Annotated in this window: 102 protein-coding genes and 9 pseudogenes (2 of these 111 running past the window's edge); 35 read left to right on the top strand and 76 right to left on the bottom strand. The window is 63.6% G+C overall.

Annotation, left to right across the window (positions count from 1 at the left end; translation table 11 throughout):
* From ccoP to V5B44_RS19090, 6 genes are all read right to left on the bottom strand, one after another.
* Positions 1–31: the 5' end (the start) of a cytochrome-c oxidase, cbb3-type subunit III gene (gene ccoP / locus V5B44_RS19115; protein WP_332360660.1), read on the bottom strand. The gene continues 881 nt to the left of window position 1, outside the view; 31 of the gene's 912 nt are visible here — the first part of the coding sequence; it begins with the start codon at positions 29–31; its stop codon lies beyond the left edge, outside the window.
* Positions 28–222, bottom strand: coding sequence for a cbb3-type cytochrome oxidase subunit 3 (locus V5B44_RS19110; protein ID WP_332360658.1), 195 nt, complete (start codon positions 220–222; stop codon positions 28–30). The genes ccoP and V5B44_RS19110 overlap by 4 nt, the downstream gene beginning before the upstream one ends.
* A gap of 3 nt (positions 223–225) precedes the next feature.
* Positions 226–840, bottom strand: coding sequence for a cytochrome-c oxidase, cbb3-type subunit II (ccoO, locus tag V5B44_RS19105; protein WP_332360656.1), 615 nt, complete (start codon positions 838–840; stop codon positions 226–228).
* A 12-nt stretch (positions 841–852) separates the two neighbouring features.
* On the bottom strand, positions 853–2280 hold the full coding sequence (gene ccoN, locus V5B44_RS19100) for a cytochrome-c oxidase, cbb3-type subunit I (RefSeq protein ID WP_332360654.1): 1428 nt from the start codon (positions 2278–2280) through the stop codon (positions 853–855).
* 337 nt (positions 2281–2617) lie between these two features.
* Positions 2618–2821, bottom strand: coding sequence for a cbb3-type cytochrome oxidase assembly protein CcoS (ccoS, locus tag V5B44_RS19095; protein WP_332360652.1), 204 nt, complete (start codon positions 2819–2821; stop codon positions 2618–2620).
* 6 nt (positions 2822–2827) lie between these two features.
* Positions 2828–5284 (bottom strand): heavy metal translocating P-type ATPase, encoded by a 2457-nt coding sequence (locus tag V5B44_RS19090; RefSeq protein ID WP_332360650.1) that lies wholly within the window; start codon positions 5282–5284, stop codon positions 2828–2830.
* Positions 5285–5376: 92 nt separating this feature from the next.
* On the opposite strand from V5B44_RS19090, the gene V5B44_RS19085 reads away from it, so the two are divergent.
* Genes V5B44_RS19085 through ispH form a run of 5 tightly spaced genes read left to right on the top strand, consistent with a single transcriptional unit; the run spans position 5377 to position 11100 of the window.
* Positions 5377–6300, top strand: coding sequence for a bifunctional riboflavin kinase/FAD synthetase (locus V5B44_RS19085; protein ID WP_332360782.1), 924 nt, complete (start codon positions 5377–5379; stop codon positions 6298–6300).
* An 8-nt stretch (positions 6301–6308) separates the two neighbouring features.
* The gene (ileS, locus tag V5B44_RS19080; RefSeq protein WP_332360648.1) at positions 6309–9137 is read left to right on the top strand and encodes an isoleucine--tRNA ligase; all 2829 of its coding nucleotides are present in this window, start codon (positions 6309–6311) and stop codon (positions 9135–9137) included.
* Entirely contained in the window at positions 9106–9636 is a 531-nt protein-coding gene (lspA, locus tag V5B44_RS19075; protein WP_332360646.1) for a signal peptidase II, read from the top strand. Before ileS ends, lspA begins: the two co-directional genes overlap by 32 nt.
* Before the next feature lie 58 nt (positions 9637–9694).
* Positions 9695–10168 carry an FKBP-type peptidyl-prolyl cis-trans isomerase gene (locus V5B44_RS19070; RefSeq protein WP_332360644.1) on the top strand — a complete coding sequence of 158 codons (474 nt, stop codon included), beginning with the start codon at positions 9695–9697 and terminating at the stop codon, positions 10166–10168.
* An 8-nt stretch (positions 10169–10176) separates the two neighbouring features.
* The gene (ispH, locus tag V5B44_RS19065) at positions 10177–11100 is read left to right on the top strand and encodes a 4-hydroxy-3-methylbut-2-enyl diphosphate reductase (protein ID WP_332360642.1); all 924 of its coding nucleotides are present in this window, start codon (positions 10177–10179) and stop codon (positions 11098–11100) included.
* A 644-nt stretch (positions 11101–11744) separates the two neighbouring features.
* On the opposite strand, the gene V5B44_RS19060 is transcribed toward ispH, so the two are convergent.
* On the bottom strand, positions 11745–12926 hold the full coding sequence (locus V5B44_RS19060) for a transposase (RefSeq protein WP_332357344.1): 1182 nt from the start codon (positions 12924–12926) through the stop codon (positions 11745–11747).
* Between the two features lie 124 nt (positions 12927–13050).
* On the opposite strand from V5B44_RS19060, the gene V5B44_RS19055 reads away from it, so the two are divergent.
* Positions 13051–13779 (top strand): DUF1194 domain-containing protein, encoded by a 729-nt coding sequence (locus tag V5B44_RS19055; RefSeq protein ID WP_332360640.1) that lies wholly within the window; start codon positions 13051–13053, stop codon positions 13777–13779.
* Positions 13780–13838: 59 nt separating this feature from the next.
* Here V5B44_RS19055 and V5B44_RS26785 read toward each other — a convergent pair.
* Positions 13839–14666 (bottom strand): annotated as a pseudogene (locus V5B44_RS26785) (REP-associated tyrosine transposase); the annotation flags it as partial.
* 111 nt (positions 14667–14777) lie between these two features.
* Between V5B44_RS26785 and V5B44_RS19045 the strand changes: the two are divergent.
* On the top strand, positions 14778–15236 hold the full coding sequence (locus tag V5B44_RS19045; RefSeq protein WP_434735484.1) for a PIN domain-containing protein: 459 nt from the start codon (positions 14778–14780) through the stop codon (positions 15234–15236).
* Complete coding sequence (locus V5B44_RS19040) at positions 15233–15463, top strand: ribbon-helix-helix protein, CopG family (protein ID WP_332360638.1); 231 nt, start codon at positions 15233–15235, stop codon at positions 15461–15463. Before V5B44_RS19045 ends, V5B44_RS19040 begins: the two co-directional genes overlap by 4 nt.
* A gap of 202 nt (positions 15464–15665) precedes the next feature.
* On the opposite strand, the gene V5B44_RS19035 is transcribed toward V5B44_RS19040, so the two are convergent.
* The 3 genes from V5B44_RS19035 to V5B44_RS19025 are packed head-to-tail and all read right to left on the bottom strand — an operon-like array spanning position 15666 to position 18143.
* On the bottom strand, positions 15666–16808 hold the full coding sequence (locus V5B44_RS19035; RefSeq protein ID WP_332360780.1) for a THUMP domain-containing class I SAM-dependent RNA methyltransferase: 1143 nt from the start codon (positions 16806–16808) through the stop codon (positions 15666–15668).
* Between the two features lie 19 nt (positions 16809–16827).
* Positions 16828–17214 carry a CopD family protein gene (locus V5B44_RS19030; RefSeq protein ID WP_434735491.1) on the bottom strand — a complete coding sequence of 129 codons (387 nt, stop codon included), beginning with the start codon at positions 17212–17214 and terminating at the stop codon, positions 16828–16830.
* A 20-nt stretch (positions 17215–17234) separates the two neighbouring features.
* Positions 17235–18143 carry an SDR family oxidoreductase gene (locus V5B44_RS19025; protein WP_332360634.1) on the bottom strand — a complete coding sequence of 303 codons (909 nt, stop codon included), beginning with the start codon at positions 18141–18143 and terminating at the stop codon, positions 17235–17237.
* Between the two features lie 39 nt (positions 18144–18182).
* Between V5B44_RS19025 and V5B44_RS19020 the strand changes: the two genes are divergently transcribed.
* Together V5B44_RS19020 and V5B44_RS19015 are read left to right on the top strand one after the other, a co-directional pair.
* Complete coding sequence (locus V5B44_RS19020; RefSeq protein WP_332360632.1) at positions 18183–19256, top strand: CDP-6-deoxy-delta-3,4-glucoseen reductase; 1074 nt, start codon at positions 18183–18185, stop codon at positions 19254–19256.
* Complete coding sequence (locus V5B44_RS19015) at positions 19249–20424, top strand: EAL and HDOD domain-containing protein (protein ID WP_332360630.1); 1176 nt, start codon at positions 19249–19251, stop codon at positions 20422–20424. The genes V5B44_RS19020 and V5B44_RS19015 overlap by 8 nt, the downstream gene beginning before the upstream one ends.
* Positions 20425–20433: 9 nt before the next feature.
* Here the strand turns inward: V5B44_RS19015 and V5B44_RS19010 are convergent, their stop codons facing one another.
* From V5B44_RS19010 to ilvD, 7 genes are all read right to left on the bottom strand, one after another.
* Complete coding sequence (locus V5B44_RS19010) at positions 20434–21138, bottom strand: ABC transporter ATP-binding protein (protein WP_332360629.1); 705 nt, start codon at positions 21136–21138, stop codon at positions 20434–20436.
* Between the two features lie 16 nt (positions 21139–21154).
* Positions 21155–21931, bottom strand: coding sequence for an ABC transporter ATP-binding protein (locus tag V5B44_RS19005; RefSeq protein ID WP_332360627.1), 777 nt, complete (start codon positions 21929–21931; stop codon positions 21155–21157).
* A 2-nt stretch (positions 21932–21933) separates the two neighbouring features.
* Positions 21934–23010: an ABC transporter permease subunit gene (locus tag V5B44_RS19000; RefSeq protein ID WP_332360625.1), complete on the bottom strand. Its 1077-nt coding sequence runs from the start codon at positions 23008–23010 to the stop codon at positions 21934–21936.
* Positions 23007–23930 carry a branched-chain amino acid ABC transporter permease gene (locus V5B44_RS18995; RefSeq protein WP_332360623.1) on the bottom strand — a complete coding sequence of 308 codons (924 nt, stop codon included), beginning with the start codon at positions 23928–23930 and terminating at the stop codon, positions 23007–23009. The genes V5B44_RS19000 and V5B44_RS18995 overlap by 4 nt, the downstream gene beginning before the upstream one ends.
* A 172-nt stretch (positions 23931–24102) precedes the next feature.
* Positions 24103–25320, bottom strand: coding sequence for a branched-chain amino acid ABC transporter substrate-binding protein (locus V5B44_RS18990; RefSeq protein WP_332360621.1), 1218 nt, complete (start codon positions 25318–25320; stop codon positions 24103–24105).
* A gap of 173 nt (positions 25321–25493) precedes the next feature.
* Positions 25494–25799, bottom strand: coding sequence for a c-type cytochrome (locus tag V5B44_RS18985; protein WP_332360619.1), 306 nt, complete (start codon positions 25797–25799; stop codon positions 25494–25496).
* A 178-nt stretch (positions 25800–25977) separates the two neighbouring features.
* On the bottom strand, positions 25978–27834 hold the full coding sequence (gene ilvD / locus V5B44_RS18980) for a dihydroxy-acid dehydratase (protein WP_332360617.1): 1857 nt from the start codon (positions 27832–27834) through the stop codon (positions 25978–25980).
* A gap of 82 nt (positions 27835–27916) precedes the next feature.
* On the opposite strand from ilvD, the gene lgt reads away from it, so the two are divergent.
* From lgt to ppk2 (V5B44_RS18960), 4 genes are all read left to right on the top strand, one after another.
* Positions 27917–28714: a prolipoprotein diacylglyceryl transferase gene (gene lgt / locus V5B44_RS18975; protein ID WP_332360615.1), complete on the top strand. Its 798-nt coding sequence runs from the start codon at positions 27917–27919 to the stop codon at positions 28712–28714.
* A gap of 38 nt (positions 28715–28752) precedes the next feature.
* Complete coding sequence (locus V5B44_RS18970; RefSeq protein WP_332360613.1) at positions 28753–30138, top strand: malonyl-CoA decarboxylase; 1386 nt, start codon at positions 28753–28755, stop codon at positions 30136–30138.
* A 51-nt stretch (positions 30139–30189) separates the two neighbouring features.
* Positions 30190–30663, top strand: a complete 474-nt coding sequence (locus V5B44_RS18965) for a VOC family protein (RefSeq protein ID WP_332360611.1) — start codon at positions 30190–30192, stop codon at positions 30661–30663.
* Between the two features lie 857 nt (positions 30664–31520).
* Complete coding sequence (gene ppk2 / locus V5B44_RS18960; protein ID WP_332360779.1) at positions 31521–32336, top strand: polyphosphate kinase 2; 816 nt, start codon at positions 31521–31523, stop codon at positions 32334–32336.
* Between the two features lie 97 nt (positions 32337–32433).
* Here the strand turns inward: ppk2 (V5B44_RS18960) and V5B44_RS18955 are convergent, their stop codons facing one another.
* On the bottom strand, positions 32434–32877 hold the full coding sequence (locus V5B44_RS18955) for a cache domain-containing protein (RefSeq protein WP_332360609.1): 444 nt from the start codon (positions 32875–32877) through the stop codon (positions 32434–32436).
* 177 nt (positions 32878–33054) lie between these two features.
* Positions 33055–33804, bottom strand: a complete 750-nt coding sequence (locus tag V5B44_RS18950) for a helix-turn-helix domain-containing protein (RefSeq protein ID WP_332360607.1) — start codon at positions 33802–33804, stop codon at positions 33055–33057.
* A 202-nt stretch (positions 33805–34006) separates the two neighbouring features.
* Between V5B44_RS18950 and V5B44_RS18945 the strand changes: the two genes are divergently transcribed.
* A complete protein-coding gene (locus V5B44_RS18945) occupies positions 34007–34822 on the top strand; it encodes a dienelactone hydrolase family protein (protein WP_332360778.1) in 816 nt (271 codons plus the stop codon).
* Between the two features lie 217 nt (positions 34823–35039).
* Here V5B44_RS18945 and V5B44_RS18940 read toward each other — a convergent pair whose 3' ends face one another.
* The 8 genes from V5B44_RS18940 to V5B44_RS18900 form a co-directional block, all read right to left on the bottom strand.
* The gene (locus V5B44_RS18940; protein WP_332360605.1) at positions 35040–35915 is read right to left on the bottom strand and encodes a DMT family transporter; all 876 of its coding nucleotides are present in this window, start codon (positions 35913–35915) and stop codon (positions 35040–35042) included.
* Between the two features lie 116 nt (positions 35916–36031).
* On the bottom strand, positions 36032–37033 hold the full coding sequence (locus V5B44_RS18935) for a GlxA family transcriptional regulator (RefSeq protein WP_332360603.1): 1002 nt from the start codon (positions 37031–37033) through the stop codon (positions 36032–36034).
* A complete protein-coding gene (locus V5B44_RS18930) occupies positions 37030–37920 on the bottom strand; it encodes an EamA family transporter (RefSeq protein ID WP_332360601.1) in 891 nt (296 codons plus the stop codon). The genes V5B44_RS18935 and V5B44_RS18930 overlap by 4 nt, the downstream gene beginning before the upstream one ends.
* Before the next feature lie 5 nt (positions 37921–37925).
* Entirely contained in the window at positions 37926–38201 is a 276-nt protein-coding gene (locus V5B44_RS18925) for a DUF1272 domain-containing protein (RefSeq protein WP_332360599.1), read from the bottom strand.
* Positions 38194–38778 carry an isochorismatase family protein gene (locus V5B44_RS18920; protein WP_332360597.1) on the bottom strand — a complete coding sequence of 195 codons (585 nt, stop codon included), beginning with the start codon at positions 38776–38778 and terminating at the stop codon, positions 38194–38196. Before V5B44_RS18920 ends, V5B44_RS18925 begins: the two co-directional genes overlap by 8 nt.
* Positions 38779–39153: 375 nt before the next feature.
* Positions 39154–40167, bottom strand: coding sequence for a L,D-transpeptidase (locus V5B44_RS18910; RefSeq protein ID WP_332360594.1), 1014 nt, complete (start codon positions 40165–40167; stop codon positions 39154–39156).
* 253 nt (positions 40168–40420) lie between these two features.
* Positions 40421–41077 (bottom strand): glycine-rich domain-containing protein, encoded by a 657-nt coding sequence (locus V5B44_RS18905; protein ID WP_434735483.1) that lies wholly within the window; start codon positions 41075–41077, stop codon positions 40421–40423.
* A gap of 21 nt (positions 41078–41098) precedes the next feature.
* Positions 41099–42550, bottom strand: coding sequence for an NAD-dependent succinate-semialdehyde dehydrogenase (locus V5B44_RS18900; RefSeq protein WP_332360592.1), 1452 nt, complete (start codon positions 42548–42550; stop codon positions 41099–41101).
* 47 nt (positions 42551–42597) lie between these two features.
* Here V5B44_RS18900 and V5B44_RS18895 point away from each other — a divergent pair, with 47 nt between their 5' ends.
* On the top strand, positions 42598–43092 hold the full coding sequence (locus V5B44_RS18895; protein ID WP_332360589.1) for a C40 family peptidase: 495 nt from the start codon (positions 42598–42600) through the stop codon (positions 43090–43092).
* A gap of 11 nt (positions 43093–43103) precedes the next feature.
* On the opposite strand, the gene V5B44_RS18890 is transcribed toward V5B44_RS18895, so the two are convergent.
* Together V5B44_RS18890 and V5B44_RS18885 are read right to left on the bottom strand one after the other, a co-directional pair.
* Complete coding sequence (locus V5B44_RS18890; RefSeq protein ID WP_332360587.1) at positions 43104–43532, bottom strand: hypothetical protein; 429 nt, start codon at positions 43530–43532, stop codon at positions 43104–43106.
* A 155-nt stretch (positions 43533–43687) separates the two neighbouring features.
* Positions 43688–44677, bottom strand: coding sequence for a hypothetical protein (locus V5B44_RS18885; RefSeq protein WP_332360585.1), 990 nt, complete (start codon positions 44675–44677; stop codon positions 43688–43690).
* Positions 44678–45090: 413 nt separating this feature from the next.
* Between V5B44_RS18885 and V5B44_RS18880 the strand changes: the two genes are divergently transcribed.
* The 3 genes from V5B44_RS18880 (at position 45091) to V5B44_RS18870 (ending at position 48829) form a co-directional block, all read left to right on the top strand.
* Positions 45091–46935, top strand: coding sequence for a cation:proton antiporter domain-containing protein (locus tag V5B44_RS18880; RefSeq protein ID WP_332360583.1), 1845 nt, complete (start codon positions 45091–45093; stop codon positions 46933–46935).
* Between the two features lie 181 nt (positions 46936–47116).
* Positions 47117–48016 (top strand): radical SAM protein, encoded by a 900-nt coding sequence (locus V5B44_RS18875; RefSeq protein ID WP_332360581.1) that lies wholly within the window; start codon positions 47117–47119, stop codon positions 48014–48016.
* Positions 48017–48829: an SIR2 family NAD-dependent protein deacylase gene (locus tag V5B44_RS18870; protein WP_332360578.1), complete on the top strand. Its 813-nt coding sequence runs from the start codon at positions 48017–48019 to the stop codon at positions 48827–48829. It abuts the gene before it with no gap.
* Positions 48830–50028: 1199 nt separating this feature from the next.
* On the opposite strand, the gene V5B44_RS18860 is transcribed toward V5B44_RS18870, so the two are convergent.
* The 8 genes and pseudogenes from V5B44_RS18860 to V5B44_RS18825 all read right to left on the bottom strand — a co-directional run bounded on the left by V5B44_RS18860 (position 50029) and on the right by V5B44_RS18825 (position 56738).
* Complete coding sequence (locus tag V5B44_RS18860; protein WP_332360574.1) at positions 50029–50220, bottom strand: hypothetical protein; 192 nt, start codon at positions 50218–50220, stop codon at positions 50029–50031.
* Between the two features lie 51 nt (positions 50221–50271).
* Positions 50272–50640: a hypothetical protein gene (locus V5B44_RS18855; RefSeq protein ID WP_332360572.1), complete on the bottom strand. Its 369-nt coding sequence runs from the start codon at positions 50638–50640 to the stop codon at positions 50272–50274.
* Positions 50641–50725: 85 nt separating this feature from the next.
* Positions 50726–51703: an MBL fold metallo-hydrolase gene (locus V5B44_RS18850; protein WP_332360570.1), complete on the bottom strand. Its 978-nt coding sequence runs from the start codon at positions 51701–51703 to the stop codon at positions 50726–50728.
* A 644-nt stretch (positions 51704–52347) separates the two neighbouring features.
* Positions 52348–53325 (bottom strand): annotated as a pseudogene (locus V5B44_RS18845) (GNAT family N-acetyltransferase); the annotation flags it as partial.
* 45 nt (positions 53326–53370) lie between these two features.
* Positions 53371–54510: an IS630 family transposase gene (locus V5B44_RS18840; protein WP_296757880.1), complete on the bottom strand. Its 1140-nt coding sequence runs from the start codon at positions 54508–54510 to the stop codon at positions 53371–53373.
* Between the two features lie 58 nt (positions 54511–54568).
* Positions 54569–54784: a peptidogalycan biosysnthesis protein gene (locus V5B44_RS18835; RefSeq protein ID WP_332360567.1), complete on the bottom strand. Its 216-nt coding sequence runs from the start codon at positions 54782–54784 to the stop codon at positions 54569–54571.
* Positions 54781–54927 carry a hypothetical protein gene (locus tag V5B44_RS18830; protein WP_332360563.1) on the bottom strand — a complete coding sequence of 49 codons (147 nt, stop codon included), beginning with the start codon at positions 54925–54927 and terminating at the stop codon, positions 54781–54783. Before V5B44_RS18830 ends, V5B44_RS18835 begins: the two co-directional genes overlap by 4 nt.
* Before the next feature lie 95 nt (positions 54928–55022).
* Complete coding sequence (locus tag V5B44_RS18825; protein WP_332360561.1) at positions 55023–56738, bottom strand: FAD-dependent oxidoreductase; 1716 nt, start codon at positions 56736–56738, stop codon at positions 55023–55025.
* Positions 56739–56960: 222 nt separating this feature from the next.
* Between V5B44_RS18825 and V5B44_RS18820 the strand changes: the two genes are divergently transcribed.
* The 5 genes and pseudogenes from V5B44_RS18820 to ppk2 (V5B44_RS18800) all read left to right on the top strand — a co-directional run bounded on the left by V5B44_RS18820 (position 56961) and on the right by ppk2 (V5B44_RS18800) (position 64841).
* Entirely contained in the window at positions 56961–57935 is a 975-nt protein-coding gene (locus tag V5B44_RS18820) for an AraC family transcriptional regulator (RefSeq protein WP_332360559.1), read from the top strand.
* A gap of 141 nt (positions 57936–58076) precedes the next feature.
* The gene (locus V5B44_RS18815) at positions 58077–59309 is read left to right on the top strand and encodes an efflux RND transporter periplasmic adaptor subunit (protein WP_332360557.1); all 1233 of its coding nucleotides are present in this window, start codon (positions 58077–58079) and stop codon (positions 59307–59309) included.
* On the top strand, positions 59255–62452 hold the full coding sequence (locus V5B44_RS18810) for an efflux RND transporter permease subunit (RefSeq protein ID WP_332360555.1): 3198 nt from the start codon (positions 59255–59257) through the stop codon (positions 62450–62452). The genes V5B44_RS18815 and V5B44_RS18810 overlap by 55 nt, the downstream gene beginning before the upstream one ends.
* On the top strand, positions 62445–63881 hold the full coding sequence (locus tag V5B44_RS18805) for an efflux transporter outer membrane subunit (RefSeq protein ID WP_332360554.1): 1437 nt from the start codon (positions 62445–62447) through the stop codon (positions 63879–63881). The genes V5B44_RS18810 and V5B44_RS18805 overlap by 8 nt, the downstream gene beginning before the upstream one ends.
* Positions 63882–64066: 185 nt before the next feature.
* Positions 64067–64841, top strand: a pseudogene (gene ppk2, locus V5B44_RS18800) (polyphosphate kinase 2).
* A 147-nt stretch (positions 64842–64988) separates the two neighbouring features.
* On the opposite strand, the pseudogene V5B44_RS18795 reads toward ppk2 (V5B44_RS18800), so the two are convergent.
* From V5B44_RS18795 to gmk, 12 genes and pseudogenes are all read right to left on the bottom strand, one after another.
* Positions 64989–66863: pseudogene (locus V5B44_RS18795) on the bottom strand (phospholipase effector Tle1 domain-containing protein); the annotation flags it as partial.
* Positions 66864–67062: 199 nt separating this feature from the next.
* Entirely contained in the window at positions 67063–67431 is a 369-nt protein-coding gene (gene frdD / locus V5B44_RS18790) for a fumarate reductase subunit FrdD (RefSeq protein WP_287632461.1), read from the bottom strand.
* On the bottom strand, positions 67428–67826 hold the full coding sequence (locus V5B44_RS18785) for a fumarate reductase subunit C (protein WP_332360550.1): 399 nt from the start codon (positions 67824–67826) through the stop codon (positions 67428–67430). The genes frdD and V5B44_RS18785 overlap by 4 nt, the downstream gene beginning before the upstream one ends.
* On the bottom strand, positions 67823–68578 hold the full coding sequence (locus V5B44_RS18780; RefSeq protein WP_332360548.1) for a succinate dehydrogenase/fumarate reductase iron-sulfur subunit: 756 nt from the start codon (positions 68576–68578) through the stop codon (positions 67823–67825). The genes V5B44_RS18785 and V5B44_RS18780 overlap by 4 nt, the downstream gene beginning before the upstream one ends.
* The gene (frdA, locus tag V5B44_RS18775) at positions 68571–70358 is read right to left on the bottom strand and encodes a fumarate reductase (quinol) flavoprotein subunit (protein WP_332360546.1); all 1788 of its coding nucleotides are present in this window, start codon (positions 70356–70358) and stop codon (positions 68571–68573) included. The genes V5B44_RS18780 and frdA overlap by 8 nt, the downstream gene beginning before the upstream one ends.
* Positions 70359–70453: 95 nt before the next feature.
* Entirely contained in the window at positions 70454–71200 is a 747-nt protein-coding gene (gene rquA, locus V5B44_RS18770; RefSeq protein ID WP_332360544.1) for a rhodoquinone biosynthesis methyltransferase RquA, read from the bottom strand.
* 210 nt (positions 71201–71410) lie between these two features.
* Positions 71411–72199 carry a TatD family hydrolase gene (locus V5B44_RS18765; RefSeq protein WP_332360776.1) on the bottom strand — a complete coding sequence of 263 codons (789 nt, stop codon included), beginning with the start codon at positions 72197–72199 and terminating at the stop codon, positions 71411–71413.
* Between the two features lie 14 nt (positions 72200–72213).
* A complete protein-coding gene (locus V5B44_RS18760; protein ID WP_332360541.1) occupies positions 72214–73008 on the bottom strand; it encodes an enoyl-CoA hydratase/isomerase family protein in 795 nt (264 codons plus the stop codon).
* Positions 73009–73035: 27 nt separating this feature from the next.
* On the bottom strand, positions 73036–74271 hold the full coding sequence (locus V5B44_RS18755; RefSeq protein WP_332360540.1) for a D-amino acid dehydrogenase: 1236 nt from the start codon (positions 74269–74271) through the stop codon (positions 73036–73038).
* Positions 74268–76472, bottom strand: a complete 2205-nt coding sequence (locus tag V5B44_RS18750) for a RelA/SpoT family protein (protein ID WP_332360538.1) — start codon at positions 76470–76472, stop codon at positions 74268–74270. Before V5B44_RS18750 ends, V5B44_RS18755 begins: the two co-directional genes overlap by 4 nt.
* Before the next feature lie 27 nt (positions 76473–76499).
* Complete coding sequence (rpoZ, locus tag V5B44_RS18745) at positions 76500–76706, bottom strand: DNA-directed RNA polymerase subunit omega (RefSeq protein ID WP_287632475.1); 207 nt, start codon at positions 76704–76706, stop codon at positions 76500–76502.
* 18 nt (positions 76707–76724) lie between these two features.
* Positions 76725–77336 (bottom strand): guanylate kinase, encoded by a 612-nt coding sequence (gene gmk / locus V5B44_RS18740; protein WP_332360536.1) that lies wholly within the window; start codon positions 77334–77336, stop codon positions 76725–76727.
* A gap of 200 nt (positions 77337–77536) precedes the next feature.
* On the opposite strand from gmk, the gene V5B44_RS18735 reads away from it, so the two are divergent.
* Positions 77537–77893 (top strand): hypothetical protein, encoded by a 357-nt coding sequence (locus V5B44_RS18735; protein WP_332360535.1) that lies wholly within the window; start codon positions 77537–77539, stop codon positions 77891–77893.
* 27 nt (positions 77894–77920) lie between these two features.
* Here V5B44_RS18735 and V5B44_RS18730 read toward each other — a convergent pair whose 3' ends face one another.
* A complete protein-coding gene (locus tag V5B44_RS18730; RefSeq protein ID WP_332360533.1) occupies positions 77921–78787 on the bottom strand; it encodes a YicC/YloC family endoribonuclease in 867 nt (288 codons plus the stop codon).
* Positions 78788–78890: 103 nt separating this feature from the next.
* Between V5B44_RS18730 and V5B44_RS18725 the strand changes: the two genes are divergently transcribed.
* The 5 genes from V5B44_RS18725 to hemW are packed head-to-tail and all read left to right on the top strand — an operon-like array spanning position 78891 to position 83341.
* Positions 78891–79862: a serine/threonine protein kinase gene (locus V5B44_RS18725; protein ID WP_332360775.1), complete on the top strand. Its 972-nt coding sequence runs from the start codon at positions 78891–78893 to the stop codon at positions 79860–79862.
* Positions 79859–80779 (top strand): PP2C family protein-serine/threonine phosphatase, encoded by a 921-nt coding sequence (locus V5B44_RS18720; RefSeq protein ID WP_332360532.1) that lies wholly within the window; start codon positions 79859–79861, stop codon positions 80777–80779. The genes V5B44_RS18725 and V5B44_RS18720 overlap by 4 nt, the downstream gene beginning before the upstream one ends.
* Positions 80780–80787: 8 nt before the next feature.
* Positions 80788–81504, top strand: coding sequence for a ribonuclease PH (rph, locus tag V5B44_RS18715; protein ID WP_332360531.1), 717 nt, complete (start codon positions 80788–80790; stop codon positions 81502–81504).
* Entirely contained in the window at positions 81501–82088 is a 588-nt protein-coding gene (gene rdgB, locus V5B44_RS18710) for an RdgB/HAM1 family non-canonical purine NTP pyrophosphatase (protein ID WP_332360530.1), read from the top strand. Before rph ends, rdgB begins: the two co-directional genes overlap by 4 nt.
* Positions 82088–83341 carry a radical SAM family heme chaperone HemW gene (hemW, locus tag V5B44_RS18705; protein ID WP_332360529.1) on the top strand — a complete coding sequence of 418 codons (1254 nt, stop codon included), beginning with the start codon at positions 82088–82090 and terminating at the stop codon, positions 83339–83341. Before rdgB ends, hemW begins: the two co-directional genes overlap by 1 nt.
* A 54-nt stretch (positions 83342–83395) precedes the next feature.
* On the opposite strand, the gene V5B44_RS18700 is transcribed toward hemW, so the two are convergent.
* Positions 83396–84559: an ankyrin repeat domain-containing protein gene (locus V5B44_RS18700; RefSeq protein WP_332360528.1), complete on the bottom strand. Its 1164-nt coding sequence runs from the start codon at positions 84557–84559 to the stop codon at positions 83396–83398.
* Positions 84560–84641: 82 nt separating this feature from the next.
* Between V5B44_RS18700 and V5B44_RS18695 the strand changes: the two genes are divergently transcribed.
* Entirely contained in the window at positions 84642–85166 is a 525-nt protein-coding gene (locus V5B44_RS18695) for an energy transducer TonB (protein WP_332360527.1), read from the top strand.
* On the opposite strand, the gene trmB is transcribed toward V5B44_RS18695, so the two are convergent.
* The 3 genes from trmB to thiS are packed head-to-tail and all read right to left on the bottom strand — an operon-like array spanning position 85125 to position 86893.
* A complete protein-coding gene (gene trmB, locus V5B44_RS18690) occupies positions 85125–85850 on the bottom strand; it encodes a tRNA (guanosine(46)-N7)-methyltransferase TrmB (RefSeq protein ID WP_332360526.1) in 726 nt (241 codons plus the stop codon). The genes V5B44_RS18695 and trmB overlap by 42 nt on opposite strands.
* A gap of 20 nt (positions 85851–85870) precedes the next feature.
* Positions 85871–86665 (bottom strand): thiazole synthase, encoded by a 795-nt coding sequence (locus V5B44_RS18685; RefSeq protein ID WP_287694195.1) that lies wholly within the window; start codon positions 86663–86665, stop codon positions 85871–85873.
* 27 nt (positions 86666–86692) lie between these two features.
* Positions 86693–86893, bottom strand: coding sequence for a sulfur carrier protein ThiS (gene thiS / locus V5B44_RS18680; RefSeq protein WP_332360521.1), 201 nt, complete (start codon positions 86891–86893; stop codon positions 86693–86695).
* A 42-nt stretch (positions 86894–86935) separates the two neighbouring features.
* Here thiS and V5B44_RS18675 point away from each other — a divergent pair, with 42 nt between their 5' ends.
* The 3 genes from V5B44_RS18675 to V5B44_RS18665 all read left to right on the top strand — a co-directional run bounded on the left by V5B44_RS18675 (position 86936) and on the right by V5B44_RS18665 (position 88722).
* Entirely contained in the window at positions 86936–87613 is a 678-nt protein-coding gene (locus V5B44_RS18675) for a lipocalin family protein (RefSeq protein WP_434735482.1), read from the top strand.
* On the top strand, positions 87606–88145 hold the full coding sequence (locus V5B44_RS18670) for a CIA30 family protein (RefSeq protein WP_332360519.1): 540 nt from the start codon (positions 87606–87608) through the stop codon (positions 88143–88145). Before V5B44_RS18675 ends, V5B44_RS18670 begins: the two co-directional genes overlap by 8 nt.
* A 322-nt stretch (positions 88146–88467) precedes the next feature.
* Complete coding sequence (locus tag V5B44_RS18665) at positions 88468–88722, top strand: hypothetical protein (RefSeq protein ID WP_332360518.1); 255 nt, start codon at positions 88468–88470, stop codon at positions 88720–88722.
* Between the two features lie 237 nt (positions 88723–88959).
* On the opposite strand, the pseudogene ureG reads toward V5B44_RS18665, so the two are convergent.
* The 16 genes and pseudogenes from ureG to V5B44_RS18585 form a co-directional block, all read right to left on the bottom strand.
* A pseudogene (ureG, locus tag V5B44_RS18660) lies at positions 88960–89564 on the bottom strand (urease accessory protein UreG); the annotation flags it as partial.
* Between the two features lie 17 nt (positions 89565–89581).
* Positions 89582–90255 (bottom strand): annotated as a pseudogene (locus V5B44_RS18655) (urease accessory protein UreF).
* Positions 90252–90560: an urease accessory protein UreE gene (locus V5B44_RS18650; protein ID WP_332360514.1), complete on the bottom strand. Its 309-nt coding sequence runs from the start codon at positions 90558–90560 to the stop codon at positions 90252–90254. Before V5B44_RS18650 ends, V5B44_RS18655 begins: the two are co-directional and overlap by 4 nt.
* A complete protein-coding gene (locus V5B44_RS18645; protein WP_332360513.1) occupies positions 90557–90814 on the bottom strand; it encodes an urease accessory protein UreE in 258 nt (85 codons plus the stop codon). The genes V5B44_RS18650 and V5B44_RS18645 overlap by 4 nt, the downstream gene beginning before the upstream one ends.
* Before the next feature lie 7 nt (positions 90815–90821).
* Positions 90822–92540, bottom strand: a pseudogene (gene ureC / locus V5B44_RS18640) (urease subunit alpha).
* Between the two features lie 10 nt (positions 92541–92550).
* Positions 92551–92860, bottom strand: a pseudogene (locus V5B44_RS18635) (urease subunit beta).
* Positions 92861–92871: 11 nt separating this feature from the next.
* A complete protein-coding gene (locus V5B44_RS18630) occupies positions 92872–93174 on the bottom strand; it encodes an urease subunit gamma (protein WP_332360511.1) in 303 nt (100 codons plus the stop codon).
* A gap of 33 nt (positions 93175–93207) precedes the next feature.
* Positions 93208–94080 (bottom strand): urease accessory protein UreD, encoded by an 873-nt coding sequence (locus tag V5B44_RS18625; RefSeq protein WP_332360509.1) that lies wholly within the window; start codon positions 94078–94080, stop codon positions 93208–93210.
* A complete protein-coding gene (gene urtE, locus V5B44_RS18620) occupies positions 94077–94769 on the bottom strand; it encodes an urea ABC transporter ATP-binding subunit UrtE (RefSeq protein ID WP_332360507.1) in 693 nt (230 codons plus the stop codon). Before urtE ends, V5B44_RS18625 begins: the two co-directional genes overlap by 4 nt.
* A 7-nt stretch (positions 94770–94776) precedes the next feature.
* The gene (gene urtD / locus V5B44_RS18615) at positions 94777–95607 is read right to left on the bottom strand and encodes an urea ABC transporter ATP-binding protein UrtD (protein ID WP_332360773.1); all 831 of its coding nucleotides are present in this window, start codon (positions 95605–95607) and stop codon (positions 94777–94779) included.
* A gap of 17 nt (positions 95608–95624) precedes the next feature.
* Positions 95625–96770, bottom strand: coding sequence for an urea ABC transporter permease subunit UrtC (gene urtC / locus V5B44_RS18610; RefSeq protein ID WP_332360505.1), 1146 nt, complete (start codon positions 96768–96770; stop codon positions 95625–95627).
* 16 nt (positions 96771–96786) lie between these two features.
* On the bottom strand, positions 96787–98382 hold the full coding sequence (urtB, locus tag V5B44_RS18605; protein WP_332360503.1) for an urea ABC transporter permease subunit UrtB: 1596 nt from the start codon (positions 98380–98382) through the stop codon (positions 96787–96789).
* Positions 98383–98438: 56 nt separating this feature from the next.
* Complete coding sequence (urtA, locus tag V5B44_RS18600) at positions 98439–99707, bottom strand: urea ABC transporter substrate-binding protein (protein ID WP_332360502.1); 1269 nt, start codon at positions 99705–99707, stop codon at positions 98439–98441.
* 232 nt (positions 99708–99939) lie between these two features.
* Positions 99940–100287 (bottom strand): hypothetical protein, encoded by a 348-nt coding sequence (locus tag V5B44_RS18595; protein WP_332360500.1) that lies wholly within the window; start codon positions 100285–100287, stop codon positions 99940–99942.
* Positions 100288–100308: 21 nt separating this feature from the next.
* Positions 100309–102387 (bottom strand): CsgG/HfaB family protein, encoded by a 2079-nt coding sequence (locus V5B44_RS18590; RefSeq protein WP_332360499.1) that lies wholly within the window; start codon positions 102385–102387, stop codon positions 100309–100311.
* 57 nt (positions 102388–102444) lie between these two features.
* Positions 102445–105696 carry a Calx-beta domain-containing protein gene (locus V5B44_RS18585; protein ID WP_332360497.1) on the bottom strand — a complete coding sequence of 1084 codons (3252 nt, stop codon included), beginning with the start codon at positions 105694–105696 and terminating at the stop codon, positions 102445–102447.
* Between the two features lie 531 nt (positions 105697–106227).
* Between V5B44_RS18585 and V5B44_RS18580 the strand changes: the two genes are divergently transcribed.
* Positions 106228–107085 carry a hypothetical protein gene (locus tag V5B44_RS18580; RefSeq protein ID WP_332360495.1) on the top strand — a complete coding sequence of 286 codons (858 nt, stop codon included), beginning with the start codon at positions 106228–106230 and terminating at the stop codon, positions 107083–107085.
* A gap of 279 nt (positions 107086–107364) precedes the next feature.
* On the opposite strand, the gene V5B44_RS18575 is transcribed toward V5B44_RS18580, so the two are convergent.
* The 5 genes and pseudogenes from V5B44_RS18575 to V5B44_RS18555 all read right to left on the bottom strand — a co-directional run.
* Positions 107365–107739 carry a response regulator gene (locus V5B44_RS18575; RefSeq protein WP_332360494.1) on the bottom strand — a complete coding sequence of 125 codons (375 nt, stop codon included), beginning with the start codon at positions 107737–107739 and terminating at the stop codon, positions 107365–107367.
* 132 nt (positions 107740–107871) lie between these two features.
* Positions 107872–108291 (bottom strand): hypothetical protein, encoded by a 420-nt coding sequence (locus V5B44_RS18570; RefSeq protein WP_332360493.1) that lies wholly within the window; start codon positions 108289–108291, stop codon positions 107872–107874.
* Between the two features lie 252 nt (positions 108292–108543).
* Complete coding sequence (locus tag V5B44_RS18565) at positions 108544–109185, bottom strand: response regulator transcription factor (RefSeq protein ID WP_332360491.1); 642 nt, start codon at positions 109183–109185, stop codon at positions 108544–108546.
* Positions 109186–109191: 6 nt separating this feature from the next.
* On the bottom strand, positions 109192–111648 hold the full coding sequence (locus tag V5B44_RS18560) for a sensor histidine kinase (RefSeq protein WP_332360490.1): 2457 nt from the start codon (positions 111646–111648) through the stop codon (positions 109192–109194).
* Positions 111649–111839: 191 nt separating this feature from the next.
* Positions 111840–114189 (bottom strand): annotated as a pseudogene (locus V5B44_RS18555) (Swt1 family HEPN domain-containing protein); it runs 1006 nt beyond the window's last position.

Below are 114189 nucleotides of genomic sequence, written 5' to 3'. Positions count from 1 at the left end.
AGTTCCAAAACTGATTAACAAAATCGTTCATGATGCTTTCCTTTGTCCGTTGCGATCCAGCCCCAGTTCCAGCCGATCCGCCTCTTCATCGCTGAACGGCAGCATGGCCGCTTCCTCGAAGCGCTTCTTGTTGCCTTTCACGCCGTAAGCCCACCAGACGATCCCGAGGAAAGTCAGCAGGGAAACGACGGTGACGATGGATCTCAGATCGTTGATGTCCATGGCCTACTTCACGTTCTTCATTTCGAGGCCCATGCCCTGCAGGTAGGCAACGAGAGCGTCAAGTTCGCTCTTGCCTTCGAGCTGCTTTCTGGCCCCGGCAATTTCGTCGTCGGTATAGGGAACACCGACCTTGCGCAGAGCGTGCATCTTGCTCTCGATGCTGTTCGCATCGGCCGCCGCCTTCTCGAGGAAAGCAAAGGCAGGCATGTTGGACTCGGGAACCACGTCACGCGGATTGATCAAGTGCGCGCGATGCCATTCATCCGAGTAACGCCCGCCGACTCGATGCAGGTCCGGGCCGGTCCGCTTGGAACCCCACTGGAACGGATGATCATAGACGAACTCACCCGCAACCGAATAATGCCCATAGCGTTCGGTTTCCGCGCGGAAGGGGCGAATCATCTGTGAGTGGCAAAGGAAGCAGCCTTCACGGATATAGACATCACGCCCGGTCAGACGAACCGGATCGTAGGGCTTGAGCCCGGTCACCGGCTCGGTGGTGGACTTCTGGAAAAAGAGCGGCACGATCTCGACCAGACCACCGACGCTGACCACCAGCAGGGTCAGCAGTACCATCAGCCCGACATTGCGTTCAATTGCATCTTGCGTAAGTTTCATTTCTTTCCCCTGTCAGGCGTGATGAGCGGCGGGCAGCAGGACGCGTGCGTCGTCGACGGTCCGGCCACCGGCAATCGTCTTGACCATGTTGTAGGCCATGATCAGCATGCCGCAGAGGAAAAGAACGCCCCCGAGGAAACGGATCGCCCAGAACGGGTACGAAGCCTTGACCGATTCGACGAAGCTGTAGGTCAGCGTGCCATCGAGGTTGACCGCCCGCCACATCAGGCCCTGCATCACACCGGCAATCCACATCGAGGCGATGTAGAGCACCACGCCGATCGTCGCCACCCAGAAATGTACCGTGATCAGCTTGACACTGAACATCTCGGACTTGCCGAACAGGCGCGGCAACAGGTAATAGATGGAACCGATCGAAACCATCGCCACCCAGCCCAGAGCACCCGAATGCACGTGTCCGACCGTCCAGTCGGTGTAGTGCGACAGCGCATTGACCGTCTTGATGGCCATCATCGGGCCTTCAAAGGTGGACATACCGTAGAACGACAGCGAGGTGATCAGGAACTTGAGGATCGGATCATCACGCAGCTTGTGCCAGGCACCCGAAAGAGTCATCACGCCGTTGATCATGCCACCCCACGAGGGCGCCAGCAGGATCAGCGAGAACAGCATGCCCACCGACTGGGTCCAGTCCGGCAGCGCGGTGTAATGCAGGTGGTGCGGACCGGCCCACATGTAGGTGAAGATCAGCGCCCAGAAGTGAACCACTGACAGGCGGTACGAGTACACCGGCCGTTCGGCCTGCTTCGGCACGAAGTAGTACATCATGCCCAGGAAGCCGGCGGTGAGGAAAAAGCCGACCGCGTTGTGGCCGTACCACCATTGCACCATGGCGTCCTGTACGCCGGCGTAAGCCGAGTAGGACTTGGTCAGCGAGACCGGGATGGCAGCACTATTGACCAGATGCAGCAGCGCCACGGCGAGGATGAAACCGCCATAAAACCAGTTGGCGACATAGATGTGCGTCACCTTGCGCTTGGCGATGGTGCCGAAAAAGACCACAGCATACGCCACCCAGACCAGCGTGATGAGGATGTCGATCGGCCACTCAAGCTCGGCGTATTCCTTGCCCTGAGTAAACCCCAGGGGCAGGGTAAGGGCGGCCAGGACGATCACCAATTGCCAGCCCCAGAAGGTGAAGGCAGCCAGGCCATCGGAGAAGATTCGCGTATGGCAGGTGCGCTGCACCACGTAATACGAGGTGGCGAACAATGCGCTGCCGCCGAAGGCGAAGATCACGGCGTTGGTGTGCAATGGACGCAGGCGGCCGAAATGCAGCCAACCGACATTGAGCTCCGGCCAGACCAGCTGGGCGGCTATGATGACGCCGACCAGCATTCCGACAATTCCCCAGACGACCGTCATCACGGCAAACTGCCGCACCACCTTGTAATTGTATGTTGACTGAGTTTCCGACATGGACTCACCTCGTTCTTGACCAAAAAAACCGGTTTTCACCGCCCTGAATGCCCTTATTCTGAGCACTAACTTTCAACATGTTATTTTAACCGCTGGAGGTCAAATTTGACACAGATCAAGCTCCGCGCGGTTAGCACAGGCGAATCCCTATGGCGAAAAAAAGGGTGCGTCGAAACGCACCCAAACCCCAACAGAGAAATGGCCTGACACCCGTCAGGCGCCAAATACCAAAGGATTGACGCCATCGACCGGGCAATTGTCCCAGCACGCAGGAGAATCGTCTTGACCTGCGTCAAGAGTTGCGCAGATTCGGCCCACCCGCCCGGGCTCGGCTTTGTCACGAGTCTGATCCGGGTTCGGCCGGCGCGGCGGCATCCTTGGTTGCCGTTGGCGGCGACGAGCGGTCGTCGTCCATCAGGATACGGTAGGCCGGCCCTTCGAGATCGTCGAACTGGCCGCTGCGCAGCGACCACCAGAAGGCGATGCCGATCAGGAAGACCAGCACGACGGAGATTGGAATCAGCAGGTACAGGGTTTCCATGATCGCTCAGCGCTCGGCAAGCTTCTGCAACCGCAAGGAATTCGCGACCACCAGAAAGGAACTGCCCGACATGCCGATGCCGGCCATCCACGGGGTGATGAAACCGCTCATCGCCAGAGGCAGGACGACCAGATTATAGGCGAAGGACCACCACAGGTTCTGCCGGATCACGCGTAGTGAACTGCGCGCGACGAGAATGCCGCGCCGCAGGTGATCGAGGTTTTCCGAGAGCAGCACCAGATCGGCCTGCGTGCGCGCCAACTGCGAACCCCCGCCCATGGCCACCGACACCTGCGCCTGCGCCAGCACCGGCGCATCATTGACGCCGTCGCCAACCATCGCCACCACGGCCCCGCCGGCCTGCAGTCGACGCACGTAGTCGTGCTTGGCCTGCGGTGAAGCGTTCGCCTCCACCTCGTCAATCCCCAACGCCAACGCCACTCGGCGAGCAGCCGGTGCGGCGTCGCCGGTCAGCAGCGCCACCTGCCGCCCCGCCGCCCGCAAGGCGGACACCAGCGCTGCCGCCTCCGGTCGCGGATCGTCGCCCAGGCGAAAGAGCGCGATCCAGCCAGCCTCGTCGCCGAGCCCGATCACCGTATCGCCGCTGCCGGACAGGGACCGAGCGCGTTCCGGCAGCGGCTTGCCATGCAGGGCAACAACGTGGTCGGGACGGCCAAGGCGCACCTTGCGGCCCGCCTGGACGGCGCTGACGCCACAGCCTGGCTCGTTGACCAGGGAATCGACCAGCGGCAGAACCTGACCCGCCGCTGCCTGCCGCAAGGCAGCGCCAATCGGATGTTCCGACGCCTGCTCGAGCGCCGCCGCCAAAGCCAGACTAGCGTCCCGGTCCAGCCTGCCGAGCGGCAGCACTTCAAGCAGTTTCATCTCGCCGGTGGTCAGTGTGCCGGTCTTGTCGAAAACGAAATGGCTGGCCCGCGCCAGGGTCTCGACCGCATGGCTGCGGGTCACCAGCAGACCGGCTCTGGCCATCGCCCCGCTGGCCACGGTCAGCGCCACCGGCGTCGCCAGCGACAAGGCACAGGGGCAGGTCACGACCAGCACCGAAACCGTGATCCACAGCACCTGCCGGGGATCGATGAACCACCAGGCGACGGCCACCGCCGCGGCGAGGAACAACAGCGTGATGATGAAATGACTGGCGATGCGGTCGGCCAGCTCAACGATTCGCGGCTTCTCGGTCGCCGCCCGTTCCATCAGCCGGACGATCGCCGACAGCCGGGTGCCGTTGCCCACCTGCGTCACCTCGATCAGCAACGGACTCTCGATATTGACCGCACCGCCAGTCACGGCCACTCCCGGACGCTTGCCAACCGGCGCACTCTCGCCGGTGAGCAGGGCCTCATTGGCGCTGCTCACCCCTTCAATGACCTGACCATCGGCCGGAATCGTCTCGCCAGGCCGTACCAGGACCACCTCGCCGGGCCGCAGGTCGGCCGCCAGCACCTGCTCGCCGTCGCGGTTCGCCGGGTAGGCGGCAAGGCGGGTCGCCACCACCGGCATCAGCCTGGCCAGCGCCTCGGTGACACTGACCGCTCGCTGACGAGCCGTCATTTCCAGGAAGCGCCCGCTCAAGAGGAAAAAGACGAACATCGTCACCGAGTCGAAATAGACCTCGCCGCTGGCCGTCAACGTCGCCCAGACACTGGCCACAAAAGCGGCGCCGATGCCCAGCGCCACCGGCACATCCATTCCCGCTCGGCGCAGCCGGAGATCGCGCCAGGCGTTGCGGAAAAATGGCGCCGCCGAATAGAAGACCACGGGCGCCGTCAGCGCCAGGCTCGCCCAGCGCATCAATTGTTCGACTGCCGGCGTCATCTCGCCGTCACCGGCCAGATACACCGGTACCGCGTACATCATCACCTGCATCATGCCGAAACCGGCAACAAACACCCGCCAAAGCGCGCTGCGGCGCTCGTGGCGTGCCAGTTGCTCGCTCTTCGCCGCGTCGTAGGGGTAGGCGCGGTAGCCAATCGCCGCAATCGCCGCCAGGATCCCGGACAGCCGGACTCGCCGCTCGTCCCAGCGGACCCGGGCACGCCGCGTCGCGTAATTGATGTCGACTGCGGTCACCCCGGCGAGGCGCGAAAGATGCTGCTCGTTCAGCCAGATGCAGGCCGAACAGGTGATTCCCTCGAGGATCAGCGACGCCTCGCGCTCGCTGCGATCGGGATCGTCACCGAGCAGCCGCACGAAGCTCTTCTGGAAGTCTGCGTGATCATAGAGCTGGAGGTCTTCGACGATCGCCGGCATCGCCTCGCGCGGGGCATTGGGCAGGGCATCGCGATTGCGGTAGTAGTCGGACAGCCCGTGGTCGACAATCGCCTGCGCAACCGCCTGACAGCCACCGCAGCACATGGCGCGTGCTTGGCCATCGATGGAGGTCGCCAGGTCGACCCCGGTCGGGATGGGCTGACCACAGTGGTAGCAATTGCCGATGTTCATTCCTGCCGCAGATGGGAAAAGAGGCCAGCGCCGGCCGGCGGCGCACGAAACTGGTTATAATCGCACGTTTTGTCCGTCCCCACTCGCGCCCGATGATCGTCTATCGCGGTTTCTCGCCGACAGCGCACAGTGCCACCGTCCTCACCATAGGCAACTTCGATGGCGTACATCTCGGTCATCGCGCGCTGCTCGCTCGTCTGAAGGCGGCAGCGGCGAATGCCGGCCTGCCCGCGGCGGTGCTCACCTTCGAGCCCCATCCGCGCGAATTCTTCGCCCCGGAATCGGCACCGCCGCGCCTGTCCACGCTGCGTGAAAAACTCGAGCTGCTCGCCGACGACGGCGTCGACCTCGCGCACGTCTGCCGCTTCAATGCGGGCTTCGCCGCCCTGAGCGCCGAAGAGTTCATCGAGCGGATACTGGTCGGCGCGCTGCGCGTACGGCAACTGATCGTCGGCGATGATTTCCGCTTCGGTGCCGGGCGGGCCGGCGACTTCGCGCTGCTGCGCGAGGCCGGCGCCGGTCTCGGCTTCCAGGTCGAAGCCATGGCGAGCGTCACCGTGGATGGCGAACGCGCCTCCAGCTCGGCGGTTCGCGACGCCCTCCAGGCCGGCCGACTGGAACACGCGGCGCGTCTGCTCGGCCGCCCCTACTCGATCGATGGCCGCGTCGTGCACGGCGACAAGATCGGCCGCCAGCTTGGCTTCCACACGGCGAACATCCGCATCAAGCACGAGCGACCACCGCTGCAGGGCGTCTTTGCAGTCGAAGTCAGGGGCTTGCCGGGCGGCCCGCACCGGGGCGCCGCCAACCTCGGCTACCGCCCCACCGCCCATCAGGTCGTACGAGCGCTGCTTGAAGTGCATCTGCTTGATTTCTCCGCCGACATCTACGGCGCCCATCTCAACGTCCGCTTCCTGCACAAGTTGCGCGACGAAATGAAATTCCCGGACTTCAACGCCCTGAAGGCGCAGATCGCCAGCGACGTTGCCGCCGTGAAAGCGTACTTCCAGTTGTGAGAACCGCCATGGCCGACTACAAGAAAACCCTCAATCTCACCGACACGCCGTTTCCGATGCGCGGCGACCTTGCCCGGCGCGAACCCGAGTGGGTCGCCGCCTGGCAACAGGGCAGGCTTTACGAGCGGATCCGCGAGGCCTCGCGGGGCCGCCCCCGCTTCGTTCTGCACGACGGACCGCCGTACGCCAATGGTGACATCCACATCGGCCATGCAGTCAACAAGATCCTCAAGGACATCATCGTCCGCGCCAGAACGCTGGCCGGATTCGATGCGCCCTACGTTCCGGGCTGGGACTGCCACGGCCTGCCGATCGAGCATCAGATCGAAAAACTGCACGGCAAGCACGTCGCGGCTGACCGCGTGCGCGAGTTGTGCCGCGCCTTCGCCGGCGAACAGATCGAGCGCCAGAAGAAGGACTTCATCCGGCTGGGCATTCTCGGCGCCTGGGACCAACCCTACCTGACAATGGACTTCAAGACCGAGGCCGACGAAATCCGGACGCTCGGCACCATCCTCGAGAAGGGCTACCTCTACCAGGGGCTCAAACCGGTCAACTGGTGTCTCGACTGCGGTTCGGCGCTGGCCGAAGCCGAGGTCGAGTACGAAGACAAGACTTCGTCGGCAATCGACGTCGCTTTCGAGGTGCATCCCAATCACGCCGACAAGCTGGCCAGGGCCTTCGGCCTCAGCCACCTGCGGGGCCCGGCCTTCGCCGTCATCTGGACGACGACGCCATGGACCCTGCCGGCGAACGAGGCGGTCTGCGCCCACCCGGATTTCGACTACGACCTGATCGACACACCAAGAGGCGCCCTGATCCTCGTCCGCGAACTGGCCGCAGCCTGCCTGCAGCGTTACGCGCTGGCCGGCACGGTGATCGGTTCCGCCAGGGGCGCCGCGCTCGAACAGGTGCTGCTAAAACACCCCTTCCAGCCGCGAGACGTGGCGATCATCTGCGGCCGGCACGTCACCCTGGAAGCCGGCACCGGCCTGGTGCACACCGCCCCGGCGCACGGCACCGACGACTACCTGATCGGCAAGGTCTACGGCCTGCCGGTCAACAACCCGGTCGGCGACGACGGCCGTTTTGTTGCCGGCACGCCAGCGCTCGGAGTTGGCGAACTTGCCGGAAAATCGGTCTGGGAGGCCAACCCGCTGGTGCTGCAGGAACTCGCCGCCAATGGTCACCTGCTCAAGGCGGAGAAGATTCAGCACAGCTACCCGCACTGCTGGCGCCACAAGACGCCGATCATTTTTCGCGCCACGACGCAATGGTTCATCGGTATGGACCACCGTCCACCGCCGCCCGCGTCTTCAGCGGCGCAGCCCGACGAAGAAGAGCCGACCCTGCGCTGGTGCGCCGAACGCGCCGTCGACGAAACCCGCTTCTTCCCGAGCTGGGGTCGGGCGCGCCTCGAAGCGATGATGCGTACGCGCCCGGACTGGTGCGTCTCGCGGCAGCGCAACTGGGGTGTACCCCTGCCCTTCTTCCTGCATCGCGAAACCGGCGCGCCGCATCCGCGCACCGCCGAGCTCGTCGAAGCCGTCGCCCAACGGGTCGAGCAGGCCGGCATCGAAGCCTGGTTCGCGCTCGACGCGCGCGAACTGCTCGGTGCCGAGGCCGACCAGTACCGCAAGATGAGCGATACGCTCGACGTCTGGTTCGACTCCGGCTCTACGCACGCGAGCGTGCTGCGCGGCTCGCACCGCAGCGAACTGGCGTATCCGGCCGATCTCTACCTCGAAGGCTCCGATCAGCATCGCGGCTGGTTCCAGAGTTCGCTGCTGATCGGCTGCGCCATGGACGGCCGCGCGCCGTACAAGGCGCTGCTGACGCACGGCTTCGTCGTCGACGGCAAGGGCCTGAAGATGTCGAAATCGAAAGGCAACGTGATCGCGCCGCAGAAGATTGCCGACACGCTCGGCGCCGAAATCCTCCGCCTGTGGGTCGCCGCCACCGACTACTCGGGCGAACTGTCGATCTCCGACGAGATTCTCAAGCGGGTCGTCGAGGCCTACCGCCGCATCCGCAACACGCTGCGCTTCCTGCTCGCCAACACGTCGGACTTCGACCCTGGCCGCGACCTGCCGGAAGTCCAGCAATGGCTGGAAATCGACCGCTACGCGCTGGCCATGACCCGGCAACTGCAGGCGCAGTGCGAAGCCGACTACGAGCGCTTCGAGTTCCACCGCGTCGTCCAGTCGCTGCAGACCTTCTGCTCCGAGGATCTCGGCGGCTTCTACCTCGACATCCTCAAGGACCGGCTGTACACCGCGGCCGCCAGCTCGCCAGCTCGCCGTTCGGCGCAGGCCGCGTTGTGGCACATCCTGCAGTGCCTGACCAAGCTGATGGCGCCGGTTCTCTGCTTCACGGCCGAAGAAATCTGGCAGTTGCAGACCGGCGACGGCGAGCAGTCGGTGATGCTGCAGACCTGGCAGCCGCTGCCGGCGCCGGCAGCGGAAGACGAACTGCTCGAAAAATGGCGCAAGATCCGCAGCTATCGGGCGGAAGTCATGCGCGCCCTCGAAGAACTGCGCATCGCGGGCCGCATCGGCTCGTCGTTGCAGGCCGCAGTGAGTCTGCACTGCGACGGCGAAAAGTACGAACTGCTCGCCTCGCTCGGCGACGACCTGCGTTTTGTCCTCATCTGCTCGCAGACGAACGTCATTCGCAACGCCAGCGACGAGTTGCGGTGCAGCCCGTTGCCGCACGCCAAATGCGAGCGCTGCTGGCACGTGCGCGCCGACGTCGGCGCCAACCCCGATCACCCCGGCCTCTGCGGCCGCTGTATCGACAACCTGCATGGCGAGGGCGAAACCCGTGCCTTCGCGTAACATCGACCGCTGGCTGTGGCTGGCGGGCATCATCGTCGTCTGTGACCAGGTGAGCAAGTGGCTGGTCCTCGCCTGGCTGCAGCCGGGTGATTCGATCTACGTCGCGCCCTTCTTCAACTGGGTGCTGACATTCAACCCGGGCGCGGCCTTCAGCTTCCTCTCCGATGCGGGTGGCTGGCAGCGCTGGTTCTTCACCGTCCTGGCGCTCGCCATCTCGGCCTGGATCGTCAGCATCCTGCCGCGCCACAGCGGCGAATTCCGGCTCTCGCTGGCGCTGACGCTGATCCTCGGCGGCGCCCTCGGCAATGTCATCGACCGCCTGCGCTTCGGCGCCGTGGTCGACTTCATTCAATGGCACGTCGCCGGTTTCTACTGGCCCGCCTTCAACATCGCCGACTCGGCGATCAGCGTCGGCGCCGTGCTGATGGTCTGGGATCAGCTCGCCAGCAAGCCCGCCGCGCCCGATTCCGCCCGCAGCCGTCCCGGGGAGCAACCTTGAAGGATCCGCGTGCGGCCACCGCCGGGCATTTCGAACGGTACCTCGAGCGAGCAGATCGATGAACCCCATCCCACCCAGCGACTCGTACCCGCCGCTCAGCCCGGTCACCGTCGGACCCGACAGCTATCTGACGCTGCATTACCGCCTCGCCGACCTCGACGGCACCGAGTACGTCAGTACCTTCGACCTGTCGCCGGCGACTCTGCAGATGGGGAGCGGCCAGCTCGCCGAAACGCTCGAAAGCTGCCTGCTCGGACTACCCACCGGCGAGCGCCACGTCTTCCAGCTCGACGAAGTGGACGCCTTCGGCAGCCACAACCCGCGCCTCGTCGAACGTATCGCGCGCAGCGCGCTGCCGCCGGAGGTTGAACTCCGGGTCAATTCGCTGATCGAATTCAGCTCACCCGACGGCGCCTCCAGCTTCGCCGGCTTCCTGCGCGAGCTGAGCGACAGCAGCGCCCTGTTCGATTTCAACCATCCGCTCGCCGGCAAGGCGATCCGCTTCGAAGTCGAAGTCATCGCCATCATGTGAGGCCCCGCATGCAGGTCACTCTCGCCAATCCCCGCGGCTTCTGCGCCGGTGTCGAGCGCGCCATCGCCATCGTCGAGCGCGCAATTGAAAAGTTCGGCGCGCCGATCTACGTTCGCCATGAAGTGGTGCATAACCGCTTCGTTTGCGATGACCTGCGCGCCAAGGGCGCCATCTTCGTCGACCACCTGGCCGAGGTCCCCGCCGGCAGCATCGTCATCTTCAGCGCCCATGGCGTCTCCCGGGCCGTGATCGGCGAGGCCAAGGCGCGTGGCCTCAAGGTCTTCGACGCCACCTGTCCGCTGGTCACCAAGGTGCATGTCGAAGTCGGCCGGATGCGCCGGGAGGGCCGCGAGATTGTCATGATCGGCCACAAGGGACATCCCGAGGTCGAGGGCACCATGGGGCAGAGCGCCGACGGCATGTATCTCGTCGAGACCGTCGCCGACGCCCGCCGGCTTGAAGTCGCGAACCCGGCTCGCCTGGCCTACGTCACCCAGACCACCTTGTCGATGGACGACGCTGCACAGGTGATCGCCGCCCTCCAGGAGCGCTTCCCCGAGATCATCGGCCCGAAGAAGGACGACATCTGCTACGCGACGCAGAACCGCCAGGATGCGGTCAAGCAGCTGGCCAGGACCAGCGAGGTCGTGATCGTCGTCGGCAGCCGCTCGAGCTCCAACTCGAATCGCCTGCGTGAAGTCGCCGAGCTGATCGGCAGCCACGCCTATCTGGTCGACCAGGCCGAGCAGATCGACCCCGCCTGGCTCGCCGGCGCCAGCCGCGTCGGCGTCACCGCCGGCGCCTCGGCACCCGAAATCCTGGTCCAGGAAGTCGTCGATCAACTGGCGGCTGGCGACCGGAGCAAGGTGGACCAGGTCGATGGCGCCGAGGAAAACGTGACCTTTGCGCTGCCGCGGGAGCTGCAGGGCTGAGGGTTGGATCGAACGGCAACGGTCGGCCGTTGGCCTTGCCGGACCGCGCGCAGGGCACACCGCCCCTGCATCACCGCGGGTCCTGACGTCGCCCGGCGGCTCGATCCCTGACTGGCTGCGCCGCAGCATCACCGCAAATCTCGCCCCGCGCGCAAGGCTCTCCCTCGCCCGACTTCTTGCCCGTTGCATCGCGCCCGCGGCTCGGTGCAGAGAGCAAACGCAGGTCGGATTGTCCCTACCCGGCGCTCGAGATGCGTCGGCGCTGTCGACTTTTTTTACACAGCGCGGGAGTGGGTTCCGGACTTCAAGACGGTTTTGCTTTTAAGTCAGCCGCTTAATAAATCTGGCACGCAATCTGCTTATAGTCGACTGCGGACGATTGAAGAGTTCGTTGAAGTCAATAGGCCCCAAACAAAAAACACTGTTTCACTTTTCTCTTGAGGAGATTTTCCCATGTGAGCCTCTTGCAAAACTCACCCGGACAAATTGCTGCGCCGCACCATTCGCTCTCGGGGAGCGATTTTTTTCGCGAGGGAGGTCTCCTTGGCTGAGCGGCTAACCGTATGGCATGGTTTGCCTCATGCGGGGCGAGCGCCCTCCTGCATTCCGCGAATGCACAGCGGCCGGAGAGGGAACGCTGGCGGTCATCGTCGTAATCGCATCAACTGGTCAGCGGACAGCGCCAGGATGCCGAACATCAGGTGAGCCATCACTTTGGTGTCGCCTTTGACCCGGATGGTCTGACCGCCGAATTCATCCTTCAGCCGGGCGTTGCTCCGCTCGGCGGCGGTCCGTTCGTTGTAGCGGATCGCTTCAGCCGGGGAGAATTCGATCTTCTCTCCGCGGCGCGGATTGTGATCGATCAGGGGGACGTGGCCCAGGCTCTGGCTGTGCTCGCGCAAGTCGGCGCTGCAATAGGCCGCATCCATGAGGTCGTAAAGGTTGGTGACGCGATCGGCGCTGATCAGCGACAGCGGAATGGCGGCCAAGCTGTCGTGCATCGAGGCGCTGGAGAGCAGCGCCGCAATGGGGACGCCGCAGTCGGCGGTGTCGAGATGCAGCTTGTAGCCGCGCCAACTGTTCTTGTAGCCTTGGGCATTGCACTTCGTGCCGCGATCACACGCGGTGGGAATCTCTTCGAGCATTTGAGCCAACGTTTGCTCGCGCTGGCGCTTGATCGGGGCGGCCTTCGCAGCCGGACGTGCTTCGCCGCGCCGCGGGCGGCCTCTCTTGCGTGCCGGTGCGGGCGTTTCAGGCACGCTCGTCTCGGCAGGGCGCTCTTCCTTCGGCAACAGGGCGGCCTGTGCCGTGGCGGCCGCTTCCGATGCGGGCGTTTCCTTCCGGGACGGACGTTCGCGGGCTTCGATGGCCGTGCCGTCACGATTGAGATGCCCGATCAGCTGATCTCCCAGATGTTCCTTGATCAGGGCTTCATGCACGCGCTGGCTCAGGCCCCCTTCGGCAAACTCGTCGAAGGCGCGCGAGAAGGTCGCCTCGGAAGGCAGCGTCTTGTGTAGCGGGAAACCACAGATGCGGCGCAGCGCACGGTCGATCATCAGGCGTTCAATCAGCCCCACGGTCGTCGTCAGGCCCAACACGGCCTTGGCCACAAAGGCGTTCGCCAGCCACGCCCGTTCAAACGGCGGACGCCCTACGCCACACCACGAAACCGCCGTGAATTCCTCGATACGTACCCATTCCAGCGTGTGGATGACCTTCTCCAGCTTCGGCGTCAGCGGACCCACTTGCGCCTTCAACTCGGGCAGTAACTCGTGCTGAACCACGTGCCACCGTTGCATGATCAGCTGGGGTTGGGTAGTATTCATTTGGCGGGCGTTATGATATTGGTCTCGATAACCATATCATGCCAGAAGTGGCCGCCCGCGTCCTCCGCTTTCGCCTCCAGCCGCGAAAAAATCAGCCCTGCAGGGTGAGTTTTGCAAGAGGCTCATGTTCAATAAAAAACTGGCCGCCCTCGCTGTCGGCCTCATCGGTTCCATCGCCGCAGCTCAGGTTCATGCTGTCCCGACCACCGCCCTTTACCTGACCATGGACGGTTCGGGGAGCATCAGTGCCGGCGACTTTACCACTCAGGTCAACGCCTACGTCAGCGCGCTGAACAATATCTTCGCCGCGACCCCGTCCCTCTATGGCCAGGTTGCGATTGGCGGCGGCATCTTCGGCCTCAATTTTGTCGAGTACTTCCAGACGCAGGCGATCAGCAATGCGGGCGTTCTGGCGAATCTGACCACGGCTATCAGTGGCCTCAATCCTGGTCGCGGCGGCGTCAACACCGGCGCGACGGCGATCGGCGATGCGGTCACCGCTTCCGCAAACGCTCTGGTCGCCTATGAGAACAGCCTGCAGTCCGACCTCAAGCTGCTGATCGACGTCACCACCGACGGCCAGAACAACGCCGGCTCGAACCCCAATACCGTCGCCAACACCCTCACGCCCATCCCCATCGACTCGGTCAATTGCCTTGGCATCGGCGCCGCTGCCAGCTGCGCCTGGGTTGCCGGTGCCGGGACCGACTTCGGCAGCGCCTTGAACTTTGGAGAGTTCCAGGCAGCCCTCCAGAAGAAGCTCGAGCAGGAATTCGACGTCCCCGAGCCGGGCACGCTGGCGATGCTCGGTCTCGGCCTCCTCGGCATGGTGGCTTCGCGCCGCAAACAGTAGGAGCACATCGGCCGTTCCATCAAGCCCCGCCGCGGCGGGGCTTTTTCAGGGCTACCGAGGCGCACGATCTTGCTTACGCGGGAGTAGTGGAGACCAAAGAAGTCACCAATTTCCTTCATCGTATAGCCGCCGCTGGCGTAGGCAGCGCTGATGGCGCTGTCCCGATCTACGTGTTGCTGTGCGAAGGCCGCGAGCGGCTGGGGTACAGGAGGCCGCATCCTGGCCTGTGGTACCTCGCGCAGATCACGGCCATCAGGAACCTGACGCCGCAGCGCATCGACGAAAACGTCGGATCCCAGGAACATCTGGTGCTTCAACTGCGCCCACGGCGCTGCCCGGCCGATGCCATCGGCAACGAAACGGACATAAGCTCCAACAGCTTCCGCTGCGGTCTCGCCAAATACAGACAGAACCCATCGCGCTTCCAGCCAGTCCGGCGCACATTCGTCGCCAACTGTCGCGCGATAACTGCTCCAGGGCCATTCTCCCGGAGTCCGCACCATTCCCGCTCGGACCGGGTTGAGCACCACGTAGCGCACCAATTCCAGCAAATAGGCTTCTTTCTCGACCAGGATGGCTTTGTATCGTCCTTGGAAGACGTGCCCGACCCGGTGATGGGTCCTGTTGAAGTCCTGTGTGTAAACACCGTTGAGCTGCCGCATTCCTTTGGAGAGATTGCCTTCCGGAGTCTCTACCAGCAAGTGATAATGATTGCTCATCAAGCAATAGGCATGAATCGTCCAGTTGAAGCGCTCCGCAACGCGGCCAAGGACTGCCAGGAAAAGGCGCCGGTCTGCATCCGAAAGATAGATGTCCTCTCGCCCGTCACCTCGAGCGGTCACGTGGTAGGTTGCGCCAGCAAACTCAAGACGAAGGGGCCTTGCCATGTTGGCGATTCTAACCTAGACCGGGAAAAAGAAAAGACCTGACCCCACTCCTGCACTCCTGCTGCCCCCACCCGTGCACGTGACCCCACCCACGCCACCCGGCACCCGCACTTGCTTGCAAAAGCCGATGACAGCACATATGCTACCAGTGTGATCTCGCTTGTAATTGACACCAATGTTCTTGTTGCGGGTCTACGTTCCGCAGGCGGCGCATCGCGCAAAGTGCTGCGTCATGCTTTGATGGGACGATTTCAGCCACTTTTCGGCAATGCACTGTGGTTGGAGTATATGGATTTGCTTGGGCGCCACGTGTGGGGGGACTCCACTACATCTGCCGAGCGTTTGCAGGTGCTGGCGGCGCTGGCCCGGCAGGGGCGTTGGGTTACGGTGTATTACGGCTGGCGGCCCAATTTGCCGGACGAAGCCGACAATCACTTGATCGAACTGGCGCTGGCAGGAAGTGCGACCGCAATTGTTACGCACAATGTGAAAGACCTGCGGCAAGGTGAGTTGCAACTTGGCAAATTGCGCATACTTACACCCGCACAATGTCTGGAGGAATGGGGATGAGTACTTTAACGATCCGGTTGCCCGACGATACTGCGGCGCGGCTCAAGGCGTTGGCACGCAGTCGCGGCCTCAGCACAAACAAACTGGTGGAACAGTTGAGCGCTCATGCACTGGCAGCTTGGGACACCGAAAATCATTTCCGCGCACTTGCATTGACCGGCGATGTGAGTCGGGCACTGGCGATTCTGGATCGTCTGGATGCTGAAGAGGCAGGCCCGACACGTTGATCCCCACCGGGCCCCTGGGGCCCGGTCTTGCCTTCTGCCTTCTGCCTTCTGCCTTCTGCCTTCTGCCTGACACGGTCGCCGAGGCGCACGAGCTTGCTCACTCGGCAGTGGTGCGGCAACTAAGCAGTCACCAGTTCCGGCAGCTCCAGCCAGGGCCCGCCGCACCCCCCACCCGTCCAGAGGGCATTCGTCATGACACCGCCTATGCGCGGTTGCTGCCGGCCACCATCCGGAACTCGTAAAGACGGCACTCCAGCGCGCCGTTGAACAAGGGGGTTTTCCTGCTCGGGGTCAGGCGAACGAGTTTCGGCAGGCGTGTGTCGGCGCTGATCAGGTAGCAGTTCCAGCCAGCAAAGTGGCGTTTCAGGGCGCTGCCGAGCAAGGGGTAAAACTCGGCGAGTTCGTCATGGTCGGAGACGCGCTCACCGTAGGGCGGGTTGCTCACCAGGATGCCGCGCGCGGCGGGGGCATCGATGTCGAGCAGGTCACCGGTGCTCAGTCTGACGGCGGGCAGGAGTCCGGCACGGTCGAGGTTGGCGAGCGTCGCGCGAACTGCAACGGGGGAGATATCGCTGCCGAAAATTCCCGCCTCTGCAGCCGCTACTTCGCCTGCACGCGCTGCATCGAGCAACCTCTTCCAGGCGGCGGGATCGAAATGACGCAGCCGCTGAAACGCGAACTCACGTCTGGCGCCCGGCGCCACGCGCAGCGCCATCTGAGCCGCCTCGATCAGGAAGGTGCCGCTGCCGCACATCGGGTCGAGCAGCGCAACGCCTGGCTGCCAGCCACTCAGGCGCAGTATGCCGGCGGCCAGATTTTCCTTCAGCGGCGCGTCGACGGTCTTCTGGCGAAACCCTCGCTGGTAGAGCGGGGCGCCCGAGGTGTCAAGGTAAAGCGTGCAGTGGTCGCCATTGATGAAACCGTGCACCCGGACATCCGGCTGGCGCGTATCGACGCTTGGGCGAGTCCCCCCGTCACGGCGGAAGCGATCACAGACGGCGTCCTTGATGCGCAGGGTGACGAAGTCGACGCTCTTCAGCGGGCTCTTCACGGCCGTCACGTCAACCCGGATGGTCTGCCCGGCCAGGAACCACTTTGGCCAGGGCGTGTCCAGCGCCAGGCGGTAGATGTCCTCCTCGTTGCCATAGGGCGCATGCGCCACCCGCCAGAGGATTCGCGTTGCAATCCGCGAGTGGAGGTTGGCACGGTAGCACGCCGGCCAGTCGGCAAGAAAATGCACGCCGCCGAAGATCTGCTTGAGGTCGCGCGCACCGGCCCCTACGAGGTCTTCAGCCAGCAGTTGCTCGAGGCCGCGCGGGCAGCTAGCGAAAAACGTTTCCACGATCGATCTCCCGGCAGGTGGATTAGAACGGCTTGAGAACGGCAAGGTAGGTCACCACCAGCAGCACCAGCACCGGCATTTCGTTGAACCAGCGGTACCAGACGTGACTGTGTGCGTTGCGCCCGGCCTGGAAGTCGCGCAACAGGCGACCGCAGTGGCCGTGATAGGCCACCAGCAGCACCACCAGTGCCGTCTTGGCGTGTAGCCAGCCTCCACCGAAGCCGAAGCCGAACCACAGCCACAGCCCCAGGGCGACCGCCAGAATGCCGATCGGCGTCATGAAACGATAGAGCTTGCCAGCCATCAGCAGCAGGCGGTCACGCTCGGCGACGCTGTCCGAGGGAACCATTGCCAGGTTGACGAAGATACGCGGCAGGTAGAAAAGACCGGCAAACCAGCTGACCACCATCCACAAATGCAGCACCTTGACTATGAGCACCCGTTTTTCCTTTCTGTGAGCGCAGCGGCGATGCCATCATCGACCTCGGAGTAGCGCAGCCTGACGCGCAGTTCCTTCTTGACCCGCTGGTTGAGCAGCCGGCGGGATTCGCTCATGAACGACAACTGCAGCGACGACAGTTGCTCTTCGGCTTCGCGGCGCGACAACCGCGGCACCCTGGGCAGGCCGAAGCGATCGGCAACGAGATCGAAATAGTCGGCCATTCTGATCTGCGAATCGTCGCTCGCATTGTACGTGCGGTTGCTGCGTCCGTGGCGCAGGGCGGCACAGGTCATCATCGCCAGATCGTCGGCATGTATATGGTTGCTATAGACGTCGTCCGCCGCGCGTAGCGCCGGGGTTCCCTTGCGCAAGCGGTCGAGCGGCAGGCGGTCGGCGGCATAGATGCCGGGCACGCGCAGGATGCTGACAACGACGCCACGACGGCCAAAGGCACGTAGCTGGCGCTCCGCATCAAGCCGCCGACAGGCTCGTGCAGTCGCCGGCCGCGGGGGGCGCGTTTCGTCAATCAGCGCCCCCGCGCAATCGCCATAGACGCCGGTAGTGCTTATATACACGATGCGCTGTGGTAGACTCCGGCCGCTGGCCAGCGCGGCAAGCAACCATCGGGTCCGGGTATCGCGGTGATGGCCAGTGACCGAACTGCTGTCGGCGGCCGAGGGCGGTGCCAGGTGAACGATGATGTCAGCCAGACCGACAATGCGCTGCAGGCTGTCTGGCCGATCGAGGTCGGCAAGCACGGGGCGGGCGCCGTTGTCGCGCCAGAAGGCACACTGTTGCGGGTCGCGAACCAGAGCGAAGATGCGGTAACGGCCAAGCAGACGGGGCAGGATGCGGCGAGCGATATCACCGCAGCCGACGATCAGTAGTTTTTGCACTGCGCAATTTTACCGGATTGGGACATCGGCGGAGAGTCCATGGGTTTTCAGGTCATTGTTCAGCCTGGCCGGCACAGTTTTCACGCCGAGCCTGATGAGACGATTCTCGAAGCCGCGCTGCGCCAGGGGCTGAGTCTTCCCTATGGCTGCCGGGACGGCGTTTGTGGCGCTTGCCGGGGCCAGGTGCTGGCCGGACAGATTGCTCACGGCAAGGCACAATTCGATGTCCTCGGCGAAGCCGACCGCGAGGCCGGCTTCGCCCTCTTCTGCTGTGCGATGGCCAGAAGCGACCTGTGCATCGAGGGCAGGGAGGTTCGATCGCTGGCGGATATTCCGATCAGGACCTTGCCGGCGCGGGTGCACAAGCTGACGCGGGCAGCGCCGGACGTGATGATCGTCGAGCTCAAGCTGGCCGCCAATCAACGTCTGCAGTTTCTCGCCGGCCAGTATGTCGACATTCTGCTCAAGGACGGCAAGCGGCGCGCCTTCTCGCTGGCCAACGCCCCGCATGACGACGCCTGTCTCGAGCTGCATGTGCGCCACGTGCCCGGCGGACAGTTTACCGACCATCTCTTCAGCACCATGAAGGAACGCGACCTCCTGCGCCTGCGCGGGCCGCACGGCAGCTTCTTCCTGCGCGAGGACTCGTCAAAGCCGATGCTGCTGATCGCCGGTGGAACCGGCTTTGCACCGATCAAGGCGATCGTCGAACATGCGATTGCGCAAGGCAACGAACGACCCATGCATATCTACTGGGGTGGGCGCTGTTGCGCCGATCTCTACCTTCTCCGGCTTGCCGAACAGTGGCCCGTGCAGCATGCCCACATTCGTTTCACCCCGGTCCTCTCCGAGTCGCCCGCAGACGAACACTGGGCAGGACGAACCGGCCTCGTGCACCTGGCTGCGATGGCTGACCACCCTGACCTTTCCGGCCACCAGGCCTACGTCTGCGGCTCACCGGCGATGGTCGCCGCGACCAGGCAGGATTTCCTCAAGCACTGTCAGTTGCCGGCAGACGAATTCTTTGCCGACTCCTTCGACTACGCTGCCGACACCCTGAATGCGATCGAAGCCAGCCAACAATCGAACACAAAGGTTGCTCCGCATGAATGAAGTCTTCATGTCCCGCCAGCCACTGGTCAATCGCCAGAGCCGGATCATCGCCACCCGACTGACGCTCCACCTGGGAAACCAGGGGGAAATGCGGGATGCAGTCAGCGCTCTCGACGGGCTGACAGACGTCTGGCCACCGGGTGAAAAGCCTGTGTTCATCAGTTGTGGCCCGGCCAGCTGTGATGCCAGCCTGCTCGACTGGTCGGCACCCCAGAACGCTACCATAGAATTGGCGGCAGCCAACCTGATCAGCGAGCAGGGCTCCGACCTGATCGCGGCGCTGCAGACCTGGCAACCGACGCTCTGCCTGCACTTTGATCCCCAGGCGACGCAGGCGATGACAACCGGGGTGCAGTGCCGTTTCATCGGCTTCGACGCCCGGCGATTCAACCTGGCGCAACTCAAGTTACTCGCCGCCCGGACCCGCTCACTGGGCATCGGCATCGCCTTCAATGTCGAGACAGCGGCAGACTTCCGCGCCTGCATGGAGGCGGGGATGACTGCCGCCTCCGGTTGGTTTTTCACCTCACCGACCAGCGCACCGGCAAAGGCGCTCAATCCTGGACAGGCCAATATAGTTCGAGTGCTCAACCTGGTCCGCAGTAACGCCGAAATCCGCGAAATCGAGGCTGCTCTCAAGCAGGATATCGCGATTTCCTACAAGCTGCTGCGCTACATCAACACGGCCGGTTTCGGCCTGTCCTGTGAGATCCAGTCGTTTCGGCACGCCGTCAACATGCTCGGCTACGACAAGCTCAACCGCTGGCTGTCACTGTTGCTGGGGACGGCGAGCAAGGACCCGATGGCGCCCGCATTGATGCATACGGCGCTGTTCAGGGCCCGCCTGATGGAATTGCTGGCCAGCGGCCTGGTCGACAAGTCGGAGTACGACAACCTGTTCATCACCGGCGCCTTCTCCTTGCTCGACGCGCTGCTCGGCGTCGGCATCGAACAGGTCCTCGATGCGATGCGCTTGCCTGAGCCAATCTCTGACGCCCTGCTCGGCAACGGCGGCCGCTATCAGGCTTTCCTGGAACTGGCGCTGGCCAGCGAGAAAAACGATGGCCAGATGATCGCCGAGCAGGCGGCCATGCTTGGCCTGACGGCTACCCAGTTCAACCGCGCCCAGATGCAGGCGCTTTCCTTCGCCGACGCGATGGAGTTCTAGCGCGGGCGGCTATTCGCCGAGATACGCTGCCCGCACCTTGGGGTCGGCCAGCAGCTTGTTTGATTCGTCGGTGACCGTGATCTCGCCGCTCTCCATGACGTAGCCACGCTGACTGACCTCCAGCGCCAGCTTGGCATTCTGTTCGACGAGCAGGATGGTCATGCCCTCACTGGCAACCGCACGAATCACCTCGAAGATTTTCTGCACCATGATCGGCGCCAGCCCCATCGACGGCTCGTCGAGCAGCAGCAGGCGCGGCTTGCTCATCAATGCGCGGCCGATCGCCAGCATCTGCTGCTCCCCGCCCGAGAGGGTTCCTGCAACTTGCTGCGCCCTCTCCTTGAGACGGGGAAAGAGCCCGAGAACATGCTCCAGGTCGCGCGCTATGGCGGCCTTGTCATTGCGCGCGTAGGCACCCATGTACAGATTTTCGAGGCTGGTCATGCGCGGGAAAACCCCCCTGCCCTCGGGCACCAGCGCGATCCCTTCTGCCACCAGGCCATGCGGCGGCAAGGCGAGAAGTTCCTTGCCGCGATAACGGACGCTGCCGCCAGCGGGATCGAGCAATCGAGAAAGGGCGCGCAAGGTGCTGCTCTTGCCGGCACCATTGGCACCGATCAGAGCGACCATTTCGCCTTCGTTGACATGGAAGGTGATGCCACGAACAGCCTGGATACCACCATAGGAAACCCGCAGTCCGCTAACCTCGAGCATGTTTCATCCGTTCCCTTCAGGCCACCGAACCGCCGAGGTAGGCCTCGATCACGCGCGGATCCCTCTGCACGACCGACGGTACGTCCTCGCAGATCTTCTCGCCGTAGTCGAGTACCGCGACCCTTCCGCACAAGCCCATCACCAGTTTGACGTCGTGCTCGATCAACAATATGGTCACCCCATCCCGACAGATGCCTTCAACGAGTAACCGCAAGGCCTCGGTTTCAGTGCCGTTCATGCCCGCGGCCGGCTCGTCGAGTGCGAGCAGCTTCGGTTCGGTGGCCAAGGCCCGGGCAATTTCCAGGCGCCGCTGATCGCCGTAGGAAAGGTGCCGGGCGTAGTCATGTGCCCGCTCCTGAATTCCCACATAGTGCAGCAACTCGTCTGCCCGGCGAGCGATCGCCGCCTCCTCGGCCCGCGTCGCCGAGTTGCGGGTAACCGCACCAAAGACGCCGGCATGCGTCCGCAAGTGGCGGCCGACCATGACATTCTCGATTGCCGTCATGTTGCCAAACAGGCGGATGTTCTGAAAGGTGCGGGCAATCCCGACTTCGGCCGCCTTGTGTGGCGCATCGGCCTCCAGCTTGACGCCGTCGAATACGAAATGACCACTCTCGTGCTTGTAAAGACCTGTCAGGCAATTGAAAAAGGTCGTCTTGCCGGCGCCATTCGGCCCGATCAGGCCATAGATCTCTCCCCGGCGAATGGTCAGGGAAACATCGTGCAGGGCCTTGACCCCGCCGAAATGCTTGGCGACCTCATGCGCTTCGAGAAGAACCGGCTGCTGGCTCATGCTCAATCCGTGGCCTCGGCCAGTTCACGACGGCGCAGCGACGAAGGCCACAGGCCCGCCGGACGAAAGCGCATCACAAGTACCAGGGCGAGACCGAAGACGAGCATTCGCAAGCTCTCTGGGTCGATGATCATGCGTCCGAAGGCGGCCTGCTGAATTGGTTCGATACCATAGCGGAGCGCCTCGGGCAATGCGGTCAGTAGAACGGCGCCGAGGATCACCCCGGGGATGTGCCCCATGCCGCCGAGGACGACCATGGCCAGAATCGTGATCGACTCCATCAGCGAGAAGCTCTCGGGGCTGACAAACCCCTGCATGGCAGCAAAGACACCGCCGGCGATGCCGCCGAATGATGCGCCCATGGCAAAGGCGAGCAGCTTGATGTTTCGCGTATTGATGCCACAGGCCTTGGCCGCAACTTCGTCCTCGCGAATCGCCTGCCAGGCGCGACCGATGCGTGAATCCTGCAAACGCATATTGACGACGATCACCAGGATGGCCAAGGCGACCAGCAGGAAATAATACTTTTGCGGGCCCGAAAGGGTGACGCCCAGGATGGTGCTGGTCTGGGAAAAGGAAAAATCGCCGATCCTGATGGGATCGATCAGGGTGATGCCCTGCGCGCCATTGGTGACGTTGATCGGCGCATTGAGATTGTTCATGAAGATGCGGATGATCTCACCGAAGCCGAGGGTGACGATTGCCAGGTAGTCCCCGCGAAGTTTCAGCGTCGGGGCCCCGAGGAGAACGCCGAAGAGACAGGCGAGCGCCGCGCCAAAGGGCAGGATTACCCAGAAAGGCAGGTGGATGCCGAAATGCGGCGAGGCCAGCAGCGCGTAGGCATAGGCGCCGACGGCGTAGAAGGCGACGTAACCCAGGTCGAGCAAGCCGGCATAACCGACAACGATATTCAAGCCAAGCGCCAGGAAGACGTAAAGGATGGCGAAATTGGCAATGCGCACCCAGGCCTGGCCACCCATGGCGGCCACGAAGGGGACCGCGAGCAAGGCTGTGGCGAGCAGCAGCAGTCCCAACCAGTGTTGCTGCCAGAAAGGGAATTTCTTGCGCGGGAGGTTCATGCGCGATCTCCAGTACGCTCGCCAAACAGCCCCGAGGGACGAAACATCAGCACGATGATCAACACCACGAAGGCAAAGATGTCCTGGTAATGGCTACCCAGGAAATCACCGGTCAGATCACCGATGTAGCCAGCACCCAGCGCCTCGATGATGCCCAGCAACAAGCCGCCGGCCATGGCTCCTGCCATATTGCCGATACCGCCCAGCACAGCCGCAGTGAACGCCTTTAGGCCGAGCATGAAACCCATCTGGTAATGGGCGATCTCGTAGTACGAGCCGACCATGCAACCGGCCAGTGCGCCCAAGGCCGAACCGATGATGAAAGCCATGGCGATGACGCGGTTGATGTCGACGCCCATCAGCAAGGCCACGTGCGGGTTCTGCGCCGTTGCCCGCATGGCCATGCCAATGCGGGTGCGCTGCACCAGGTAGGTGAGGCCGAGCATCACCAGCGCCGCCAGACACACGATTGCCACCTGTACATTGGTGAAACTCGCGCCGCCGACCTCGAAAATTTCCTTGTTGATCATCGGCGGGAAGGTGATGTAATTCCGGCCCCAGATGATCATCGCCACATTCTGGAGGACGATCGACATGCCGATCGCCGTGATCAGCGGCGTCAGTCTTGGCGCATGCCGCAGCGGCCGATAGGCAACCCGCTCGAGTGCCCAGCCCAGAATCATGCAGGCCAGCACTGCAACCAGCAGACCGATGCCGAGAATCAGCAGCGGCGGCATCCCCGAGCCAGCGAGCGAAACAATCACCGTGAAAGCCACCATCGTACCGATCATCACCACCTCACCATGGGCGAAGTTGATCAGACCGATGATCCCGTACACCATGGTGTAACCCAACGCGACGAGGGCGTAGACGGCACCGAGCGTGAGTCCGTTGATCAGTTGCTGTAGGAGAGTGTCCATGGTCAGGCTTTCCGCAACGAGGCACTGTTGGCGAACCAGAGGTTCCGACTCATGGCACCAGGGAGGGAGCCGCGCGGATACGCGGCCCGGTTCAAACTGAGCGGATGCGGCTACAGGAAAGCGGAGGGAATGGCCACAGCCACTCCCTCCCTGCCGGCTGGCGCGGCTGCCCTTACTTGGGCGCGGTACCGCCTTCGCTCTTCAGCGTCACCAGCTTGCCATCCTTGATCTCGAAAACGGTAATCGCACCGTTCTTGATATCACCCTTCTCGTCGAACTCGATCTTGCCGGTAACACCGTCGTAGGAGGTCTTGCCCACTTCCGGCAGATATTTTGCCGGGTCTGCAGAATTGGCCCGCTTCATCGCGTCAACCAGGACCATCACCGCATCGTAGCTGTAGGGCGAGTAGATCTGGATCTGGCCATACTTCTTGGTGAAATCTTCCAGGAACTTCTGGCCGTTCGGGAGCTTTTCTGGCGGCAGGCCGGCCTGCGTGCAGATGACGCCTTCGGATGCCGGCCCGGCAAGCTTGATCAGCTCTGGCGAGCAACCGCCGTCACCGGTGGTGAACTTCGCCTGGATACCGAGTTCCTTGATCTGCTTGAGCATCGGACCACCCACCGCATCCATGCCGCCAAGGAAGATCACATCCGGCTTCTTCGCCTTGATCTTGGTCAGAATCGCCTTGAAGTCGGTCGCCTTGTCGGTCGTGAATTCGCGCGCGACAACCGTTGCACCGGCTGCCTTGGCGGCCTTTTCGACCTCGTCAGCCAGACCCTGGCCATAGGCGGTACGGTCGTCGATGATCGCAATCTTCTTGCCACCCAGATCCTTGACCGCGTAGGTGCCGACCACCGAACCCTGCTGGATGTCGTTGGCCATCACCCGGAAGGCGGTATTGAACCCCTGCTGAGTGTATTTTGGATTGGTTGCCGAAGGCGAAATCTGCGGCAGGCCGGCTTGGTTGTAGATCGCCGAGGCGGGAATGGTCGTACCCGAGTTCAGGTGACCGACAACGCCAGCCACCTTGGCGTCGACCAGCTTCTGGGCAACGACGGTACCGGTCTTCGGGTCAGCCTGGTCATCCTCGCCGAGCAGTTCGAACTGGACGACCTTGCCACCGATTTCGACCTTCTTCGCGTTAGCGTCTTCGATAGCCAGACGGGCGCCGTTTTCGTTGTCCTTGCCGAGGTGTGCGATCGGGCCGGTCAGCGGCGCAACGTGGCCGATCTTGACCACTAATATTTCCGGCTTTGCCGGCGCAGGAGCGGCGGCGACAGGCGCCGCCGCGGGTGCGGCAGCCTTGGGCTCTTCCTTCTTGCCACAGCCGACCATCGCCAGGGACGCGGCGAGAACAACAAGTACACCAGGGATACGTACGTGGTTCATAGACTTGATCTCCAATATTGTGTTTGTTACCGGGCCAGCGAACGGGCGATTGTCCAAGTACATCAGGACCTTGTCAACCGGCATGTCACGCTGGCGCCGGCAGAATCACGACTCGGCGCCTTTCCCAGAAACCGAAAACCGGCGCTCGGCCGGTTCTTTCTTTGCTTCATCGCCTATTTCAGGCTGAGGATCCACTTCACCAGCTTGGTCGCCTCGTCCGGCTTGACCGAAGGGTTCGGCGGCATCGGCACCGGACCCCAGACACCCTTGCCGCCCTCGATCACCTTCTTGGCGAGCATTGGTTCATCCTTGGCGGTGTACTTCTTGGCCACATCCTTGTACGCCGGACCAACGACTTTCTTGTCCACAGCGTGACAAGACAGGCAGTTCTTGGACTTGGCCAGGGCTTCATCAGCCTGGACAGCACCGGCGGACATCACGCCGGCGGCAGCCAGCAGGCACGCGTAGATCGCTTTCATGCTCTTACTCCGTTCAGATAAGGGGTTTGCAACGTTCCGATATTATTTCAGTTTGGCCGGCTTGGAAAGCCTCTTCACCCCATCAGCCAGCAGCACCCATGACCACAGTTCAATAACGTTCATCCACCGCTGATCGTTGACAACGCTTCCCCCAAAACTGCGCAACCGCCGCCTGGAATCAGCGCCGCTTCAACTGTCCCAGATCACGCACCGCACCGGTCGCCGCCGAGGTGGCCATCAGAGCGTAGGCCTGCAGCGCCTGCGAAACGGCCCGCTGGCGTGCAACCGCCGGCTGCCAGGCACCCTCGCCCCTGGCGTCCATCCCCGCACGACGCCTGGCGAGTTCGGCATCGGCAATGGCCAGATGGATACGACGCCCTGGAATATCGATCTCGATCAGGTCGCCTTCTTCCACCAGACCGATCGCCCCCCCCTCAGCCGCTTCCGGGGAGACGTGCCCGATCGACAGACCGGAGGTACCGCCGGAAAAGCGACCATCGGTGAGCAGTGCACAGACCTTGCCCAGCCCTTTCGACTTCAGGTAGGAGGTGGGATACAGCATCTCCTGCATGCCCGGCCCACCCTTCGGCCCTTCGTAGCGGATCACCACGACCTCGCCGGCTCTGACCTGATCGCCGAGAATCGCCTGGACGGCATCATCCTGACTCTCGAAAACGCGCGCCTTGCCGGTAAACACCCAGATGCTTTCATCAACGCCGGCGGTCTTCACGATGCAGCCGTCAGTCGCGATATTGCCGTAGAGCACAGCCAGACCGCCATCCTGCGAATAAGCGTTTGCCTGCCTGCGAATGCAGCCGTGTGCGCGATCCAGATCGAGCGCAGGGTAGCGCCGGTTCTGCGAAAAAGCCGTCTGCGTCGGAATCCCTCCCGGCGCCGCCAGGTAGAACTGGCGCACTGGCGACGCCTGCGTACGCATCACATCCCAGGTGTCGATCGCCTGGCCGAGTGTCCTCGCATGCACCGTCGGCACACCGCGATGAATCAGGCCCGCGCGGTCGAGTTCCCCGAGGATGGCGAAAATGCCTCCAGCACGGTGCACGTCCTCCATGTGGTAGTCAGGCGTTGCCGGCGCCACCTTGGCCAGACACGGGACCTGACGCGAGATTCGGTCGATGTCGTCCATCGTGAAATTCACCCCGCCCTCCTGCGCGGCCGCCAGGATATGCAACACGGTGTTCGTCGAACCGCCCATCGACACGTCCAGCGTCATCGCATTCTCGAAGGCTTCGAAAGTGCCGATGGCGCGGGGCAACACCGAGGCGTCATCCTGCTCGTAGTATCGGCGGCAGAGCTCGACGATCTGGCGGCCAGCCTGCAGAAACAGCCCACGGCGATCGGCATGGGTGGCCAGAAGACTACCATTGCCTGGCAGCGAAAAGCCCAGTGCCTCGGTCAGACAGTTCATCGAATTGGCCGTGAACATGCCCGAACACGACCCGCAGGTTGGGCATGCGGACCGTTCGAAGGTGTCGACTTCCTCGTCGGAGCAATTGCTGTCGCCGCCCTTGACCATCGCATCGACGAGGTCGACCGCAATCACCTTGCCGCCCCATGTCACCTTGCCTGCTTCCATCGGGCCACCGGAAACAAAAACGGTCGGGATGTTGACCCGCATTGCCGCCATCAACATCCCCGGCGTGATCTTGTCACAGTTCGAAATGCACACCATCGCGTCGGCGCAGTGGGCATTGACCATGTATTCGACCGAGTCGGCGATCAGGTCGCGCGACGGCAGCGAATACAGCATGCCGTCGTGCCCCATGGCGATGCCGTCATCGATGGCGATGGTGTTGAATTCCTTGGCAACGCCAGCGGCTGCCTCGATCTCGCGCGCCACCAGCTGGCCCAGATCCTTGAGGTGCACATGCCCAGGAACGAACTGCGTGAAGGAATTGACCACGGCAATGATCGGTTTGCCGAAGTCCCCATCCTTCATGCCCGTAGCACGCCACAGCGCGCGTGCGCCGGCCATGTTGCGACCGTGGGTCGAGGTGCGGGAACGGTAGTGCGGCATGGCGAATCTCCAATCGGGAATGGGCCAGAGAGTGACGGGCTATAATGCGGATTCTATCCGAAACCCCCGGGGTGTTCGCGCCGTGTTGATCCATCCGCAGTTCGACCCAGTCGCGCTTTCACTCGGCCCGCTGAGCGTTCACTGGTACGGGCTGATGTACCTGCTCGCCTTTCTCCAGTTCTGGTGGCTTGGCCGCTACCGGATTCTGAACCATCCGCAGCTTTCGCAAGCAGGCTGGACGGTGCGGCAGCTCGACGACCTGCTGTTCTACGGCGTCCTTGGTGTGATTGTCGGCGGCCGGCTTGGCCAGGTCCTGTTCTACGAGCCGGAATACTACCTCGCGAATCCCCTGCAGATCCTGGCGGTATGGCGTGGCGGAATGTCGTTCCATGGCGGCTTTCTCGGTGTGTTGATCGCGATGTGGCTTTACGCCCGGAAAACCGGCCACACCTGGCTCGAGATCACCGACTTCATCGCACCGCTGGTGCCACTCGGCCTGGCCGCCGGACGCATCGGCAACTTCATCAATGGTGAGCTGTGGGGACGTGCGGCTGATCCATCCCTGCCATGGGCCATGGTTTTTCCCTGGGTCGACGACGTGCCGCGCCACCCTTCGCAACTCTATCAGGCGGGGCTCGAAGGCCTCGCGCTGTTCGTTGTCCTATGGCTGTACTCAAGTCGCAGGCGGCCGCGCGCCGCCATTTCGGGAGTCTTCCTGATCGGTTACGGCTTCCTGCGTTGGGCGGCCGAGTACTTTCGCGCCCCGGATGTGGGGATTTTCGGCTTTTCGTATACTGTGAGCATGGGGCAGTGGCTGTCACTGCCGATGATCGTTGTCGGAATAGTTTTTGTCGTTTACGCGCATCGCCAACGCACCTGAGTCGAAGCGTCGTTGGCCGCGCGGCAAAGGAGGAAACAATGGCTGAAGGCATGGTGGTGCGGGGGCTGCGCCGGGTGCGCACGCTGCTCGCAGAGGGTAGCACTCCGCGTGGCCTGGAAGGAAGACGGCTGCTCCTCGTTCGTAATCTGCTGCATGAATGCGCCAGTGGCATCGGCGGTGAAGTCTCGGCACGGCAGCGCGCCGGCCGTCTGGCGGAAGCCTACCTGCGTCTCAACGACGAGGGTCGAGCGACGTTCCTGCGCATTGTCGCCACCGAATTTGGTCCCGACCCGCAGCAGGTCGCCAAGGCGCACGCAGACTATCAGGCCGCGATCGGCAGCGATGCGCAGTGGGCTGCCGAGTCCGCGCTGCGCAACGCCATGCGCTCGTCGCGCCTGCGCATCCTGACCCAGTTCAATACCCTGCCCCAAGGGGTGAAGTTCCTCGTCGACCTGCGTGCCGACCTGCTGCGCTATGTCGAAACGGATCCGGCGCTGCGCTCGCTTGACCGCGAACTCGAGTCCCGGCTCAGCGCCTGGTTTGACGTCGGTTTCCTGGAATTGCAGCGCATCACGTGGAGTTCACCGGCAGCGCTGCTCGAGAAGCTGATCGAGTACGAGGCAGTGCATGAGATCCGCTCATGGAGCGATCTCAAGAACCGGCTCGATTCCGATCGTCGTTGCTACGCCTTCTTCCATCCCCGGATGCCGATGGAACCGCTGATCTTCGTCGAGGTCGCTCTGACTGATCATCTCGCAGACAATGTCCAGACGCTGCTCGACGAACATGCCCCTGTATTCGACGCGCAACGGGCCAGCACGGCGATCTTCTATTCGATCTCGAACACCCAGATCGGCTTGCGCGGAGTGTCATTCGGCAATTTCCTGCTCAAGCGCGTCGTGGACGATCTCAAGCGCGACTACCCGCGACTGGTCAGCTTTGCCACACTGTCCCCCCTGCCCTCGCTCCGGCGCTGGTCCGAGAAAACACCTGACGCCTGGCAGCAGGCCTTCAACCGAGCCGATATCGAGCGGATCAAACGCCATCTGGCGCCGGAAATGCCCGCCCCAGATGGCGCTGACGACCTGCCGAAACTGCTTGCGGATGATCGCTGGGCGAATGACGAGCGGCTGGCACGCGCCCTGCAACACGGGCTGACCCGCCTGGCCGCACGCTATCTGCTGACCACCGGCAAGGGTGGCAGGCCTTATGACCCGGTCGCCCGCTTTCACCTCGGCAACGGCGCGCGCATCGAACGCCTCAATTACCTGGCCGACACCTCGGCGCGCGGCCGGGAGCAGTCCTACGGCCTGATGGTGAATTATCTTTACGACCCTGATACTATCGAAGCCAATGTCGAAGCTTTTTCCCGCAGCGGCGAGATTGCTGCCGCTGCAGCCATCCGTCGTTCTGCCCGTGACTGAGAATGCCCGGCCAGAACGTTTTTCCGCTCCTGTTAGACGAAAGAACACCACATGAACGAACGTCCATTCAAAGTCCTCGGAATCCAGCAAATCGCCATCGGCGGCCCGGACAAGATGAAGCTGCGGCAACTGTGGGTCGATATGCTCGGCCTCGAAATTACCGGCAACTTCGTCAGCGAACGCGAAAACGTCGATGAAGACATCGTCGCCATGGGTAAAGGTCCGTTCAAGGTCGAAGTCGACCTGATGCAACCGGTCGACCCCGAAAAAAAACCCGCAGTGCACGCAACGCCGCTCAATCACGTCGGCCTGTGGATCGATGACTTGCCAAAGGCCGTTGAATGGCTGAGCGCCAACGGAGTGCGCTTTGCGCCGGGCGGAATCCGCAAGGGTGCAGCCGGCTTTGACATCACTTTCCTGCATCCAAAGGCGAACGCCGAATTTCCCATCGCCGGTGAAGGGGTGCTGATTGAAATGGTGCAAGCGCCACCGGAAGTGATTGAGGCTTTCGCCAAACTGGCCTGAGAACCACCCACATCACGAAGCCACCACGCCAGAACAAGGGCGACTTCGCTGATCGCGCGCACCCCGGGCGGCCTCATCGACCGGGGTGGCAGCACTGCTCCGTCTATCGACGGCACGATTTCCGGCAGCAGCTTCGCCGGCCAACGGCCAGCAAGCGAAGGCATGCGCTTGCGCTCTTCAACTGCCAGACCGCATCCCCGTCCACGACCGCCGGTTCCCATTCACCTCATCGGGTCTGAAACACGCACCCCAGGCGGGCGCCTCGGCCGGTACGGCAGGCCGGCAAACTCGTACGCTCACGAGATCGCACGTTTTGTGCGCCGTGCTGTTCATTTTTGCGAAAAAATCGACGATAATTGCCAACCCCGGGGAGTTCCGGCGCAAGGAGGAGGAGAACCATGCCAGAAATTCATCACGTCGGAGTCCTTCACCGAACCGTGAGCGACCCGGCAAGCCTGCTGGGGCCGACCGCGTCGAACGCCGCTGCGCACCCCGTACCGCTGTCCGAGTGTCGTCGGCAAGCAGGGCCATCGTCTGGAACATAGCGCCACGCCAGGAGGCGCTTTCATCTCTCAGCAGTTTTCAGCCACACCAAGGAGGCATCAATGAGTGAAGTCAAAGCCGTGCAAGAAGAGGTCGTACCGGAAAACAAGCAGGACACTACCGAAAGCGTCAGCTCGGAGCCGGCATCGGCTCCGCCAGTCGCCGCCTCCGACAAGGCCTTGCCCAAAGCACCAGCGAAAGCAGCCGCCAAGAATACTGAGCAGAAAACTGTGTTAAAGAAGGATGCCGTGAAGACCAAGGGTCAGAAGGCGGTAAAAGGCAAGCCGGCAGCACCGCAGCAGGCAACTCCAGGCATTGTCAATCTGAATGAAGTCGCCCACCCTGCTCGCAAGCCACCGCTAAAGACCAAGGATTACGAAGAGACGCTGTCGAAAATGCAGATCGAACTGGTAAAACTGCAGGAGTGGATCAAGTTCAAGCGCCTGAAAGTGGTCGTCCTGTTCGAAGGACGCGATGCCGCCGGCAAAGGCGGCACGATCAAGCGGATCACCGAGAGCCTCAGCCCGCGCGTGACCCGCGTCGCCGCGTTGCCGGCACCGACCGACAGAGAGCAGAGCCAGTGGTACTTCCAGCGCTACGTCCAGCACCTTCCGGCCGGCGGCGAAATGGTCCTCTTCGACCGTAGCTGGTACAACCGGGCGGGCGTCGAGCGGGTGATGGGCTTTTGTACTGAAGACGAATACCGGGAATTCCTGCGCAGCTGCCCAGAATTCGAGCGCATGCTCGTCCGTAGCGGCATCATCCTGATCAAGTACTGGTTTTCGGTCAGCAACGAAGAGCAGGAGCGCCGTTTCCAGAAGCGGATCTTTCATCCGGAAAAGCACTGGAAGCTCAGCCCGATGGATCTGGAATCGCGCGCACGCTGGGTCGAATACTCGAAAGCCAAGGACGCCATGTTCGCCCACACCGACATCAAGCAGGCACCGTGGTATGTGGTTGACGGTGACGACAAGAAGCGCGCCCGGTTGAACGTCATCACGCATCTGCTGAACATGATCGACTACGAGGACCTCACACCGCAGCCGATCGTCCTGCCGCCCCGTCAGGATGAGGGCGGCTATGTCCGCCCGCCGATCACCGACCAGACCTTCATTCCTGAGGTGTACTGAGCGGCAGCCAAGAAAAAACCCCGCGGGTGCGGGGTTTTTTCCTGCTTACCTACCGGACCACTGCGATATCCATCAGTCAGCCCGGCTGGCAAGAGAACTACTTGTAATAGCCGACGGCACACACCTGGTCGGCGACCTTGGTGACGAACACGACCTTGGCCACCGGATCAGTCTGGCCAGGGCGCGGCCACACGTAGGAAACCTCCGCAATCGAGCCGTCCTTGGCTGCCGCGTAGACTTCGGCGCCCAGCGGCTTGCCCGCCTTGTCCTTGAGATCCTTCAGGCTCTTCCCGACCAATGTCGGATGAGCGGTGAAGTTTCCATCCGGCCCACCGCAGTACGGATAGAGGTCGCGATCCTTGAAGCCACCTTCACCCTTGGTGAACATCCCAAGCGCTTTGGCCTTGTCGGCCTTGACTGCAACGACGGCCTTTTCGAGCATGGCTTTCGCCTCGGCAGGCGTCCCATACTCCGCCGCGATGGCGGTACCGACAGATCCGAGAAAGGCCATTGCTGAAACCACAGCTAATTGACGCAGCATCGTAAGTCTCCTTTTCAAGTTATCACACAGCAAACGAAGTGCTGGTGTATCGCAAGCGAGCAGGGAAACCCCACTCGCGCCTCATGGTAGCTCAAAACCGGCCGGTGTGACGAACATCATGAGATTGCTGAAGTGCGACTCCCGGCTGGCGCACGAGAAGCCGCTTCCGCCGCAGGCTCACTCGTCGTGGTCGGCAACGGCAATGCTGCACTGAGCACGATGTCGGGCGCGTAGAGCCATCGCCATCTCAAAGGCGGCTTGTGTGAAACTCAGAATCTCTGCGAACTCCTCATCGCTGAGCGCACGGGCATCGTCATTGCTGCGATAGACGTTGACGAACTGGTGTTCGCGCACCGTCTGCAGCACCAGTTTGCCGACGCCCAGCCCTTCCAGGCTCTTCCACAGTTCCGGATTGGAACTGCGCGTCAGCCGCATGACAAAACCCACCGGGTCATTGCGGCCGAAGACCGCCGCCAGTCGCAGAATCAGCTCGAACGAGAGGGCGATGCGGCCGTTCTCGATCGCCTCGATCAGCGACGGGTCCTTGAGGTCTATGGCCGCGCCGACTTCTGCGATGGTCAGGCCGGCCGTCTCACGCATTGCGCGGAGTACCGCACCGGTCCGGCCCCAGGCAGCCGGTTCCGCCATGCTCGGCAAGACCGCTCGCACGACCTCACTTGCCGCATCGATCGGATGGCCCTCCTGCAGCGCCCGGCTCACTTTGCCGGCAGTCTCGATCGCCCGCCCCGCAAGCACCGTCGTCGCACTGATGTCCAGCAATCGGCCGGCCATGGCGCGCATCTGATCAACGAGACCGGGCTCTGCCGGCGGACGAATCTCGGTCGTCGCTTCAGCAGCGGGCTTCTTCGTGTTTCGCCTGGGAACCGAAGCCTTCCGTTTTTCTACTGGTGAGGGTGGGCTGGTCATGATTCATCCTTTCCTGGAAGTGACTACAGGCGGACCGCGAGGTGATCAAATCCGACTGAATTCATTGCTTCGTCCATGGTCATAGGACGCAGTCTCGTAGCATCATACACAAAACCCGTATCCATCAGAGGAGACATCCGTGAGCCGCACCAGCGATTTTGACAGCCTCGTTCCCGCCAGTCCCTTCAGCCGACGCCAGTTCATGGTCAGTGCCCTGGGCGCTGGTTTCGCCCTGGCCGTACAACCGGTTGCCGCTCAGACCATCATCACAACCGATAGCGTCGGCCTCACTGCCGGCGAGGTCAAGATTCCGGCTGCCGGCGGCGAGATGCCAGCCTATCGCGCACAACCGGCAAGCGGCGGCAACTGGCCGGTCATCCTCGTGGTGCAGGAGATTTTCGGTGTCCATGAGTACATCAAGGATGTTTGCCGCCGTCTGGCCAAGCTTGGTTACCAGGCCATCGCGCCCGAGCTTTTCGCGCGGCAGGGTGACCCGCGGCAGTACGGGAGCGTGGCGGAACTGTTGAGCAAGGTGGTCAGCAAGGTCCCGGATGGGCAGGTCATTAGCGACCTCGACGCCTGCGTCGCCTGGGCCGGTGCCCAGGCTGGTGACGTCAATCGCCTGGGGATCACCGGCTTCTGCTGGGGCGGCCGGATTACCTGGTTGTACGCCGCGCACAATCCACAGCTCAAGGCCGGCGTCGCCTGGTATGGCAGAATCGTTGGCCAGACCAGCGAACTGACCCCCAGGCAGCCGATCGACATCGCTGGCAAGCTGAACGCGCCGGTGCTCGGGCTTTACGGCGGAATCGATCAGGGCATCCCGATCGAAACCGTAGACCAGATGAGCGAGGCGCTCGCCAGTGCCGCCAATCCGGCCAGCAAGACGTCGACAATCCATGTCTATGACCAGGCGCCGCATGCCTTTCATGCGGACTATCGACCGAGCTACCGCAAGGACGATGCGGAGGATGGCTGGCGCCGCCTGCAGGCGTGGTTCCGGCAGCACGGCGTCTGATCTACTCGACGCGAGTGCGGTGGTCGCAGATGCATGCGCGCGTTGCGCCGCTCATCTGCCATCACATCAGCTGATCGGCGCCAACTTCCTGACCCAACCTCAGGTCGACTCCACCTCGCTGGCATCGCCGTAGGTTTCGACCCCCAAGTGCTCGGCGACCTTTCTCGCCCCCAGGTCGATCATCGGCGAAACCACGATCAGACGCCATACCTCTCGCTCAGGCGCGAGCCGGCCAACGCAGCACGCCGGTCGCCAGCGCGGTTCCCAGAACGACGATGACGCCGCCGACGAGCATGCCGGCAGCAAGCCTTTCGCCGAGGAACAGGCTGCCCCAGAGGACGCCGAAGAGCGGGATCAGGAAGGTCACCGTCACGGCGCGCGAAGCGCCGACGTTGGCAATCAGGCGGAAGAAAAGCAGAAAGGCGAGCGCGGTGCAGCCGACGCCGAGAACGATGGCCGCCGACCAGGCCATCAAGCCGGGCTGCACGGTCGGCCAGAACCAGACGGCAAAGGGCAGCAGGAGCACGGCGGCGACAATCTGCGAACCGGCAGAGCTGACCAGCGCCGGCACGCCGCCCAGCAGACGCCGGGTCAGGTTGGCGGCAAAGCCATAAGACAGCGTCGCCAACAGCATGGCGACGATCGCCCAGCCGCTGCCGCCAGGCTTGAAATCGGCCTGGTCAGCGGCGAGCAAGAGCACGCCGGCGAAACCGACGACCAGACCGGCAGCGCGAGAAATGCCGAGGCGTTCGCCTAGCCAGAGCGCGCCGATCATCGCGGTAAAGATCGGTACCGTGGCATTGAGTATCGACGCCAGACCCGCCGTAATCGACAACATCGCCCAGGCAATCAGCACGAAAGGCAGCGCCGATCCGAAAACGCCCATCAGCGCGATACCGAAGGCGTGCTCGCGTAGCGCCCTGCCTTGCCGGCGCAGGATCAGCAGGGGCGCCAGACACCCCGCGGCGATCGCGACGCGCAGCCAGATCAGCGGCAGCGGACCAAACGCCGGCGCGGCATAGCGCATGAACAGGAAGGAGCCACCCCACAGCGCGGCCAGCAAAATCAGGTCACTCAGATCGCGTAGTCTCATCGGGTAGCACTTCCTGGCCTGGCCCGGCGAGTTCCCCGCCGCAGGGTAAAAAGGATCCGGAGCATATTACCCGGCATCACGCCTGTGCAAGCGTGAATCGTTCCTGCTTTTCTGGTTCATCGGGGCGTGGCTTGCCGCTCGTCGCTTGCAGCAGCCATGCCATTGCGGTCCAGCGTGGCCCGCTGCGCACTCGGTGCGCCACCTTCGTGGCGCTGCCAGACGCGCCGAAAATCGCGCGCCGAGGCAAAACCCGCCAGCTCGGCGACGCGCCCGATCGACAGTTGCCGGTCGGCGAGCAGTTCGCGCGCCCGCGCGACCCGCAGCCGTTGCTGATAGCCAACGACGCTGATGCCGGCATGCTCGGCAAAGAGCCGCGCCAGATGGCGGGCGCTGACGTGCGCCTGCCCGGCCAGTTCTTCGAGCGACCAGCAGCGAGCAGGATCCAACGCAATGGCGTCCTGTGCGCGATGGACGGCCGGGTGGAGATGGTTGCGGTGGGCGAGCCACGGGGACAGCTGCGGCTCGTGGCCACCACGGCGCTGATAAACAACCTGCCGGCGCGCGACGCGGGCAGCAATCACGACCCCGACGTACCGCTCGATCAGATACAACGCCAGATCGATGCCGGTCGTGATACCCGCGCTGGTGAGTACCCGTCCGTCTTCGACGAAAATCCGGTTCTCCTCGACCTTCGCCGCCGGTGCCGCGACCCGCAACGCTTCGATCAGACTGTGGTGTGTGGTACACCGCCGGCCGTCGAGCAGGCCCGCCGCGGCCAAGAGCAGCGCACCGGAACAGATGCTCGCCACCTGCGTATCCGGCTGCAGCGCGCCGCGCAGCCATGCCACTACCGCCTTCGCCTCGGGCCGCGCGTAGTCCTCTGCCTCGCAGGCATTGCCGGTCACGATCACCAGGCTGTTGCGCGGCAGTTGCATCGGGAGGCCCGCCAGTCCGAGAAGTTCCACTCCCAGTGAAGTCCGCAGGCGCGGCACCGGCGCACAGGAGTGGACCACCAGGTCGCCACCCATCTCGGCGGCCATGCGCATGGCCTCAGCCGGCCCGGCATAGTCGAGCATCAACACGTTGGGGGTCAGCACGAACCACACCGAGAGCGTCATGGTCGTGCTCTCGCCCAGGCCAGCAGCCGAGTGGCGAACAGATTCACCGCCAGACCGAGCATCAGCAGCGCACCGCCGGCGAAATGCACCGGCCGCAGTGCTTCGTCAAACACCAGCCAGCCGGTTGTCAGCCCGACCACTGGCACCAGTAGGCTGAACGGCGCCACCTGATTGGCCGGATAACGCGACAGCAGACGTGTCCACAAGCCATAGCCGAGCAGCGTCGCTGCCCAGGCGAGATAGGCCACTGCGGCAAATGAACGCCAATTGAAACCGGTCAGCGCCTCGGCCATCGCCGGCTCCCCTTCGATCAGCAGGGACAACGCGAGAAATGGCAACGGCGGCACCAGACTTGCCCAGACGACAAAGGCGAGCTGGTTGATCGGGCCGCAGCGCGCAACGGCGCGCGTCACTATATTGCCGGCGGCCCACATCGAAGCAGCAGCGATGGTCAGCAGAAATCCCGTCAGCGGCATCGACAGACCGTGCGCCGAACCGATCAACCCCAGACCGCAGGCCGCCAGCACAAGCCCCGCGAGCTGGCTGCGGCGCCAGCTTTCGCCCAGCCACAGCGCGGCAAAGAGCATGGTGAAGAAAGCCTGTGACTGCAACACCAGCGAAGCCAGCCCGGAGGGCATGCCGAGGTGAATGGCCGAAAACAGGAAGGCAAACTGACCGACCGAAATGGTCATCCCGTACGCCAGGTAAAGGCGCCAGGGCACTTTCGGCGGTCGCAGCAGGAACACCGCCGGACAGGCCGCCAACAGGAAGCGCAAGGCACCGAGCAAGAGCGGAGGCACTTCGGCGACACCGATCTTGATCACCGCGAAGTTGAGACCCCAGACGACCACCACCAGCAGCGCCAGAAGCAGGTCGATTGGCCGCATGCGCTTCAGGCCGGCGCGGTCGCAACCAGCCCGGCAAGCCGGCTATCGCTGACACAGGGCCTGAACACCCGCTGCGTCGAAGCCGGCGACGTTGCCAGCTTGTCCACCGGGCGAATCGGGCGCCGCAGCAACTCACCGCCGCAGTTCGGGCAACGGCAGGCGAGTATCGTAGTCGCGCAGTCGGCGCAGAAGGTGCATTCGAACGAGCAGATCATCGCTTGCGGCGAGCCAGGCGGCAGATCGCGATCGCAGCATTCGCAGTTCGGTCGCAGTTCAAGCATTGTCGTCTCCGAGGCCGGCCAGACAGTCGTCGACGCTGACGACGCGCGCGAAGCGCCCGGCCAGGACGAGTTCGCTATGCGCCTTGATCTCCTCTGCTGAATAGATGCGGCCGCTCGCCGGATGCGTCATCGGGAAGGTCAGCGTCGCTTCGCTGACGAAGTCGATCGCGTAGCCGATGTCGCAGCCGACCCGCGTCGTCGTCTCGCAGCACTGTTCGGTGCGGATGCCGGCGACGATCAGGTGATCGATACCACGGCGGCGCAGCCACAGATCGAGACCGGTGTCGGAGAAGGCGTTGTGCGCGTGCTTGAAGAAGCATGCCGCAGGCGAACCCGGCAGCCACTGGAGCGCCCGCACGTATCCTGATGCCTCGGTAAACGGCCCTGCCTGACCGACGTGGAAAATGTGCACCACAGGCACGCCGCGCTGGCGACAGCCCGCGTCAAGCCTGAGCAAGGCTGCCCTGAAGTCGGGCAGATCGCTCTCCGACCAGAAAGGCATGTGGCGGAAAGATTCCTGAACGTCAATCACGATCAGAGCCGAGCGCCGAACGCTGGCGTTGTCATTTACGGACATTTCGGGACCTCACTGGTTTTGTCATGACCGGATGATAGACGCCTTAAACAAGATAAGCCATACCGCAAGTGGACAAGAAAGGGACAAAATCAGCCGTAATATGCTCGTGCTTCACCGGTGCCACTACGGTGCGCAACGCTCCTTCGATCCTGCCTGCGCGGCACCTCGTGTCGGGCCTTCATCGCCGACGCCAAGCTGCGCATCGCCCGGTCTGGCGCCTTTTACTACCCCGATGTGATGGTGACCTGCGACCTCGCCATCTCACCATTGGCGACGACGACCAGGTGGTCGAGGCACCGAAAGCAATGACCAGCCCGGCGAAACCGGCGGCGGCGAACTCGTCGGTCGCTGGGAGGATGATGTTCAGGAACAGTGTCAGCTCGACATGATGACGAAGTCCTCGCCCGACCGCCGATCGGGGTGCAAGGGGTTGTCGGTCACGATCAGCACCATGCCCGGATGCATGCTCTTTTTCATCGCCACCCGGAAGGCCTCGCTGGCCTGCAGCCGGACAGGCACGACTTCATCCGCCTGATTGCCGCCGGCATAACTGACGCCCGGCTTTTCGTGATGGCTGATGGCGTGCCATGACAGCCCCTTGCCCGCCTCATCCCCGCCCCGCAGGATGAAGACATGCGAACCGAGGTCTTTGGCGTCACCCTTGATGGTCACGGAACCCTGGGCGATCAGTTTGCTGTTCTCGATCAACTCGATCTTGCGATCGGCCGTCGAGGCGATGACCGTCGTCACGGGATACTCCGCGGCCTCGCCCCAGTCAGCGGGATGGCGCTTCTCCGTCAGGCTATTGACGGCGAACTCGAGCTCCTCACCGGCGTCGGCACCCAGGACAAGGCCAGGATGCGTCAACTCCCAGGGATCGCTGTGCGAACCGGCGATGATCACCGGCGTGCCGATGTGCGTCACTGCCCAGAGCTTTTCCGAGAAGTCCATCGGCAGGCGGACGCAACCATGCGAGGCCGGATAGCCGGGAAGATTGCCGGCGTGAAGCGCGACCCCGTCCCAGGTCAGACGATTCATGTTCGGCATCGGGGCGTTGTTGTAGGTTTTCGAGTGATGGTCCTTGTCCTTCTGGAGCACGGTGAACACGCCGGTCGGCGTCTCGTGGCCCGGCTTGCCGGTCGAACAGGTGGCGACCGCAATCCGGATGCCGTTGCGGTAAACGTGCACCCGCTGTTGCGGAATCGATACGACCACCGCCACCGCCCCCTTGGGTGAACGGTCCGGATGCCAGGTGAACTCGCCGGGCTTGAGCGCAGCGATCTCCTTGACCACTTCTGTCGCCCAGGAGGTGGAGGCGGCGAAAAGTGGCGATGAGGCAAGCGCGGCGAGTTTCAGGATGGCGGTTCGGCGGTCGTAGGCTGGTTTCATCTATGCTCCTTGAAAGAAAAAGAAAGGGATCAGACCACCGCCTACGCCGGGACGGGTCAGCGATCTACGACTCGGCCGCCGCTTTTCAGCAGGACTCTGGCAAAGCGATTGCCGGACACGGCGTCACGAACGCGTGGTCTCTCCTGGTGATGTTGCGACATGGGCACGCTGAAAAAATCTGCCCGCAGACCAATACCAATGCGCTCTCCCGCAAAGGCCTGACGGACCGGTCTGTCCGGACACCCGCGCGACCTCAGTCGCCGCCGCAGCCGCCGCCACTGCACCCGTCACCAGCCGAACCGTCGCCATCGCCGCCGCTACAACCGCCGCCGCCGCAGCCGATATGGCCGGCGCAGAAGCCGGTTCCGGCACCGGCCTGCACCGCTGCAAGACAATCGAGCTGATAGACGAAGCCACCGGCAATGCCGAGCATTGCGTCAAGCGCGAAAAGCAGCGGCAGCGACTGCGGCGACTGCGGATCGATCCCGTCGCGTTGGCACGCCAACCGCCAGGCGCGCTTGATGCCATCCTGAGCGTCGGTTGGCGAGCGCATCGCTGCGGCAGGCGTGTGGTGCAGGAAGCGACCGAGTCCTCGTTCGCAGAACTGCTGATACTGGCGGGTGAACAGGATGAACTCGTGCCAGGCATCATCGACCACCTGCGAAGGCATCGCCACCAGGCGCTTCCTGGATTCGCGGCAGAGCTGGAAATACTCGCGCAAGCCATCGAATACCAGCTCCCGCTGCGCCTCGCTCAGCTCAGGCCGACGCGCGGCCAGACGCCGGTCAAGAAACTTCGCATAGGGGTAGCGATCGATAAAGCCTTCGCGCTGCCTGATCAGCGCACGCCACCAGACGATTGCCGCGGCAATCAGTCCGATCACCATCAGCAAGATCACCAGCTTGATCAATTCCGTTCCCCGCTCGCGACTTCAAACCGTGCTGAAGCACAGGTACTTGATCTCGAGATACTCGTCGATGCCATGCCGGGAGCCTTCACGGCCGATGCCGGACTGCTTGACGCCACCAAAGGGCGCGACCTCGTTGGAGATCAGGCCGGTATTGATGCCGACCATGCCGTATTCCAGCGCTTCGCCGACGCGCAGGCAGCGCGCGATATCGCGCGCATAGAAATAGGCCGCGAGGCCGAACTCGGTGTCATTGGCCATGGCGACGGCCTCGGCCTCCTCGGTAAAGCGGAACACCGGCGCCACCGGCCCGAACGTCTCCTCGCGCGCCACCCGCATTGCCGGCGTCACGTCGGCGAGCACCGTCGGCTCGAAGAAGGTGCCGCCGGATGCGTGCCGGCGGCCGCCGGTGAGCACGCGCGCGCCCTTGCCCACGGCGTCAGCGATATGCGCCTCGACCTTGGCCAGCGCCGCCGCGTCGATCAGCGGTCCCTGAGCGACGCCTTCCTCGCTGCCCGGCCCGACCGTGAGCGACTGCACGCGCCTGGCCAGTTGCTCGACAAAGCGGTCGTAAACCCCGTCCTGGACCAGCAGCCGGTTGGCGCAGACACAGGTCTGGCCAGTGTTGCGATACTTGGCAATGATCGCCCCCTCGACCGCCGCCGCGATATCGGCATCGTCGAAAACGATGAAAGGTGCGTTGCCGCCGAGTTCGAGCGAGAGTTTCTTGATCGTCGGCGCGCACTGCGCCATCAGCAGGCGGCCAACCTCGGTCGAACCGGTGAACGAGAGCTTGCGCACCACCGGGCTGGCGGTCAGTGCGCCACCGATTGCCAGCGGATCGCCGGTCAGCACATTGAAGACGCCTGCCGGCAGACCGGCATCCTCGGCCAGCAGCGCCAGCGCCAGCGCCGTCAGCGGCGTCTGCTCGGCCGGCTTGACCACCACCGTGCAACCAGCCGCCAGTGCCGGCGCGACCTTGCGCGTGATCATCGCCAGCGGGAAGTTCCACGGCGTGATCGCGGCACAAACGCCGACCGGCTGCCGGATGGTCAGCAAGCGTCGATCGCTTGCCGGGCTCGGGATCGACTCGCCGTAGACCCGCTTGCCCTCCTCGGCGAACCACTCGACAAAGGAAGCGCCGTAAGCGACCTCGCCACGCGCTTCGGCAATCGGCTTGCCACATTCGGCGGTAATCAGTTGCGCCAGGTCTTCGGCGCTGGCGACGATCAGTTCGTACCAGCGGCGCAGCACGGCCGCCCGCTCCTTCGCCGTCCTTGCCTGCCACGCCCGCAAGGCTGCCGCCGCGGCAGCGATCGCCCGTGCCGTCTCGGCCGCCGTCATCAGTGGCACCTCGGCCAGCTTGCCGCCGCTCGCCGGGTCGCTCACGGCAAAGCTGCGTCCATCATCGGCGGCCAGCCAGCAACCATCCAGGTAACACCGTGTGCGCAGCAGGCGCGGATCGGCAAGACGCATGACGTTTCCCCCGAAAATCTCCAAAGCGGCAGTTTATACTGTGCACCATGCGTGTCCACCTGTTGATCGCCTGCACCGTCTCGCTGCTGCTGGCCGCCTGCGCGAGCCAGCCGCCGGCGCCCCCGCGCCCGACACCGGGGCTGGCCGATCGCCCGGCGGCCAGCGAGAAAGCCCACGACGTGGTGATCTTTGCGCTTGGCCTGATCGACACCGGCTACCGCTTCGGCGGCAAGAATCCCGAAGCCGGTCTCGACTGCAGCGGCATGGTGTCGTACATCTACGGCCGCGCGGCCGGCATCAAGGTCAGTGGCAGCGCCGCCGACATCGCCCGCCGCGGGCGTCCGATCGAGCGTGGCGGCCTGCGTCCGGGCGACCTCGTCTTCTTCAACACCCGCAACGCCCCCTTCTCGCACGTCGGCATCTACATCGGCGACAAGCGTTTCGTGCACGCGCCGTCAGGCAGCGGCCGGATACGCATCGACCAGCTCGACGCCCGCTACTACGCGCAACGTTTCGAGACTGCGCGGACCTTCTTCGACTAGGTCCGGTCCAATCAGTCCTGGCGCAACTCGACGCGCCCCTCGAAAACCCGTACCCGGTCGCCCTTGCTCACCACTGGCTCGTCGTACTGCTCAATGAAGGCGTAGGTGCCATCCTCGTAACGCACGGTGACGACGTACGTAGTCACCGGCGCGTTGGCGTGGCGCGCATCCTCGACGGCGCTGCCAGTCCCGATGATCGGCGCCGTCACCAGACTCGGCGCGATCGCCGGCGCCGGACTCCGCGGCCGCGGTCCCTCATGCGTCTGGCTGCGAATCGCCGTCACCACGCCGCAGCGCTCGCATGGTCCGCTGCGCTCCTCCTCGATCAACTCGCGATAGTCATCCTGGCTGCTCGGCAGCTTCAGGTGGCTCTGAGCCAGAGACAAAGGGGTCAGGGCGACGGCCAGCCCGATGGCGACCAGTATTCTTGCGCGCTGCATGATGAAACTCCTTGAAAGACCTTTGACGGTATCCGCGAGGCGGCCAGCCAAGGTGAACAGATGGCTGATCTTAGCATTGCTCAAGGGTCGCGAAGAACACAGAGAGTCGACAGGACGATTGGCACGACCGGTAACGCCAGCTGCTCTCGTTGCCTTCAGTCGATGATGGTAAGCTCGCAAGTGCGGTTTGCATTCACCTGTCCGTTCCAAACCAGCAATTGCATGCCTTTTTCTTTGTCGCCCTGGTCCACAAACCTGTCATATTTTCCGTCCGTAAGAAAGCAAGCATTCCAGAGGTTGAAGGCATGCTCGGTCCTCCCATTGCCATCGACGCCCGTTGCACCAGCCGCAGCCGTTTCGCTCGCCCGCCAATTGCCGTCAGCGGCAGAGTAATAGAAGGTGAAGAAGACGGACCCACTTGCCGTTTGACCGTCGCCGGCCCAACGCGTGGCGGCCAGCCGAATCTGGCAGCCGTCGGGATCGGCGCACAGGGCGAGCAAGGTATCCATCGGAATGGTCCTGGTTCTGCCGCCGTACTTCCGCGCGGTCAACGACAGATGATAGCGGGGTGAGATCTCGTAGGACGCTTCCGGCTCGTCGTCCCTCTGGTAGCGCGCGCGGGAGTTCAGCATGCCATCAACCCGGGCATCCCCCCCGGCGTGGAGGTTACCCCCCAGGTGACCATTGCCGCGAGCATCGAATTGGCTCGAAATCGGGGTCTCGCCGCCGACAAGGAGCGAGCCCTTGGTGTGGGCGTCCCCGGCGACGTCGAGCGTGCCGTTGATCCTGGCGTTACCGCCAACGTCTAGGGTCTTTCCGACTCTGCCGTCTCCGCCGACGTCGAGCGCACCGGTGATTGGGGCGTCCCCCGCGACCTCGAGCGTGCCCTTGATGCGGGCGTTCCCGTCCACATCGAGCCTCGTCTCCGGCTTGCTCGTTCCGATGCCGACCCGTCCGGCCTCGTCGCTGAACAGCGCCTCCGCCGCGCCTTGGGCACGGAGCGGCCCGGTCGCCAGCAGCACGACCGAGGCAACGGCAGCAAGGGCAAGCGCCGGGCCCGTTGTAACCAGCCGGCGGGGGCTCGCCTTTGGCAGGGATTCCGGGCTCATCCCTTGGCGATCCTCGAAAGCAAGCCTGTCGACCATTCGATGTTCCTCCGAAGTATAGGAAATCCAACGGCACCATTGAGAGCATATGAGCCCCCACCAAGCAGCGTCAGTTCCAAATCTTATTCCATGAGCTTCAAAAGGGCAAAAAGCCATCCTAATCCCGCCTCGCCCGGTGCCATCCGCCATGAACAGCTGCAACTCCTCGGCGTTCCGGTCGACGTGCTAACGCGTCAAGCGTCGCCCAAGAAGCTCAGGGCAACCATTCTTTCTGAGGCGTTGCCTCGTATGCACGGCAACCAACAAAGGCTGGAGGAAGACCTGGCGGGCGGCATTGCGGGGCTCAAGGCACTGCATTTTCGTCGACTGCAGAGTGAACAGGTGCCGAATCAGGATACGATAAGGGCAGCACTCTGCTTCTGGTCTTCTGCCTCCATCGGCAGAGCCGCTGCATGGACAGTCTGCTCAAGGTCGGCGGCGAGCGATCCTCCGGGAATCCTCCCTTGGCCATCAGGAACCACGCTTTCCTCCGACCGGTCGACAAGGTGATCATGGACCCCAAATCCTTCGTTTATTCCGCGGTACTGCTGCTCATCGTTGCCTCGATCGCCGTCGCGGTCTTCCGGCACTTCGGTCTGGGTTCGATTCTCGGCCTGCTGGTCACCGGCATCATCGTGGGACCGCATACGCCGGGGCCCTTCGTCACCACCCAGGTGGACGACGTACGCCACTTCACCGAACTTGGCGTCGTGCTGCTGCTGTTCCTGATCGGCCTGGAGATGAAGCCGCGCCGCCTGTGGGAGCTACGGCGAACGCTGTTCGGACTCGGGTCGCTGCAGATCGTCGTTTCGACCCTGGTCATTGCCCTGTATCTCAAGCTGTTCCTGCCAAACTGGTCGGCCGCTCTGCTGGTCGGCGCCAGCTTCGCCCTCTCGTCCACCGCCTTCGTCATCCAGATGCTCAGGGATCAGGGCGAGATTGCCAGCCGCCATGGCCAGACGGCCTTCGCCATCCTGCTGATGCAGGACCTCGCGGTCGTACCGCTGCTCGCCCTGGTGCCCATCCTCGCCGACAGCGGACCCATGCCCAAGGAGATGCCGCTGGTGAAGCAGATCGCGGGAGCGATCGCGATGGTCGCCCTGGTGATCGTCACCGGCCGCTACCTGGTGCCACGGCTGCTCGACCACCTAGCCAGAAGGAACAACCGCGAGGCGTTCTTCCTCACCGCCATGGCCGCCGTCTTCGCTGCCGCCTGGGCGATGGACCTTGCCGGTATGTCGATGGCACTGGGCGCCTTCCTGATGGGCATGATGCTCTCGACCTCGCGCTACAGCCTGCAGATCGAGGCCACGTTGGAGCCGCACAAGGGCTTGCTGATGAGCCTCTTCTTCGTCGCCGTCGGCATGTCGGTGGACGTCGCCGCGCTGGCGCAGCGCCCGTTGCAGTTCGCCCTGCATGTCCTGGCGATCATCAGCATCAAGGTGGCGGTGCTCTATGTGCTCTGCATCATCTTCGGCACTGGACGCAGCACGGCGTGGCGGGTGGCGTTCATGCTTTCCCAGGGTGGCGAGTTCGCTTTCGTCGTCTTTGGAGCGGCCAAGGCGCTCGGCGTGATCGACGACCTGGTCTTCGTGATGGCCGTCGCGGTCATCTCGCTGACCATGCTGCTGACGCCCGTTCTGGTCAAGCTCGGCAACTGGCTGGCGACGCGACGGGTCGAAGAAGCGAGCGGCATTGACGAACGCTTTCGCTATTCCGCGCACGGCGACGAATCCGCAGCGCGCGTAGTGATCGGCGGCTACGGCCGCGTCGGCCATACGGTCGGTACCATCCTGGCCAGCAGCGGCATCCCTTACATCGCCTTCGAGACCGATGCCGCACTGGTCGCCAAGTGGCGCAGCGAGGGTCACCCCCTGTTTTATGGTGATATCGGTGACCCGGAGCTGCTCGCCACCGGCGCGCTACAACGGGTCGACCTGGTCGTACTGACGATCGACGACCAGGCGGTCGCCGTTCGTGCCGCGGCAATGATCCGCTCGCACGCGCCGCAGGTGACCATCGTCGCCCGCGCCCGCGACCTGATGAGCTGCGACGCCCTGCTGCGTGCGGGGGTCAACACAGCCTTCCCCGAGGCCCTCGAAGCGAGCCTGCGCCTGGCGGCGGAAACCCTGCAGGCACTGGGCATCTCCACCGACGAAACCAACCTGCTGCTGCACGGCGTGCGGCGCGCAGATTACGCCCTGGTACGCTACGGACCGGAGGGTGCCCCCACATGGAGGGCACCCGCCAAGGACTGACCGTCGCTGACACCTTGCGAGGTCACCGACCGCGGGTGGCAACGCGAGAAGGGCTGGACCTGCCCGGCGCGAGCAGTCGTTGTCAGCAGCCAGCGGGCCTGGACCGCAGGGAAGCAGGCAACGGCAGCCAAAAGCGCGTTAATATTGATCCGTTCATCCTGCCTCCACAGCCGCCGGTCACATGCTGCACGCCATTCCCATCCGTTATGTCGAACCCGTCTTCCGCCCACCAAGCGAGGCACAATCGCTGATCCTGCCGGTGACCGACGGTTGCTCGTGGAATCACTGCACATTCTGCGAGATGTACACAGCGCCGCAGAAACATTTCCGGGCACGCGACGAAGCCGAGGTCCTGGAAAGCATCCGCCTCACCGGCGAACGCTTCGGCAGCGAAATCCGGCGGGTCTTCCTGGCCGACGGCGATGCCTTGGTGCTGCCGACGCGTCGCCTGCTCAATATCCTCAACGGCATCCGCGCTCACCTGCCCGCGGTGCGCCGCGTATCGAGCTACTGCCTGCCACGCAACCTGCGCCGGAAGTCGCTCGAGGAGTTGCGCGAACTGGCCGCCGCCGGCCTGTCGATTGCCTACCTCGGCGCCGAGTCGGGCGATGACGAAGTGCTGGAACGGGTCAACAAGGGCGAGACCTTCGCCTCGACGTTGGACGCGCTCGACAAGCTTGGCGCCGCCGGCATCACCCGCTCGGTGATGATTCTGAACGGCCTCGGTGGGCCGCAGCTTTCGCTGCGCCACGCCGAGAGCTCGGCCCGGCTGGCGAATGCGACGCAGCCCGAGTATCTGGCGACGCTGGTGGTCAGCTTTCCGCTCGGCGAGGAACGTTTCCGCGCCAGCTTCCCCGACTGGCGGCCGCTCAGCCAGCACGAGCTGTTCATCGAAATGGAGCACTTTCTCGAACGCCTCGAACTCGAACGAACGGTCTTCCGCAGCGATCATGCGTCGAACTGGCTGGTGCTCAAGGGAACGCTCGGCGCCGACAAGGCGCGCCTGCTGCATCAGGTGCGACAGGCGATCGTCCACCCGGAAGCGACGCCGCTGCGGCCGGCCTGGGCACGAGGTCTGTAATTGGCTGCCGATTACCCACGCTGCGCAGAGCTGATCCGTCAGGCCGACGGCCTGCTCGTCACCGCCGGCGCCGGCATCGGCGTCGATTCCGGCCTGCCCGACTTCCGCGGACCGCAGGGCTTCTGGGGCGTGTACCCGGCGCTCGGCCGGGCACGAATCGCCTTCGAGCAGATCGCCAATCCGGCCGCCTTCGCCAGGCATCCGCGCCTGGCCTGGGGTTTCTATGGCCATCGGCTCAATCTCTACCGGCAGACAATCCCGCACGACGGCTTCCAGATCCTGCGCCGAATAGCCGAGGAGTTGCCGCAGGGTGCATTCGTGTTCACCAGCAACGTCGACGGCCAGTTCCAGAAAGCCGGTTTCGCCGGCGAGCGCGTCGCCGAGTGCCACGGCTCGATCCATCACCTGCAGTGCCTCGACGGCTGCCATGATGGCATCTGGCCTGCCGATGACTTCCAGCCCGAGCTTGACGAGGAGGCATGCCTGCTCCGCTCCGAATTCCCGCTCTGCCCCCGCTGCCGGGGAATTGCCCGGCCGAACATCCTGATGTTCGGTGACTGGGGGTGGACAGCAACGCGCAGTGAAGCCCAGGAAGCGCGCCTGCACGCCTGGCTACGACAGGTCAGGCACGTGCTGGTCATCGAGGTCGGTGCCGGCACCAACATCCCGACCGTACGCAGGCTGGGTGAACGGCTACCGGGGCCGTTGATCCGCATCAATCCGACCGAGCCGGAGCTGTCGCCGGACCGGGGCGTGTCGATTGCTGCGGGAGGCCTCGCCGCCCTGCGCGCGATTGACGCGTACCTGCCATAGGATTCGCGCCCCGCGTTGTCCGCAACTCGACAAGTCATCGGAGCTAACAGCGAAACGCCTCATTGCGCTGCGTCGGCCGTCTCGATCAGTAGCCCTTGCTCTCCCAGAGCTGCGGCGCACGGGCGGCCATCAGGCGTGGCAGGCATGTTGGCTCACCCAGAGGAACAAGGGTCGCCTTCATGCAAAGCGAATGACCGCAGCAGGAGCAGGGCCTGCCGCTCGACGTTGGTAAAGTTCAATGACCACCGCGGGCCAGTGGCTGCCAGTAGCTAGAGAAATCAGAACCACTGTTGTAAACTGATCCGGCCGTTCGCACTCAGTTCGAGCAACTGCTCGACTGGCTGGCGGCTCCAAGCCATGAGCGGTCACTGCTTCGTTCGTGGTTGACTGACGGCAACCGACCCTTTCCAGTCAGCTAGTTTTCTCCAGAGCGGCCGGTCAGCCCAAACAGGGTTCTGCGAATGGGAATGCTACAAAGCCGCCTTTGGCGACCTCACCCAACCGGCCATGGACGGACGCTAAAAAATCTGCCAAAACCGGTCATTGGGGCGGGGCAGGTGTAAGCTGAAGTTCGTACCTTGAAGTGCCACTTTTGGCGTTTATGTTGCTGTGCGGGAGTGAATGATGAACCGTTTATTTGTAACTTCAGTGCTGGCTTTTGGCCTTGGTTTCGCCGCCATGCCAGCGAGTGCCGTCGTTTATTGCAAGACCGTTGGCGTACCCAAAGGATGTGTTGCGCGCCCAGTAACAGCCCCCGGTGTCGGCGCTCCGGGCGTGGGGGTTGCACCCGGCGTTGGTGTAGGCGCACCCGGCGTGGGCGTCCGGGACCCCGGTATCAACCAACCCGGAGCCGCTGGGAATGTTGGCGCGGCAGGGGCTAGTGCAACCAACCGGAACGGGGGAGCTAACCGCGTGGGCGTTCGACGCTGAATCATGGGTGACGTACGCCTGTAGCGCGCTAAAACGAGTAGAGAGATGTTGAGACTGGGTGTCTCACCCGACTCTGCCATGCGGAGCCGGTGAGCGAGTCCGTTGAAGGTCTGCTTATAGATAGCCTGAACGTCAACAATGGGTCGGGTGCGACACTCCTCTCGTCGGATTCATCGCCGGAAAGCGGTCAGTGAAGTTCCAATTCCTGAAAGCGGCCAGTCACCACTGAGTGCAACCGACCCTCTGCGGACATTCGTCTCACGAATGGTTCAACGGCGGGTTTTAAAGTCGAGCGGCCGTCTGGTGCCGCAGATCACGGGCAAGTGACCCGCGGTCTTGATCCGCTTGTCGTGGATGTCGTCGAGGAGCCACAACTTGCCGTCGTGCCAGCGCGGACCCTCGGTGAATTTCAGGCCGCGCGTTTTATCGATCAGCATCTTGCTGGTGTGCGTCTTCATCATGGTTCCCCCCTCCCTGCGCCGTAGGTTTGGTTGTGTGTGCTCGCTGCCGACTCACGAGTTGCCTCGATTGATGAAGGCAAGACTGAGGTCGGTGATCGACCGGGTAACGTGGCCTTTACCGCTGACGTCGTCGCAATAGAGCAGCCCACCAGGGCCCAGGCGTAAGGTCGAGCAATCGCTGGCGGTCACCTCGCCCTCGCCGGAGAGAACGATGCAAATATAAGGCTGCGGCGCATTGTGGGCCGGCACCTCGGTCCCGCCCGGGACCGAGAACATGACAAGGCTGCTGACCCCTTCGATATCTGTCATTAGCCCCATGGGGGTTGGAGGCGGCCCGAACGGTGCCTCATGCTCTGGGCGGTCACAGACACCAATGTGCGTCTCGCCCTGTTCGTCTGAGTAAATGCGTGGAAATTTCATTTCTGTTTCTCCTGCTGCTAGTGTTTGTTTTTCGTGCATGCCGTTACCGGGAATGGCCCGGATTGATTGGAAACGCGCACCCCAATCAGAACTCGACCGTGATCCCCTTTGCCTTCGCCACGGCGAGGACCGCGTCGAAGACTTTCGCGTGGTCCCAGGGTGCGTCCGTGGCCTCGTTGCGGAACTCGCGGTAGGCCCGCTCGACGTTCATGAACAGACGCGCCGGAGCCTTCCATCCGCCGTACGGTCCGAAATCGATCTTCTTCGACGCCTCCAGGGCGCTCAGCCCCTGCCCGAAGCAGCGCTTCGATTCTTCGCGCACGTATTCGAGGTAGGCCTTCATCTCCATCGCGCCCTCGATCCCACACACCGGTCCGTGTCCGGGGACGATGACCTCCGGGTCGAGCGAGATGATGAGATCGAGAACCTTGAGCCATTTTTCGTAAGTGCCGTTCCAGCCCATGGGGGTGCACTCGCGGAAGATCACGTCGCCGGCGAACACGACCTTTTCCTTTGGCACATGGATGATCGTGTCACCGATCTGGTGGCACGGCCCCACGTAGATGAGGTGAACTTCCGTGCCGTCGAGATCCAGCACGTGCCGCTCCTCGAACACGGTGGTCGGCAGCACCAGCCGGATGCCGTCGAAGTCGTAGTCCTGTTTCAACTGCTGGGCAATCGCCAACGCGCCCGGGTGCAGGGCCTTGAGCAACAAGCGTGTGAGGAAGCGATCGGACCCCTTGATCAGTTGCTGGGTCTCCTTTGGGTCGGCAACGTGCGGCATCAATTCCTTGACCCGCCGGTGCGCGATGATTTCGGCACCCTCGAAGAGCTGGTTCCCCCACACGTGGTCGCCGTCCTCGTGCGTATTGATCACGCGCCTGGGCATGTCGCGCCAGACCTTGCCGAACAGCTTGATCATCTGACGTCCGTGCGGCAGGTCCGACTGTGTGTCGATCACCACGCCGCCGCCCAGGTTGATGAGGCCCGAGTTGGCATCGCACACGAGGTTTTTCTCGTTTAGCACAGCAAAGCAGTTGGCGCTGACTTGTTCCATTCTCATGCCATCGTCCTCTTGTCATCACGGTGATTAAGTATAAGCAATCCATACCGGAACACACGTTTCAGAAGGGCAGGTCGCGTACGTCATCTTTGGCCCCCAGTCACAGTGTGCGGTCAATGGATTCCCGGTTCGCCCGAGGTTGATGCTTGCCGCCGAACGGGAGGCGGAGGCCGGATTGATCGTAGATGCCGGCTGGGAAGGAATCACGTTGGCTATACGTAGAGGGCAATAGACGCGGACAAGACCAACATCGCCTTTGGCCGAACATGCGACAAGGTCTGTGCAGCCGTAATGGCTGCTAACTGGGCGGAGCTGCAATCTTTATGGCGGGTCTGTGGCCACTGGGAACGGCCGCAACTGGCCGGATCGAGGCAGTGATGACGTCAGTAAGCAGTAGCTGTCGGGTCCCTCTTGAAATGGCCAAAGCCGAAAAAAAGTCTCTGCCTACACGGGGGCCTTGTCGGCTCTTGGCGTGGGCAGGAAGGAACGGCCGATTGCGTCGACGATTTTGGCCGGTTGATCGGCCGGGCATGGCAGGCTGGTTCAAGCCGGCGTCATCGGCCAGCTGAGCGGTCGATGGGCAATTGCGACGCCCCTCAAGGGGAGCGCTTCGGCAAACCGGCGGAGCGGAAATTCAAGACTCCTCAGCCTCCCTGCGATGGCGACGCGTCACGCCGGAAGGGCAGATGCTCCGCCGCGTCGTCGCGATACTCGGAAACCGCCTCGCCCTGCAACGCCAGGTGACGGGCGAGCAACTGTCGCATGCCGGGGTCGCTGATCCAGTGCGCGGACTGCACGACCGTCGGCGTGAACCCGCGCGCCAGCTTGTGTTCGCCGCCCGCTCCCGGCTCGAAGCGCCGCAGGCCCTCGCGCAGGCAATAGGCAATACCTTGGTAGAAGCAGAGTTCGAAATGCAGGCTGTGATAGGTGCCCGAGCAACCCCAGTAGCGCCCGTAGAGTGCGTCATCGCTGCGAAAACAGATCGCCACGGCGACCGGCAATCCGCGATCACGGGCGATGAAGGCGACCATTCGACGACCCAGAGCCGCCGCCAGATCGGCGAAACAGGCGGCCGAGAAAGCGGCGTGATTGCCGAACCGGTCGAAAGTGCTGGCGTAGAGTGCGTGCAGCAACGGCCATTCGGCGGCGTCGATCTGATCCCCATGCCGTGTCTCGAGCGAGAGCCCGCTCTCCGCGACCCGTCGCCGTTCGGCACGGACCTTGCGGCGTTTGGCCGCACTGAAGGTGGCCAGGTAGCCGTCGAAGTCGCCGCAGCCGGGATCGAGCCAATGAAACTGGACGTCGTGACTGATCAGCAGCCCGTCGCTCCGCAGCAGGTCCATTTCTGCCTCGGTGGCCAGCGCCACATGCCACGAAGAGGCAGGGCAACGGGTCGCCAGTGCCTTGGCCGCCTCGACCAGCGCCTGCCGGATAGATCCCGCCTGCGGCCCTTCGCCGACCAGGATGCGCGCGCCGGCAACCGGGGTGTGCGGCAGACAGCTCATCAGTTTCGGGTAGTACTGGCGGCCGAGCTGCCGGTAGGCCGCCGCCCAGGACCAGTCATAGATGAAATCGCCGTGCGAGTGGCTCTTGATGTACAGGGGCAGCAGACCGACGACGGCGCCGCGATCGTCGCTAGTAGTACGTTCCGCGAAAACATGGTCAGATCAGGCTATGGCGAGATCGAACTTCTTCCAACGAAAGACGACTGGGGCCGCGTTCATCTCGTCGACTCCTTGGTGGATGCGTGCCTTGAGTTCGTCCAGAGAAGTGACCCGGATATGCCGCAAGAAGGTGCGAGCCATCTTCGAGAAGGCGCACTCGATGAGGTTGAGCCACGAGCCGTGTTTGGGGGTGTGGACATACTCGAAGCGCCCAGGGCGCGTCGCGAGGAAGGCCCGGGTTTCCTTCGAGATGTGTGCCGAATGATTGTCGAGAACGAGGCGAACGATCGCCTCTGGAGGATAGTGGGCGTCGATGTCCTTGAGCAACTCAATGAACTCGGCGCTACGGTGCCGATCCTCGACTCGCTCGAAGATATGACCGGAGTGCAGATCAATGCCAGCCAGAATCGAGACGGTGCCATGGCGAACGTACTCGTAATCGCGCCCGAGGGTGGGCGCTTTGTCAGGCACCGGAGGCAAGTCCGGCGCCGTCAGCCCCAGCGCCTGAACACCTGGCTTCTCGTCGACGCTCACGGTGTAGATCGGATTTGGACGCGCATCATGAACAGCCCCCTCCCGGTACAAAGCCACATCCTGATAAACCATCAGAACCTCTTGCATCTTCCGATCGAAATCCGGGTCGCGCCGTTCCAGGTAATAGCTGATCTTGTGCGGCTTGATCTGCCGCTCGTTGAGAATCCGCCAGACGGTACTCTTGCCCGCTTGCGCCAAACGCGGATGGCCAGCCTCCTCGGCATGGCTCGAGACAAATTCCGCCAACGCCGAAATCGACCACACTTCCGCTGCCCGTCCATGATCTTTCGGTTTGGTACAGGCCAAACTGACCACCCAGGCCTTGGCCTCCTCGCCAATCTCAGGCTCATGCGGGCGATGATAGGCATCCTTCAGCCCAGCCGCCACACCTTCGGCCAGGGCTTTGTCGATACACTTGTACACCGTCGAACGTCCCACTCCCACTCGGCGCATGACCTCAGTAATCGACCGGTTCTCCGCGTACGCCAGAAGAATCTTCGCCCTCTCGGCTTCACGTACCGGCGCCGTTCTCGACCGGGCCAGATTCCAGAGCATCTCCTCTTCCGCCGCCGTCACTGCCAGTGCCGCCCGACTCGTCTTTCCGGACATGACCACACCTCACACAGAAAAGGCTTGAAATCATGTCATTATCACTGAATGTTCATGTCTATTGTTGAAACGAACTACTAGCCACCAGATGTCGAGCCGTCCAGCCCGATTCAGGTGCCGCCGCCCCGTGCCGCTCAACGATCGCCAGAAAGTCGGCGTTGAGAAAGGGATGGCCGGCCGGGCAGAGTCGCGTCCAGGCCTCGCCTGGAATGGCGCTCGCGGAAGATCTGCTGCTGACCGAGATGTTCAATGGCAAGTCGGGCTCCGCGATCATTCGTGGGCCGCGAGAACGAGTCGCCGGTACTGGGTGAACGCAGCGAAAGCGATAGCCAGATGCACGACATTGACCGCGTACTCGACCATCTCGTGCGAGATTTTCGGCTTCCAGCCGCCTTCGTTCTGCATTCTGCCGCTCATGATTCTGCGCTCTGTGGCGCAGCGCCTTCATCCCGCCACGTGGTGGTGTTGAGTTGCCGGTTCCAGCCGCTCATGACACTTGTCCGTTCGCTCACTCAGTCCAGCAGGAGGTGGGAGTGATAACGCGACAGCATGCCGCCGGCAATCGTCTTGGCGTTGAACCCGTTCTGCAACAATACCCGCGTCGCGTAGTAGGCCCGTCCCCCGGAACAGCAGATGACATGGATATTCCGGTCGCGCGGCAACTCACCCAGGCGCGAGCGCAGTTGCCCGAGCGGGATGTGGATCGCCCCGGGCACACTTTCGACCGCGAGTTCGAACATCTCCCGCACGTCGAGCAGGACGCCGTCCCCGAGCGCCTCCCAATGCGCGACCGGCATGTCGCCGCGGAGGATGTCGGCGGCGACCATGCCGGCAAAGTTCACCGGATCCTTGGCGCTGCCAAACTGTGGGGCATAGCAGAGCTCGGCCTCCTCGAGGTCATAGATCGTGGCACCCATCTGGATCGCCATGGCCAGTGCGCTGATCCGCTTGTCAACACCATCCATGCCCACCGCCTGGGCACCGAGGAGGCGGCCGTCGGATTTCCTGAACATCACCTTCATGGGGACCGGCGTGGCGCCGGGGTAGTAGCCGGCATGTGAATTCGGGTAGAGATAGGTTTTTTCATAGTCGCCGTCACCGAGGCGCTTCAGCGTCTTTTCACTGGCACCTACCCAGGCGGCCGCGGCGCCAAAGAGGCCGATGATCGAAGTGCCCTGGGTACCGCGGAAGCGTGACGCGCGCCCAGCAATGACATCAGCGGCAATTCGCCCCTGGCGGTTGGCCGGGCCGGCCAGCGCAATCAGGCTCCATTCGCCAGTCACGAAATCGCGGACTTCGACGACGTCGCCGACCGCGAAAATGTCCGGGTTGCTGGTGCGCATCTGTTCGTCGACGCGGATTCCGCCGCGCTCCCCGATCTCGAGGCTGGCCGTCCTGGCCAGCGTGGTATCCGGGCGAACACCGAGCGCGAGGATGACGATGTCGGCAGGGTGAGTCTTGCCGGACTTCGTGAGGACCTCGAGTGCGCCATCGGCGGCCTGCTGGAAGCCGGCCACGCCGTCATTGAGCTCCAGCCGGATGCCATGCCGCTCGACGTAGCCTTCGACAATTCGGGCCATGTCCTGGTCGAGTGGCGCCAGAAGCTGGTCGAGCATCTCGACGAGGGTGACGTCGAATCCGCGATGCACGAGGTTCTCCGCCGTTTCCAGGCCGATGAAGCCGCCACCGATGACCACTGCCCGGGTCCTGGATTTCACTGTCTGGAAGCCGGCGTATCTATCCATTCCGGTGAGGAACAGCGACCCGCGCTCGATCCATTCGCGGATTGCCCGCGCATCCGGCACGGTCCGCACCTGGAAGATTCCCGGCAGGTCGATCCCCGGCAGGGGCGGGCGAACCGACAGCGCGCCGGGCGACAGCACCAGCTTGTCGTACGATTCGCTGCTCACCTCGCCGGTCAGCACGTCGCGCAGTTCGATGGTCCTGGTGTCGGGCAGGATACGGACCGCTTCGCAATTGGTCCGGACATCGATATTGAACATGCGGCGGAAGGTATCCGCGGTCGCCACCAGCAGACTCGACTCCTTCTCGATCACGCCGCCGACATGGTAGGGCAGACCGCAATTGGCGTATGAGACATACGGGCCGCGTTCGACCATGAGGATTTCGGCGTTCTCGTTCAGCCGGCGCAGGCGCGCGGCGCATGAGGCGCCACCAGCCACGCCGCCGACGATGACGATTTTCGTTCCCGCATTGCCGGATTCCATGGTTTCCTTCCCCCGTTTCAAGGATTGATGATCGAGCTCGCTGACCAGCTCGTCGAGCGACTTTCGCCGTCAATTCAATCATGTTGCCGTTGCTTGTGCTGGACATTTCTTGACAATCTTGTTTACCCTGACCCGATGGAGTCAGAAAACCGGAAATCGAACAGATCAGATCATGAGTCGGCCCAGCGCCCGCGCCGGAATGCAAGTGTTCGCGTTGGCTCCGTGCGGGTCATTCCCGAGCTCTTGCGAAATCTTGGCGCAAATCCGGCGGAGGTGCTGGCCGAGGCGGGCGTGCCACCGGAACTGTTCGACGAGCCGGACAACCGGATTTCATTCGCACAAAGGAGCCAACTCATCCAGCTTTGCGTGGATAGAACCGGGTGCCGTCACTTCGGGCTCCTGATCGGTCAGCAGGCTGGCCTGCACTCGCTCGGGCTGTTGGGCCTGCTGGTGCAACACTCGGCGGACGTGGGAGGTGCGCTACGCAGTCTTGTGCGCTGTCTGCATCATCACGTCCAAGGTGCAGTGACGACCCTTGCGGAGAACGACCGCACGGCGATGCTGAGCTACAGCATCTATGAGACTCTGGTCGACGCGACCGACCAGACTGGGGATGGGGCGGTCGCAGCAATGTTCAATATTCTGCGCGCCCTATGCGGCCCGGACTGGAAACCCGTCGAAATCCTGTTTGCCCACCGCCGGCCGGATGATGTGCGGCCCTTCCAGCAGTTCTTTCGGGCACCCCTGCGCTTCGATGCCGAGCATGACGGGGTCGTCTTCCCGGCTGACTGGCTGCAGCGTCCACTGGCGGCCGCGGATGCCGAGTTGCGCCGCCGGGCTCAGGAACAGATGGATGCGCTCGAGTTGGCGCATCGCGGCGACTTCCGGGAACAGGTGCTGGCCGTACTGAGAACCGCGCTCATCGCCGGTCAGGCAAACGCGGGCCAGGTTGCCGCATTCTTTTCGCTGCACCGCCGCACCTTGAGCCGCCGGCTGAACGCCTGCGGTACCAGCTTCCAGTCGCTTGTGGATGAGGGGCGCTTCGAGATTGCCCGCCAGATGCTCGAGAACACGGATGCGGACATCCAGAGAATCGCGATGATGCTCGAATACGCGGATGCCAGCGCCTTCGCACGGGCATTCCGGCGCTGGAGCGGCACCACCCCATCCCGATGGCGAGCGGGCTGCGCGAAGTAGCGGTTCCTGGTGTACGCCGGGCGTTTCGACCTGGCACGTTCCGGGGGTGCAACGAAACGCAGGCTGTCCATTTATGTATGGTCCCGGCGTGCCGGATACGTTAGTATCTTCGGCTATCGCATAGCGTCGGACGAAAATGACATGAAACCAATCCTGATCTCCACGACCCTGATTTCCATCTTTTCTCTCGCGGCGTGCGGCGACAAGTCTGTCCCCCCGCCCCCGACGCCGACTGTCGAGGTAGTAAGCGTTGCCCAGAAGGATGTGCCGATCTACATGGAGTGGATCGGCTCGCTCGACGGCAACGTCAATGCCCTCATCCGCCCACAAGTCACCGGTTACCTGATCAGGCAGAATTACCGCGAAGGCGACCTGGTGAAACAGGGTCAGCCACTGTTCGAGATCGACCCGCGCACTTTCGAGGCCGCCGTAGATGAGGCCAAGGGTCTGCGTGCTCAGCAGGCCGCGCGTTTCGAGACGACCAAGGCCAACCTGGACCGCATCAAGCCGTTGGCCGCCGTGAACGCGGTCAGCCAGAAGGACCTTGATGATGCCACCGGTGCCCACCTTTCCGCCAAGGCACAGCTCGAGGCCGCCGAGGCCTCCCTGCGGACGGCGAAACTCAATCTCGGCTTCACAAAGATCAGTTCGCCGGTCAGCGGCATTGCCGGCATCGCCAAGGCGCAGATTGGCGACCTGCTGAGTCCGAGCATGCCGACCGAACTGACCACCGTGTCGACCGTTGATCCGATCAAGGTCTATTTCAATATCAGCGAACGCGAGTATCTGAAGGTCGCCAGCGCGGCACTTGCCGCCGGCAGCAAGCCGGAGCGGGTTCCGCTGGAACTGTTCCTGGTTGACGGCTCGCTCTATCCGTACCCCGGCAAGGTCGCGGTGCTCAACCGGCAGGTCGATACGTCCACCGGCACGTTCAAGGTGGCTGCCCTGTTCCCCAATCCCGACAATCTGCTGCGCCCGGGCCAATACGGCAAGGTACGGGCGACCATGTCGGTTGATAAGGGCGCGCTGCTGGTGCCGCAACGGGCCGTCACCGAAATCCAGGGCAAGTACCTGGTGGCGGTGGTCGGAGCCGACAACAAGGTCGATATCCGACCGGTGACGGTTGGTGAGCGTATCGGCACCGAGTGGATCATCAGCACCGCACTGCAACCTGGTGAGAAAGTGATCGCCGAGGGGACGCAGAAGGTCCGCCCGGGAATGACCGTCAATCCGAAACCCTTTGTGCCCGACGCCGCGGCCAAGCCAAGCCCGAGGACAAACCGGCAGCGCCTGCACCGGCGAGCAAGGGGTAAACGACCATGTCCAAGTTCTTCATCAATCGGCCGATCGTCGCCATGGTCATCTCGATCCTGATGACCATCGTCGGTCTGGTCGCCATGTCCGGGCTGCCGACCGCCCAGTTCCCGAACATCGTTCCGCCGCAGATTCAGGTTAGTAGCACCTACACCGGCGCCGACGCGCTGACCGTCGAACAGGCGGTCGCCACCCCGATCGAGCAGCAGATGTCCGGCGTCGACAACATGGACTACATGTACTCGATCAACGCCAACAATGGCCAGTCCACCCTGTATGTCAACTTCGCACTGGGCACCGATGCCAACACCGACCAGTTGCTCGCCCAGATGCGCCAAGGCCAGGCCGAAGCGCAACTGCCGTCGGACGTGCGCAACTACGGCGTCACCGTCGCCAAGTCGACCTCGTCGCCGCTGGTCATGTTCGCGCTTTACTCGCCGAACGGCACCTACGACAACATCTTCCTCGCCAACTACGCCTACATCAACATCAACGACCAGATGACGCGGGTCAAGGGAATCGCCAGCGTCACGGTATTTGGCGCCGGCCAGTACGCGATGCGGTTGTGGGTCAGGCCCGACCAGCTGGCCAAGCTGAACATCACGATTCCGGAAATTGTCAACGCGGTCAATGCCCAGAACACGGTCAATCCGGCCGGAACGATTGGCGCCGAGCCGGTGCCGCCCGGCCAGGAGTACACCTACGCGGTGCGCGCCCAGGGGCGGCTGGAAAATGTCGAGGATTTCGGCAAGATCGTCCTGCGCGCCAACCCCGACGGCTCGATCGTTCGCGTCAGCGATGTCGCCCGCATCGAACTCGGTGCCCAGACCTATAGCCAGCAGGGTCGGCTCAACGGCAAGCCGGCTGCTCTCATCGCCCTCTACCAGATGCCTGGCGCCAATGCCCTCGACGCAGCGGACGGCGCCAAGAAGCTGATGGAGAAGATCAAGCAAAGCTTCCCGCCCGACCTCGATTACGTCATCGCCCTCGACACGACGCTGTCGGTCACCGAAGGCATCAAGGAGATCAAGCACACGCTGTTCGAAGCGCTGGTGCTGGTGATGATCGTCGTCTTCGTCTTCCTGCAGGGCTGGCGGGCGACGCTGATTCCGTTGCTGGCGGTGCCCGTGTCGCTGGTCGGCACCTTCATGCTGTTCCCGATGTTTGGCTTCTCGATCAACACGCTGTCGCTGTTCGGCCTGGTGCTGGCGATCGGCCTCGTGGTCGATGATGCCATCGTTGTTGTCGAGGCGGTCGAACACCATATCGAGCACGGCCTGTCACCGAAGGACGCGACGCTGAGAGCCATGGAGGAGGTCACCGGCCCGGTGATCGCCATCGCCGTCATCCTGGCTGCCGTCTTCGTGCCGACTGCCTTCATTCCGGGGATTACCGGCCAGCTCTACCAGCAGTTCGCGGTCACCATCGCCATTTCGGTGATCATCTCGGCGTTCAACGCACTGACCCTGAGCCCCGCCCTCTGCGCGCTTCTGCTCAGACCCAAGGTCAAGGGCAGCGGCCCGCTACAGAAGTTCTACGACTGGTTCAACGGAGTATTCGGCCGCGTCACCGGCGGCTACGTCGGCGTCTGCCGCATCGCCATCCGCAGGAGCCTGATCAGCCTCGTCTTTCTGGTCGGCGTCACGGCAAGCGCCGGCTTCTTTGGCAAGCTGGTCCCCGCCGGTTTCCTCCCGGATGAAGATCAAGGTTACGTCTTTGCAGCGGTCCAGCTTCCCGATGCGTCGTCGCTGCAACGCACGTCGGAAATTGCCGCCCAGGCTGAAGATCTGATCATGAAGGTGCCGGGCGTCCAATACACGACCACGGTCGTCGGCTACAGCATGCTCAGCCAAGTGACAAATACTTACAGCGCCTTCTTCTTCGTCACGCTCAAGAACTGGGCAGAACGTAAGCAGCCTGAAGAGCAGTACACCGCGATCAAGGCCGAGCTGACCAAGCGGCTTGCCACCATCCCCGGCGCCATCGCCTTTGCGTTTCCGCCGCCGGCCATCCAGGGGGTCGGTACCTCTGGCGGTGCCACCTTCGTGCTTCAGGACCGTGCCGGCAAGGACATCGCCTTCCTCGCCGAGAACACCACCAAGTTCCTCGAAGCCGCGAGAAAACGCCCGGAGCTCGCCAGCGTTTCAACGACCTTCAGGCCAACCGTTCCGCAACTGTTCATCGACGTCGACCAGGAAAAGGTGCTCAAACAGGGCGTCATCCTAAGCGACGTTTACAAGACGCTGCAGAGCTTCCTCGGCAGCGGCTTCATCAACTACTTCAACCGCTTCGGACGCCAGTGGCAGGTGTACGTCCAGGCCGAGGGCGACTACCGCACCAACATCGAGAATGTCGGGCAGTTCTACGTGCGCAACAGCAAGGGCGAGGCGGTGCCGCTGTCGGCGCTGACATCGGTCCGCAATATCTCCGGCCCGGAATTCACGATGCGCTACAACCTTTACCGCAGTGCGCAGATCAACGCCTCGGCGGCGCCTGGCTACAGTTCGACGCAGGTCATGCGCGCACTCGAGGCGGTTTTCGCCGAAACGATGCCGAGCGAAATGGGTTACGACTACTCGGGAATGTCGTTCCAGGAGCAGAAAGCGCAGCAAGGCATCTCGCCAGCGGTCATCTTCGGATTCTCACTGCTCTGTGTGTTCCTCATCCTGGCGGCGCAGTACGAGAGCTGGTCGCTCCCCTTCTCCGTGCTGCTGGGTACGCCTATCGCGGTCGCCGGCGCGTTTTTTGCGCTGATGCTGCGCGGCCAGGAACTCAACGTCTATGCGCAGATCGGTCTGGTGATGCTGATCGGTCTGGCGGCCAAGAACGCCATCCTGATCGTCGAGTTCGCCAAGATGGAGTACGAAAAGGGCGAGCTCTCGCTCGCCGATGCGACGCTCAAGGGCGCGCAACTGCGTCTCCGACCGATCCTGATGACCTCATTTGCCTTCATCCTCGGCTGCGTTCCTCTGGCGATTGCCAGTGGTGCCGGCGCCATTTCGCGGCAGGTGATGGGCAGCGCAGTGATCGGCGGCATGCTGGCGGCCACCTGCCTGGCCATCTTCATCATTCCGGTGACCTTCTACGTCGTCGAAAAGATCAGTCACAAGGGAGCCACTGGGGTGCGCCATAAGGAGTCTGGCGAGGGAGATGCCGGCAAGATCGAGACGCCGGCGGGAAAGGAGGATGATCGCCATGCGTAAGCCATTGCTCGTCACCTTGCTGGCGCTGCTGGCCAGCGGTTGCATGGTCGGACCCGACTACGTCCGCCCGCCGGTCGACACGCCAGCGGGCTGGCGCCTCAGCGAACAGGACGCCCGCGATCTCGCCAACACCCCCTGGTGGGAGCAACTGAATGACCCAGTGCTCAACGACCTGGTGACGACTGCGCTGCGAGAAAACAAGGATCTGATGATCGCTGCCGCGCGCGTCGAGGAATTCGCCGGCAACTACGGATTCGTTCGTTCCGGCCTCTTCCCGCAGATAGGCGCCGGCTATGACGCCAGGCGGCAGAGAGACGTCAGCGCGGTAGTGATCGGCGCCGGCAGCGGACAGACCTACAACAGCTACAACGCGGTATTGAACGCCAGTTGGGAGATCGACATCTGGGGCCGCATTCGCCGCCAGACCGAGGCGGCGCGCGCCCAGCTCCTGGCCAGTGAGGAGGGCCGGCGAGGCGTCATCCTCTCGCTCGTTGGCAGTGTCGCTGGCGCCTACATCAACCTGCGCAACCTCGATCGTCAGCTCGAGATTGCCAGGGAGACGGCGAAGAGTCGCGGCGAGTCGTACGAGCTGTTCAAGCTCCGCTTTGAAGGGGGCATCATTTCGGTCCTCGAACTGAGCCAGAACCGGTCGCAGTACGAGGAAGCCCTGGCCACTATCCCGCCGCTGCAGAAAGCCATCGCCCAGCAGGAAAACGGGCTGAGCGTGCTGCTCGGCCGCAACCCGGGCCCGATACTGCGTGGCAAGACGATCGATCAGCTGGCCCTGCCGGCAATCCCTGCCGGCCTGCCGTCGGATCTGCTTGAACGCAGGCCCGACATCCGGCGCGCCGAGCAAAATCTGGTCGCTGCCAACGCGCTGATTGGCGCCGCCAAAGCAGCCTACTTCCCGACGATCTCGCTGACCGGCCTCTTCGGCTACTCCAGCACCAGCCTGAGCAACCTGTTCAACAGCCAGAACAAGGTGTGGAATTACGGCTCGCCGATCAGCATGCCGATCTTCACCGCTGGCGCGATTGCCGGTCAGGTGCAGGCTGCCGAAGCGTCGCAGCAGCAGGCGCTGTTTGCTTACCAGAAGGCGATCCAGGAGGCCTTCCGCGAAGTCAACGACTCGCTCATCAGCCAGGACCGGACGCGCGAACAACTCAAGGTGCAGAAGCGCCAGGTCGAGGCACTGCAGCAGTACTCGGCTACCGCGCGCCTGCGCTACGACAATGGCTACACCAGCTACATCGAAGTGCTCGACGCTGAGCGCAGCCTGTTCAACGTTCAACTGCAGTACACACAGACGCAGCAGGTCGAATTCCAGGCAATGATCAATCTTTACCTGGCAATGGGGGGCGGCTGGGTGAACGAAGCCGAGAAGGTGACCGACGCGGTGGCCCGGACGGACGGCGGCGTCGCGCAATAACCCAGCTGCCGCACGGCAGGCGTCCACAAGAGCAGTCCATCAATGCGTATCCACAGGAGAAGTCGATGAGCAAGAAAGGCAAGAAAGACAAGCAGGGGAAGAAAGCCAAAGTCAGGGAGGTGGTAAACCCCGATCTGCCGGTGGAGCAGACCGACAGCGAGGCCCCGGCAGCACCAGGGAAAAAGATGTCCAACCGCGCCTACCTGAAGGAACTCGAGAAGCTCGAAGCCGAGCTGGTGCATCTGCAATCCTGGGTGATCGAGAAGGGCCTCAAGGTGGTCATCGTCTTCGAAGGCCGTGACGGCGCCGGCAAGGGCGGCACGATCAAGGCCATCACCGGCCGCGTCAGCCCGCGCGTCTTCCGGGTCGTCGCCCTGCCCGCGCCAACCGAGCGCGAGAAGACCCAGATGTACGTGCAGCGCTACCTGCCGCACTTGCCGGCAGCCGGCGAGGTGGTGATCTTCGACCGCAGCTGGTACAACCGCGCCGGCGTCGAACGCGTCATGGGCTTCGCCACGCGACGAGCAGGTGCAGGGTTTTCCTCAAGGGGCGCCCCTGTTCGAAAGCTGCTGGTCGGCAAGAACAACATCATCCTGCTCAAGTACTGGCTGGAAGTCGACATGGACGAGCAGACCCGCCGCCTCGAAGCGCGCATCACCGATCCGCGCAAGCAATGGAAGCTGTCGCCGATGGACCTCAAGTCGTACAGCCGCTGGTACGACTACTCGCGCGCCCGCGACGACATGTTCAGTGCGACGCGATACCGAGTGGGCACCCTGGTTCGCCGCGCGATCCGACGACAAGAAGCGCGTGCGCCTGAACATCATCAAGCACATCCTGAGCAGCATTCCCTACGAGGTCGTCAAGCAGTCGAAGATCGTCCTGCCGAAGCGGGGCAAGCCCGGCGACTACCAGGAACCTGCCAGCCTGCCCGTCAGGTACGTGCCGGAAGTCTATTGAACAATGCTTGTACTCCGCCGGCGTGTCCGGTTTGAACAGGGGAACGAAGGCCTTGTGCAGTTCGGAGCTGATGAAACCGAGCCACTCCTGCAACTGGTAACGCTCTAGCGTGTAGGGCCGTGGTGCCAGGCCACTCTCCGGGATGCGGTCGGCGATGTATTGCACGATGGCCAGGACTTCAGTCAGATAGACGCCATCGTCAAGTTCGAGTACCGGTACGTAGCCCTTGGGGTTGATGGCGTCAAAGTCGCTGCCGTCGGCCAGCCTTCGCTCGCGGATGTCGACGCGGACTAGGTTGAAGTCGAGACCAGCCTCGTGCAGGGCGATGTGTGGCGCCAGCGAGCTGGTTCCGGGACTGAAGTAAAGTTTCAGTTCAAGGCTGCCGGGGACTGATTGAGGTGTTGGCGCTAGTTTCTGGTCGAGTTCAGCCAACCAGGGGAGGCGGGTCACCTCGACGGTCAAAAAGCCACTGTTATCGCCGTAGGCAAACGACGAGTCGTTGGCAAAAAAGTACAGAAAACCCGGTTCGATGATCTCTATTTCACAGCCGTTCGGAGTGGCGATGAGGCTGCTTTCGTCGTCGATGCGCGCCACGCCGTGCACGGCGCTTTCGATCAACCCGGTCAGCAGGTTCTCCGAGTCAGGGTTGTTGGCCTCGAGGTCGGGGCGGGAATGAATGGCCGCGACCAGTGAAAACCATGGGCGTTCTTCCAGGCGCCGGCTACCTTCCGCGAGGTGACTGAGCCACGCCTTTGATTGATAACCGTCGGCACCCGCGGGCGTCACCTTGTCGATCCAGGCGCCGCTGGCCTCAATGCGATATCGTTCGCCCACGTCGACTTCGACGCCCGAGGCGTTCCACCATTTGTGGGCATAGGCCGGGAAGCGCGTCGAACCATCCACCGGCAGCTTGCGGAATGGCAGTGCTTCCCGCTCCTGCTGCAACTGCTCTTCGGGACGCGGCTCGTCCTCCCGGTAGAAGTCGACGCAAGCCGCAACATCTTCGAGGGCCTTCGGTCGGTAATCGGCCCGCTGCCGCAGCCGCTCCAGAACGCTGGGATGGAGCTCGGCATTGTCGGGGATCTTGCGTTTGTCGTCCGGGCGCGTCCGCCAAACCGGCCCACGGGTTTCATCGTGCCTGTCCTCCAGGCCGTCGGGCGCCAGCGCCTGGCTGAGTTGACTGGGCAAGAGCCGCAGGCCGGCATCAAGATCGTTAACCTCCTGCATCATCCATTCCAGCGCAATGTCCGAGAGGCCGTGGCTTTCGTAGCCGCCCCCGACATCGGCATGCGCGCCCGCGAACCAGACCTGTTTGATACCCTCGCGCTCCTCCCACAACGTCGGTGGAAAGTCGGCGCGTTCCTCGTCAATGGCCAGGGCCTGGCGACCGTGCTCGACGCGCGGACTGAGTTCGCCGTTGCTGAAAGCCAGGAAGCGAAGTTCGTCCCGGTCGACCAGGCGCAGGCCGCTGAATAGCGGCACGCCCAACTTGCCGACGGTATCCCAGACACCGATCATGCGCATGGGGATTTCGTCGTGATACTTCCAGAAGCGATCACCGCGCTTCTTGCCACGACCTTCCTTATAGCCAAGCCAGATTTTTTCGGCTTCGTCGGCCGCTCCGTCGTTATCGGCATCGACCGCCGCGATCAGGCCTGAGTAGGCAATGAATGCCCCCAGACTACGGGCGGCCCAGGCGCCGCGCGAGAAACCAAAAAGCCATATTTTGTCGCCCCGCTGATAGACCTGAGAGATCAATAGATAGGCGTCGATCATGCTGTCGTGCAAACCGATTCCCTGCGTGCCGCCGAGTACTCCCTGGGTCCGGCCACCGTTGCCGATGCTTTCCAGATAGAAGGCGGCGAGCCGCTCGCCGCTCTTGACGAGATGCGAGCGGATCGGTCCGTTTTCCTCGACCTGCTGCTCCTCGCCGGGCAGCATCTCAAATAATCGGTATACATTGGTCTGCTCAATGGGGTCGTTCCAGGTGCCATCCATGCAAACCACTATCTGCTTGGCCATCGCTTCTCCTTGTTGCCAGCCCGTTGCCACCGGATGCGCGCGACATCGGTTGGATCGGCACGCACCGGACTTGAACCGACAAGCATACCGCACTCGTGGTTTGGTTTGGGATAGCCTCGGAAATGCAACGGCAACAGGCCAGCACGACGAGTGATGCGGCGTGCTGGCCAGGGCATCAGGTCACGGCGGTGTTAATCGCCTAAAAGCCGATCGCCAACAAGGCGTAGGCGGCGACCAGTGTTCCCAGCATGGCCGAACCGTAACAGATCAGCTTGGCACCGGTACCGGCGTGGATGCCGATGTCGTGCAGGCTGTGAAAGATACGGTGCGCGGCGTGCCAAAGGAAAAGGGCAATGATCGCAAAGATGAACCCCTTGCCAATGAAGTTCTGGGCGAAGGCCAGCATGCGCGGGTAGCTCATGGTGTCCGCTGGCAGAAGGAATCCGAGCGGAATGGCCAGACCGGTGATGAACACCAGCATCGGCCCGAGGAGCGCCGAAAGCATGCCGCCAGCTCCGAACAGGGCCCAGAAGATCGGTGCGTTGGAACGTTTCAAAGGAGCTTTCATCGCGCCATCCCCCATACCAGAGCGAGCAGACCGAGACACGCCGCGGCGGCAGCCGCGAGACCGCCGGCGGTGATCACCCATCCCGGCTGGCGCTTGCCGCCAATGACCAGCGGCGGCATGGTGCGCGGCATGATCTTGAACCAAGTGTAGGTATGGTAGGTCAGGGCGACCAGAGCGAGAAGGTGGAAGATTATGTACCAAGGGCTCTGCAAGGCAGCCAGCCAGGAATTCCAGGCCGCCTCACCCTGCGACAGGCGGTACACTCCGGTCAACAACACCCCGGCGTAGGCCGCGACGAAGAGGGCTGTGCCCTCGTGAATCATGTACTCGACAAAAAACGGATTTTTCCGCCACCAACCGTCCATCGAGCGAACATAGGGACGACGCGCGCTCACTTGGCACCTCCCTTCGGGCCGAGAAAACGAAGAAAATAGTCGGCAGCGGCGTTGGTCTTGTTCTGGTTGACCGCATTCGCCGGGTCGACATGCTTCGGACAGACTTCAGAGCAGTAACCCACCGCCGTGCAGTTGAACACCCCTTCTTCGGAGTTGATCAGTTCCATGCGCTCGGCCTTGCCACCATCGCGCGAGTCGACGTTGTAGCGGTGCAGCAGGGCGGTCGCCGCCGGTCCGATGAAGCTGGAGTTGAGACCGAACTGCGGACAGGCGGCGTAGCACAGCAGGCAGTTGATGCACGAGCTGAACTGCTCGTAGGCAGCGAGCTGCTCCGGCGTCTGCAGATACTCGCCCTCGGCCAGCGTGCGCGGTTCCTTCGGAATGATGTAGGGCTGGATGCTCTCGAGCTTGTCGATGAAGCCATCCATATTGATCACCAGATCGCGCTCGATCGGGAAATGTGACAGCGCTTCGACGCGCACCCGCGCCGGGTAGTAATCACGCAGGAAAGTCTGGCACGACAGGCTCGGAATGCCGTTGATCATCATGCCACAACTGCCGCAAATGGCCATCCGGCACGACCAGCGAAAGCTCAGTGAGCCATCGAGGTAATCCTTGATGTACTGCACGCCCTGCAGGACCGACATGTCGTCAGTGAATGGCACCTCGAAAACCTGCTGGTGAGGTTCCTTGTCCTTCTCCGGGTGATAGCGCAGAACCTCGATCTCGATTGTCTTCTGGGTTTCAGACATGGGACGCCTTCCTTTCCTGCTCGGCCTTTTCGCCTGCAGCACCGTAGGCACGGGTGCCCGGCTGCGACTTGGTGATCTTGACGGAACCGTAATCGATGCGGGGCGCGCCGCCGGCGACATAGTGCGCCTGCGAATGTTTCAGGAAGTTGACATCATCGCGCTGTTCGAATCCGTCAAGCCGCTGATGGGCGCCGCGGGATTCGCGCCGGTTGATGGCCGAATACGCCATCGTCTGCGCCACATCGAGCTGGTACTCGAGCTCGATGGCCAGCAGCCATTCGGTGTTCCAGACGCTCGACTTGTCCTCGAGATTGACGTTCCTGAAGCGCGCCTTGAGTTCGTCGAGCTTGTCGCAGGTCTGCTGCATCGTCTCCGCAAGCCGATAGATGCCGCAGCCATCCTCCATGGTCTGCGCCATTTCCTTGCGCAGCGTAGCGATACGTTCGCTGCCGCCGGTTTTCTTCTTCAGGGCAAGAACTCGCTGCTCGACCGCCTGCGCCTGCTTGAGCAGGTTCGCCGAATTCCCCGGCGCCACCGACTTGGCGAAACGGGCGGCCTCCACCCCCGCCACCTTGCCGAAGACGAGGAGTTCGGACAGCGAATTGGATCCCAGCCGGTTGGCACCATGAATGCCGACGCTGGAGCATTCCCCGGCCGCGTAGAGTCCTGGCAGGGGGGCGGCGCAGTGACCGTCGACGAGGATTCCCCCCATCGTGTAATGTACCGCCGGCCGAACCGGTATCGGCGCGCGTGCCGGATCGACGCCCATGAACTGTTCCGCCAGTTCGTAGATCTGCGGCAGGCGCTCGCGCAGTTTCTCCTCGCCGAGATGGCGAAGGTCGAGGTGCACCACCGATCCGTGCTGCCCTTCGATCGTGCGGCCCTTCTGCTGCTCATACCAGAACGCTTGGCTGAGACGATCGCGAGGTCCGAGTTCCATCGCCTTGTTGCGCGGTGTCGGTTCGGCCGGTCCGAGACCATAATCCTGCAGATAGCGGTAGCCGTCCTTGTTTACCAGGAAGCCGCCTTCACCACGACATGCCTCGGTAAACAACAGACCGGTGCCGGGCATACAGGTCGGGTGGTACTGGACGAACTCCATGTCGCGCAGAGGCACGCCATGGCGGTAGGCCAGCGCCATGCCGTCGCCGGTCACCACGCCGCCGTTGGTGTTCTCGCGGAACACCCGGCCGGCACCGCCTGTGGCGATGACCACCGAGCGAGCCTCGACCAGTGTGAACTCTCCCGAGGCGATCTCGATCGCGACCACACCCTGGACACGGCCGTCCTCGACCACCAGATCGACGCAGAAATGCTCGTCGAAGCGCTTGATCGACGGATACTTGATCGACGTCTGGAAAAGGGTGTGCAGCATGTGAAAGCCGGTCTTGTCGGCGGCGAACCAGGTCCGCTCGATCTTCATGCCGCCGAAAGCGCGCACATTGACATGGCCATCCGGCGTCCGGCTCCACGGACATCCCCAGTGCTCCAACTGTGTCAGTTCTTCCGTGCAGTGCGCCACGAAGTAGTCGACGACGTCCTGCTCACACAGCCAGTCACCGCCGTGAACGGTGTCGTTGAAGTGATACTCCAGGCTGTCAGTCGCCTGCTTGACACCGGCCGACCCGCCTTCGGCGGCCACCGTGTGGCTGCGCATCGGATAGACCTTCGAAACCAGCGCAATCTTCAGCCCCGGATCAGACTCTGCGACGGCGATTGCCGCCCGCAGGCCTGCGCCGCCGCCGCCCACGATCACCACATCTGCCTTGTATATCTCCACGCTTGATCCTTTCTCGCGCCGCACACCGCCGGTCGCGATCAACATCCGAGAAGACCCCGCCGAGTGCCGAGCGGACTGCGGCGAGGCCGGGTAATTTAATCGCCAGGCTGCTGGTCTCTGCCTCTTTCCGCAACCTTGAGCGTCAACATCTGATACATCCCACCAAAAAAACGCTGCTTGCTGACGGCGACGAAGCGCCCGTCCTTTGGCAACCAGGCAGCGACCTCTTCACTGAAGAGGTCACGGGCAAAGGGTTCCAGCCGGTCGAGAACCGGCTTCCAGAAATAGCGCAGGGGGTTGAAACGGCTTGGCGGAGCATAGTCGACGATGGTCAAGGTGCCGCCAGGACGGACCACCCGCAGCGCCTCGGCCAGCGTCCTTTCGCGTACCGCTTGTGGCTGCTCGTGCAGCAGAAAGAACAGCAGGGCCCGGTCAAAGCTCGCGTCGGCAAAAGCCAGCGCCGCCGAATCCATGCAATGCAGCTTGCAGGGCGCGTCACCGCCAAGCTTGCTGGCCAGGTTCTCCAACTGGATCGGCAGGATATCCACCACCTCCAGCAAGCCCCCGGCCGCCACACAGTCGACCAGCCGCGGCGTCAGGTCGCCGTAGGCACAGGCGATCTGCAGCGTGCGGCCGGGCAGATGGTGACCGAAATCATGCAGCACGGCGTTGCACAACCGTTTGTAGTTACCCCAGAGGATCAGATTCACCAGCCACTGGCGCTCGAAAACATGTACCGCGCGCGGATGGACGTAGGCCCACCAGTAATGCGCTTGCAGATACTGAGGAATGGCTGGCAGGGCTTTCTTGACAGCCGCGCAGGTGGCGACCGGTGGATCCAAGCTGTTTTTCATTATTAACGAAGAGAAGGTTCGCATTCGGCAAGATGGCCCTGGAGCCCGACAAGCCTGGACAAGATTCCTGATTTGGTCACGCTTGGTCACGCGGTGGTCGGACAAGTTCCGTCCTGATGCCCTGCTTTTGCCTTGACCTCCCCGCCGAGCGGCACGGAAACTGCGCAGCCCGAAGCCGTCAGGCCGTACCCTACCCGATCAATCGGGCGAACGCAACCGAGGCAGCGCGGACTGGGCGTTGGCCGCGGTCGCACTTGCCAGCTCACTGGCGTCGATGCCGCGCAACTCCGCCAGCACCTGGTTGATCCGCGGCAACTCCAGCGGTGTGTTGCGGCCCCCCGCCAGCCAGGCCGGAGGCATGTCCGGAGCGTCGGTTTCGAGCACGATCGACGCCAGCGGCAGCGATGCCGCCAGCTGGCGGATGCGTGTCGATCCGCTGTAGGTCAGCGCACCGCCGAAGCCGAGCCGAAAGCCCAGCCTGATGAACTCTTCCGCCTGCTGACGACTGCCATTGAAGGCATGCGCGATGCCGCCCGGCACGCGGATCCGGCGCAGATATTTGAGCACCTGATCGACTGAGCGACGGACGTGCAAGAGCACCGGCAGATCGGCATCACGGGCAATTCTCAGTTGTTCGACGAAGAAACGCTCCTGCCGCGCGACATCCGGCTCGGCAACAAAGAAGTCGAGACCGATCTCCCCCAGCGCAACTGGCGGATCCGGCCCCGCTGCAGCGCGCTGCAGCCACCCGCGCAAGGCATCGAGGTCGGTCTCGTCGGCCTGCTGGACGTAAAGCGGATGGATACCGTAAGCGGGGACGCAGCCGACATGACTCGTGCAACAGTCGCGCACCTCGGCGAAGCTCGCCGCATCGACCGCCGGAATGACGATTCTCGCGACCCCGGCCGCTCGCGCCGCCGCCGCCACGGCGTCCCGATCAGCGGCAAAATCGGCTGCGGCGAGGTGGCAATGGGTGTCAATCAGCATTGCATTGCACGGCATCAGCCTCGATCGTACGACGCCGGCCGACGCTCGAAGAAAGCCGCCAGCCCCTCGTTGAAGTCCGGATGGGCGCCACAGGCGGCAAAAGCCCGTTGCTCAGCGTGCAACTGCGTCTCCAGCGAGGCCGCCAGCGACTGGTTGAGCAAGGCTTTGGTGCGCGCCAAGGCAGCCGCCGGCCCGGCGGCCAGCCGCTGCGCCAGTGCCTGCGTCGCTACCGGCAGCTGCGCCAGCGGTACGACGCGATTGAGGAGACCCAGATCGAGCGCCCGTGCAGCATCGAAGCGGTCACCCAGGAGGGCAATCTCCATCGCCTGCTTGAGGCCGACCTGCCGTGGCAGGGACCAGGTGGCGCCGCCATCCGGCGACAGCGCGATGTTGCTGTAGGCCAGCGTGAAGTAGGCGTTGTCGGCGGCGACGACCAGATCGCAGGCCATCATCAACGACATGCCGAAGCCGGCCACGGCCCCATGCACGGCAGCGATTGCTGGCTTGCCCATGCCCTTGAGGTTGAGGATCGACGCATGCACGGCGGCGATCATCTCCTCGAAGCGCAGTTGCCGCTCCTGCGGCGACAGGGCCAGCTGTTCACGAAACCATTTGAGGTCACCACCGGCCATGAAATGATCGCCAGCCCCGCGCAGGACGACCGCGCGCACTGCCGGGTCGAAGGCGGCGCGCGCGCTCATCTGGCGCAGATCTTCGATCATCGCCAGGTTGAGCGCGTTGAGCGACTGTGGCCGGTTGAGGGTGAGCGTGGCGACGTGGTCACTCAGCTCGTAAAGGACTGTGCTCATGCTGTCTCCTGTACCGCCTGCACGGACTCAAAGGAAGCGAAAGGGCGGCTCGGGCGAACGGCCGCTGACGATGTCGGCCAGCGCGGCACCCGAGCCACAGGCCATCGTCCAGCCGAGCGTCCCGTGGCCGGTGTTGATGTAAAGATTAGGAACTGCCGAACGGCCGATCAGTGGCACGTTGGACGGCGTTGCCGGGCGCAGCCCGCACCAGAACTCAACCTCGCCCGCCGGCCGCAAAGCCGGAAAAAGCTCGTTCGCCCTCTCTATCAAGGCGCGGCAACGCACGGCATTGAGTTCCGTATTGTAGCCATTGAATTCGGCCGTACCGGCGATTCGCAGGCGTTGGCCAAGACGCGAAAAGACGAGCTTGTGGCCATCGTCGGTGAGACTGACGCTCGGCGCGATGCTGTCGGCGGCGAGCGGCACAGTGGCCGAATAACCCTTCGCCGGGTAGACGGGCAAGCGTAGGCCGAGGGGGCGCAGCAACAGCGGCGTATAACTGCCCAAGGCAGCGACATAGGCATCGGCCGCATGCACCTCACCGGCCGCCACCACCCCGGCCACCCGGCCACCGACAAGGCTCAGCCGCTCGACCGTGATGCCGTAACGAAAAACAACCCCCCGCGCCGCGCACCGGCTGGCCAGCTGCTGAGTGAAGCGATGGGCATCGCCGGACTCGTCGTCGGCCGTAAAGTCTCCGCCGACCAGCAGCCGCTTCGCCGGCGCGAGTGCCGGTTCAATGGCGAGACACTCATCGACCGTCACCGTTCGACGCTCGCACCCAAACTCGCGCATCACAGCGGCGGCCTTGATGGCCGTCGAGAACTCGCTGCGATCAGTGTAGACGTGCAGGATGCCACGTTCGAGATGATCGTAGGCGAGCGAGGCTTCAGCGCGCAGCGCCTGCAACTGGCGACGGCTGTACAAAGCCAGGGTGACTATCTGGCGCATGTTGTCGCGCGCTCGCCGGGCCGTGCATTCGCGCAGGAAGCGCAGACTCCAGTCCAGCAGCGCAGCGTCCCAGCGCAGCCGGAACAGCAGCGGCGCATCCTCGCGCCGCATCCAGGCCAGAGCACGCAGCGGGGCGTGCGGGTTCGCCCAGGGTTCGGCGTGCGAGACGGAAATCTGACCACCATTGGCAAAGCTCGTTTCCAGTCCAGCCGCGGCCTGGCGGTCAAGCACCGTCACCTGATGTCCTGCCCTGGCGAGGTACCAGGCACTGGTGACGCCAACGACACCGGCGCCGATTACCAGAACCTTCAAGCAGTCAGCCCCTGATCCCGAGAAATGCGCGCCACCTCCGGAATGCGGCGGACACTGCGCATGAGGCGCGCCAGAGCAGTGCGACTGGCCACCTGCACCGTGAAACGCAGCGTCGTATGAACTCCGGGACGCTTCTCTTCCATGTTGACGTGCTCGATGTTTGTTCCGGAACGTGATATCTCGGTGGCAATCCGCCCCAACACGCCAACCGTGTTCTGCACCATGATCAGCAGGCGCACGCTGAACAGTTTGCCGGGCTCCGGCTCCCACTCAACGTCAATCCACTTCGTCGGTTTGACGTGGCGCGCCTTTCGGATGGCAGGACAATCATGCGTATGGATGACCAGACCCTTGCCCTTCCAGATCGAGCCGATGATCGGATCCCCGGGAATCGGCTGACAACAGGGCGCGAACTGCACAGCCATGCCTTCGCTGCCGCGAATGACCAGTGCGGCTGGTGGCCTGTCGGTCGGCTGCGGCGCATCCTCGCGTGCCAGCAAGCGACGAGCGACAACCCCGGCCATGCGAAAACCCAGGCCAATGTCGGCATACACCTCCTTGATCAACTTGTTGCCGGAGTCACGAAGCACGTTCTTCCAGCTGGAAACCGGCAGCTCGGAAGCGGCCACGCCCAGCGCCCGCAACTCCTGATTCAGCATTTTTTCGCCGAGTGCCGTCGATTCGTCATGGTGCGCGGCTTTCAGGTAATGGCGGATCTTGCTGCGCGCGCGCCCGGTCTTGACCGAGCTGAGCCAGTCCTGGCTGGGATGCGCGTCGGCAGAGGTCACAATCTCGACGCGATCACCGTTCGTCAGTTCGTCGACCAGGGACATCGGCTTGAAATTGACATGCGCCGCAATACAGTGATTGCCGATATCGGAGTGAATCGCGTACGCCAGGTCGACTGCCGTCGCACCGCGTGGCAGGGCGATGATCTTGCCCTTCGGCGTAAACACGTAGATCTCGTGCGGAAAGAGATCCACCTTGACGTGCTCGAAAAACTCGGTCGAATCACCGGTCGCACTCTGCAGATCGAGTAGCGAGTGAAGCCACTTGGTGGTTTTCTGCTGCAGGTCGACTCCGAGGTCCTCGCTGTCCTTGTACAGCCAGTGCGAGGCAATGCCTTCCTGCGCCACGTTGTCCATCGCTTCGGTGCGAATCTGCAACTCGAACGGGGTGCCATGCGGACCGATCACTGTCGTATGCAGCGACTGGTAACCATTGGGCTTCGGGACGGCGATGTAGTCCTTGAACTTTCCCGGCACCGGTTTGTAAAGCCCGTGCAGCGCACCAAGGGCGAGGTAGGCGGTGGGCACATCCTTCACCACGACGCGAAAACCGTATACGTCGAGAACCTGCGAAAAGGAGAGCCGCTTGTCGAGCATCTTGCGATAGATCGAATACAGGCTCTTCGCACGACCAAACACCTGCGCCTCTACGCCTGCCTCACGCAGCCTGCCCTTGATGCCTTCGAGAATCCGCGACAACAGCTCGCGGCGGTTGCCGCGCGCCGCCTTGAGAGCGCGTCCAAGAACCCGCGCGCGCATCGGATAGATGAGCTGGAAGGAGAGATCCTGCAACTCGCGGAAGAGCTTGTTGAGACCAAGCCGGTTGGCGATCGGCGCGTAAATCTCCAGCGTTTCGCGCGCGATGCGGCGACGCTTGTCGGCGCGGACGGCTGCCATCGTCTGCAGGTTGTGATGACGATCGGCAAGCTTGATCAAGACCACACGCAAATCACGCGCCATGGCCATCAGCATCTTGCGGAAGTTCTCTGCCTGCGCCTCTTCGTGGGACTGGAACTCGATCTTGTCGAGCTTAGACAAGCCGTCGACGAGATCCGCAACCGGCCTGCCAAAACGTTCGGCAATCTCGCTCTTGCCAACCGACGTATCCTCCATCACGTCGTGCAACAGCGCAGCGACTACCCCTTCCACATCCATCTGCCACTCGGCGATCGCGCCGGCCACGGCCAGGGGATGCGTGATGTAGGGTTCTCCCGACAAACGCATCTGCCCGCGATGCGCCTCCTCGCTGAACAGATACGCCGCGCGGACCCGCTCGATTTCCTCCGGCGGCAGGTAGACGAGGCTGTCGATGAAGACCCGGTAAGCCGGATCGTCCTCGGGATCAGGATGCTCAGGGGCGTTGTCAACCACCGGCATTTCTGCCGTCAGGCTTTCAGCAGTAACCGGATCCATGATCACGCACTGCCTGTGCCGCCAAGCTCAAGCCTGACCGCGATTGAGGACTTCCAGGCCAACCCTGCCACCGGCAATTTCGCGCAGGGCGATCACTGTCGGCTTGTCCCGGCCAGCATCAATCAAAGGCGAGGCGCCAGCGGTAATCTGACGGGCGCGGTAAGTGGCTGCCAGGGTCATCTGGAAACGGTTCGGAATACGGTGCAGACAGTCGTCTACGGTCACTCTTGCCATGCAAATCTCCCAAAAGAGTCAGCGCGTGGTTGCTTCAAACAGGATGGGATGGCGCTGGCGCTGCGCGGCGTAACGGAGGCGCTCGGCGCGCACCACGGCCAACAGGTCCTGCAGCGCGCGCTGCAGGTCATCGTTGATAATAACATAGTCGAATTCGGCCACATGGCGCATCTCTTCGCGTGCCGCCGCGACGCGACGGGCGATCGTTTCCGCACTATCCGTGGCACGTGCGCAAAGACGACGCTCGAGCTCGTCGAGCGATGGTGGCAGGACGAACACACCAATCGCCGACGGAAACACTGCCCGCACCTGCTCCGCCCCCTGCCAGTCAATCTCCAGCAAGACGTCCTGGCCGGCAAGCAGGTCCGTTTCGATGCCGCTTCTTGAAGTACCATAATAGTTGCCGTGCACCTCTGCCCATTCGAGAAAGTCATCATTGCGGACCTTTTCGAGAAAATCATCCACGCCAACGAAATGGTACTCCAGGCCATCCCTCTCCCCCACACGAGGCGCGCGCGTACTGTGAGAGACTGACACGCGGATTGCCGGATCGTTCGCCAGCAGCAATCGCACCAGCGTTGTCTTGCCAGCACCGGATGGCGCGGTAACGATGTAAAGATGTCCGATCATGGTGGCTGGTCAGTCGATGGCAGGCCACAATTGTACCTGCGACAGCGCTACGTGCCAGCGCCATCAGCACCACCGACAGCAGACAGCCGGAGAGTATTTCCGCGCCGCGGCATGACTCTGCCGGGATCGGGCATGGACTGGCCGTGCTTTAGCGACGAGAATTGCGCACTGGATACCTTCACCTGGCGAGGAGCAACTGAATGTCCCGATGGAAGCTGATGCAGACGACCGCTTTGCTGCTTGCGGCGATCGCGGCAACCAATGTCGGCGCTGCAGTGCCACTCAAGATCGTCGGTTTTGACGACATGTCGTGCCGTGCCTGGTCCGCCTCGAAAGCCGACGCCGAGCAGCGCGCGCTCTATGTCTCCTGGGTCCGCGGTGTCCTCACCGGCCACAACTACGCCAACCAGAGCCAACAGGTATCTGCCATTTCGAGCGGGACGGTCGAGCAGTACGTCAATCGCTACTGTACCGAGAAGCCGCTGGGAAACTTCAGTGACGCCGCTTTTCGCCTGAGTGACCAGTTCTCGGGTCGCAACACGGCGATCACCAAGTAGCGCTGCCCGGCGACCAAAGGAGATCGCCTACTCCAGATTCTGCACCTGCTCGCGCATCTGTTCGATCAGTAGCTTGAACTCGATCGCAGTCCGGGAGACTTCTGCGACCAGCGACTTGGAACCCAGGGTGTTGGCTTCGCGATTGAGCTCCTGCATCAGGAAGTCGAGGCGCTTGCCACAAGCCCCCCCGGCCGTGAGCACGCGCTCCACCTCATCCAGATGAGTCGATAGCCGCGCCAGTTCCTCGGAGACGTCAATCCGGGCGGCGAAGACGGCCACCTCCTGTCGGATGCGCTCGTCGTCGACCGCCTGCACGGCGTCCAGCAGACGCTGTCTGAGCTTCTCGTTGAACGCTGTCTGCGCCGCCGGGATACGCGGCTCGACTTCGCTCACGAGCGCCCGGATATGGCCAACCCGTTGCATGATCACCGCAGCGAGTTTTTCTCCCTCGCGAGCCCGGCTGGCGGCAAAGTCGGCAAGCGCCTCACCGGCCAGCGCCAGACAGGCAGGAACCACGGTCCCGATATCCACGGCCTCATCACCGAAGATGCCTGGCCAGTGCAACACGTCATTGACAGCCAGCGGAGCGGCGAGCGGCAGGACCTGGCGGACCTGGGTGTCGAAGTCGTTGAGACGTTCGAGCAACTCGGCGTTAAGACTCAGTTGCTGCCCACTGCAGACGGCCGAAATGAAACTGAGGCGACATTCGAGCTTGCCACGCGCAAGCTGCGCGCCAAACATCTCGCGTAGCGCCGGCTCAGCGATGCGCAATTCGTCACAGACGCGAAAGACGCAATCGAGATATCGTGAGTTAACGCTCTTCAACTCGATGTGCAACGCGCCGCCCTTGACGGCGCGCGTCCTGGCCGCATAGCCGGTCATGCTGAATATCATTGAAATCCTGACGTGTGGACTGGTGCGGTTCAGCAGGCAGCTTTACAGCCCACCCCGAAAACCCGGACAATGCCTGCAAACCTCAATGATAGCCTTGACACGGATGTCGCAACAAGCGAACCAACCCCTTCCCGCCGGTTTCCAACTCGACGACTATTGCATCGAGCACCAGCTATCGCTGGGGGGCTTTTCGATCGTCTACGTCGCAACCGACAGTCAGGGAAAGCGCGTCGCGATCAAGGAGTACCTGCCCAATACCCTCGCCTTGCGCAACGAGGGAGGGACGACACCGATCATCTCCGACGATCACCTGCCGGCTTTCCGCTATGGCATGAAGTGCTTTTTCGAAGAGGGTCGGGCGCTGGCGGGCCTTTCTCACCCCAATGTGATCCGGGTGTTGAACTTTTTCCGTGCCAACGAGACGGTCTACATGGTCATGGAATACGAGCAAGGTCGCACGCTGCAGGAAGTGATTCAGGGCAACCGATCCGCGGTGACCGAAAACTTCATTCGCAACGTATTTACCAAGATGCTCAACGGCCTGCGCGAGGTCCATTCACACCGACTGCTGCACCTCGACCTCAAGCCGTCAAACGTCTACATGCGCAACAATCACATCCCGGTCCTGATCGACTTCGGCGCAGCTCGTCAGACCCTGGCTTGCGACACGCCGATGCTGAAGCCGATGTACACGCCAGGCTTTGCCTCCCCAGAGCATTACCACCAGCGGGATTTGCTTGGTCCATGGAGCGACATCTACAGCGTCGGCGCTTCGATGTATGCCTGTATTTCAGGCAACACGCCACAGCCGGCCAACGACCGCCTGGAAAAGGATCGCATGGTACCGGCAATGGTCCGTTGGGAAGGACAGTACTCCGACCAGTTGCTCGAAACAATCGACTGGTGCCTGTGCCTGAATCATCGCTATCGTCCGCAAAGCGTCTTCGCACTGCAGAAGGCGCTCACCGAAGCCGTCGTCGCGCCACCGCCGCTACCGCCATCAACACCAGCACGGGAGAAGGTGACCTTGCTGCAACAGGTGGTCGGCAGACTCAAGAGAACCAGGGACGCATGAAATTCACCATCTACCAGGAATCCCGGACTGGCAAGCGTGCCAACAACGAAGACCGGGTGGCCTACTGCTATTCGCGCGAAGCCTTGCTGATGGTCGTTGCCGACGGCATGGGCGGTCACTACTACGGCGAGGTAGCCGCCCAGATCGCGGTGCAGACCCTGACCGAGGCCTTCCCGAATGAGTCCAGGCCGCGAATCCGTGACCCCTTCCTGTTTCTGCAGAAGGGCATGCTCAACGCGCATCATGGAATCCTCGACTTTGCCGGCAAGCATCACCTCCTCGATTCGCCGCGCACCACCTGCGTCGCCTGCATCGTGCAGAACAACGTCGCCTACTGGGCACACTCCGGTGATTCACGGCTCTATCTGCTGCGCAACGGCAAGGCGCTGGCCCAGACCCGGGACCACTCGCGCGTACGGCTGCTGGTCGATCAGGGAGTAATCAGCGAAGAACAGATGACCGTGCACCCCGACCGCAACAAGATCTACGGTTGCCTGGGTGGTCAGCAAACGCCCGAGATCGAGTATTCGCGCAAGACGACGCTGACAGCGGGCGACGTCCTGGTCCTGTGCACGGACGGCGTCTGGAGCGGGCTGCCCGGCGACATTCTGGCCGCCGCTCTGAAATCCGCCGATCTGATGCGTGCAGTGCCGGCGCTGATTGACGAGGCCGAAGCGCGCGGCGGCCCCCATGCCGACAACCTGTCGATCATCGCCGTACGGTGGGCCGACACCTACGCCGATGAGAGCAGTGCTGGCAGCGGTCTGATATCGACCAAGACAATGCCACGAGACACGGTGACCACGAAACTCGACGAATTCGGGCGCCACCCGAGCCGCAAGACAGAGCTCACCGAAGAGGAGATCGAACTCGCCATCGAAGAGATCCGCTCGACCATCCAGAAGTACTCCAAGTAGGAATTCGCATGCGCCCCAGCCACCGCCAACCGTCGCAGCTGCGCCCCTTGCGAATCACCCGCCACTTCACACGCCACGCCGAAGGGTCGGTGCTGATCGAACTCGGCGACACCCGGGTGCTGTGCACGGCCAGCGTCGAGGAGTCCGTACCCCCCTTTCTGCGCGGCAGCGGACAGGGCTGGGTCACCGCCGAGTACGGCATGTTGCCACGCTCGACGCACACCCGCAGCGGACGTGAGGCAGCCAAAGGCAAGCAGAGCGGCCGTACCCAGGAAATCCAGCGCTTGATTGGTCGCGCCCTGCGTGCGGTGACCGACCTCAAGGCGCTGGGTGAACGCCAGATCACCCTCGATTGCGATGTCCTCCAGGCCGACGGCGGCACGCGCTGCGCGGCGATCACCGGCGCCTGGCTGGCGCTCAACGACGCCTGTGCGCAACTGCTGAGCAATGGCAGGATCGCCGGCAACCCGCTTCGTGATCAGGTCGCCGCGGTGTCGGTCGGGATCTACGAAGGATTAGCCGTTCTCGACCTCGACTATGCGGAAGACGCCCACTGCGACACCGACATGAACGTCGTGATGACTGGCGCGGGAGGCCTTGTCGAGGTCCAGGGAACGGCTGAGGGCGAGCCCTTCACGCGCACGCAGATGAACCAGTTGCTCGATCTGGCACAGGCCGGCATCCACCAGTTGATCAACCACCAGCAGGCAGCCCTCACCCAATGAAACTCGTCCTCGCCTCCAATAACGCCAAGAAATTGAAGGAACTCGACGCAATTCTCGCGCCGCTGGGCTGGGAACTCGTTCCGCAGGGCGAACTTGGCATCCCCGAGGCCGAGGAGCCACACTGCAGCTTCGTCGAAAACGCCCTCACCAAGGCCCGCCACGCCTCGCGGCTGAGTGGCCTGCCCGCGCTGGCCGACGACTCGGGCCTGTGTGTCGACGCTTTCGGCGGCGCACCTGGCGTACAGTCTGCACGCTATGCCGGCGAACCCAGGTCGGATGCCCGCAACAACCAGAAGCTGCTGGCTGAACTTGGCGACAGTGATCGCCGCACGGCACATTTCGTCTCGGTCATTGTCCTTGTTCGCCATGCCGAAGATCCGCAACCGATCATCGCCGAGGGCGAATGGGACGGGGAAATCCTGTCGGCAGCACGCGGTGACGATGGCTTTGGCTACGATCCCCTGTTCTACATCCGAGAGCTTGACAAGACCGCGGCGGAACTCGACGCGGCGGAGAAAAACCGCCGTTCACATCGCGGTCAGGCGCTGGCCCGCCTCGTCGAGCGCCTGCAAGCGCGGCGCTGATGGCGGGCAGCGGGGAGCGCACGGTCATTCCGCTGCTTGCCTGGCGGCCGGCGGCCGCAAACCCCAGCCAACTGCAATTCCGCAACCCGCCGCCGCTGTCGCTTTACGTCCATGTTCCGTGGTGCGTGCAGAAGTGTCCCTACTGCGACTTCAACTCGCATGCACTGCCGGCTGGCCAAGATGCTGCGCGAAGGCCGGCGACGATCCCCGAAGACGACTACCTGACCGCCCTGATTGCCGACCTGGAGTCGGCACTGCCGCTGGTCTGGGGTCGCCGGGTACACAGCGTCTTTTTCGGCGGTGGCACCCCCAGCCTGCTCTCGGGCGAGGGACTCGATCAGCTCCTGGCGGCCTTGCGCAGTCGCCTGCCGTTTCTGCCTGAGGCCGAGATCACGCTGGAAGCCAATCCGGGAACCGTCGAAGCCGGAAAATTTGCGGCCTTTCACGCCGCTGGCGTCAACCGTCTGTCGCTTGGCATCCAGAGTTTCAATCCGCGGCACCTCAAGGCAATCGGCCGCATCCACGACGATCGTGAAGCCAGGCAGGCGATCGAGCTTGCCGGCACACATTTCGGGAATGTCAATCTGGATCTGATGTACGGCCTCCCCGGGCAGACGCTTGCCGAGGCACTCGAGGACATCGACGCCGCGCTCTCGTTCGCGCCGGCACACCTGTCCTGCTATCAATTGACGATCGAAGCCAACACCGCCTTTGCGGACAGCCCTCCGACCGTGCCCGAACCCGACCTCTGTGCCGACATGCAGGATGCCATCGAGGCGAGGCTGGCCGAAGCCGGCTACCTGCACTACGAAACCTCGGCTTTCGCACAGACTGGCCAGCAGTGCCGGCACAACCTCAACTACTGGCATTTCGGCGACTACCTGGGTATCGGAGCAGGCGCCCACAGCAAGCTGACCCTGCACGATCGCGTCCTGCGCCAGATGCGCTGGAAGGGGCCCGAGCAGTACCTGGCGCAAGTCGCGGCCGGCACGCCGGTCCAGGAGGAGTTCGCCGTCAAGGCCGCGGATCTGCCTTTCGAGTTCATGCTCAACGCGCTGCGCCTCGTTCAGGGTTTCGACGCGCAGCTGTTCGAGGTGCGTACCTCGCTGCCCCTGATCAGCATCGAAAGCGAACTGCGACAGGCCGCAAGGGAGGGCCTGATCAGACGCCACGGACAGCACATCGCGCCAAGCGATCACGGCCGACGCTTTCTCAATCAATTACTGCAGCGCTTCCTGGTTGACCGGAGCTGAGCCTTGCCGCCCGCGGCAGGTGGTGCAGGCGCCGGCGATGCGGCCGGGCAGCCGTCACGGTTTCATCGCCTCGACCGCCTGATAGAGCTGTTGCCGAAGCTCATCGGCTGGCCGCCCCTGCGCCTCGGCGAGACGAATCTGCCTCAGCAAGTCCGACGCCCGCGCTGCCGCTTGGCTGCGCTCTTTGGCAGCGGCGATCTGGTTCGGTGCCTTCCCGGCTGCGGCAGCCGAGCTGCCGGCGCCTTGCGCCGCGACAACGGGCGCGGCAGCGCCGCCGTCTACCACCACCTGCGCCCGCTCGGCACCGGGCTGCGCACGACGGGCGGTGATGACCATCGACCGCGGCACATACGGGCGTGGCATCGGGCGCTGCGCCAGCGGCACCGAGTTGACACGCCGCAGGTCATTGACCGCGACGCGCAGCTTCCGGTGCAATTCCTCACTTGGCCGCCCTTCGGCCTCCGCCGCGCGAATCTCTCGCAGGATCGCCTCAATCGGGCTCGGTGCCACCGCCGAGCGGGTCGCTTCGCCGAAACTCTCCGGCGGCGCCTTGACCGCAATCGCAAACTCCTCCGGTGATGAAATCATCTTGGCCAGACGCAGGTGGTTATAGCGCATGGCCATGGTCAGCGCCGTATCACCCCAGTCGCTCTCGGAGCGGGTATTGGCGCCCGCTTCGAGCAGCACCCGCGCCAGACGTTCGTGACCCTCGCGAGCGGCGAGCATCAGCGGTGTGGCGCCGTTCGGCGCCCGCGCATTGACGTTGGCGCCCCGCGCCATCAGGTCGCTGACGACCTTTTCGTGGCCATTGAAGACCGCGTAATGTAACGCTCCCCACTGCTTGTCCTCACGCTCGAGCGGCGCTCCGTGCTCGATCAGCCATTTCACTGCCTCCAGATGCCCGCCCCAGGCCGCCAGTTGCAAGGCTTGTTCGCCATTGCGATTGCTGCGCCGCAGGTCGGCCCCCCGTTCGACGAACAGCGCCATCATCTCGATGTGGCCATACCAGGCGGCAACCATCAGGCCGGTACCGATATGCGCCGCCTCGTATTCCGGACTCAGCCCTTCGTCAAGCCAGCCTTTGACCCGGCGCAGGTCGCCACGTTCGACCGCATATCCAAAGGTAATCGGGTCCGGGACCTCGGCCCATAGCGGGGCAGCAAGCAGGCAGCTGGCGAGCAACACCCATCTGCCGAGTCTTCCGATCAAATGCCTCACACGCGTCCTCCCTTCCGACATCACGGCAAGCCAGCGTCCTTCCCGTGCCGCCTGCCCGGTTTTGCTTCACAATGTCACGCTCATGCCGTCTCGCCTGATCCTTGCCCTTGCCCTCTCGCTCACCCTGCACGCCGTCGTGCTGTTCGGGGACGCCGTCAGGTTCGCTCCCCCGCCGGCACAGCCGCCACTCGAGGCGTCGCTGCGCCAGCCGGCGAAGACGCCGCCACGCGTTGAGGATCCGATGCTGAAGGACACCCTCCGCGCTGACCCGCCAGCCGTCAAACCGCCTCCCACGACCCGCCCAACCCCGCCCGCCGGGCCACCCCTCAGCCAAGCCGCGGCAAAACGCCAGGTCGACGCCGCCAGGCGCAAACTGTCGCAGCATGTGTACTACCCGCCCGACGCCGTCGCACGCGGCCTCGAAGGAGAGGTTCGCCTGCTGCTGCGCGTCTCCGACGACGGCCACATTAGCGACGTGAGCATCGCCGCCAGCAGCGGCCATGCGATCCTCGACCAGGCCGCCGTCAAGGCCGCCTACGCGATGGGCAAGGTCAACTGGGTCCAGTCACGCGAGCTGATCCTGCCGGTCGTCTTCCGTCTGGAGTGACTCCGGCCGCCGGCGAAAGACCAGGTCCCAAACACCGTGCCCGAGTCGCAGGCCACGCTGTTCGAACTTGGTCAGCGGGCGATAGTCGGGGCGCGGCGCGTAGCCGATCGCCGTATTCTCCAGCAGGCTCTCGGCTGTCAGCACGGCCAACATCTGCTGCGCGTAATCTTCCCAGTCTGTGGCGCAATGAATGTAACCCCCTGGCCGCAGGCGACGAGCCAGTAAGGCAAGGAAAGCCGGTTGCAGCAGGCGCCGTTTGTGATGACGCTTTTTCGGCCAGGGATCGGGAAAAAAGAGGTGCACCCCGGCCAGCGAAGCCGGCCCAAGCATGTCGCGCAGAACCTCGACCGCATCGTGCTGGATGATGCGCAAATTCTGCAGACCCAGTTCGGCAACCAGTTTGCACAGGCTGCCGACGCCTGGCGTATGCACTTCGATGCCGAGGTAGTCGTTCTCCGGGTGCGCCGCGGCAATTGCCGCCGAGGTCTCGCCCATGCCGAAACCGATTTCGACAATCCGCGGCGCCGCACGCCCGAACAGCGCGTCAAGATCGACCCGCGTCGCGCTGTAGGGAATGCCGATGCTGACCATCATCTCTTCGTGATAGCGCTGCTGAGCATTTGAGACCCGCCCCTGGCGACGCACGAAACTGCGGATGTGCCCGGCGCGACCGGCAGTGTACACGGTCTCCTGGCCAGCCATGCCTACGAGCCGATCAAACCGGTCGTCGGCGAGGAGGGGTCGGCCGAGTAGTACTTGCGCGGCATGCGCCCGGCAAGAAAGGCCTCGCGCCCCGCTTCGACCGCTTTTTTCATCGCGCTCGCCATCAGCAGGGGATCGCGGGCGTGGGCAATGGCGGTGTTCATCAGCACGCCATCGCAACCCAGTTCCATGGCGATCGCCGCATCCGAGGCCGTGCCGACACCTGCGTCGACCAGCACCGGGACTTTCGCGTTGTCGATGATCAGGCGCAGGTTCCAGGGATTGACGATGCCCATGCCGGAACCGATCAGCGAGGCCAGTGGCATCACCGCAACGCAGCCGATGTCCTCGAGCATTTTTGCCTGGATCGGATCGTCAGCACAGTAGACCATCACCGCAAAACCCTCCCTGACCAGCGTTTCCGCCGCCTGCAGCGTTTCCGGCATGTTCGGGAAGAGATTGGTCGGATCACCGAGGACTTCCAGCTTGCACAGCGCATGCCCGTCGAGCAGCTCGCGCGCCAGGCGCAGGGTCCGCACTGCCTCGGCAGCGGTGTAGCAGCCGGCAGTATTGGGCAGGATGGTGAATTGCGACGGCGGCAACACGTCGAGCAGGTTCGGCTCGCCGGCGTTCTGGCCGATGTTGGTGCGACGAATGGCCACGGTGACGATCTCCGCGCCCGAGGCATCGATTGCCGCCCGTGTTTCGGCGAAATCCTTGTACTTGCCGGTCCCGACGAGAAGACGGGAACGGTAGGTCCTGCCGGCAACCGTCAGGCTATGTGGGGAGGATGGCATGTTCTCTTCTCGGCTAGTCAATGAGGTTCAGCCGCCACCGACGGCAACGACGATCTCGATCCGGTCACCATCGGCCAGCACCGTTTCGCCGTGCCGACCACGCGGAACGATCTCGCCGTTACGTTCGACGGCGATCCGCTTGCCAGCATGGTTCAGGGCCACCACGAGTTCGGCGACCGTCAGCGGCGAGGCAAATTGGCGGCTTTCGCCATTGATCAGGAGTTCCATGGGGACGGAATTTTAACACGCGGCGGCAGGCGAACCCCGGCCTTGAAATCAATCAGGGCAAGGGGCTCGCGGACGATCGCCACCGGGAACGACTTTGGCAAGGCTGGCGTGGACGACCGGGCCGGCTTCCGCCTGCAGTTGAGTATACTGCTCGCACCTTACGCCATCAGCGAGCCTGCAACCATGCGCCTCCTTCGCCAGCTGCTCCTCTGCCTTCCGCTGCTGTTGCTCGCTGCCTGCACCAGCGTCCCGGAAGGCATCACCCCGGTCAGGCACTTCCAGCTCGACCGCTACCTTGGCAAATGGTACGAGATCGCGCGCATCGACCATTCCTTCGAACGTGGCCTCAGCGATGTATCGGCGCAGTATCGCCTGCAGCCGGACGGCAGCGTCGAGGTGGTCAACCGCGGCTACAGCGCGGAAAAGGGCGCCTGGAAGGAGGCGGTCGGCAAGGCGCTGATGATTGGCGACGCGACGCAGGGCTCGCTCAAGGTGTCGTTTTTCGGCCCCTTCTATGGCGGTTACCACATCGCGGCGCTTGACGAGCAAGAGTACCGCTGGTCGCTGGTGGTCGGGCCGAGCCGTGACTATCTGTGGATACTGTCCCGCGAGCGCCACCTGCCGCCCGCAGTCCGCGAGCAACTGCTGGCCAAAGCGAAGCAACTGGGTTTCGATATCAGCCGACTGATCTGGGTCGGGCAGGATCGACCCGATGCCTGAGGCGCGGCGGTCACCAGCCGCCGACAGCCGGCTGCTGGTCGCTCTTGACACCCCCGCCAGTGTCCTGGCCTGGTCGGCGGTCGACGATGCCGTGATGGGTGGCCTGTCCAGCAGTCAGCTGCTGTTTGCGGCCGCCGGCCATGCCGACTTCACCGGCAGCGTCTCGCTGGCCAACAACGGCGGCTTCGCCTCGGTCCGTACGGCGCCTGACGATTACTCGGCGCCTGGCGCACGGACCTTCCGTCTCGCAGTGCGTGGCGACGGGCGACGCTACAAACTGAATCTGCGCACCGACGACGCCTACGACGGGCCCAGTTACCAGGCCGTATTTTCGCCTCCTGCCGGTGAGTGGAGCGAGATCGTACTGGCCATCGCCGATTTCACCGCCCGCCATCGCGGCCGCCCGGTAGACGCGCCACCACTGGACCCGGCGCGAATGCGCCGCGTGGGCCTGATGATCGCCGACCGGCAGGCGGGCAGTTTCAAGCTCTCGATTCGCTGGCTACGCGCCGAAGCGCCAGGGTCGCTATAATCGGCGAGAGGCGCGGCATCGCGCGGTGACTGCGCGCGGTGAGTGCAGATCCCCGTTCTGGATCGGGCCCGGGACGGCAGAGGACTTTGGCGTCGGCACCTTCGCTGCCGGCCAGTTGCTGCAAAGAGCGATTTCCTTTGCGCTGGCGAAAGCCGGACCTGATACCCGGAGTTCCCGGCCACCCTGCGCGAGGCCACGCGCAGACCGGCAAGCTGGCGAGCAAACAAGGAGGAGGCATGATGACGAAACGGAATCACAGCGGGATCGACACCCGCGCGCGTGCTGGGATGACCATGCCGGCTCGCCCCTGGACGCCATTGCCATGAACGGCTTCGAAAACGATAGCCACGAAATGAACGAGCTTGATCACGAAATCATCCATTACGCCGCCATCTGCGGCGTCGATCTGGCCGACCAGCCGGCCATCCAGGCCTGCCTTGAAGAACCGCACGCGACCTGGGCCGAGGACAAGGCCCGGCAAACGCTGCGCGGCCTGTTGATACTGCGCATCAAGCTCGAAACCGAAATGATCGCGCAAGGCCTGTCACCGAGAAAGCTGACGTCCCAGACTACATAGGTCACCTGGCAAACGGCGGGTGCCTGTCCGGGCGGTAGGACTGTATTTCGGTGACGGTATGGTTAACTGAATAAATTCTCGTGTCGCCGAAACTCCTCCGCGCAACGCCACCAGTGCCCCGACACAGGCGTTGTTCAGTTCTGCTCGGGCAACGATCGACGGGTACAGCTGGCCTTTCCCTATATTTAGTACACTGTCCCCGAAATGCGTCCCCGAAATGCCCTGGGGCCACCTCGGGAGCAGACCGCGCTCCTCGATGAAGGCAATGATCTCCGCCAGCCCCTGCCCGGTCTTCATGTTGCTGAAAACGAACGGCCGCTCGCCGCGCATTCTTCGGCTGTCGCGCTCCATCACCTCCAGCGAAGCCCCAACCATCGGCGCCAGATCGGTCTTGTTGATCACCAGCAGGTCGGACCGGGTGATCCCCGGCCCGCCCTTGCGCGGGATCTTGTCACCGGCGGCGACGTCGATGACGTAGATCGTCAGGTCGGAGAGTTCGGGCTGAAGGTCGCGGCCAGGTTGTCGCCGCCCGACTCGACGAAGACGATCTCGATGTCCGGGAAGGCCGTGGTCAGCCGGGCGACGGCTTCGAGGTTGATCGAGGCATCCTCGCGAATCGCGGTATGCGGGCAACCGCCGGTTTCGACGCCGAGGATGCGCTCCTGCGGCAACGCGGCGTGCTGCACCAGGAACTTGGCGTCTTCGGCGGTGTAGATGTCGTTGGTCACCACGCCGAGGCTGTATTTGTCGCGCAGGGCCAGGCACAGAGCCAGGGTGAGGGCGGTCTTGCCGGAGCCGACCGGGCCTCCGATGCCGATGCGCAGGGCGGGTCGTGGGTTCATCCGGGATTCGCTTTCTGTCATGATCGGAAAAGTCTCGAATATTGCGTTTCGTGCCGGCTCGAAGCCAGCGCCAGGCCGGGAGCGAAGTTGCTCCATGCGCGCTTCGGGCAGTGCGAGCGCCTGCTGCACCACCGCCGGAATTTGGCGGCGCCGAGCGCCAGCAGGACCCGCTGCCCGGCGGTCTGGCCGAGCGGTACGGCCTTCAACGCCGCCATCACCTGGTTTTCGCACCAGGACCACAGATAGGCGGCCAGGGAGTCGGCCAGCGGGATTTCCCAGACGGCCGCCGCCAGCGCCCAGCCGGTCGGGAAAGCCACTTCCGGCAGCGCATCAAGAGCCGGCGGCACGGGGAAATCATCCAGATCGTGCAGCAGGCGGCGCAGCGAATAGCCCATCTGCACTGTCTCGGCGCGCAGCTCGGATGACTCGCGGCTGGCCAGGAATTCGGCGTTCAGGCGCTCGACTTCGCCGATGTCGCCGGCAGCCCAGGCGCGCTGCAGGCAGGCGGCAAGCGGTGCTTCGAAGCGGCCGACGCCTTCCTCGAGCAGACCACCGATCCATTGCCGGCAGTCGCCTGATCGCGCACCAGCCCCGCCTCGACGGCCCATTCGAGGCCTTGCGAATAGGTGTAGGCGCCCACCGGCAGCGCCGGGCTGGCGAGCTGCAGCAGGCGAGGCAACGCGAGGCTCATTTGAACTCGTGAATCTTCGCCGGCGAGCGATGCGGGCCGTGGCCCGGGTCGTGCGGATCGGTACCACCCGCCCGCCCTTCGTCGGCCGGTAGTCGTGACCACGCCCAGCCGCCTCGCCGTGCGCGTGTGCCGCCGCACCATAAGCACCGCCCTCCGGATCGAATGGCGCCTCGACTTCGCTGACCGTCGCAACCGAGACCGACCAGCATCTCGGCCAGAACGTGGTCCGGCTGAAAGCGCAGAAACTCTTCACCGAGTTGCACCGGCACATGCCGGTTGCCGAGATGATAGGCGGCACGAATCAACTGGAAGGCGTCAAGGGCGCGAACTTCGAGCAGCGCTTCGGGGCCGCCTCGACCTCGATCACACGGCCGTTACCGGTCAGCAGGCGGTCGCCGTGCCGCAGCACGGTCCCGGCGGGAAAGACGTAGCCCAGTTCCTCGCCGCTGGCCAGCGTCACGCGCTGGCGGCTCTTGCGGCGCGCGTCGTACGGCAGCACCAGGCGATCGCTGGCGGGCGTCTCGGTCCAATGAGCGGCGAAGGATTCGGCAAAAAGCATGCTCGGCTCAGAACAGGAAGTAGCGCTGCGCCATCGGCAGCACGCTCGCCGGTTCGCAGACCAGCAGCTCGCCGTCGGCGCGCACGGCGTAGGTTTCGGGATCGACGTCGATCTTCGGCGTCGCGCCGTTGTGGACCATGTCCGACTTGCGCAGTCCGCGCGTGCCGCGGACGGCATGCAGCGGCTTGGCAAGCCGCAGCGCGGCGAGTTCGGGATTGTCGAGCGCCGCCTGCGAGACAAAGGTCACCGAGGTCTTGCAGCGCACCCCGAAAGCCCCGAACATCGGCCGGTAGTGCACCGGCTGCGGCGTCGGGATCGAGGCGTTGGCGTCGCCCATGGCGCGGCGGCGATCATCCCGCCCTTGAGGATCAGCGACGGCTTGACGCCGAAGAAGGCCGGCTTCCAGAGCACCAGGTCGGCGAGCTTGCCGACCTCGATCGAGCCGACCAGGTGGCTGATGCCGTGCGTGATCGCCGGATTGATCGTGTACTTGGCGAGGTAGCGCTTGACGCGGAAGTTGTCGTTGGCCTTCGCCTGCTCGCTGGCACCCGGCGGCGCCAGCAAATGACCGCGCTGCACCTTCATCTTGTGCGCCGTCTGCCAGGTGCGGATGATCACTTCGCCGACGCGACCCATCGCCTGCGAATCCGACGACATCATCGACAGCGCGCCGAGGTCGTGCAGGATGTCCTCGGCGGCGATCGTCTCGCGCCGGATGCGGCTCTCGGCGAAGGCGACGTCCTCGGCGATCGCCGGGTCGAGGTGGTGGCAGACCATCAGCATGTCGAGGTGCTCGTCGACGGTGTTCACCGTGTACGGCCGCGTCGGGTTGGTCGACGACGGCAGCACATTGGCCTCGCCGACCGCGCGCAGGATGTCGGGCGCGTGCCCGCCGCCGGCGCCCTCGGTATGGAAGGTGTGGATCGTGCGGCCCTTGAAGGCGGCGAGCGTCGTTTCGACGAAGCCCGACTCGTTCAGCGTGTCGGTGTGGATCGCCACCTGCACGTCCATTCGTCGGCGACCGCAGGCAGTTGTCGATCGCCGCCGGCGTCGTTCCCCAGTCCTCGTGCAGCTTGAGACCGATGGCGCCGGCGCGCACCTGCTCGCGCAGGGGTTCGGGCAGCGAGACGTTGCCCTTGCCGAAGAAGCCGAGGTTCATCGGAAAGGCGTCGGCCGCTTCGAGCATGCGCTGGATGTGCCACGGTCCCGGCGTGCAGGTGGTGGCGTAGGTGCCGGTGGCCGGCCCGGTGCCGCCGCCGAGCATCGTGGTGATCCCGGACATCAGCGCTTCGTCGATCTGCTGCGGGCAGATGAAATGGATGTGGCTGTCGATGCCGCCGGCGGTGACGATCATTCCCTCGCCGGCGATGATCTCGGTACCCCCGCCGATGGCAATCGTCACGCCCGGCTGGATGTCCGGATTGCCGGCCTTGCCGATGCCGGCGATGCGTCCGCCCTTGATGGCGATGTCGGCCTTGACGATTCCCCAGTGGTCGACGATCAGCGCGTTGGTGATCACCGTGTCGGCGACATCGGCAGCAAGCTGCTGGCCCTGCCCCATGCCGTCGCGGATGACCTTGCCGCCGCCGAACTTGACCTCCTCGCCGTAGACGGTGAAATCGTCCTCGACGGTGATCCACAGCTCGGTGTCGGCCAGGCGCACGCGGTCGCCGACGGTCGGGCCGAACATCTCGGCATAGGCCTGGCGCGAGATCCTGACGCTCATTGGCGGACCCTCATTGCAGTTTCCCCATGACCAGACCGTTGAAACCATAGACCCTGCGCGCGCCGGCGAGCGCGACCAGTTGCACGCTGCGCGTCTGGCCGGGTTCGAAGCGCACCGCGGTGCCGGCCGGGATATCCAGCCGGATAGCCGCGCGCCGCGGCGCGGTCGAAGGCCAGCGCGACATTGGTTTCGGCAAAGTGGTAATGCGAACCCACCTGGATCGGCCGGTCGCCGGTATTGGCGACGCTCAGCCGGATCGTTTGACGACCGGCGTTGAGCTCGATCTCGCCGGCTTCGATCTGCATTTCTCCGGGAATCATGGTCTGCCTCCTCAAATGATCGGGTGATGTACGGTGACCAGCTTGGTGCCGTCCGGGAAGGTCGCTTCGACCTGGATGTCGTGGATCATTTCCGGCACGCCGTCCATCACCTCGTCACGCGTCAACAGGGTGGTGCCGTAGCTCATCAGCTCGGCCACCGTCCGTCCGTCGCGCGCGCCTTCGACGATCGCCGCGCTGATGAAGGCCACCGCTTCCGGGTAGTTGAGCTTCAGGCCCCGCGCGCGGCGCCGTTCGGCGAGCAGCGCGGCGGTAAAGATCAGCAGCTTGTCCTTTTCTCTTGGCGTCAGTTCCATGCCTCTCCCTCAGGTATTCACGCATTCCCGCATTCAGGTACTCCAGATGCGCGGCGGCACGGCTTGCCTGCCGAGCGCCGCCGGGCGCAACAGCTGCCACACGTCGCCCAACCAGGCGCGTGCCAGCTCGGCACCAGGCGCCAGGCAACGCGCCACCAGCAGCTCGGGCAGCGCCGTCACTCCGGTCAGCAGACCATCGGCGACCGGCAGCGCGCGACAGGCCTCGAGCCACTCGCGCTCGACCGTCCGGCCGGCGAGCAGCAGCGTCGCACTCACCGGCTGGCCGGCCAGACCGGCGGCCGCTTCGAGCCAGGGCGAGCCGCCGCAGAGCTGCCCGCGTTCGAGCCACAACGGCCGCCCTTCCCTCTCGATCCGCGTCGCCAGGTCAAGGTGGCCATAGCTGAAGCGTTCGCCGGCGGCGGTTCGCCCCAGGCAGAGGATCTCCCAGCCGCAAAACACGCCGCCGGCCGCCAGTTCGATGCGGCTATGCATCGTCGCCTCGGCCCCATCGAAGACGATCGTCTCCTGCGGCAACCACTCGACCACTGCCTCGCGAGCGACGCGGACGGTCAATGACTGCTGCGCCTGCCGACCACCGGAACGATACCACTTGCCGGCGCCAGGCGTGGTCAGCAGCGCGTGCGCACCCGGCGCCGCGGCAACCGAGATCTCGAGCCGGTCGCCACCGGCGACCCCGCCCGGCGGATGCAGGACGATCGCGTGACAGACCGCCGCACCTTCCGGGTACAGCGCCTTCTGCACGCGCAGCGGTCCGCAATGCTCGCGCTGCACCAGCACCGTAGTTTCTGCACGACGCTCGAAGCCAAGCGACAGCCGCGCCTGCCAGCCGGGGCGCGCCGCTTCCTCGCGAGCAGCGTCGCTGGCCTGCGCCCCTCGTACCGTCAAACGGCCAGGGCCGCCAGAACCCCATCCTTTTCCATATCTTCCCCTCGTCCGCGCATGATTATCTCGCCACGCTCCATGACCAGATACTGATCAGCCAGCGAGCGAGCAAAATCATAATACTGCTCGACGAGCAGGATGGCCATTTCACCGCTGGCGGCGAGCGCCCGCACGGCACGCTCGATGTCCTTGATGATCGACGGCTGGATGCCCTCGGTCGGCTCGTCGAGGATCAGCAGTTTCGGTCCCATGGCCAGTGCCCGGCCGATCGCCAGCTGCTGCTGCTGTCCACCCGAGAGGTCGCCGCCGCGCCGGCGCAACATCTGGCGCAGTACCGGGAACATCTCGAAAATCCGTTCCGGTACCGGCGTGCGGCCGGGGCAGGCGGCGAGGCCCATCAGCAGGTTTTCCTGCACCGTCAGGCGCGGGAAGATCTCGCGGCCCTGCGGCACATAGCCAATGCCGGCGCGAACGCGCTGGTGTGATGCGCTGCGTGTGAGATCGTGACCGGCGAACTCGATGCTGCCACTGCGGGTCGGCAGCAGGCCCATCAGGGATTTCAGCAGGGTCGACTTGCCGACGCCGTTGCGCCCGAGAATCGCCGTCACCTTGCCGGCTTCCGCGGTAAAACTGAGGTCCCGCAGGATGTGGCTGCCACCGTAGTACTGGTTCAGATTGTTTACCTTCAGCATGTTCGCTCTAGCGCCCCAGATAGACTTCAATCACCCGCGCATCGGCCTGCACTTCCTCGAGCGTGCCTTCGGCGAGCAGGCTGCCTTCGTGCAGCACGGTCACCTTGCCGCCGAGTTGCTTGACGAAGGCCATGTCGTGCTCGACGACGACCAGAGAATGCTTGCCGGCCAGCGACAGGAAGAGTTCGCCGGTGCGCTCGGTTTCCTCGTCGGTCATGCCGGCCACCGGTTCGTCGAGCAGCAGCAACTTCGGCTCCTGCATCAGCAGCATGCCGATCTCCAGCCATTGCTTCTGGCCGTGCGAGAGCAGGCCGGCCAGGCGATCGGCGTGCGCCGCCAGGCGAATCAGCTGCAACGTCTCCGCGATGCGGTCACCGGCCGCCGAGTCGAGTTGGGCAAGAAGGCTGCGCCAGACGCGCTTGTCGGTCTTCATCGCCAGTTCGAGGTTCTCGAACACCGTGTGGTTCTCGAAAATCGTCGGCTTCTGGAACTTGCGGCCAATGCCGATGTGCGCGATCTCGGGTTCGGAGAGCCGCGTCAGGTCAATGGTCTGACCGAAGAAGACCGTCCCTTCGTCGGGCCGGGTCTTGCCGGTGATGACGTCCATCATCGTCGTCTTGCCGGCGCCGTTGGGTCCAATGATGCAGCGTAGCTCGCCGGCATCGATCGCCAGAGACAGCTTGTTCAGCGCCCGAAAGCCGTCGAAGCTGACCGTGATGTCTTCAAGATAGAGGATGACCTTGTGCGACAGGTCGAGCTGTCCCGGCTTGAGGATATGCCCCAACTCGGCCGTACCGCTGTCCCAGTCCGGGTTGTCCTCACCCTGCGGCTTCGGCATCAGGAGAGCGGCGGCGTTCATGCGCCGGCTCCCCTGGTGGTCGGCGCCAGCTCGCCACCCCGCCGGAAGTTGGCGCGCAGCTTGAACCACAGGCCGACGACGCCCTGCGGCAGATAGAGCGTGGCGACGATGAACAGCGTGCCGAGGAAGAACAGCCAGTACTCGGGAAAGCTGACGGTAAACCAGCTCTTGGCGAGATTGACGATGAACGCGCCGATGACCGGACCGATCAGCGTGCCACGCCCGCCGACGGCAACCCAGATGGCGATCTCGATCGAATTGGCGACCGACATTTCGGACGGGTTGATGATTCCGACCTGCGGCACGTAGAGCGCCCCGGCGATGGCGCACAGCATCGCCGACAGCGTCCACACGAAGAGCTTGTACCACAGCGGGTTGTAGCCGATGAACATGACCCGCGATTCGGCGTCGCGAATCGCCGTCAGGACGCGGCCGTATTTCGAAGTCACCAGGTAGCGCGCCAGCAACAGTGTGCCAATCAGCGCCAGCGCCGAGAGGCCGAAGAGAACGACGCGCGTCTCCGGGGCGGTAATCGAATAGCCGAGAATGCGCTTGAAATCGGTGAAGCCGTTGTTGCCACCGAAGCCCGTCTCGTTGCGGAAAAAAAGCAGCATCGCCGCGTAGGTCAGCGCCTGCGTGATGATCGAGAAATAGACGCCCTTGATGCGCGAACGGAAAGCGAAGTAACCGAAGACAAAAGCGATCAGCGCCGGGACGACGAGGACCAGCAGCGCCACCCAGAGAAAGCTGTCGCTACCGGCCCAGAACCAAGGCAGTTCCTGCCAGTCAAGGAAGACCATGAAATCCGGCAGATCGCTCTGGTAGCTGCCGTCGCGCCCGATCTGGCGCATCAGGTACATGCCGAAGGCGTAGCCGCCCAAGGCGAAGAACAGCCCATGGCCGAGCGAGAGAATGCCGCCATAGCCCCAGATCAGGTCCATCGCCACAGCGACAATCGCGTAGCAGAGGATCTTGCCGGTCAGGGTGATGAAGTACGTGGACAGGTGCAGCGGATGTTCGGGTGGCAATACCAGGTGCATGATCGGCACGGCAACCAGGGCAAAGGCGGCGAACAGGCCAACCAATTGCCAACTGCGCGCATCGAAGCTGCGCCCGAGACGGACGACGAAAGGGGTTCTCAAGAACGTTCTCCCGGGCTCAGGATTCGACAAAGCGGCCCTTGAGGGCAAACAGGCCCTGTGGACGCTTCTGGATGAAAATGATGATGAACACGAGAACAACGATCTTGGCGACCACCGCGCCCGTCCAGCCTTCGAGGAACTTGGTGAACACGCCGAGACCCAGCGCCGCCCAGACCGCACCGGCAAGCTGGCCGACGCCGCCAAGCACGACGACCATGAACGAATCGACGATATAGCCCGTCCCCATGTCCGGACCGACATTGGCGATCTGCGACAGGGCGACGCCCCCGAGCCCGGCAATGCCGGCGCCAAGACCAAAGGCCAGGGTGTCGACGCGCCCGGTCGGCACGCCGACACAGCCGGCCATCGGCCGGTTCTGGGTCACCGCGCGGACGAACATCCCCAGGCGCGTGAGGTTGAGGATCGCCCACATTGCGGCCAGCACCGCAATCGAGAAGCCGACGATGATGATCCGGTTCCACGGCAGCATCAGGTTGGGCAGCAGCTCGATGCCGCCGGCCATCCACACCGGGTTGGCCACTTCGACGTTCTGGGCACCGAACAGGGTCCGTGCCACCTGCATCAGGAACAGTGAGATGCCCCAGGTGGCGAGCAGCGTTTCCAGCGGGCGACCATAGAGATGGCGGATGACGAGACGTTCCATGAGTACGCCGACCAGCGCCGCAGCGAGAAATCCGACCGGGATCGCAGCCAGCAGGTACCAGTCAAGCGCCCCCGGCAGATAGGCCCGGAAGACGCTCTGCATGGCCCAGGCCGAATAGGCGCCGACCATCAGCAGCTCGCCGTGCGCCATGTTGATGACGCCCATCACGCCATAGGTGATCGCCAGGCCGAGAGCGGCGAGCAACAGGATCGAGCCGAGCGAGAGACCGGTGAAGGCGCGCCCGAGATTGTCGGCCCACGCCAGCCGCTGCTCGATCGAACGGATGGACGTGCCGGCCGCGGCACGGACTGCGCTGTCCGCTTCGAGCCAGTTGTCGCCGCGCTTCTCGGTCAGCGGTATGAGCAGCTGACGAACCCGGGGATCGCTGCTGTCGCCGAGCGTGCGCACCGCGTCAAGGCGGACGCCAGGGTCGGTCGAGCCGAGACTCGCCTGCGCATGGGCGAGTTGCAGCCGGGTCTTGATTTCCGGATCGGTTTCGGCGGCCAGCGCCTTGTCGAGCAGCGGCAGCATTTTCGCATCAGCGCTCAGCGTCACTTCCTGCGCGGCCTGCCAGCGCACGTCGCGCTCGCTGGAAAAGAGGCGCAGCGCGGCGAGCGCGGCTGACAGCTCACGGCGTACGCGGTTGTTGATGCCGATCGGCTCGGCCGCCACCGGTGCCGGTTTGATCTCGGTATTGCTCGCGGCATCGAAGGCGCGCTCGCCGGCGACGATCACCAGCCGCTCGCCAGCCAGCGCCAGCGAGTTGTCGGCAAGCGCCTTGAGTACCGGCAGCGCCTCTTCCGGTGCAGCCTGGGCCAGCGCCGCGATGGCCGCGATCTTGGTATCGGAGTCTTCGGACGCCAGCGGCTTGAGCAGCGCCGGGTCAATTGCCGCCAGGCACGAAGCGCTCAGGAGCCAGCCGCAAAGCAGTAATCCTATGGTGCGCATGCTTCCTCCACGATCCGGGACAGGCGGCGAACCACCCGTCCCGGGATGAGCCCCGCTTACTTGCCTTCCGGCGCGTCCTTCTTCTTCTCGTTGCCCGCGATGAACGGGCTCCACGGCTGGGCGCGGATCGGGCCCTTGGTCTTCCAGACCACGTCGAACTGGCCATCGGCCTTGATCTCGCCGATGAACACCGGCTTCCACAGGTGATGGTTGGTTTCATCCATCTTCAAGGTGTAGCCCGAAGGGGCGTTGAAGGTCTGGCCGGCCATCGCCGCGATCACCTTGTCGGTGTCGGTCGACTTGGCCTTCTCGACCGCCTGCTTCCACATGTGGATGCCGACGAAGGTGGCTTCCATCGGGTCGTTGGTCACAACCGTGCCGGCGTTCGGCAGCTTGTTCTTCTTGGCCCAGTCCTTGTACATCTTCACGAACTTCTCGTTCTCGGGATTCTTCAGCGACATGAAGTAGTTCCACGCAGCCAGGTGGCCGACCAGCGGCTTGGCATCGACACCGCGCAGTTCTTCTTCGCCGACCGAGAAGGCGACGACCGGCACATCGGTGGCCTTCAGGCCGGCATTGCCGAGTTCCTTGTAGAAAGGCACGTTGGAGTCGCCGTTGATGGTCGAGACGACGGCGGTCTTCTTGCCTTCGGAAGAAAACTTCTTGATCTTGGCGATGATGGTCTGGTAATCGCTGTGCCCGAACGGCGTGTACTCTTCCATGATGTCGGCGTCGGCAACGCCCTTGGATTTCAGGAAAGCGCGCAGGATCTTGTTGGTCGTGCGCGGATAGACGTAGTCGGTGCCGAGCAGCACGAAGCGCTTGGCTTCGCCGCCGTCCTTGCTCATCAGATATTCAACGGCCGGGATCGCCTGCTGGTTTGGCGCAGCGCCGGTGTAGAAGACGTTCTTTTCAAGTTCTTCACCCTCGTACTGCACCGGGTAGAAGAGCAGGCCGTTGAGTTCCTTGAACACCGGCAGCACGGACTTGCGGGAAACCGAAGTCCAGCAGCCGAAAACCACGGCGACCTTGTCCTTGGACAGCAACTGGCGGGACTTTTCGGCAAACAGGGGCCAGTTGGATGCCGGATCGACAACCACCGGTTCCAGCTTCTTGCCCATTACGCCACCGGACTTGTTGATTTCGGCAATGGTCATCAGTGCGGTTTCCTTGAGCGCCGTCTCGGAAATGGCCATGGTGCCGGAAAGCGAATGCAGAACACCGACCTTGATCGTCTCTGCGGCCAGTGCGTTGACCGAACCGAGCCCGAACGCGGCAGTCACGGCGACAGCGGAAAGGGTCTTCATGAAATTGCGACGTACCATCTGTTTGCTCCTCGAAGGTTAAGAACCGGGAAGAAATCTTCCTCCGGGGAGTACAAAGCAACCACCGTGCCAGCACATGGCAAGAGGCAAAAAGACGGTCAGAACGGCTTGTTGGCGATGGCACCCCTGATCGCCGCCGGCTTTGCCGACGGCGCCCGCACCAGAGTGGGGCAGCGATCTTCCAGGGGCACCACGATGGGACAAAACCACCTGGCGAAGGTGGTTTAGCCGCTCATCGCAGGAGAAGATCCGGACACGGTCTGAATGGCGGTGGTGGGTAGTGGGACGACGGGCAAGGCGGGCTGCCGCCGCCAGACGGCCGCTCCTTGCGCTGCTGCAACCACCATTGGCTCTGCCACAACTGACGTTCCAGACGACGCGAGTCAAAGGCCGATGGCGCAGGCGGCTGCACGTAGCTGCGCAACCACACTTGCTCGCTGCGCTCGCGCTCCCGCTGCGAGAACAGGTCGAGGACGTCCTGTGTCGGTACGGGAGCCTCGGCCAACGCAGCCGCCACGCAGCCAATCATCGTCAGGACTGCGGCGCAGCGCATGCGGCTCTGGCTCAGCAGGGATCCCATGATATGCCTCGGCGTTGCCGGCTAATCGTAGTGGAAATACTTCTTCGGCGTACTGCTGGTGATATACGTCGCCGCCTTCTGAACGCACTCCCGAATGGCCTGTTCCATCGGCGTGTTCCGGAACGTGCCGAGACTGACCGGAATCGATGTTCCGCGGCGCGACAGGTTGGCGCCGACGCTGGCCTGTGACGAACTTGCCGTGCCGGTAATCCGCTGGGCGGCAAGCAATCGCCCGGTCGCCACATCGACGACGCGCACATCGATCGCGAGGTGCGCTGTCTTGGATTGATAGCCAAGATTGAGCGGCACCTTGGGCACGCCCAACTGTAGGCCGGAACCACCGGCCTCGGCCTCGAACTCGGTGACCGCGGCGTAGACCATGATCTCCGCAACGTCCATCTGGCTTTCGGGAATGGCCGATTCCGGCCGGGCCATGCGCGAGCGAGACAGCGCCTGCTCAGCCGCCAGACCCTTCAAATCCATGCGCTCGACGAGAATGTAATGGCCATCGTTATACATCGTCGTCAGCAGCATCTCGCGCAGTCCGTCGCCGATGAACTGCTCTGCGCCCGCCGCCTTCACCTGGAAGTCGCCGATCGCGATCATCGCTTTCTTGCCGACCGGCACGGCTTCGCCGTGCATCGCCTGCTTTTCCTCGGCAGGACGTACCGACGGCGTCCCCGGATCCTGTGCTTGCCCCGCAGCCGCTGACGACGGCGCCGCCTGTGCGACCTCGACCGGCGGGGCTTGCTGCCGCAAAATCGCCTCCAGCGTCTGCCGGGCAGCCACATTGTTGGGGTCGCGGTCGAGTGCCAGGCGGTAGTACTTCTCGGCCTGCGGCCAGTCTCTCTGCGTAAAGTAGACCACGCCCAGCCCGGCGTAGGCGTGTGGCCATTGGGGCGCAAGCTCGATGGCCTTGAGATAGGCGTCTCTTGCCTCGGTCATGGCGCCCAGCCTGGCGTAGCTGAAACCCAGATTGGTCAGCGTCTCGGGCTGCGGAGCGCCTGATTCGAGGGACTTGCGGCAAGCGCTGACGGCCTCCGAGAAGCGTTCCCGCATGATCAGGATATGGCAGAGCCGTCCCCAACTGCGCGGCTCACCGGGCACACGCTGGATGGCTCGCTGATAGTAGCGCTCTGCTTCCGGCCAGTTGCCCGTCTGGTAGCGCGCATCGGCCAGGTCGAGGTCCTCCTTGTAGGCCTGATAGCCGGCGTTATCCAGTGACAGCAGTTCGGCGCGGGCCTGGGGGGCGAGCGCGGCTTCGGCTTGTGGTGCATTTGCCGTGGTTCCGGGGCCGGCCGACGATGCAGTCTGCGTCCGCACCGCTGCCTGGCCTTGAGTCAACTGATCGACGGCTTGCCACTCTGCGGGATTCATCTCGGCAGGGAGCGCGCTGGCACCGACCACGACTTCCTTCTCCCAGCCCTCGCGCGCGACGGTGAACCGCAGCGCTCGATCCTGTGCTGCGGCTTCCTGCATCAGCGAGACGAGGTTCCCGGCGCCGGCCAGCTGGCGTCCATCGACCTGGGTGACCAGGTCACGCGGCTTCAGCCCGGCGCGTGCCGCGCTGCTGGCCGGTACCACCACGACGATTTCCGCGCCGTGGCCTGGCGATGCTCCGGGCGTTGGATCCGCCAGCCGCAAGCCGAATTTCCGCACCCGGGCAGGTTCAGCTGCCGCTGGTTGCAGCAGGACCTCACGTTCCCAGCCTTCGCGCGAGATGCGAATCGAGAACGGTGTCCCCTCCGGCAGATTTCTTACCCGCTGGGCAAACTGCTCGGCATTCGTCACCGGCGTCTTCTCGACCTGGCGGACAACGTCGCCGGCTTTGACTCCGGCCTGGGCAGCGATACCGCCCGGCGCGACCTCCAGGACTTCGGCGCCGGCCGCATTCGCCGAATCGCGCAGGCGCCAACCGAGTTCGGCTGACGCAACAGGAAAGGCGAAAGCGCACGTCAGCAGGGCAAGCAGGAACTGCCATACACCGCTCCGGACTCGTCGACCAGCCGTCCGGATCTTCTTTTCCAGGGCGACCAAAGCCAACTCCAACATTGAACGAACGTGCTGCTCACTCACATCCGCGGGGAGGGGCGGCTGCATTTCCTGTCCTTTCATGCGTTGCCGGCCGCCGTGGGCGTTGGCTCCGCCTTCATCCGGTCATCGGCATTCGCAGCGATGGCGAGCGCCACCGAGCACTGCAACGCCGTTCCGTCCGTCCTGCGCACAACGCGCCTGACAGGCCTGCTGCACCCAGGTGTCCTTCTTGTCGTTCAGTCTCTTTTGCGCCTTGCCCTGGCATTCGGCGCCCCGCTCCCGGCGTCCGGCCTTGCCATCGCCGAGAAACTGATCGATGCAGACCTTGATCTCGCTGACGAAACTCGACAAGCCGGCAGACACCTTCGACTCGTAGCTCGGGTGCAGCGGACACCACGCCACGTAATCCCCGAAATAGCCGCCACAGCCGGGGCAGTCCAGTGCGCAGCCCGAGTAGCCTCCGCCGGAGCAGTTGCGGCGGTTGCAGTCCTCGGACATCTGACGACAGCGGGCCTCCATCTGCTGGCCGACCTGCAGGCAGGGCTGCCCGCTGCCCTTCGGCTCATAGGTCCCCGCGGGAACGGCCGGAGGCCTGGTGCCGCCTGCGCCAGCCGTCGTCGTGGTTGCCGGCTGCACCGGCGCCACCCCAGCCGCGCCGGTTCCGCCACTGCTGCCGGGGCTCGTCGCTGCGCCCGTCGGCAGCCCACCAGCCGCCGCTCCGGGCACACAATGCCCCCCCTGGCAGCGATAGCCGGCAGCGCAGGAGGCGTCGGTCTGGCAGTGCTGCTCGCTGGCGTACGAAGAACCCCCGCCAGAGCCAGCCGCCGACGACTGCATCTGGCCATCGCGCTGCATCTGCTGGCTCAAGGTGTCGCTCGAGAAGCGGCCGCCCTGGCCCCAGTAGCTGCCGAAACCACTGCGTCCGCCACCCTGGCGTGAGCTTTCCCGTTGTTCGAACATCTCGAGCACAGCACCTGCAGGCACCTCGACCGGCCGACCCTGTGCGGTGGTGCTGAGCGGCGCGTTACCCGGCAGGCAGCGTCCATCCTGGTCGCAGCGCTCACTCGGGCAGTTCGCGGCGATCCAGTTGAGCGCATCGCGATCACTGAGCAGATGCTCGGCCTTGATCCAGTGATCAACGCTACTCGGATGCTCGGTCAACGCCATCCCCCCGTGACGCCTGTCGCAGACCACCGCCCACTTGCCACCGCTGCGAACCTGGCCGGCGGCTGCGCAGGCACCCGAACTGGTGCACGCCCAGCTGGGACAGTTCTTCTCGATCCACCAACGCGCGCCCTTCTCGCCCGTCAGGCCCTGAGAGGTCATCGTGACGTGCCCCGGGAGGCTGGCAGAGCGGCTGATGATGATCTGGCCGGCCTGGTTGCACAGGGCGTAGTAAGCGTCGCCGCCGGTCGGTGCCAGCGGTGGCTCCCTGGCGCAGACGCCCGTCGCACCCTCTTTGATGCACAGCTTGCTGGGACAATTCTGCGGGATCCATTGCTCCGCGTTGCGCGGCCCGACCGGGCCGTGCATGATGCCAAACAGCGCCGGACTGGTGTTCTTGCCGGTGACCACGTGGCCGCTCAAGTCGCACAGGACGTAATGGTTGAATTCCATGGGTCCCGGGGTCTCACCACGCGCGCCCAGGTCGTCGGCGTGGCTCAGCGGTGGCGACCAGGACGGCGCCAGGGCAGTGATCTCGGTGCTGCCCGTGCAAACAGTACTGCCTTCACGGTAGGTCGCCGTGACCTTGATCTTCTCGTTGAACCTGAGGTCAGCAGGCGTCGTGTAACTCGCCCCGGGATGCCAGGTGACAAGAGCGGTCACGTCCCTGGTCGTGGCATCGGTATAGATCGCCAAGGCGGTGAAAGCGATGCTGCGTCCCGGCAGAACCTCCACGCCCTGCGGCGCGATCTTCAGGTAATTGCAGACCACGGGTTTCTCCGGGTCTTTCCTTTCTGCCTGCTCCTCTGGTCGCGGACTGGCGACTTGACGGTCATCGTTGATGGCAAGTTCTGCGCGCAATTTTGCACCGAGTTGTGCGCCGCCGCTTGGATTGGCGAGTTGCAGGGTCAAGGTCGTCGCGGGGGCGCCCGGTCGGTCATCAAGAATGAAGACCTCGAACGTCTTGCCGCCCCCCTCGGCATCGCCCCAGTGCAGCGTGCCACTGGCCGCACGGTAATCGGTTCCGGCCTTGGCACTGCCATCGACGGTTGCATAGTCGGTGGTCGCGATGCCGCTGGTGCCGCCCGTGCGGACAACCGTTATCTTTGCCTTGCCGGCACTTCTGAGCACGGAATAGCGCGGCAGGGCGAACTCGATCACCCCTGCCGATGCAGTTCTGGTCAGCGTCCACGGGGACAGCCGCAGGATCTTCTCGCAAATGACCTTGTACTGAGGATAGTAGGACTTGAAGTTCGGATCCCCCGGTTTGCCCTCCAGTCGCAGCAATTCGGCTTTCTGCTTGTTCAGCAGGTCTTCCCGTCCAGGGATGATCTCCTTGCCCAACATTTGCCGCATTTCCTCGAGAAAACGCCTTTGCAGGGCAGCTCTCTTCTCGGCGTCCTTCTTCAACAGCTCGACATATTCCCCAGGGGTCTTCAGCGGGATACCCTGCTTTGCCGCACTGAAATAGGTGTCGTCTATCCATGTGGCGATACGCTGGTCTATCTCCTGCTTGTGCGCGTCATAAAGCCGTCTGAAGCGCTGATTCTGCGTCTGCAGGGAAACCCCGGCATTGCGATCCGTTGTCGGGCTGGCAAATGGGGAGTGGATGGCGGAGCTGGGAAGGACAATATCCACCATGAATTCATTCACCAGGCTGGCGGCTTGCGCCAGTCCCATGCTGGGCGCGCCGCCAACGATGGTCACCGCCTTGCTCATGACGTCGATCATGCCGGCAGTCAGGTTCAAGGCCAAATTTCCCTTGATCTTCAGGGTCAGTGTCTGGCGCAGCGCCTTGGCCTGCTGCAGTTCCTCTTCTACTTCCGTGATGGCCTGTTTGAGTTGCTTGATCTCATCCTCGTGGCGATCGGACAAGGAAGCGCAGATCACTCGCAGACCATCCAGGTCGGGCGGCGGAATCTGGTGACGACTCGCGTTCTCCGCCAGCTGTTTGTGGGTCATGAGGCATTCGGCAACCGCATCCTGCAGATCATTGTCCTGATTCGGGTCCTGGTCCATGGAAGCGCGGCGCAGCTTCGACTCGATGGCTTTGAGGGACTCGTGCAGTTTGGCGGCGGCACGTTCATCAGGATCTTGCGAGGCCGTGCTGTAGGCGGTCGCACCTCCCCATGCCGTCGCTGGCAGAAGACCACCCCAGATGAATGCGCAGCCCCACCCCATGGCAGCCAGACATCTCACCCATACCGACATCCACAAGGACTTCCTCTGGAGGGCAGGACCGTGGGCCCTGCTCCTTGATGAATTGGCCATGATCACGTTCATTTTCAGCACATCGCACACCGATTCAGCTTAGTCCGTTTCGTTCGTGAATGCCACCTCGAAGGGCCGATTGAGCAGCGAATGCGCCGACATCAGGGCAATGCTCTCGCCCCTTGTGTTCGCCAGCCCGAATGAAGGGTGACGTGACTGGATTGCCCCGCTTTGCAGCAGGACGGGAAGGGATACGGTGGAAGATCAGTCTGGCTCTCGGTGGACGGTCGCGATCCTCCGGCTAACACCGCTGCCGATGAATACTTGGTTCTGGTCGGCCCGTTTCCTTCAGAAGGCAGGATTCGCTGTCCATTTGACGGGCCCGTGCCTGCCCGCTATCCTCATCCGCATGGCTATTGACTACCGACAGGACGGAGCGAGGCGCGCCCGCTCCGCTTTCCCCCACTTTTCCTCACCCGGGTTTCTGCAGCCGAAAATGCCCCATCGTAGGCCCTCCGGCAGTTAGCCGGCATGCTGCCGGTCGATCCTTACGCCAAGCCGCGCTCCCTGACCCGCTCGCTGGTCTGGGCTTTCGCCGCGTCGCTGGTGGTGCACACCGCGGTGCTACTGCTTCCCGAGAAGGAGCCCCGATCGCAACCAGTCGCGTCGTCACGCTTCGAAGCCAGCCTGTCGCCCGGGCCCCCGGCGGACACCCGACCGACACCACCGCGCCCACCCGAGGCGGCTACGCGCCCCGCCCGAGCGCCGGCGAAGCCGGCGACCAAACCAGCGCCACGGCCACGGGTAATGACCGTACCGAAACCCGCAACGCCGACGGTCGCCGACACCCGACAATGGTCGACGGCGCAAAAGGAGGAAATGAAACGCTTCCTCGACGAACTCGCGGCCGAGGCCAAAGCAGCGCCCAAACCGTCGCTGGCGCAGCGTTCGCTGGCTCAGGCCCGGGATCTGGGCCGACAACAGGCGCAACAGGACGCCGAAGGCACCGCCCTGCTCGAGCGACGCCCCAACTCGCCGCCGCCCGAACCGTTCAGCCTTGATCTCTACGTGGACGGCGTCGTCCGCCGCCTCAACCGCAGCGCCGCCTTCGTCCGCAACGACCCGCGAAGCCGTGGCGTGAAGACGGCCTCCGTGCAGTTCCGCATCAACCCGGACGGCAGCCTCAAATCGTTCAAGGTACTCAATGCCGGCGACCAGGAAAAGGAGATCGCCTTCATCCGATCGGTCGTCGAACGTTCGATTCCTTTCGGCCGCTTCCCGCCCGACATCGAGCGCGCCGCCCGCTCGCTGGGCGTCACCATCTGCATCCAGCCCGGCGTCGGTGGTGGCTTCGGCTTCACTCGCATGGGCGATGGCCGCCCCTGCTGAGCCGACAGGCGTCTTGCCAGCGGCGACCGTTCATTCGTGCGGGCGCCATGGGCAAACGGTCAGTCGAACATGGTTTGCATCCGTTCGCGGGCGACTTCACCAAACGCTTCCGGCCCGGAAGCTGAACTTCTCCAGCGCAACTCGCGCGACGGAGGCCGGGACGGTGGCAATGGGTCATCTGCGTCAGCGACGACAACGCGGATGGGTAATGCGTACTGGCGCTGTTTCAGCAGTCCTTCGCTGGTAACGCCGACCATAGACAAGGGGTGACGCCAGTCTTCAATTCACCCTTCCGTCGGACGCCAGGCCATGCAGAGTCTGCCGGAGAGCATTCAGGTCGCTCTTCTTGTCGTAGAAGGCATAAGCTCCGCCTTCCAGGCATCGCTTGCGGTAAACGTCCTCCGCGAAGTTCGTGAAAACCATGACTTTGACGTTCGGATGCTCCGCGCTCACGGCGCGCAAGACCTCCAGCCCGCTGCCATTGACGAGCTGCATATCAAGCAGGATGACGTCCGGCGGATTGTTTCGAATGCTTTCGATCGCCGGCGCGGGACTTTCGAATTCGCCCACCACTTCCGCACCTTCGACCTTCGCGAGCATTTCGCGCAGCATGTCGCGGACAACGGCTGAATCATCGACGATCACGATTGACATCACGGTCGGCTCCAAAAAGAAGACGGAATGGGCCCTACGAAACAACTGCTGGCAGAGTGGTCCGCGCCTGGCGCCCAAGCAGCGCCAGCTGTCGAACGTCTCCAACGCGGGTTCACCACGGCGAAAGACGTGTCAGTGCAGCAGCACGGAGGACTCCGGCGACGTGTGCCGGAGGAGCAACTTTTCGAGCTGCTCATGCACCACGAGCGCGACGTTGGGCAGGAGACTGAGCGAGATCAAACCCGGGACGCTGGTGATTCCCTGCCGCAGCACGATCACGATGAGCGGATCAGTCCCGGCCGACGATCGGTTGGCCAGGGCAGCATGCACAAAAGCCCGCGAGGCATTGCCCCAGCTGATGACGATCACATCTGGGGCGTGCCTCGCCGCGCAATCGTAAGCGTCTTCAATGGAACGAGCCGTCGCCACCACGTGGACTCCCTTGTTCGCCCGAAGCGCGCCGCCAACATCGTCCAGAAACAGATTGTCCGTGTCTACCAGCAGAAGACGAGTGCAGCCGTGCGGCAAGGGGGGTGATGTGCAGGCATCCATGGCTATCTCCACTGTCATTGATCCGCGGGAAGAAAAGGCTCCTTCTTGCGCAAAGCGATGTCCAGCCCGCATCATCCCCCACCCACGAATCATCGACTATCGGCGCCGAGTGTAATTTCCTTGTCGGTGAATCCCTACACAACGAGAGTGCCGGCGCCCTGCCCGCGCCGGCAGCCGCTCGCCACGAGGCGCATCGTCGCCAAGCGACCCCGCCGAAGGACTGGCCTGGCGCTGGACTTCTGCCGCACCGGCTCAATTCAGCAAGCCCTTCTCGAGGGCGTAGCGGGCGAGTTCCGCGTTGCTGTGCAGCCCGGTCTTGTCGACGATTCGGGCACGATAGGTGGTCACCGTCTTGGGACTCAGATGCAGGGCCTCGGCGATGTGGTTCAGGCTCTCGCCAGCGGCTATCCGCCGCAGCACTTCGACCTCCCGGTCAGACAGCGCATCGGAACCGGATTTCCTGCCTTGCCCTACCTCAACCGCCAGCTGCTCCAGCAGCGCGGGGCTCACATGCCTGCCCCCGCCGGCGACTTTGCGAATCGCCGCGAGGAGCGTCGCCGGCGGGCTGTTCTTGGTCAGGTAGCCGGAGGCGCCGGCCTTCAGTGCGCGCACGGCATAGACCTCCTCGGCATACATGCTGAGCATCAGCACGGCAAGCCTGGGCCGCTCTGTCCTGATCTGCTTCAGCAGGTCGAGACCGCCCTTGCCGGGCAAGCCGATATCGACCAGGGCGACATCGAACTCGCTCTGGCGGACCATGTGAATCGCCTGCTCGGCGTTCTCCGCCTCGCCCCCCACCTGCATATCGCCGGTCTCAGCGAGCAGCAGCCGCAAGCCACCGCGGACCACGGCGTGATCATCGACCAGCAGGATCTGGAGCTTGCGCCCGCTCATCGCCCCTCAAACCGGCATGCGCAATACAAGGGTGGTGCCCTCCTTCAGGCCGCGCGACAGCGTGGTGTTGCCGCCGAAGCGGGCGGCACGTTCCTGCATACCCAGCAGGCCCCAGGATTCGGTCTTGATCAGTGCATCGTCGGCAATGCCCACTCCGTTGTCCTCGACTGCAATCATAACGGCGCCAGCTTCACGGCGGATACGAATCTCGGCGCGCGACGCCCGGGCATGGCGAACGCAGTTGGTCAACGCCTCCTGGACAATGCGAAACATCGCGGTGGCACGCTCGGGATCGACCTCGATTGCCGCAACCTCCGCGGCAATCGAGACCCTGCATGGCAGACCGGTCCGCTCCTCAATCTGCCCCGCGTACCACTCGATCGCCGTCCATACCCCGAGGTGGTCGAGGACACTCGGCCGCAGATCACTGATGATGCGCCGCATCGTATCCACGGCCGAATCCAGCAATTGCGACGCGCGGACAAGCTGTGCGTCAGCGGGCAGCGCGGCCTCTTGAGCGCGGTCGATCGCCATCGCTATGGACCACTTGACACCTGTCAGCGTGCTGCCGAGGTCATCGTGCAGCTCCCGCGCGATCCGCACCCGCTCCTCCTCCCGGACTTTTTCCAGATACTGGGAGAGCTGTCGCAGCTCTTCGTTGGACGCCATCAGCGAATCCTGGCTGTGTTTGAGCGTGGTCATATCAACCACGTTCACCAGGACGCCGTCGATGTCGCCATTGACGTTCCGATGCGGCGCGTAGGAGGATAAGGTCCAGAAAAGCCGCGGATCGTCGCGACGGTCCGCCACGGCCTCCGGCGCAATGAGTTCTGTCGTGCCACGCAGGCGCGGCACGAACTCGTCGGCCACGACCACTTCGCCCGTCAGCGCACGCGCCAGGTGAACTTCTATGCCGTGCTGTTGCGCGCCGGGGAACAGCTCATGAAGATGCCTGCCGATCGCTGCCTCGCGCGGCAGCCCGATGGCGCGCTCCAGGAAGCGGTTCCAGACGACCACCCTCAGGGCCCGATCATAGACCACGAATCCTTGATTGACGTTGTCCAGGATCTCCTGGGCGAAACCCTCGGCCTGCAGGCGAGCAGTGATATCCTGGACCGTCGCGACGAAGAAGTCCACGCGGCCGTCTTCATGCCGAACCGCCCTCACATCTGCCGTGGCCTTGATGACGACGCCATCCTTCCGCAGGAAGCGCTTGTCCGTCTGAAAGCCATCCATGGCGCCGCTCAGCACTCGCTCGAACTGGCTCGAGTCGGCGGCGAGGTCATCCGGGTGGGTGAGCTGCGTCCAGGTCAGGTCGACCAATTCCTCGCGCTCGTAACCCAGGATTTCGCACAGGCGGTCGTTGAAACGCAGCCAGCGCATATTGTCCGGCGAGAGGATGGTCATGCCGACGAAGGGAAGATCGAAGAAGAACCTGAGCAGGCGATCCTTCTCCATGCCCTGAGCGGCCAGCTCGAGTTGGTGCGTTCGTAACTGCTGGCGCCACAGAAGGAGGAGCAGAAGCGCGACGACCAGGACGGCGGACGTCGCGACCAGGCTGACCCAGAACACCAGGTTCCGCAGTGGCGCCAGCACTTCGTCGCGGTCGATCTTCGCCACCAGATGCCACGGCGTACCGACTACGGGGCGCGTCGCCGCCAAGACGCTGACACCGCGGTAATCCTTCCCCTCCATGACCTGCGCCGTGCCGGCCAGCACGGCGCGGGCAGCCGGCAGTTCGCGATCATCAAGCGCTTGACTGAATACCAGCGCCGTTGCCTTGCGATGGCGCAATTCGTTCAGATACAACACGTTGTCCCCGTCCCGACGCACCAGCAGCGTCTCGGCGCTCGGGCTCGGCGTCGGCCAGCTCTGGATCAACGGGAAAACGACACCTTCGACCGGAGTGTCGAGGATCACGGCGCCCACCGCTTGGCGTCTGCCATCGATCTCCTTCACCAGCGGCGCAACCAGGTCCAGGTGGACACCGCCGGAGTCGCTCCGATAGAGATCTGACGTCGCCACTCGGGTGGTCTGGAACGCTGTCTGGAGCGCCTTTTGGACAGGCGCTTCGGCAATGGCTTCGTGCAACCCGATGGCGAGGATTTGCTGGGCGCTCGCGTCGACCACCACGAAGCTTTCGTAGGCGTACGCCCGCTTGAGCGTCTCGAGACGTTCCGCGATACGCCGTCGTGCAGCGGAGTCCTGCCCGGCCGCCGCCAGTGCGGCATCCTCAATGAGGCCGGGGCTGGCGCCAAGGACAACTGCGTCCCCGTGTCGCTCCGCCAACCACGCTTCGATCTGTCTCGCCTTCAAGTCAGCGATGGCGTTCAGATCCGCGAAAGCCTGCTGCTTCAGACGCGGTGTCTCCAGCAAGAAGATACCCACCCCGAGCAGGGGCACGATCGACAGCAAACCCAGGATGATGACGACCAGGCCACGCAACCGCGATTTGGGTAGCATGCTGGCGCTGAGTGGTGGGAAATCTAAAGGCACCGGTACGAGCATACCCACCCGCCAACCGGCCGTCAATCTCCCGTCATGTTCCGTCCTGACGCATGAATCAGCAACGGTTCGGCGAGCGGCGCCCGCATTCGCGCAGCATCGAGCCGGAGGGCGGCCGCTGGTTCCAGCGAGCGCGGGGTCGAAGCAGACTACTCCTGCTCAAACCCCTGGCTCGTGAACTTCAGCGTCCGGCTGTTCTCGGTCACGGTGCGCACGACATGATCCGGCGCGCCACCCGGTATCTCCGCCTCCACCTCGATGGTGACCGTCACCCTTGTTCCAACGAGCCCGACCAGGTGCGAAATCACTTCATCCGCGATGCGGCTGGCGTCACGGCCAACGCGGGCGGCATCGAGGACGGCCGTGCCGTGGAAGCGCTTTGGTCGCGCTGCGGGGGGCTGAGCGTCCGCTCCTGTTCCTTGTCTCCCGGTCGGCGGAGCGTCAATCGTTCCGGAACCACCCCGGGTCAGCGGTTCCGATGTGGCTGCCGAGACCGGTGCCGGGCGTTCGGCATAGAGCTGCCTCACCGCCACCTCCGGTTTCACGACCAGCCCGGGTGCGTGGGCGTCGGCCAGCGTCACCATCTGCCCCGCCCGCAAGCCCTGGTAGCGACCCGCCGCCTCGTCAAAACTGTCGGCGAAGGCAAAGCCGTCCTGCCTCCAGGTCAGCAGATTCACGCCGTCGCTGATCGCGTTCAGCAGGACGCTCGAATCCCTGAGGCGCGGCAGGTAGATGTAGCGCGCGAAATCCTCGATCAACTGCTTCACCGCCACGTGATCGCCGCGCCAAAGCGGCACGCGGTCCAGTTCCATGCGCAGGCGTGGGATGCGAAGTGGGTCATATACAGGCCATCGCTGCGCAGCTTCTTGCTGACACGCACGGCCAGCGCATCCGTCCCGGACAGCCGCAGCGCTTCCCAGGTGATCGGCGCTTGCGGGGTTCCCTGCACCGGCACCAGCAGCCATTGATAGGTTTCCGGCAGCCTGGCGGTGACCGTGCCATCGGCAGCGGTCTTCTGGGTCTCGGCCTGGGTGACCTGATAGGGCGACAGGTTGAGCTGCACCTTCTCGGTGAGGATCGACTCCCACGCCAGGTATTTGCGCGCCGCTTCGTCGAGATCCTGCAGGCGGGTCTTGTCCGCCGCCAGGAAGACCAGGGTATTCCGATACAGACGGGGCGTATTGCCACGCGACTCCAGCATGGCCCGCGCGGCAACTTCGCCGGCGCTGTTGCCTTCCTTGCTGTACGGATGATTGACGCCCAGCACGACCAGCCGCGCGTCCAGGTCGTCAGGCACGTCGGCGCCGGTCGCCGGCATCGGGTGAATGCGCGCGAAGTCGCCCTTGCGCTCCAGATCCTTGCGCAGGCGTTGTTCGATCTCCTGCGCGACCTTGTCCGGATTGTGCTTGAACTGCTCGGCGCGGTCTTCGGCCAGTTTGGTCACCGTCGGCTGCGTCGAATACCAGTAGTGCGGCCCGTCCTGGTAGAGGTAGGTCGCCGCGCCGGCCATCCGGCGCAGCGCGTCACCGAACACCGCCGGCGATTCGCCCGGCATCGCGCAGCCCAGCTTGACGCGCCGATCCTCGATCCCCTTGTGCGCGGCGGCGGTGGTCGGCGCCGAGCCCATGTAGATCGCGCGCGCCACCCGCCGGCACGCCGAGACCCGGCCGAGGTTGGGCAAGTCCCGGTCGAGCTTCAGCGGCAGCGAGTTCGGCCCATCGACATCCTTCTCGATCACCGGCACCCAGTTGTCGGAGAGGTAGCGCGTCAGTTCGGACTGCACGCGCGCGTCGTCGATCGCCACGTTGCCGGGCAGGATCAGCGGATTGCGGTCGCCCTTCTCCCACAGACTGTGGATCACCGCTGCCATCAGCCGCAGCACGCCGCGCGTGCGCTGGAATTTCACCAGTGTCGACCAGTCGGTATACAGCCGGTCGAAGACTTCCGGATGGATCGGATACGCTGCCTTGATGCGCTTCTCGTAATCGGATTCGCGGCACTCGGGCGGAAACTCCGCCTGCTGGGTGCGGTAGAACTCGGCGAAGGCGCGCGCCACTACGTCCCGGTCCTTGAACTGCGCCGGGTCGGCAAGCGGCTGGAACAGGCGCCGGCGAACGATCTCGAAACCTTCTTCGGCACTGGCCGGCCGCCACGACGATTCGACCCGCCCGACGACATTGCGCAGCCGGTCGAGGGCCTCGCGGCCGCGCGTACCGCCGACTTCCACGTCGTTCGCCTGCGAGTGTGGCAGATTCTGTGGCGAGCCCGAGGTATCCGACGCCGGCAGGCTGATCACCAGCAGGCAGTTCTTCGCCAGCTTGGCCGATTCGGTGAGCACCTGCGCGAAGCTGAATTGCGTCTCGAAGCCGCCAGCCGGCAGGTCGCTCTGGTCGTGAAGCTGGCGCGCATAGGCCACCCACTCGTCGACCAGGATCACGCACGGGCCGTAGTCGTTGAACAGCTCGCGCAGCACGTCGCCGGGGCTGGTCGCCTTCTCGT

This window comes from Candidatus Accumulibacter necessarius, assembly GCF_036625085.1.
This window is presented reverse-complemented; position numbering and strand designations above follow the sequence as displayed.

What these genes read in the sequence shown, in the direction of transcription:
- V5B44_RS18910 (WP_332360594.1), bottom strand. Translation starts at nt 40,167, where the DNA reads ATGAAACCAGCCTACGACCGCCGAACCGCCATCCTGAAACTCGCCGCG.
- V5B44_RS18895 (WP_332360589.1), top strand. Translation starts at nt 42,598, where the DNA reads ATGCGTGTCCACCTGTTGATCGCCTGCACCGTCTCGCTGCTGCTGGCC.
- V5B44_RS18765 (WP_332360776.1), bottom strand. Translation starts at nt 72,199, where the DNA reads ATGCTGATTGACACCCATTGCCACCTCGCCGCAGCCGATTTTGCCGCT.
- V5B44_RS18560 (WP_332360490.1), bottom strand. Translation starts at nt 111,648, where the DNA reads ATGCTACCCAAATCGCGGTTGCGTGGCCTGGTCGTCATCATCCTGGGT.
- V5B44_RS18885 (WP_332360585.1), bottom strand. Translation starts at nt 44,677, where the DNA reads ATGGTCGACAGGCTTGCTTTCGAGGATCGCCAAGGGATGAGCCCGGAA.
- V5B44_RS18925 (WP_332360599.1), bottom strand. Translation starts at nt 38,201, where the DNA reads ATGCTTGAACTGCGACCGAACTGCGAATGCTGCGATCGCGATCTGCCG.
- V5B44_RS18815 (WP_332360557.1), top strand. Translation starts at nt 58,077, where the DNA reads ATGAAACCAATCCTGATCTCCACGACCCTGATTTCCATCTTTTCTCTC.
- V5B44_RS18835 (WP_332360567.1), bottom strand. Translation starts at nt 54,784, where the DNA reads ATGATCGCGGAGCCCGACTTGCCATTGAACATCTCGGTCAGCAGCAGA.
- V5B44_RS19000 (WP_332360625.1), bottom strand. Translation starts at nt 23,010, where the DNA reads ATGAACCTCCCGCGCAAGAAATTCCCTTTCTGGCAGCAACACTGGTTG.
- ispH (WP_332360642.1), top strand. Translation starts at nt 10,177, where the DNA reads ATGCAGGTCACTCTCGCCAATCCCCGCGGCTTCTGCGCCGGTGTCGAG.
- V5B44_RS18830 (WP_332360563.1), bottom strand. Translation starts at nt 54,927, where the DNA reads ATGAGCGGCAGAATGCAGAACGAAGGCGGCTGGAAGCCGAAAATCTCG.
- V5B44_RS18780 (WP_332360548.1), bottom strand. Translation starts at nt 68,578, where the DNA reads ATGTCTGAAACCCAGAAGACAATCGAGATCGAGGTTCTGCGCTATCAC.
- V5B44_RS18935 (WP_332360603.1), bottom strand. Translation starts at nt 37,033, where the DNA reads ATGACGCTCTCGGTGTGGTTCGTGCTGACCCCCAACGTGTTGATGCTC.
- V5B44_RS18875 (WP_332360581.1), top strand. Translation starts at nt 47,117, where the DNA reads ATGCTGCACGCCATTCCCATCCGTTATGTCGAACCCGTCTTCCGCCCA.
- V5B44_RS18630 (WP_332360511.1), bottom strand. Translation starts at nt 93,174, where the DNA reads ATGGAACTGACGCCAAGAGAAAAGGACAAGCTGCTGATCTTTACCGCC.
- lspA (WP_332360646.1), top strand. Translation starts at nt 9,106, where the DNA reads ATGGCGAGGGCGAAACCCGTGCCTTCGCGTAACATCGACCGCTGGCTG.
- V5B44_RS18850 (WP_332360570.1), bottom strand. Translation starts at nt 51,703, where the DNA reads ATGAGAATGGAACAAGTCAGCGCCAACTGCTTTGCTGTGCTAAACGAG.
- V5B44_RS18985 (WP_332360619.1), bottom strand. Translation starts at nt 25,799, where the DNA reads ATGAAAGCGATCTACGCGTGCCTGCTGGCTGCCGCCGGCGTGATGTCC.
- V5B44_RS19030 (WP_434735491.1), bottom strand. Translation starts at nt 17,214, where the DNA reads ATGGTGGTCAGCTGGTTTGCCGGTCTTTTCTACCTGCCGCGTATCTTC.
- V5B44_RS18730 (WP_332360533.1), bottom strand. Translation starts at nt 78,787, where the DNA reads ATGATATTCAGCATGACCGGCTATGCGGCCAGGACGCGCGCCGTCAAG.
- V5B44_RS18575 (WP_332360494.1), bottom strand. Translation starts at nt 107,739, where the DNA reads ATGTCAATCGTGATCGTCGATGATTCAGCCGTTGTCCGCGACATGCTG.
- V5B44_RS18725 (WP_332360775.1), top strand. Translation starts at nt 78,891, where the DNA reads ATGTCGCAACAAGCGAACCAACCCCTTCCCGCCGGTTTCCAACTCGAC.
- V5B44_RS18590 (WP_332360499.1), bottom strand. Translation starts at nt 102,387, where the DNA reads ATGCAGCCGCCCCTCCCCGCGGATGTGAGTGAGCAGCACGTTCGTTCA.
- V5B44_RS18645 (WP_332360513.1), bottom strand. Translation starts at nt 90,814, where the DNA reads ATGCTTTTTGCCGAATCCTTCGCCGCTCATTGGACCGAGACGCCCGCC.
- V5B44_RS19005 (WP_332360627.1), bottom strand. Translation starts at nt 21,931, where the DNA reads ATGAGCCAGCAGCCGGTTCTTCTCGAAGCGCATGAGGTCGCCAAGCAT.
- V5B44_RS18970 (WP_332360613.1), top strand. Translation starts at nt 28,753, where the DNA reads ATGGCTGAAGGCATGGTGGTGCGGGGGCTGCGCCGGGTGCGCACGCTG.
- V5B44_RS18670 (WP_332360519.1), top strand. Translation starts at nt 87,606, where the DNA reads ATGCCTGAGGCGCGGCGGTCACCAGCCGCCGACAGCCGGCTGCTGGTC.
- V5B44_RS19015 (WP_332360630.1), top strand. Translation starts at nt 19,249, where the DNA reads ATGAATGAAGTCTTCATGTCCCGCCAGCCACTGGTCAATCGCCAGAGC.
- V5B44_RS18995 (WP_332360623.1), bottom strand. Translation starts at nt 23,930, where the DNA reads ATGGACACTCTCCTACAGCAACTGATCAACGGACTCACGCTCGGTGCC.
- V5B44_RS18900 (WP_332360592.1), bottom strand. Translation starts at nt 42,550, where the DNA reads ATGCGTCTTGCCGATCCGCGCCTGCTGCGCACACGGTGTTACCTGGAT.
- ilvD (WP_332360617.1), bottom strand. Translation starts at nt 27,834, where the DNA reads ATGCCGCACTACCGTTCCCGCACCTCGACCCACGGTCGCAACATGGCC.
- V5B44_RS18965 (WP_332360611.1), top strand. Translation starts at nt 30,190, where the DNA reads ATGAACGAACGTCCATTCAAAGTCCTCGGAATCCAGCAAATCGCCATC.
- gmk (WP_332360536.1), bottom strand. Translation starts at nt 77,336, where the DNA reads ATGATCGGACATCTTTACATCGTTACCGCGCCATCCGGTGCTGGCAAG.
- V5B44_RS18805 (WP_332360554.1), top strand. Translation starts at nt 62,445, where the DNA reads ATGCGTAAGCCATTGCTCGTCACCTTGCTGGCGCTGCTGGCCAGCGGT.
- V5B44_RS18750 (WP_332360538.1), bottom strand. Translation starts at nt 76,472, where the DNA reads ATGGATCCGGTTACTGCTGAAAGCCTGACGGCAGAAATGCCGGTGGTT.
- urtA (WP_332360502.1), bottom strand. Translation starts at nt 99,707, where the DNA reads ATGGTACGTCGCAATTTCATGAAGACCCTTTCCGCTGTCGCCGTGACT.
- V5B44_RS18595 (WP_332360500.1), bottom strand. Translation starts at nt 100,287, where the DNA reads ATGGGATCCCTGCTGAGCCAGAGCCGCATGCGCTGCGCCGCAGTCCTG.
- V5B44_RS19020 (WP_332360632.1), top strand. Translation starts at nt 18,183, where the DNA reads ATGGGTTTTCAGGTCATTGTTCAGCCTGGCCGGCACAGTTTTCACGCC.
- V5B44_RS18810 (WP_332360555.1), top strand. Translation starts at nt 59,255, where the DNA reads ATGTCCAAGTTCTTCATCAATCGGCCGATCGTCGCCATGGTCATCTCG.
- V5B44_RS18940 (WP_332360605.1), bottom strand. Translation starts at nt 35,915, where the DNA reads ATGAGACTACGCGATCTGAGTGACCTGATTTTGCTGGCCGCGCTGTGG.
- ccoS (WP_332360652.1), bottom strand. Translation starts at nt 2,821, where the DNA reads ATGGAAACCCTGTACCTGCTGATTCCAATCTCCGTCGTGCTGGTCTTC.
- rdgB (WP_332360530.1), top strand. Translation starts at nt 81,501, where the DNA reads ATGAAACTCGTCCTCGCCTCCAATAACGCCAAGAAATTGAAGGAACTC.
- V5B44_RS18990 (WP_332360621.1), bottom strand. Translation starts at nt 25,320, where the DNA reads ATGAACCACGTACGTATCCCTGGTGTACTTGTTGTTCTCGCCGCGTCC.
- V5B44_RS18825 (WP_332360561.1), bottom strand. Translation starts at nt 56,738, where the DNA reads ATGGAATCCGGCAATGCGGGAACGAAAATCGTCATCGTCGGCGGCGTG.
- V5B44_RS18685 (WP_287694195.1), bottom strand. Translation starts at nt 86,665, where the DNA reads ATGCCATCCTCCCCACATAGCCTGACGGTTGCCGGCAGGACCTACCGT.
- V5B44_RS18955 (WP_332360609.1), bottom strand. Translation starts at nt 32,877, where the DNA reads ATGCTGCGTCAATTAGCTGTGGTTTCAGCAATGGCCTTTCTCGGATCT.
- hemW (WP_332360529.1), top strand. Translation starts at nt 82,088, where the DNA reads ATGGCGGGCAGCGGGGAGCGCACGGTCATTCCGCTGCTTGCCTGGCGG.
- urtD (WP_332360773.1), bottom strand. Translation starts at nt 95,607, where the DNA reads ATGCCGAAGCCGCAGGGTGAGGACAACCCGGACTGGGACAGCGGTACG.
- urtB (WP_332360503.1), bottom strand. Translation starts at nt 98,382, where the DNA reads ATGCGCACCATAGGATTACTGCTTTGCGGCTGGCTCCTGAGCGCTTCG.
- V5B44_RS18855 (WP_332360572.1), bottom strand. Translation starts at nt 50,640, where the DNA reads ATGAAATTTCCACGCATTTACTCAGACGAACAGGGCGAGACGCACATT.
- rph (WP_332360531.1), top strand. Translation starts at nt 80,788, where the DNA reads ATGCGCCCCAGCCACCGCCAACCGTCGCAGCTGCGCCCCTTGCGAATC.
- V5B44_RS18950 (WP_332360607.1), bottom strand. Translation starts at nt 33,804, where the DNA reads ATGACCAGCCCACCCTCACCAGTAGAAAAACGGAAGGCTTCGGTTCCC.
- thiS (WP_332360521.1), bottom strand. Translation starts at nt 86,893, where the DNA reads ATGGAACTCCTGATCAATGGCGAAAGCCGCCAATTTGCCTCGCCGCTG.
- rpoZ (WP_287632475.1), bottom strand. Translation starts at nt 76,706, where the DNA reads ATGGCAAGAGTGACCGTAGACGACTGTCTGCACCGTATTCCGAACCGT.
- V5B44_RS19055 (WP_332360640.1), top strand. Translation starts at nt 13,051, where the DNA reads ATGTTCAATAAAAAACTGGCCGCCCTCGCTGTCGGCCTCATCGGTTCC.
- V5B44_RS18695 (WP_332360527.1), top strand. Translation starts at nt 84,642, where the DNA reads ATGCCGTCTCGCCTGATCCTTGCCCTTGCCCTCTCGCTCACCCTGCAC.
- V5B44_RS18665 (WP_332360518.1), top strand. Translation starts at nt 88,468, where the DNA reads ATGAACGGCTTCGAAAACGATAGCCACGAAATGAACGAGCTTGATCAC.
- V5B44_RS18570 (WP_332360493.1), bottom strand. Translation starts at nt 108,291, where the DNA reads ATGGATGCCTGCACATCACCCCCCTTGCCGCACGGCTGCACTCGTCTT.
- V5B44_RS18760 (WP_332360541.1), bottom strand. Translation starts at nt 73,008, where the DNA reads ATGAGCACAGTCCTTTACGAGCTGAGTGACCACGTCGCCACGCTCACC.
- urtE (WP_332360507.1), bottom strand. Translation starts at nt 94,769, where the DNA reads ATGCTGAAGGTAAACAATCTGAACCAGTACTACGGTGGCAGCCACATC.
- V5B44_RS19090 (WP_332360650.1), bottom strand. Translation starts at nt 5,284, where the DNA reads ATGAACATCGGCAATTGCTACCACTGTGGTCAGCCCATCCCGACCGGG.
- V5B44_RS18840 (WP_296757880.1), bottom strand. Translation starts at nt 54,510, where the DNA reads ATGTCCGGAAAGACGAGTCGGGCGGCACTGGCAGTGACGGCGGCGGAA.
- V5B44_RS19060 (WP_332357344.1), bottom strand. Translation starts at nt 12,926, where the DNA reads ATGAATACTACCCAACCCCAGCTGATCATGCAACGGTGGCACGTGGTT.
- ccoO (WP_332360656.1), bottom strand. Translation starts at nt 840, where the DNA reads ATGAAACTTACGCAAGATGCAATTGAACGCAATGTCGGGCTGATGGTA.
- V5B44_RS18930 (WP_332360601.1), bottom strand. Translation starts at nt 37,920, where the DNA reads ATGCGGCCAATCGACCTGCTTCTGGCGCTGCTGGTGGTGGTCGTCTGG.
- ccoN (WP_332360654.1), bottom strand. Translation starts at nt 2,280, where the DNA reads ATGTCGGAAACTCAGTCAACATACAATTACAAGGTGGTGCGGCAGTTT.
- V5B44_RS18945 (WP_332360778.1), top strand. Translation starts at nt 34,007, where the DNA reads ATGGTCAGTGCCCTGGGCGCTGGTTTCGCCCTGGCCGTACAACCGGTT.
- V5B44_RS18720 (WP_332360532.1), top strand. Translation starts at nt 79,859, where the DNA reads ATGAAATTCACCATCTACCAGGAATCCCGGACTGGCAAGCGTGCCAAC.
- V5B44_RS18890 (WP_332360587.1), bottom strand. Translation starts at nt 43,532, where the DNA reads ATGCAGCGCGCAAGAATACTGGTCGCCATCGGGCTGGCCGTCGCCCTG.
- V5B44_RS18920 (WP_332360597.1), bottom strand. Translation starts at nt 38,778, where the DNA reads ATGTCCGTAAATGACAACGCCAGCGTTCGGCGCTCGGCTCTGATCGTG.
- V5B44_RS18580 (WP_332360495.1), top strand. Translation starts at nt 106,228, where the DNA reads ATGCTGCCGGTCGATCCTTACGCCAAGCCGCGCTCCCTGACCCGCTCG.
- V5B44_RS19085 (WP_332360782.1), top strand. Translation starts at nt 5,377, where the DNA reads ATGATCGTCTATCGCGGTTTCTCGCCGACAGCGCACAGTGCCACCGTC.
- V5B44_RS19110 (WP_332360658.1), bottom strand. Translation starts at nt 222, where the DNA reads ATGGACATCAACGATCTGAGATCCATCGTCACCGTCGTTTCCCTGCTG.
- V5B44_RS18565 (WP_332360491.1), bottom strand. Translation starts at nt 109,185, where the DNA reads ATGAGCGGGCGCAAGCTCCAGATCCTGCTGGTCGATGATCACGCCGTG.
- V5B44_RS18880 (WP_332360583.1), top strand. Translation starts at nt 45,091, where the DNA reads ATGGACAGTCTGCTCAAGGTCGGCGGCGAGCGATCCTCCGGGAATCCT.
- V5B44_RS19070 (WP_332360644.1), top strand. Translation starts at nt 9,695, where the DNA reads ATGAACCCCATCCCACCCAGCGACTCGTACCCGCCGCTCAGCCCGGTC.
- V5B44_RS19010 (WP_332360629.1), bottom strand. Translation starts at nt 21,138, where the DNA reads ATGCTCGAGGTTAGCGGACTGCGGGTTTCCTATGGTGGTATCCAGGCT.
- frdD (WP_287632461.1), bottom strand. Translation starts at nt 67,431, where the DNA reads ATGAAAGCTCCTTTGAAACGTTCCAACGCACCGATCTTCTGGGCCCTG.
- V5B44_RS18860 (WP_332360574.1), bottom strand. Translation starts at nt 50,220, where the DNA reads ATGATGAAGACGCACACCAGCAAGATGCTGATCGATAAAACGCGCGGC.
- V5B44_RS18585 (WP_332360497.1), bottom strand. Translation starts at nt 105,696, where the DNA reads ATGTCGGTATGGGTGAGATGTCTGGCTGCCATGGGGTGGGGCTGCGCA.
- ileS (WP_332360648.1), top strand. Translation starts at nt 6,309, where the DNA reads ATGGCCGACTACAAGAAAACCCTCAATCTCACCGACACGCCGTTTCCG.
- V5B44_RS19040 (WP_332360638.1), top strand. Translation starts at nt 15,233, where the DNA reads ATGAGTACTTTAACGATCCGGTTGCCCGACGATACTGCGGCGCGGCTC.
- V5B44_RS18735 (WP_332360535.1), top strand. Translation starts at nt 77,537, where the DNA reads ATGTCCCGATGGAAGCTGATGCAGACGACCGCTTTGCTGCTTGCGGCG.